The sequence below is a fragment of the Roseiconus nitratireducens genome, from assembly GCF_008629675.1.
Taxonomy (GTDB): domain Bacteria; phylum Planctomycetota; class Planctomycetia; order Pirellulales; family Pirellulaceae; genus Stieleria; species Stieleria nitratireducens.
Genome location: NZ_VWOX01000020.1, coordinates 1 through 109,605, shown reverse-complemented (window position 1 = coordinate 109,605; position 109,605 = coordinate 1). Strand labels below are relative to the sequence as shown.

At 61.3% G+C, this 109,605-nt stretch carries 78 protein-coding genes; 44 read left to right on the top strand and 34 right to left on the bottom strand.

Going from position 1 to position 109,605, the window contains the following annotated elements; translation table 11 throughout:
* Nucleotides 1–133 precede the first annotated feature (133 nt).
* A complete protein-coding gene (gene fusA, locus FYK55_RS24930) occupies nucleotides 134–2,215 on the bottom strand; it encodes an elongation factor G (protein ID WP_150079341.1) in 2,082 nt (693 codons plus the stop codon).
* Between the two features lie 685 nt (nucleotides 2,216–2,900).
* On the opposite strand from fusA, the gene rpsR reads away from it, so the two are divergent.
* From rpsR to FYK55_RS24905, 5 genes are all read left to right on the top strand, one after another.
* On the top strand, nucleotides 2,901–3,068 hold the full coding sequence (rpsR, locus tag FYK55_RS29840; RefSeq protein ID WP_235908959.1) for a 30S ribosomal protein S18: 168 nt from the start codon (nucleotides 2,901–2,903) through the stop codon (nucleotides 3,066–3,068).
* Nucleotides 3,069–3,209: 141 nt separating this feature from the next.
* Complete coding sequence (locus tag FYK55_RS24920) at nucleotides 3,210–3,671, top strand: acyl-CoA thioesterase (RefSeq protein WP_150079340.1); 462 nt, start codon at nucleotides 3,210–3,212, stop codon at nucleotides 3,669–3,671.
* A 290-nt stretch (nucleotides 3,672–3,961) separates the two neighbouring features.
* Nucleotides 3,962–5,740: an ABC transporter permease gene (locus tag FYK55_RS24915; protein WP_235908958.1), complete on the top strand. Its 1,779-nt coding sequence runs from the start codon at nucleotides 3,962–3,964 to the stop codon at nucleotides 5,738–5,740.
* 269 nt (nucleotides 5,741–6,009) lie between these two features.
* On the top strand, nucleotides 6,010–7,827 hold the full coding sequence (locus FYK55_RS24910; protein ID WP_150079339.1) for an ATP-binding cassette domain-containing protein: 1,818 nt from the start codon (nucleotides 6,010–6,012) through the stop codon (nucleotides 7,825–7,827).
* A gap of 2 nt (nucleotides 7,828–7,829) precedes the next feature.
* Nucleotides 7,830–8,135, top strand: a complete 306-nt coding sequence (locus FYK55_RS24905) for a DUF1294 domain-containing protein (protein ID WP_235908957.1) — start codon at nucleotides 7,830–7,832, stop codon at nucleotides 8,133–8,135.
* 131 nt (nucleotides 8,136–8,266) lie between these two features.
* Here FYK55_RS24905 and FYK55_RS24900 read toward each other — a convergent pair whose 3' ends face one another.
* On the bottom strand, nucleotides 8,267–9,661 hold the full coding sequence (locus tag FYK55_RS24900) for a hypothetical protein (RefSeq protein WP_150079337.1): 1,395 nt from the start codon (nucleotides 9,659–9,661) through the stop codon (nucleotides 8,267–8,269).
* A 491-nt stretch (nucleotides 9,662–10,152) separates the two neighbouring features.
* On the opposite strand from FYK55_RS24900, the gene FYK55_RS24895 reads away from it, so the two are divergent.
* Both FYK55_RS24895 and FYK55_RS24890 read left to right on the top strand, forming a co-directional pair.
* Nucleotides 10,153–10,803 (top strand): class I SAM-dependent methyltransferase, encoded by a 651-nt coding sequence (locus FYK55_RS24895; RefSeq protein ID WP_150079336.1) that lies wholly within the window; start codon nucleotides 10,153–10,155, stop codon nucleotides 10,801–10,803.
* A gap of 314 nt (nucleotides 10,804–11,117) precedes the next feature.
* The gene (locus tag FYK55_RS24890; RefSeq protein ID WP_235908961.1) at nucleotides 11,118–12,134 is read left to right on the top strand and encodes a lipid-binding SYLF domain-containing protein; all 1,017 of its coding nucleotides are present in this window, start codon (nucleotides 11,118–11,120) and stop codon (nucleotides 12,132–12,134) included.
* A 36-nt stretch (nucleotides 12,135–12,170) separates the two neighbouring features.
* Here the strand turns inward: FYK55_RS24890 and FYK55_RS24885 are convergent, their stop codons facing one another.
* Both FYK55_RS24885 and FYK55_RS24880 read right to left on the bottom strand, forming a co-directional pair.
* Nucleotides 12,171–12,815 carry an HdeD family acid-resistance protein gene (locus FYK55_RS24885; RefSeq protein ID WP_235908956.1) on the bottom strand — a complete coding sequence of 215 codons (645 nt, stop codon included), beginning with the start codon at nucleotides 12,813–12,815 and terminating at the stop codon, nucleotides 12,171–12,173.
* 32 nt (nucleotides 12,816–12,847) lie between these two features.
* Nucleotides 12,848–13,483 (bottom strand): DUF502 domain-containing protein, encoded by a 636-nt coding sequence (locus FYK55_RS24880; protein WP_150079334.1) that lies wholly within the window; start codon nucleotides 13,481–13,483, stop codon nucleotides 12,848–12,850.
* 159 nt (nucleotides 13,484–13,642) lie between these two features.
* On the opposite strand from FYK55_RS24880, the gene FYK55_RS24875 reads away from it, so the two are divergent.
* On the top strand, nucleotides 13,643–15,484 hold the full coding sequence (locus FYK55_RS24875; protein WP_150079333.1) for a glycerophosphodiester phosphodiesterase: 1,842 nt from the start codon (nucleotides 13,643–13,645) through the stop codon (nucleotides 15,482–15,484).
* A 13-nt stretch (nucleotides 15,485–15,497) separates the two neighbouring features.
* Here the strand turns inward: FYK55_RS24875 and FYK55_RS24870 are convergent, their stop codons facing one another.
* Complete coding sequence (locus FYK55_RS24870) at nucleotides 15,498–16,862, bottom strand: META domain-containing protein (protein WP_235908955.1); 1,365 nt, start codon at nucleotides 16,860–16,862, stop codon at nucleotides 15,498–15,500.
* 435 nt (nucleotides 16,863–17,297) lie between these two features.
* Here FYK55_RS24870 and FYK55_RS24865 point away from each other — a divergent pair, with 435 nt between their 5' ends.
* From FYK55_RS24865 to FYK55_RS24855, 3 genes are all read left to right on the top strand, one after another.
* Nucleotides 17,298–17,993: a methyltransferase domain-containing protein gene (locus FYK55_RS24865; RefSeq protein ID WP_150079332.1), complete on the top strand. Its 696-nt coding sequence runs from the start codon at nucleotides 17,298–17,300 to the stop codon at nucleotides 17,991–17,993.
* Nucleotides 17,990–19,108 (top strand): NAD(P)/FAD-dependent oxidoreductase, encoded by a 1,119-nt coding sequence (locus tag FYK55_RS24860; RefSeq protein ID WP_150079331.1) that lies wholly within the window; start codon nucleotides 17,990–17,992, stop codon nucleotides 19,106–19,108. The genes FYK55_RS24865 and FYK55_RS24860 overlap by 4 nt, the downstream gene beginning before the upstream one ends.
* 79 nt (nucleotides 19,109–19,187) lie before the next feature.
* Nucleotides 19,188–21,236, top strand: a complete 2,049-nt coding sequence (locus tag FYK55_RS24855) for a pyruvate kinase (protein WP_150079330.1) — start codon at nucleotides 19,188–19,190, stop codon at nucleotides 21,234–21,236.
* 115 nt (nucleotides 21,237–21,351) lie between these two features.
* Here FYK55_RS24855 and lepA read toward each other — a convergent pair whose 3' ends face one another.
* On the bottom strand, nucleotides 21,352–23,148 hold the full coding sequence (gene lepA / locus FYK55_RS24850; RefSeq protein ID WP_150079329.1) for a translation elongation factor 4: 1,797 nt from the start codon (nucleotides 23,146–23,148) through the stop codon (nucleotides 21,352–21,354).
* On the bottom strand, nucleotides 23,145–24,209 hold the full coding sequence (locus FYK55_RS24845) for an ROK family protein (protein WP_150079328.1): 1,065 nt from the start codon (nucleotides 24,207–24,209) through the stop codon (nucleotides 23,145–23,147). Before FYK55_RS24845 ends, lepA begins: the two co-directional genes overlap by 4 nt.
* Before the next feature lie 175 nt (nucleotides 24,210–24,384).
* On the opposite strand from FYK55_RS24845, the gene FYK55_RS24840 reads away from it, so the two are divergent.
* Nucleotides 24,385–25,671 (top strand): glycosyltransferase family 4 protein, encoded by a 1,287-nt coding sequence (locus FYK55_RS24840; RefSeq protein WP_150079327.1) that lies wholly within the window; start codon nucleotides 24,385–24,387, stop codon nucleotides 25,669–25,671.
* A 157-nt stretch (nucleotides 25,672–25,828) separates the two neighbouring features.
* On the opposite strand, the gene FYK55_RS24835 is transcribed toward FYK55_RS24840, so the two are convergent.
* Entirely contained in the window at nucleotides 25,829–29,155 is a 3,327-nt protein-coding gene (locus FYK55_RS24835; protein WP_150079326.1) for a serine/threonine protein kinase, read from the bottom strand.
* A gap of 340 nt (nucleotides 29,156–29,495) precedes the next feature.
* Between FYK55_RS24835 and glgA the strand changes: the two genes are divergently transcribed.
* The 3 genes from glgA (at nucleotide 29,496) to FYK55_RS24820 (ending at nucleotide 35,387) form a co-directional block, all read left to right on the top strand.
* Nucleotides 29,496–30,986: a glycogen synthase GlgA gene (gene glgA / locus FYK55_RS24830; protein ID WP_150079325.1), complete on the top strand. Its 1,491-nt coding sequence runs from the start codon at nucleotides 29,496–29,498 to the stop codon at nucleotides 30,984–30,986.
* Between the two features lie 219 nt (nucleotides 30,987–31,205).
* Nucleotides 31,206–32,606, top strand: a complete 1,401-nt coding sequence (locus tag FYK55_RS24825) for a galactose-1-phosphate uridylyltransferase (RefSeq protein ID WP_150079324.1) — start codon at nucleotides 31,206–31,208, stop codon at nucleotides 32,604–32,606.
* Between the two features lie 615 nt (nucleotides 32,607–33,221).
* Entirely contained in the window at nucleotides 33,222–35,387 is a 2,166-nt protein-coding gene (locus FYK55_RS24820) for an alpha-amylase/4-alpha-glucanotransferase domain-containing protein (protein WP_150079323.1), read from the top strand.
* A gap of 40 nt (nucleotides 35,388–35,427) precedes the next feature.
* Here the strand turns inward: FYK55_RS24820 and FYK55_RS24815 are convergent, their stop codons facing one another.
* Nucleotides 35,428–36,228 (bottom strand): MBL fold metallo-hydrolase, encoded by an 801-nt coding sequence (locus FYK55_RS24815; RefSeq protein ID WP_150079322.1) that lies wholly within the window; start codon nucleotides 36,226–36,228, stop codon nucleotides 35,428–35,430.
* Between the two features lie 35 nt (nucleotides 36,229–36,263).
* Complete coding sequence (locus tag FYK55_RS24810) at nucleotides 36,264–37,181, bottom strand: NAD-dependent epimerase/dehydratase family protein (RefSeq protein WP_150079321.1); 918 nt, start codon at nucleotides 37,179–37,181, stop codon at nucleotides 36,264–36,266.
* 97 nt (nucleotides 37,182–37,278) lie between these two features.
* Between FYK55_RS24810 and FYK55_RS24805 the strand changes: the two genes are divergently transcribed.
* The gene (locus FYK55_RS24805) at nucleotides 37,279–38,520 is read left to right on the top strand and encodes a S1C family serine protease (RefSeq protein ID WP_235908954.1); all 1,242 of its coding nucleotides are present in this window, start codon (nucleotides 37,279–37,281) and stop codon (nucleotides 38,518–38,520) included.
* A 79-nt stretch (nucleotides 38,521–38,599) separates the two neighbouring features.
* On the top strand, nucleotides 38,600–39,655 hold the full coding sequence (locus FYK55_RS24800) for a S1C family serine protease (protein WP_150079320.1): 1,056 nt from the start codon (nucleotides 38,600–38,602) through the stop codon (nucleotides 39,653–39,655).
* 15 nt (nucleotides 39,656–39,670) lie between these two features.
* On the opposite strand, the gene FYK55_RS24795 is transcribed toward FYK55_RS24800, so the two are convergent.
* Together FYK55_RS24795 and FYK55_RS24790 are read right to left on the bottom strand one after the other, a co-directional pair.
* The gene (locus FYK55_RS24795) at nucleotides 39,671–40,522 is read right to left on the bottom strand and encodes an anti-sigma factor (protein ID WP_150079319.1); all 852 of its coding nucleotides are present in this window, start codon (nucleotides 40,520–40,522) and stop codon (nucleotides 39,671–39,673) included.
* Entirely contained in the window at nucleotides 40,519–41,091 is a 573-nt protein-coding gene (locus tag FYK55_RS24790) for a sigma-70 family RNA polymerase sigma factor (protein ID WP_150079318.1), read from the bottom strand. The genes FYK55_RS24795 and FYK55_RS24790 overlap by 4 nt, the downstream gene beginning before the upstream one ends.
* Before the next feature lie 686 nt (nucleotides 41,092–41,777).
* Between FYK55_RS24790 and FYK55_RS24785 the strand changes: the two genes are divergently transcribed.
* From FYK55_RS24785 to FYK55_RS24770, 4 genes are all read left to right on the top strand, one after another.
* Complete coding sequence (locus tag FYK55_RS24785; protein WP_161604733.1) at nucleotides 41,778–42,665, top strand: DUF2092 domain-containing protein; 888 nt, start codon at nucleotides 41,778–41,780, stop codon at nucleotides 42,663–42,665.
* A gap of 132 nt (nucleotides 42,666–42,797) precedes the next feature.
* Nucleotides 42,798–44,117 carry a Trx7/PDZ domain-containing (seleno)protein gene (locus FYK55_RS24780; protein WP_150079316.1) on the top strand — a complete coding sequence of 440 codons (1,320 nt, stop codon included), beginning with the start codon at nucleotides 42,798–42,800 and terminating at the stop codon, nucleotides 44,115–44,117.
* Between the two features lie 42 nt (nucleotides 44,118–44,159).
* Nucleotides 44,160–45,188, top strand: coding sequence for a non-reducing end alpha-L-arabinofuranosidase family hydrolase (locus tag FYK55_RS24775; RefSeq protein WP_150079315.1), 1,029 nt, complete (start codon nucleotides 44,160–44,162; stop codon nucleotides 45,186–45,188).
* Nucleotides 45,189–45,285: 97 nt separating this feature from the next.
* The gene (locus tag FYK55_RS24770; RefSeq protein ID WP_150079314.1) at nucleotides 45,286–46,248 is read left to right on the top strand and encodes a threonine ammonia-lyase; all 963 of its coding nucleotides are present in this window, start codon (nucleotides 45,286–45,288) and stop codon (nucleotides 46,246–46,248) included.
* A gap of 72 nt (nucleotides 46,249–46,320) precedes the next feature.
* Here the strand turns inward: FYK55_RS24770 and FYK55_RS24765 are convergent, their stop codons facing one another.
* The 4 genes from FYK55_RS24765 to FYK55_RS24750 form a co-directional block, all read right to left on the bottom strand.
* The gene (locus FYK55_RS24765; protein ID WP_150079313.1) at nucleotides 46,321–47,310 is read right to left on the bottom strand and encodes a ThuA domain-containing protein; all 990 of its coding nucleotides are present in this window, start codon (nucleotides 47,308–47,310) and stop codon (nucleotides 46,321–46,323) included.
* A 195-nt stretch (nucleotides 47,311–47,505) separates the two neighbouring features.
* Entirely contained in the window at nucleotides 47,506–48,753 is a 1,248-nt protein-coding gene (locus FYK55_RS24760; RefSeq protein ID WP_150079312.1) for a DUF1559 domain-containing protein, read from the bottom strand.
* Nucleotides 48,754–49,120: 367 nt separating this feature from the next.
* A complete protein-coding gene (locus FYK55_RS24755; protein WP_150079311.1) occupies nucleotides 49,121–49,897 on the bottom strand; it encodes a metallophosphoesterase family protein in 777 nt (258 codons plus the stop codon).
* A gap of 119 nt (nucleotides 49,898–50,016) precedes the next feature.
* Nucleotides 50,017–50,787, bottom strand: a complete 771-nt coding sequence (locus tag FYK55_RS24750) for a metallophosphoesterase family protein (protein WP_150079310.1) — start codon at nucleotides 50,785–50,787, stop codon at nucleotides 50,017–50,019.
* 180 nt (nucleotides 50,788–50,967) lie between these two features.
* Between FYK55_RS24750 and tsaB the strand changes: the two genes are divergently transcribed.
* Nucleotides 50,968–51,846, top strand: a complete 879-nt coding sequence (tsaB, locus tag FYK55_RS24745) for a tRNA (adenosine(37)-N6)-threonylcarbamoyltransferase complex dimerization subunit type 1 TsaB (protein WP_150079309.1) — start codon at nucleotides 50,968–50,970, stop codon at nucleotides 51,844–51,846.
* 520 nt (nucleotides 51,847–52,366) lie between these two features.
* Here tsaB and FYK55_RS24735 read toward each other — a convergent pair.
* Entirely contained in the window at nucleotides 52,367–53,050 is a 684-nt protein-coding gene (locus FYK55_RS24735; RefSeq protein WP_235908953.1) for a hypothetical protein, read from the bottom strand.
* Nucleotides 53,050–54,180, bottom strand: coding sequence for a peptidylprolyl isomerase (locus tag FYK55_RS24730; protein ID WP_150079348.1), 1,131 nt, complete (start codon nucleotides 54,178–54,180; stop codon nucleotides 53,050–53,052). The genes FYK55_RS24735 and FYK55_RS24730 overlap by 1 nt, the downstream gene beginning before the upstream one ends.
* 984 nt (nucleotides 54,181–55,164) lie before the next feature.
* Here FYK55_RS24730 and FYK55_RS24725 point away from each other — a divergent pair.
* The 8 genes from FYK55_RS24725 (at nucleotide 55,165) to FYK55_RS24690 (ending at nucleotide 66,304) form a co-directional block, all read left to right on the top strand.
* On the top strand, nucleotides 55,165–55,938 hold the full coding sequence (locus tag FYK55_RS24725; protein WP_150079307.1) for a hypothetical protein: 774 nt from the start codon (nucleotides 55,165–55,167) through the stop codon (nucleotides 55,936–55,938).
* Entirely contained in the window at nucleotides 55,935–57,020 is a 1,086-nt protein-coding gene (locus FYK55_RS24720) for a M24 family metallopeptidase (protein ID WP_150079306.1), read from the top strand. The genes FYK55_RS24725 and FYK55_RS24720 overlap by 4 nt, the downstream gene beginning before the upstream one ends.
* 239 nt (nucleotides 57,021–57,259) lie before the next feature.
* A complete protein-coding gene (accB, locus tag FYK55_RS24715; protein ID WP_150079305.1) occupies nucleotides 57,260–57,751 on the top strand; it encodes an acetyl-CoA carboxylase biotin carboxyl carrier protein in 492 nt (163 codons plus the stop codon).
* Nucleotides 57,752–57,805: 54 nt separating this feature from the next.
* Nucleotides 57,806–59,152, top strand: coding sequence for an acetyl-CoA carboxylase biotin carboxylase subunit (gene accC / locus FYK55_RS24710; protein ID WP_150079304.1), 1,347 nt, complete (start codon nucleotides 57,806–57,808; stop codon nucleotides 59,150–59,152).
* Nucleotides 59,153–59,156: 4 nt separating this feature from the next.
* The gene (locus tag FYK55_RS24705; protein WP_390621777.1) at nucleotides 59,157–60,284 is read left to right on the top strand and encodes an MraY family glycosyltransferase; all 1,128 of its coding nucleotides are present in this window, start codon (nucleotides 59,157–59,159) and stop codon (nucleotides 60,282–60,284) included.
* Complete coding sequence (locus FYK55_RS24700) at nucleotides 60,260–62,725, top strand: O-antigen ligase family protein (RefSeq protein ID WP_150079303.1); 2,466 nt, start codon at nucleotides 60,260–60,262, stop codon at nucleotides 62,723–62,725. Before FYK55_RS24705 ends, FYK55_RS24700 begins: the two co-directional genes overlap by 25 nt.
* A gap of 69 nt (nucleotides 62,726–62,794) precedes the next feature.
* Nucleotides 62,795–64,099: a DUF1573 domain-containing protein gene (locus FYK55_RS24695; RefSeq protein WP_150079302.1), complete on the top strand. Its 1,305-nt coding sequence runs from the start codon at nucleotides 62,795–62,797 to the stop codon at nucleotides 64,097–64,099.
* Between the two features lie 135 nt (nucleotides 64,100–64,234).
* Entirely contained in the window at nucleotides 64,235–66,304 is a 2,070-nt protein-coding gene (locus tag FYK55_RS24690) for a multiheme c-type cytochrome (protein ID WP_150079301.1), read from the top strand.
* Between the two features lie 32 nt (nucleotides 66,305–66,336).
* On the opposite strand, the gene FYK55_RS24685 is transcribed toward FYK55_RS24690, so the two are convergent.
* From FYK55_RS24685 to FYK55_RS24665, 5 genes are all read right to left on the bottom strand, one after another.
* Nucleotides 66,337–68,865 carry a ligase-associated DNA damage response DEXH box helicase gene (locus tag FYK55_RS24685; protein ID WP_150079300.1) on the bottom strand — a complete coding sequence of 843 codons (2,529 nt, stop codon included), beginning with the start codon at nucleotides 68,863–68,865 and terminating at the stop codon, nucleotides 66,337–66,339.
* Between the two features lie 25 nt (nucleotides 68,866–68,890).
* Entirely contained in the window at nucleotides 68,891–70,543 is a 1,653-nt protein-coding gene (locus FYK55_RS24680; RefSeq protein ID WP_150079299.1) for an ATP-dependent DNA ligase, read from the bottom strand.
* A complete protein-coding gene (locus tag FYK55_RS24675) occupies nucleotides 70,540–71,607 on the bottom strand; it encodes a ligase-associated DNA damage response exonuclease (RefSeq protein ID WP_150079346.1) in 1,068 nt (355 codons plus the stop codon). Before FYK55_RS24675 ends, FYK55_RS24680 begins: the two co-directional genes overlap by 4 nt.
* Nucleotides 71,608–71,715: 108 nt before the next feature.
* Nucleotides 71,716–73,215 carry a protoporphyrinogen oxidase gene (gene hemG, locus FYK55_RS24670; protein ID WP_150079298.1) on the bottom strand — a complete coding sequence of 500 codons (1,500 nt, stop codon included), beginning with the start codon at nucleotides 73,213–73,215 and terminating at the stop codon, nucleotides 71,716–71,718.
* A 78-nt stretch (nucleotides 73,216–73,293) separates the two neighbouring features.
* On the bottom strand, nucleotides 73,294–74,628 hold the full coding sequence (locus FYK55_RS24665) for a hypothetical protein (RefSeq protein ID WP_150079297.1): 1,335 nt from the start codon (nucleotides 74,626–74,628) through the stop codon (nucleotides 73,294–73,296).
* Nucleotides 74,629–74,889: 261 nt separating this feature from the next.
* Here FYK55_RS24665 and FYK55_RS24660 point away from each other — a divergent pair, with 261 nt between their 5' ends.
* The 4 genes from FYK55_RS24660 (at nucleotide 74,890) to FYK55_RS24645 (ending at nucleotide 80,052) form a co-directional block, all read left to right on the top strand.
* Nucleotides 74,890–75,849, top strand: coding sequence for a ferredoxin--NADP reductase (locus tag FYK55_RS24660; protein WP_235908951.1), 960 nt, complete (start codon nucleotides 74,890–74,892; stop codon nucleotides 75,847–75,849).
* 247 nt (nucleotides 75,850–76,096) lie between these two features.
* The gene (locus FYK55_RS24655; RefSeq protein ID WP_150079345.1) at nucleotides 76,097–77,392 is read left to right on the top strand and encodes a glucose-1-phosphate adenylyltransferase; all 1,296 of its coding nucleotides are present in this window, start codon (nucleotides 76,097–76,099) and stop codon (nucleotides 77,390–77,392) included.
* Between the two features lie 153 nt (nucleotides 77,393–77,545).
* Nucleotides 77,546–77,878, top strand: coding sequence for a hypothetical protein (locus tag FYK55_RS24650; RefSeq protein ID WP_150079295.1), 333 nt, complete (start codon nucleotides 77,546–77,548; stop codon nucleotides 77,876–77,878).
* 236 nt (nucleotides 77,879–78,114) lie between these two features.
* Nucleotides 78,115–80,052 carry an ATP-dependent helicase gene (locus FYK55_RS24645; protein ID WP_150079294.1) on the top strand — a complete coding sequence of 646 codons (1,938 nt, stop codon included), beginning with the start codon at nucleotides 78,115–78,117 and terminating at the stop codon, nucleotides 80,050–80,052.
* A gap of 81 nt (nucleotides 80,053–80,133) precedes the next feature.
* On the opposite strand, the gene FYK55_RS24640 is transcribed toward FYK55_RS24645, so the two are convergent.
* Both FYK55_RS24640 and FYK55_RS29835 read right to left on the bottom strand, forming a co-directional pair.
* Nucleotides 80,134–81,453: a polysaccharide biosynthesis/export family protein gene (locus FYK55_RS24640; protein ID WP_235908949.1), complete on the bottom strand. Its 1,320-nt coding sequence runs from the start codon at nucleotides 81,451–81,453 to the stop codon at nucleotides 80,134–80,136.
* Between the two features lie 157 nt (nucleotides 81,454–81,610).
* The gene (locus tag FYK55_RS29835; protein ID WP_235908948.1) at nucleotides 81,611–82,462 is read right to left on the bottom strand and encodes a hypothetical protein; all 852 of its coding nucleotides are present in this window, start codon (nucleotides 82,460–82,462) and stop codon (nucleotides 81,611–81,613) included.
* 407 nt (nucleotides 82,463–82,869) lie between these two features.
* On the opposite strand from FYK55_RS29835, the gene wbaP reads away from it, so the two are divergent.
* The 8 genes from wbaP (at nucleotide 82,870) to FYK55_RS24595 (ending at nucleotide 92,822) form a co-directional block, all read left to right on the top strand.
* Nucleotides 82,870–84,474: an undecaprenyl-phosphate galactose phosphotransferase WbaP gene (gene wbaP, locus FYK55_RS24630; RefSeq protein ID WP_150079293.1), complete on the top strand. Its 1,605-nt coding sequence runs from the start codon at nucleotides 82,870–82,872 to the stop codon at nucleotides 84,472–84,474.
* A 375-nt stretch (nucleotides 84,475–84,849) separates the two neighbouring features.
* Nucleotides 84,850–85,917 (top strand): glycosyltransferase family 4 protein, encoded by a 1,068-nt coding sequence (locus tag FYK55_RS24625; protein WP_150079292.1) that lies wholly within the window; start codon nucleotides 84,850–84,852, stop codon nucleotides 85,915–85,917.
* 9 nt (nucleotides 85,918–85,926) lie between these two features.
* Complete coding sequence (locus tag FYK55_RS24620; protein ID WP_161604732.1) at nucleotides 85,927–86,865, top strand: sulfotransferase domain-containing protein; 939 nt, start codon at nucleotides 85,927–85,929, stop codon at nucleotides 86,863–86,865.
* Nucleotides 86,866–86,937: 72 nt separating this feature from the next.
* A complete protein-coding gene (locus tag FYK55_RS24615; protein ID WP_201743801.1) occupies nucleotides 86,938–87,540 on the top strand; it encodes an acyltransferase in 603 nt (200 codons plus the stop codon).
* Between the two features lie 12 nt (nucleotides 87,541–87,552).
* Nucleotides 87,553–88,914 (top strand): hypothetical protein, encoded by a 1,362-nt coding sequence (locus tag FYK55_RS24610; protein ID WP_150079290.1) that lies wholly within the window; start codon nucleotides 87,553–87,555, stop codon nucleotides 88,912–88,914.
* A complete protein-coding gene (locus tag FYK55_RS24605; protein ID WP_150079289.1) occupies nucleotides 88,911–90,293 on the top strand; it encodes a lipopolysaccharide biosynthesis protein in 1,383 nt (460 codons plus the stop codon). The genes FYK55_RS24610 and FYK55_RS24605 overlap by 4 nt, the downstream gene beginning before the upstream one ends.
* A 98-nt stretch (nucleotides 90,294–90,391) precedes the next feature.
* Nucleotides 90,392–91,780, top strand: coding sequence for an O-antigen ligase family protein (locus FYK55_RS24600; RefSeq protein WP_150079288.1), 1,389 nt, complete (start codon nucleotides 90,392–90,394; stop codon nucleotides 91,778–91,780).
* 172 nt (nucleotides 91,781–91,952) lie between these two features.
* The gene (locus FYK55_RS24595; RefSeq protein WP_235908947.1) at nucleotides 91,953–92,822 is read left to right on the top strand and encodes an endonuclease/exonuclease/phosphatase family protein; all 870 of its coding nucleotides are present in this window, start codon (nucleotides 91,953–91,955) and stop codon (nucleotides 92,820–92,822) included.
* A 123-nt stretch (nucleotides 92,823–92,945) separates the two neighbouring features.
* Here the strand turns inward: FYK55_RS24595 and metX are convergent, their stop codons facing one another.
* The 3 genes from metX to FYK55_RS24580 form a co-directional block, all read right to left on the bottom strand.
* Nucleotides 92,946–94,721 (bottom strand): homoserine O-acetyltransferase MetX, encoded by a 1,776-nt coding sequence (gene metX / locus FYK55_RS24590; protein ID WP_150079286.1) that lies wholly within the window; start codon nucleotides 94,719–94,721, stop codon nucleotides 92,946–92,948.
* Nucleotides 94,722–96,029, bottom strand: coding sequence for an O-acetylhomoserine aminocarboxypropyltransferase/cysteine synthase family protein (locus FYK55_RS24585; RefSeq protein WP_150079285.1), 1,308 nt, complete (start codon nucleotides 96,027–96,029; stop codon nucleotides 94,722–94,724).
* 189 nt (nucleotides 96,030–96,218) lie between these two features.
* Nucleotides 96,219–97,607: a Gfo/Idh/MocA family protein gene (locus FYK55_RS24580; RefSeq protein ID WP_150079284.1), complete on the bottom strand. Its 1,389-nt coding sequence runs from the start codon at nucleotides 97,605–97,607 to the stop codon at nucleotides 96,219–96,221.
* A gap of 592 nt (nucleotides 97,608–98,199) precedes the next feature.
* On the opposite strand from FYK55_RS24580, the gene FYK55_RS24575 reads away from it, so the two are divergent.
* Together FYK55_RS24575 and FYK55_RS24570 are read left to right on the top strand one after the other, a co-directional pair.
* On the top strand, nucleotides 98,200–99,048 hold the full coding sequence (locus FYK55_RS24575) for a TIGR00266 family protein (RefSeq protein ID WP_201743800.1): 849 nt from the start codon (nucleotides 98,200–98,202) through the stop codon (nucleotides 99,046–99,048).
* 249 nt (nucleotides 99,049–99,297) lie between these two features.
* Nucleotides 99,298–99,696, top strand: coding sequence for an SseB family protein (locus FYK55_RS24570; RefSeq protein ID WP_150079283.1), 399 nt, complete (start codon nucleotides 99,298–99,300; stop codon nucleotides 99,694–99,696).
* A 116-nt stretch (nucleotides 99,697–99,812) separates the two neighbouring features.
* Here the strand turns inward: FYK55_RS24570 and cmoB are convergent, their stop codons facing one another.
* From cmoB to purL, 6 genes are all read right to left on the bottom strand, one after another.
* Nucleotides 99,813–100,820, bottom strand: a complete 1,008-nt coding sequence (gene cmoB / locus FYK55_RS24565) for a tRNA 5-methoxyuridine(34)/uridine 5-oxyacetic acid(34) synthase CmoB (protein ID WP_150079282.1) — start codon at nucleotides 100,818–100,820, stop codon at nucleotides 99,813–99,815.
* Nucleotides 100,817–101,563: a carboxy-S-adenosyl-L-methionine synthase CmoA gene (cmoA, locus tag FYK55_RS24560; protein ID WP_150079281.1), complete on the bottom strand. Its 747-nt coding sequence runs from the start codon at nucleotides 101,561–101,563 to the stop codon at nucleotides 100,817–100,819. Before cmoA ends, cmoB begins: the two co-directional genes overlap by 4 nt.
* Nucleotides 101,563–102,513 carry a DNA integrity scanning protein DisA nucleotide-binding domain protein gene (locus FYK55_RS24555; RefSeq protein WP_150079280.1) on the bottom strand — a complete coding sequence of 317 codons (951 nt, stop codon included), beginning with the start codon at nucleotides 102,511–102,513 and terminating at the stop codon, nucleotides 101,563–101,565. The genes cmoA and FYK55_RS24555 overlap by 1 nt, the downstream gene beginning before the upstream one ends.
* Before the next feature lie 131 nt (nucleotides 102,514–102,644).
* The gene (locus FYK55_RS24550) at nucleotides 102,645–105,218 is read right to left on the bottom strand and encodes a hypothetical protein (RefSeq protein WP_150079279.1); all 2,574 of its coding nucleotides are present in this window, start codon (nucleotides 105,216–105,218) and stop codon (nucleotides 102,645–102,647) included.
* 328 nt (nucleotides 105,219–105,546) lie between these two features.
* Nucleotides 105,547–106,557, bottom strand: coding sequence for an ATP-binding protein (locus tag FYK55_RS24545; RefSeq protein ID WP_150079278.1), 1,011 nt, complete (start codon nucleotides 106,555–106,557; stop codon nucleotides 105,547–105,549).
* A gap of 4 nt (nucleotides 106,558–106,561) precedes the next feature.
* A complete protein-coding gene (purL, locus tag FYK55_RS24540) occupies nucleotides 106,562–109,522 on the bottom strand; it encodes a phosphoribosylformylglycinamidine synthase subunit PurL (RefSeq protein ID WP_150079277.1) in 2,961 nt (986 codons plus the stop codon).
* Between the last annotated feature and the right edge of the window lie 83 nt (nucleotides 109,523–109,605).

Sequence of the window (109,605 nt, the reverse complement as noted above, 5' to 3'; positions counted from 1 at the left end):
TCAGGCGAGCGTTGCTACGGACTTTCCACGCTACGGATTCTCCACGCTCTGGCGAGCGTGGATACGGCGAGCGTGGATACGGCCGATGCTCGTCGACGACCGTCGCTTGACGGTGGAGGCATCCGGGAGGCTCTTACTTGCCTTCCTTTTCCTTCCGCTTGGCCTCGATGATCTCTTCTTGGATGTTCGAGGGCGTTTCGCGGTAGGTCGCCAGTTCCATCGTGAACGTTCCCTGGCCTTGCGTCATGCTGCGCAGGTCGGTGGCATAACCGAACGTTTCGGACAACGGGATTTCAGCAATGATGATGCTGTTGCCGTCGACCACGTCGCTGCTGTTCATGATGCCTCGACGGCGAATGATGTCGCCGACGACGGTTCCCTGGAAGTCCTCGGGGCACTCGATTTCCATCTGCATGATGGGTTCGAGCAACTTCGGAGCGGCCTGTTTGAAGTACTCGCGGAAGCAGCCTTGGGCCGCGGTGTAGAACGCCTTTTCCGACGAGTCGACTTCGTGGAACGAGCCGTCGTTGAGATCGATTTTGGTTCCCACCACCGGGTATTCGGCCAACGGGCCTTTGTCCAGGATGTCTCGGAAGCCCTTCTCGATGGCCGGGATGTACTGCTTCGGAATCCGGCCGCCGACGATGTGCTCTTCGAATTCGAAGCTGCCTTCGCTGACCGACTCCAGCGGGCTAAGCGTGCCGACGATGTGAGCGAATTGCCCGGAACCACCGGTTTGCTTCTTGTGCTTGTAATTGAAGTCGACGGCGCGGGTCGGGCTTTCGCGGTAGCTGACCTTGGGTGCACCGACTTCGATCTCCACATCGTATTCGCGGCGGATACGTTCGATGTAGACTTCCAGGTGCAACTCACCCATGCCGCTGATCAGGATTTCGTTGGTTTCTTCATCGGTCATCACGCGGAAGGTGGGGTCTTCTTTGCGGAACCGTTGCAGGGCTTTGCCCATCTTGTCCCCGTCACCACGACTTTTGGGCGTCACGGCGATCTTGATCACCGGATCGGGAACGAACATGGATTCCAGCGTGCACTGGTCACGTTCGGCAGCGTAGGTGTCACCGCTGGCCGAATCGATGCCCATGACCGCGACGATGTCGCCGGCGCTGGCGGTATCGATCTCTTCGCGTTTGTCACTGTGCATGCGGACGATGCGGCTGAAGCGTTCCTTCTTGCTGGTCCGCTGGTTGAAGTAGCTGTCGCCCTTGGTGATGGTTCCCTGGTAGATCCGCATGAAGGTCAATTGGCCGAACGGATCGTCGACGATCTTGAATGCCATGCCGACAAACGGGGCTTCCGGATCGGGTTTCAGCAAGATGGCTTTCGATTCGTCCTGAGGATCGACACCTTTGATTTCCCGGTCCAAGGGGCTCGGCAGGTAGCGGTTGACCGCGTCCAGCAGCGGTTGGACGCCTTTGTTCTTGAACGCCGAACCCAGGTAGACCGGGGTGGCGCCGCCCAGGACGGCGTCGCGGGTGACCTTGTAGATCATTTCCAGCGGAACTTCTTCCTCGCTGAGCAGTAGTTCCATCATTTCGTCGCTGTACAACGACAGTTGCTCCAGCATGTGCGCGCGGGCCGCTTCGCACTTTTCCTTCAGGTTGTCGGGGACATCGCCGACATCGACGTTTTGTCCTTCGGTACCGGAGAAACGGTAGGACTTCATTTCGATCAGGTCGACGACGCCTTCGAAGTTATCTTCGGCCCCGATCGGGTACTGCATCAAGAACGCTTCGGCGCCCAGCTTTTCTCGCAGTTGGGTGACGACGCGGAACGGGTTGGCACCGGTGCGGTCCATCTTGTTGATGAACGCCAGGCGCGGCACCTGATAGCGTTTCATTTGGCGGTCGACCGTGATCGACTGGCTTTGCACGCCGCCGACGCTGCACAGCACCAGCACGGCGCCGTCCAGGACGCGCAACGAACGTTCCACCTCGACCGTGAAGTCGACGTGGCCGGGGGTATCGATCAGGTTGATCTTGTACCCCTTCCACTCCAGGCTGGTCGCGGCGCTGGTGATCGTGATCCCACGCTCTTTTTCCAGCTCCATGTGGTCCATGGTCGCCCCGTCGCCGCCGCCACGGACGTCTTCGATCTTGTGAATTCGACCGGCGTAAAACAGGATGCGTTCGCTGAGCGTGGTCTTGCCCGAGTCGATGTGGGCACTGATCCCGATGTTCCTAACTTTCTCCAATTTCATCTTCTTCACCTAGCTGTCGCAACCGACCGGAGATGTCTCGGGGACGCGGAACACAATTCGCGTCGACACGGATAGAAAGACCGAGAATGGTAGATCGGAGCAATTGATTTGGGGGGGCACCGGTCTTGCTCAGGGGCGCGGTCATCCGGCCGATCGAAGCAGACGCGTTACCAGGGGCAGGGGAGTCGGCCTCGCCGATTGGACGGAGCGGCCGGTGTTTCCCTGGGGAATTTTTGCGGAATATGGCAAAGGTTGGGCCAACCGAAAAGGGCAAATCAGTTGGGGGCGGGAAAGTGTTGGGGCAATTTCCCCCGGTTTTCACCGGCCCCATCGCTGATTCCCTCTTGCCCGCCGCCGCCGGCAACGGCATACTCCCACGCCCTGAAATTCTGGCGAGTCGATGAGCCGTTCCGGACGCGTGTTCCGTGAAAGCTCCTGTCTCACCGACCGTTGTGGCCGATTGCCGCAGCGGAGCTTCGCAGCGACCGAGTGAATGTCACCCGCCGCATCCGGGGTTCCGCCGGCGAGAATCGTCCGCCGCGTCCGTTCGCCCCCTTCTTGAGAGCCTAGCGTCATGCCTGCCCGTCCGATGAGCTCGCGTAGTCGAGCCCGAAAACGATCCCGCGTCCGGTCCCGTGCAAAGAAAAAGGACCCGATCTTCGTCGATGGCCATCGGCCGCGTCCGATGTACGTGGATTACAAGGACGTGGAACTGCTGAAAAAGATGATTAACCGCCAAGGCCGGATCGTCGGACGCCGCAAGAGTGGCTGCACCGCGGTCAGCCAGCACGCAGTGACCGCGGCGGTCAAACGGGCACGCTACATGGCCTTGCTGCCCTACGTTGGCGACTGATTCTGCGGCGACCGGCCGGCCCGCGCCGCCGGTCGGCTAGTCATCCAGCGTGGCCAGTCATCCAGCCTGGCCAGTCATCCAGCGTGGCCGATCAGGTCCAGTAGTGGCCGTTCAAGGGACCCGGAATCCGGCGGGGCAGTCATGAGTTTTCGCACCCGCCGCCGCGTCGAGTTTCGCGACACCGACGCCGCCGGAATCGTTCACTTCTCGGTGTTTTTTCCTTGGATGGAGTCCGCCGAGCACGAGATGCTCCGCTCGGTCGGGATCGATGTGCTGCCTCCGCACCCGGATCCGTCCGACCCGGCCGCCGCGCCGGATTATCAGCATCGTCCCATCACTTGGCCCCGCGTCCGCGCCGCGTGCGATTACACGGCGGCGGCCCGGTTTGAAGATTGGATCGAGGTCGACGCCCGGGTCCAACGTATCGGGCGTTCCAGTGTCGAGTACGCGTTCCGCTTCTCTCGCCAGCAGCGCGACGGGCAAGCCCAAGCCGTGGCCGAGGGATCGATTGTGACGGTTTGCTGCCGGTTGCATCCCGGCGGCGGGCTGGACAAGGTGGCGATCCCCCAGGACATCCGCGAAAAACTGGCCACGCTCCAGTGAGCTTGCTGGATTGCTGAGCTCGCTGGACGGCTTGCCCGAGCGGACCGCACGCGTGATCGAGCCGCCGGGACTTTCAGTCTGACTTCCCGGCCGGTTCCCTCGCAGCGGCGGACCGATTTGCGTCCCGGGGTCACCGCCAGAGTTCGCCCCGACGAGGACGGCTCGGCCGGAATCGAGAAAAATCCCTGGCGGCGGACAACCTTTTTGCCTCCGCTTGCGTAGCTGAAACGCGGCGGAGATGCTCTGCCCCATTTGTGCTTTTCCATTCATCAACGTTGCTGCTTCCGCCCATGGCTTCGTCAGTGCTCCCGGCTTTGGCCTCCCTACCCTCCACCCTGTCCCTGGATTTGCCGAGCCTGCCGCTGGGCCAGATCACCGAATGGCTTCCCGTTTGGGTGACGCCGATTTACGCCATCGCGGTGGGGTTGCTGCTGGGCGCCGCGGCGAGCGTCGTGGTGTATGGGGTTTTGGCCCTGCTTTCGTTTTTGCCGCCATTGGGCCGGATTGCCGATTCGCCGCGTCGCGGCAACATCCTGTCTCTGATTCTGGGCGCCGTGTTCGCCGCCGGGTTGTGTTACCTGTACGTTCCGCTGGCGGACACCTACAGCCAAACGTTGATCCTGCCTCTGGTCGCGATCGGGTTGGTGTTGGGATACGCGGTCATCTACGGCATGTGGCATCGCACCCGCAAGGAATGGGGCGAGATGCTGACCGAAGGGATCGTCCCCTACCTGTTGTCGATTGCCGGCATCTTCGTCCTGCTCGGATTGGCAGGGAGCTATTTTGTGGCCGAACCGATGACGTTTGTCCGTTCGGCCGCCCAGGTGAACCTGGTCGGCGATGGGACGCGTCGGTTGGAGCTGACGATCCCCGGGGCCGATCCGTCGGTCGGGCCTGACGAGGCGATCTTCCATCCGCAGCAGGTCGACTACGACCTGGCCAGTTTGTCCGAATTAACGATCGAAACCGACAAGACCGTCATGATCGCCGACGCGGCAGAGGTCCAGGACTTCAGTCGTGCGCCGACGCGGATCGATGCCGGTGAACGACTGACGTTCCGCTATGAAGACCGGGACGTGCCGCCCCTGCCCGGTGACCCGTCGCTGCTGCACATTCAAAACCGTGAACTCGACCCGGCGACCGTGGTGATCACGACGACGTCGGTGCCGAACATTCCCCAAATCTCTCAGGCGGTCGGCATCGGGATCTTCGTGTTTCTGTGCGTCAGCGGACTGGTCGCCTTCCGCCAGGCGGCTCCGCGCGTTTGGGCGCTGGCCCTTTCGACCGCGAAGAACGAAATGGCACAGACGCTGTACCTGATTTTGGTGGCGATGGGCGTGATCGGGGTGATCATCTTTTCCATCTATCCGTTCAACACGCTTGGTGACGACATCCGAATGTTCAAGGACAGCAGCGTCACCTTGATCATGGTGTTGGCGATGGTCCAGGCGGTGTGGAGTGCGGGCACGGCGGTCAGCGAAGAGATCGAGGGTCGGACCGCGTTGACGGTGCTTAGCAAGCCGGTTTCGCGGCGGTCATTCCTGCTGGGCAAGTACGCCGGAATCGTCATGACGGTGGCCGTGATGTTCGTGATCATCGGTGCTTTCCTGTTGGTCCTGATGGCCTACAAGCCGTTGTATGACGCTCGGGAAACGTCGCAAGCGGCTCCGGTCTGGCAGGTCGGGTTCGAGGAAATCATGTCGACCGTGCCGGTGCTGGGACTGTACTTCATGCAAACCATGATCATCGCCGCGATCGCTGTCGCGCTGGCCACCCGGTTGCCGTTGCTGGCCAACCTGATTCTGTGCTTTGTGATCTACGTGATCGGCAACCTGACGTCGCCCCTGGTTGCATCGGCCGAGGGAAATAATGAACTGGTCGCCTTCTTCGGCAACTTGATCGCCGTGGTCGTTCCCAACTTGAACGTGTTCAATGTGCAAAGTGCGCTCGACAGCGGAAACCAGGTGCCCTGGATCTACTTGGCCGGCGCTTTCAATTATCTTGTATGCTTCGCGGTCGCGATTTGGATGCTGGCCATGATCCTGTTTGAGGACCGCGATTTGGCATAACGAACGTTCACGGTTGGCCGGTCGACGCGTGTACATCGCCCGATCGGCCGGCGGTTTGGCGTGCGGGAATTCATCCGTCCCCGCGACCGTGAACGCGAAGAGCGTGTTTGACTATGCTGGTGCTGCTGTGGCGAGACCGCTTCAAGTCTCCGCGGCAGCAGGACTCCTTCGGTTTCCCGGCCGGTCCCGGTTCGGGGTGGGGCGAAGGCATCGGCATCAAGAACACGTTCTCATTGACGACATGAGGACACATCCGGGGAGCGGTTGCATTGAATCGACTACGCACTTTAGCGGCCGCACGACACGAACCTCAGGCGAGTCAGGGTTGGTTGCCATCCCTGTTCTGGGCCGCCCTGGCGGGCATCCTGGTGCCGATGTTGGTTTTGCTGGTGGGGTTGATTTCCAAGCTGATGGAAACGGGCCGGCTGGATGATTCGACGGTGCAGTTGGGCGTCAACTTATTCGTTTGGCTGCCGGAATCGTTCGTGCAGCAGCCTCCGCTGGGGCAATTGTCGCGGCTGGTCGCCCTGGGCTTTCTGATCACGTTGGTGTTCTGTTTTGCGGTGTGGCGTCATCGACGTTTGGCCGACCGCCGCGCAGCGGCAATCGTCAAAGGTTTGCACGAGAAAGTCTTGCGCCAGAGCGTGCGCCGAGCGGAGTTGGAAGGTGCAGCGGCGCAAAGCGTCAACGCCCAAAAGCTGATCGGGCGGCAATTGCCGTTGGTGCAAAACGGTTTGTCGCTGTGGTACCGAAGCATCCCGCGGAGCGTGATTCTGTTGGTCGGATGTGTGGCGGTGGCGCTGCTGGTTCACGTCTGGCTGGCCGTCATGGCGGTGTTGAGCGGGGCCGTGGTCTGGCGGCTGTACAACCAGGTTTACGAAACCGATTTGGATGAGAGTGGGAAGTGGGAGTTGCCGCAGTTGCGGGCCAAAATGGCGGCACTGGTCGGCAAGGCCCCGAAGATGGCCCGCTTGCAAACCGAGGGGCTCGCCGAGCAAACGTTCCGCACCGAACTGGATTTGCTGTACCAGCGATTGGCGGAAGAGGATGCGCGGCGAGGCCGGATTTGGCCGATCCTGTTTCTGGCCGTTTCGACCGCCACGGCGATCATGATTTTGGGGCTGGGGTTGAACCTGTTTGAAAGTGATTCGGGGCTCAGCCTGTCTTCGGCGGTTGTCCTGGCCCTGGCCCTCGTCGGTGCGATCTCGGCCGTGTGGCGTCTGTTGGGCATGGGCCAAATGATGCGGCACAGCGCCCCGGCCTGCGATGCCGTTTACGCGTACCTTCGACGCAGTGATGAGATCGCTCCGTCGGAGCAACGGATCGGATTTGCGGGGTTGCGTCAGGGCGTCGAATTTCGCGACGTGACGTTGTCCGATTCCCATGGCCAGCCGATCCTGAAGCATGTCACGACGGACTTTTCACCGCGTTCTCTGGTCGCCTTGTTGGGGACCGATTCGGTTTCGCCGCAGGCGATGGTGGAATTGCTGATGGGGTTCGGTCGGCCGTCGCAAGGTGAGGTCCGGATCGACGGGTTGCCGTTGTTGGATCTGCATCCGGCCTCGTTGGCCAAGAACGTGATGTGGATCGAACCCTCGGGGCCGCTGTGGGAGGGCACGATCGAGGAAAACCTGGCCGGCGGCGACAGCACCATCGGCAACGCGGACATCGTCGATGCGTTGAGAGAGGTGGACGCCTACGAGCAGGTCCAGCGGCTGGCCGATGGGCTGGGGACGTACGCCTCGGAGGGCGAGACATCGCTGTCGACCGAAGCGACGTATGCGATCGGAATCGCGCGGGCTCTGTTGCATCGGCCTCCGATTCTGTTGGTCGGTGAACCTCCCGCACCCAGCGCCCATTCCGGCGAAGATCCCTGCTTGAAAGCGATTTGCAAGCTACGCGATCAGGGTTCCCTGGTGGTTTTGTTGCCGCGGCGGCTGCAGTCCCTGCGGTCGGCCGATCGCGTGATCTTGCTCAACGGTGCCAGTCTGGCGGGCGAAGGCAAGCACGCCGAACTGCTTAATGACAGCGATCTCTATCGCCACCTGAACTACCTGCTGTTCAATCCCTACCGGCACGGCAGATGATCGTGTCGTCGATCGACGGCGCGATCGGTTGGCCGGTCGCCCTGTACGCGGTGACCATCACGATGCTCAGCGTCGCCTCGTTCACGCTTTACGGCATGGACAAGCGGCGCGCCCAGCTTGACGGGCCGCGGATCCCCGAGCGGACGCTGCACACCGTGGATCTGGTGGGCGGCTGGCCGGGAGGCTGGTTGGCCCGACGCGTCTTTCGTCACAAGACGCGAAAGCTTTCCTTCGTGGTGGCGTTCTGGTTGACCGTCGTGCTGCACTTGGGATGCGTCGGTGTCGCCGCGTACCTTTGGTTGGGATAAGAGAATCGTGGCGCACCGGCTTCCCCCTTGCCTTCGTCTCGCAGGGACGACAGCATCTTGGGGGCACCGGCGAAAAGCTCCAGGCCCTATCGGTCTCGGCGGCGTCACACTTCCCGATGTTCCGCTCCAGTTCAGAACTGGATCTGGTACTTGTCCGTCATGGCTCGACGCGTTTCGGCGGTCATCTTGTCGATCTGGTTGAGCGCGCCTTTGTAGTTCGCGTAGGCGTTGCCGCGAGCGTAGGCTTGCGTCACCTGTTGATAGTCGGTGGTCGAGTTGGCGTCGTAGTAACCGTTGCCGTAGTACCCGCTATTCAAGCTTTGGCTGGCGTTGATTTTTCCGGCCTGGATGTTGGTCTGTCGGACCGCCAAGGCGTTGCCGCGAAGCAGTTCGGCGACGTTGGTGCCGTATTGGACCATTTCCGGGTCGACGCCCAAGGTTCCCAACTCATCGATTTGGCGGGCCCGCTGGTCATTCCATTTCGCCAAGGCGCCGGTGGTTTGCGCACTGTGTTTGCGAGTCCGTTCGATGATTGCGTTGACCTCGTCAAAGTAATTCTTGGTCTGGTAGGCGACCTTCTGGCTTTCGCTGCCGGCGTCGTCGGACAATTTCCGGCCGACCTGGCGAGCCTGGCCTTGCAGGCTGAAGACGCCCATCAGGCCGCTGAGCGTGGCTTCGGTGATCGTCCCTTGAAGGGCCATCTGGTTGTCTTTGACCGAAACTTTCCAGCTGAGCACTTCGGGGGCAGCGGTCCCATTGCGGCTGAGGATCTCGCCCAGCAGGTCGGCCGCAATCGGCTTGAGACCGGCGGGCGACTTGCCGAAATCAACGGTCAGAATGCATTCATCCAAACTGCGTCGTCCGATGATGATGCGGGCCCCCTTGATCGACGCCAGAATTCCCGCGACCGTTTCCGGTTGCTGGGATTTGAGCGATTCAAAGCCTTCCAGTTTCTTTGCCATCGGCACCGGGGAAAATGCATCGGCGAGGTCAACGGCAAACATCATCGAGAGATAGTTTTCTGACTGTTTCGCCTGCGTCTCCAGATACTCCGAGTGACTGGAGTTCAGGGTCGGCGAGAGCCACCCGGATAGCAGTGACCGGTCCGCCGGACGCAGAATGCCCACGCGGTTTTCCTCCCCGGGCACCAGGTAGGACTGGTTGGGGGTCCAAACAACATCTTTGCCCTCGATCTGGTCCACGTAACCACCGACTTTGTCGGCGAGCATTTTGGCGTCGACCGCTCGTTGCAGCGTGGCGTAACCGGCTTCCCAGCGGGGCTTCAGCGACATCAGTTCCAGCTTGGAAATGAACCAGTATTCGTCCAACGAACCGGCAATTTCGCGAGAGAATCCCGCGTCGGACATCAACGAGTTCAGTGATTTCACGTTGACGTACCCGACCACGTTGGGCGGGGCCGGTGTGCGGTCCAGAAGCAATGCCAGCTTTTCATCTTCCGCGAACCCGCGGGTGGCGGGCAGGACGGCGGCGAGCACGGCCAGGCAACAAAGAAATCGATGAATCATGTTTCAGGTCTCAAGGAAATGATGGCTCGGAGAAGACGTCGCCGTGCATTTCGCCGTGCATTTCGCAGGGCAGCGTGATCGGGCCCACGCGAGTTTTCGGATAGGTCATGCCGGCGATCGTTGGCGCCCAGCGGTGCGGCGACCGTGCGGGGATCCGCCGACATTGTAATTCGATCTGTCGGGCGGGCAGAGACGACCGAAGACCGTTCGGCCGCGGTTTTTATGGATCACCGCGCGCCATTAGAGCGCAGCGGGTCCGGCCGATGTGCTTGCGCCGATTGCGGTCGGGGCGTCGGGCGCCCCACGCTGGGCGCCTCACGCCGAACGTCTCTCACCGGGCCGGAACCGGGCTCCTCGCCGGTCTGCAGGCCTGCACCTTTCGCCGACGAAGCACTCTTGACCCGGGGGGCGACCGCCTGCTAATCGAAAACCGACTTCTCCCGGGCGCCGCCCGAATGCCCGCATCCGCACAAAAAAAACATCGAAAGCTCATGTCCAGCAAGGTCGGTCGCCAACTGAAGAGTCGATTTGCCGTCCCCTACGCCTGCTACAAGCTGATTTCGACCCGGCGGTCGCTGATTCGGCAATCGGGTTGGATCCAGAGCATTCGCACCAGCACCCCGTGTAGCGAAAGCGGCGATCCCGTGCCGTGGATGAATTACTCGATGGTGGAATTGCTGGAAGAGCGGCTTCGCAAAACCCACGACGTGTTCGAATTTGGCAGCGGCTTTTCCACGTGCTTTTTCGGCCAACATTGCCGGCAGGTCGTGTCCGTCGAATACGACCGGAGCTGGTATGACCGCGTCCAGGAGCTGATTCCGGACAACGCCCGGGTGATCTTCCAGCCACGTGACACCGACGGAGACTACTGTCGGGCGATCGCGCAGTGCGAGCAATCCTTCCACGTGGTCGTGGTCGATGGCCAGGACCGCGTCAACTGCATCCGGCAAGCCTTGGGCCATCTGGAACCCGACGGGATCGTGCTGCTGGATGACTCCGATCGGGCCGACTACCAGCCCGGGTTTGCCGCGCTGGCCGACGCGGGATTCAAATCGCTGAGCATCGGTGGGTTGAAACCGGGAAGCCCTTGCCGCCATCAGACGACGATCTTTTACCGTCCGGACAACTGTTTCGGTCTGTAGCGCGACCCGTGACCCTGCCGGTCGAGTTGACACTTTCCTGGCCGGCGAGCGGGCTGGCAGGCGAGTTGGGCGAAATCGCTGTTCTTCTCGATATCTGAATTACCTACACTGCGTTTCCTACCACCGGCCAACGCGCCCTTGCCGGCGGTTGCCGCTCTGCCCCCGGGAAAGGAATCTCCGCCATGCGTGTTGCCTTGCACCGTCTCCGTTACCTTGCCGTCGCCGTCGCGCTGTCGCTGGGCAATACGGCCTGGGGACAATTGAATCCGGCGCCCCTGCAGCCGATCGGTCAGCCAGAGTCACCGCAGACCGCGATGCCTCAGACGGCGATGCCTCAGACCGCGATGCCTCAGACCATCGCTAATTCGGTCCAGGACCAGACCGTGTTGGCGGCAAGCACGGTGCTGAACGAGGCGATGTCGTCGCCCCTGAACCGGATCCCGGAATCCATGCTGGCCAATTGCCACGGGGTGGCGATCATTCCCAACGTGATCAAGGGCAGCTTCATCGTTGGCGCGCGGCACGGAAAAGGATTGCTGTTCGTTCGTGATCCCGAAGGCGTTTGGCATGCTCCGATGTTTGTGACGCTCACCGGCGGCAACGTCGGCTGGCAGATCGGAGTCCAATCGTCCGATATCGTGCTGGTGTTCAAGACCGCCCGCAGCATCCAGGGGATCCTGTCTGGCAAGTTGACGCTGGGAGCCGACGCGGCTGCGGCGGCCGGACCGGTGGGCCGCCAGACTGCCGTTGCCACCGACGGTCAACTGCAAGCCGAAATCTATTCCTACTCACGCAGCCGCGGTTTGTTTGCAGGCGTTTCGATCGACGGCTCGGTACTTCGGTTGGACCAGCTATCCACCGGTGCCTACTATCGCAGCCCGGGCCCGGGGCAGAGCGTGGTTGTACCGCCCCAGGCGGTGCAATTGACGCAACAGATCGCCGCCTACGCGGGAACGCCGATCTCCGGTGCCTCGCCTGAAGCGACCGGGGCTTTCGGCAATCCCGAGTTTCCTCAGCGCTACGCCGCCAGCGAACCGGATCTGTTGCGAGATCAAATGCTGCAATTGGCACCGGAGCTGTTCGAATTGTTGGATGCCAACTGGCAAGCCTACTTGGCGCTGCCGCTGATTCCTCAGGGACAGCAGCACGCCGATCCCGCAGCGGTTGCCGAAGCGTTGTCGCACTACGACGCGGTGGCCAATGATCCGCGGTTTGAACAACTGGCGTCGCGACCCGAGTTCCGTTCGGTGCATGGGTTGCTCAAGCATTACCAGCACGCGTTGGCACCGCAGCCCGGCAATCTGCAGTTGCCGCCGCCGCCGCAATCCTGAAACGTCCCTGCTCACGCGGCACGGTGAACGACGCCATCAAACGGTTGGTGACGCGTCCTCGCCGCCGCGCTGCTGCCGGATCTCGGCGACCTTCTCGGGAAGCTTCTTGATCCGAAAGGCGAACACGATCAGACCGATGCCGGCCAGGATCGCGAACACACCCAGGATTCGGATCATCGTCAGACCGAACAGCATCGGGGCCAGAACCAGGATGATTCCGAACAGCACCAGTAGCGCGCCTTCGGCAATCAACCACCCCTCGCCCTCCATTTCGGCACGATGCTGGATCGCCGCAACGATCTCGAACACGCCTGCGAGGATCGTCGTGAACGCAATCAAGTACACGATGGCAGTTGCGGTGATGCCCGCGACCAGCACGGGATTGGCAAACACAAAGATGCCGACCAGTCCGACCAGGATCCCGCGAACGATGCTCCATGTCCGTGTCGGTGTCTGACCGATGACCCCCGCGACGATCGACAGGACGCCGTCGAGCACCAAAAAGAACCCGATCACTTGGGCGAAAACCGCCAAAGTCATTCCGGGATTGATCAACGCGTACACACCCAGAAACAGCAACAGGATGCCGCGCAACAGTGGCAACCACCACAAGCTTGCGATCTGATCGGCCATCGGACGGGTGGAACCCGGTTGGGGCGGTGTCGAAAGGTTGTCGGACATCTTGGATCCCATTGCGAAAAAGGAATGAAAGTCTACGCCTGTTCCAGCGGCGGTTCGCCGATCGCTGCCTCCTGATAAATGACATTGTACGAATCTCGTCCCAGTCGTTCGAAGATGGCCAGGAATTGTCCGATTTCCACTTCCAGGGATTGAACCTGGTCTGCCGGAAGGAATCCGATGGTTCCACTCCAAGGATCCGGCGCGCCGGGAAAATAGATGGTGGTGGTGCCGTCGCCGGCACGTTCGATTTCCAACGCCGGACGCTTGACTCCGTTGACTTCGACCAGGATGGGTTTCATCCGGTCGCGTGCCAGGTCGCCACCGATGCCGCCGGCGACCTGATCTTTGTAAATGGAATACCGCGGGAAAATCATCGTCAGGTGGCGTTCGATCAGGCCACTGAGCTTCCGACCCAAGGTCATCCGGGCCACGACGCCGGCGGCAAAGCAGGCCAGCACGACCAGGGCGAGCGCCGCGGCGGTCACCATCGCGTAACCGTAGGCGGTGGTGATGTTCAGAGTCTGTTGCAGAAAAATGGCGACGACGTAAACGACGCTGGCCGCCTTGCCGACGAACCATCCCACCACGATCAACGGCAGCAGGAAGATGACGCCGCCGACCGCCATCGATCTCAAAAAACCAACCGGGCGTTCAATGTGTCGCCGCATCGATCTGTATTCCTTGCTGAGTCTTTTCGCATCGCCAGGCCGTCCGCATCTGCATTGCCACAGGTGGGCGTCGCGTCGATACTTGATTGGCGGCTACCTGGGGGACGAGCGCATTGACGGTGGCCACCGACGACCTGCAGTTTATGGATTCGGAGCAGCATGATGTTCAAGGCCGTGATGAAAAACCTGGCGTCCTGCTGGAGACAGCTGGTTGTTGTCGACCTGCTGTTTAAAACCGTGGCGGTGGTTGTGTTGACCCCGTTGGTCAGCCTGCTCTTTCGGTTGTTCCTGGCGTTATCCGGACGCACGGTTCTGGCCGACACCGACATCGCCCGTTTCTTGATTCATCCGATCGGATGGGGCGCGTTCTTGATTGTCGGTGGGGCCGTCGTGGGGGTGTTCGCGATCGAACTGGCCGTCCTGATGATGGTTTCCGTGGGATCCGCCGTCGGAAGGACGCCCCGGCCGCGGAGCGTGTTTCGGTACGTGGCATCGAAGTCGACGACGCTGCTGCGGCTGGCGGCCTGGGTGGTCGCGCGGATCGGCCTGAACGCACTTCCCTTTCTGGCCGTCGGTGGGGCAATCTTTTGGATGTTATTGACTGAGCACGATATCAATTTTTACTTGACGGAGCATCCGCCGGAATTCTGGGCGGCGGTGGTTGCCATCGGGTTCGTCCTGGTCTTGATGAGCGTCCTGCTGCTGTGGCGCGTGATCGGCTGGGTTGAGGCCACGCCGTTGGTGTTGTTCGAACGCGCCGGCGCGATCCGGGCGATTACCGAAAGTGAGCGTCGCGCCACCGGACGTCGGCGTCTGATTGCCGGCAGTTTGGTCGGCTGGTTCGCGACGACGACGTTGTTGCGGGTGGCGTTGTCGGCAACCGTCGTGTTTGCGGCGCAGCAGGTGGTGGACACCACCGGATCACGGCTGACATGGATGGTGCTCGCTCTGGGGTTGATGATCCTGCTGGTATGGCTAGGCAATCTGGTTTCCGGTGTCGTCGCGAACATCTCGCTGGGGGCGCTGCTTTCGATGCTGTACGTCGACGAACGCGGTTCGGCGGCGATCGAGATGCCGACCGTTTCGGAGGAGCCGGCAACCGCGATGCGCGTAAGGCTGACGACCGGGCGCGTCGTTTCGTCGGCCATCATCCTGCTGCTGGGAGCGGGATTACTCGGCGTGGGCCTGCTTGGCAGCATTGATTTCGAAGACCATGTCCAGATCACCGCGCATCGCGGCGGCGCGTTCTCGGCCCCCGAAAACACGTTGGCGTCGGTTCGTCGCGGGATCGAGGACGGTGCCGATTGGATCGAGATCGATGTGCAGGAATCCAGTGACGGCGAGATCATGGTGGTTCACGACAGCGATCTGAAGAAAGTCGCCGGTGATCCGGTCAAGATCTGGCAGGCTACCGCCGAGCAGCTACGCGCGATCGACATCGGCAGTTACTTCGGTCCCAGCTACCAGGACCAACGCGTGCCGACGCTGCGAGAGGTGTTGGAAGAGTGCCGCGGAAAAGCCGGCGTCAACATCGAGTTGAAATACTATGGCCACACGCAAGATTTGGAGCGGAAGGTTGTGGACTTGGTCGAGACAATGGAAATGTCGGACCAGGTCGTGGTGATGTCTCTGGAATTGGCGGGAGTCAGGAAGATTCAGCAACTGCGTCCCGACTGGACGGTGGGGCTGTTGACCGCCGTGGCCGCCGGCGACTTGACCCGCACCGATGTGGACTTTCTGGCCGTCAAAGACTCGCTGGCGACCAAGCCTTTCGTCGACGCGGCGCATCGGCGGGGAAAGACCGTCGCCGCTTGGACGTTGAACGATCCCTACACGATGTCATTGATGATCAGCCGGGGCGTGGACAACCTGATCACCGACCGTCCGGCGTTGGCCCGGCAGGTACTCGCCGACCGCGAAGCGATGAGCCCCGTCGAACGGTTGACGTTGGAAGTGGCCTACTACTTAGGGATTCGACCTGAAGTCAATTCGCAGCAGTGAGTTGCCGCCTGCCCTAACGGTCCAGCTGGGCGAGCTTGACCAGGACTTGGCCCTGTTCGTCAAGCAACAGCAGTTTTCGCTGGCCGTCGAAACGGTAACTTCGCACCGCCGACAACGCTTTCAAGAACCGGTTCTCCTGATCCATCAGCGCCGGCGGACCGGCCCGCCGCGTCGTTGCCAGTGGGCCCAGTTGCAGCGACCGGCCGTCGATCTTGGCGGGACCGCTAAAGCGGTTGACCGCGGTGTTGCCGGTGACGTGATTCGGTTGATCAAACGACAGGGTTGACTGTGCGATGTCGACAACGCCGCGGCCACCGATGTCTTCGGCGATCCAGTTCGTCGCGTCCAAAGACATGTCCCCATCGCTTGCCGCCGTCGTTTCAAACACCGTTTTCCAATCTCGCTTCATGTCGACCACCACCCAACCTTGTTGTTCGGATTGCTCCAATGCTGTGACAAGTTTTCCGCTGCTGGCAGGATCTCGGTCGTAGGCGTACTCCCGTTCCGGGTCGGTGTGGTGCACGATCAATCCGAAGGAGGGTGAACGCGTCATCGTGGTCCATTGCAGCATCGCCAAGTCGCCATCGGAGTTTCCGAAAGCTGCGACGGGGCGACGTCCGATGGAACGATGGATCGCAACGGGTTTGCCCTCTTTGTCATCGATGAAATCGATTCCTGCTTGACGCGCCAAGACGGGGACACCGTCACGAATCTCGAATTGCAGCGGCCCCATCGAACCGATCACCTGTTCCGGTGGGATCCCGTACGTGTCTTCGGCCCAAACTCGCATGAAGTCCTTGCCGCCACCGGAAACGATGTAGGTTCGGAATCCGTGTTCGCGCAGATACGCCAGCACCTCTTGCATCGGCAGATAGGTCAGGCCGTTGTACGGCCGGTCAAACCTGGGATGCCGGGCGGTGGACAGCCAGTCGCGGACACGTTGGTCAAACTCGTCGACGGTCGTACCGGCGTGCGTCTCCTTCAGTATTTCGCTTAAAGACTTCTTCAAATCTTTTTTCAAGACTGCGACGTCGCCATCGAGTGCCGCTTGAATCACCGGGTTCTGTTTCCACTGCGGATGGTCCGGCGCCAGGCGTCGCAGTTCGTCCAGGGCAAACATCAGCTGGAATGGCAACGGGTTCTCCGGCCATAGCGTGCCGTCATTGTCGAACACCGCGATGCGGTCTTGCGGTGCGAGGAAATCAGGAGAATCCTCCGTCGTGACCTTCGCGACGAAATCGACGATCGCCTGTTTGGCGGGGCCGTCGTTCCAGGACGGCAATGGCTGGGCGTCCGCCACCGCGGAGACAGCGAGCAAGCCGATGACCGCGGCCAGGCGGCGGACGGAGCCGATCATGGTCGAACAGATTCCAGTCATTTCAATCGTTCTCCTTGGAAGGGGTCGCCTGTTTTTGCCGGCCGGCGCCTGCCCAGCACCTGCCCGGCGCTTGCCCACGGGGCCCGCCATGTGCCGGGGGAAGTCGTCCCGGGTGAATGCGTCACCGCGTTGCCGATCGCAGCCTATCCTTCCGCCCGGCCCGTGGCAACCAATCCGCGTGATAGCCGGACCCGACTCGGAACACGCGTTCCGATGCCCGCTGCCTGCAAATTGCTGCAGGGCGCGCACCGGGGTGAATGGGGAGTCATTCCGATCGTCGACTTTGTATGATGGCCGTTTTAAGCTTGCGTGGTGGTTCGGACAAATCATCTCGCGAGGCAGGATTCCCGGCCGCAGCAGGATGTCTCCCTTTTGATCCGAGCCTTTCTCAATCCGAATCTGGTACATCCGCATCCGCGTCAACGGATCCCGGAAATGATGGACCAACCGGGGCTTCCCGAGGACGAGCATCGACTTGCTCTTGCCGGCTTGGCCCGTCTGAATCGTTTCACCGGCATCGCGTCGCAACTCTATCGTCACTTGCGCCGCGAAGCGTGTCGCAACCCCGGGCGAACCTTGCGGATTCTTGACGTCGCCAGTGGATCAGCGGACCTGCCGCTGGCCTGGGCCGTTCGCGCGAGACGTGACGGGTTGAAATTTGAAATCACGACGACCGACATCAGCGATTTCGCGATCGCAGAACAGCAGCGTTTGGCAAAACAATACGACGTGCAGATCAATTCGGTGCAAGCGGATTGTTTGAACGATCCGCTGCCCGGCGGTTTTGACGTGGTGACCAATTCGTTGTTCATGCATCACTTGGATGAGCACGATGTCGGGCGATTGACCGAACGGATGTTGGACATCAGTCGGGGGAAAGTGATGATCTGCGACCTGGAGCGTTCGCGATCGAATCTGGCTCTGGTCTCGGTCGGCGCCCATCTGCTCTCGCGGTCCGTGGTGGTGCACCATGACGCCCGCTGGAGCGTGCGCGGTGCTTTCACACGCGACGAGTTGAAGCATCTGGTGCGCGCGGCGTCCGGTCAAGATGCGGCTGTCCGTCGGGTTATTCCTTGTCGCATGTTTGTCATGCTGCGAGGCAGGTGCGCCGCGGTCAAGGAATCCCGATGAAGGCGTCATCGTCGCTGTCGGTACCGTCACCGCGTGTATTGGTGATCGGAGGGGGCGTGGCCGGGTCGGTCTGCGCGCTGGTGTTGGCGCGTCGAGGTGTGCCGGTCGACGTGGCTGAAAAGATGGCGTTCCCCCGTCCCAAGGTCTGCGGTTGCTGCATCGGCGGAGCAGGACTGGCGGCTTTGGAGTCCCTGTCTCTGCGTGAATCGGTGGAGCGGGTTGCCGCGACAACGCGGCGGTGGTCGGCCTCGTTCAGCGGTCGCAGAATCGATTTGCCGCTCGCCAACGGAATCGCCGTCAGCCGCCATGTGTTGGACCCGCTGCTGTTGCAGGTTGCGGCGGAGAGTGGCGCCCAAGTTTTGCAGCCGTGTGGGGCGTCGATCATCGATGCAGACCATCGCGGGGTTCGGGTCGCATTGCAGCAGGAAGCGGAAGCGATCCAGCGGGAGTACGACCTGGTGATTTGCGCGGCCGGATTGTCGATGGCGGGTTTGAATGAGTACTTGCCATGGACCGAAACGCCCAACGGACCTTTCGGCGTTTCGTGCCGATTGCAAACCGGCACGGCGGATCCCGGAACGATCTACATGGCGTGTGGCAGCGATGGGTACGTCGGCATGGTTCGGCTGGCCGATGGCAGCATCGACGTGGCCGCGGCGTTGCGGAGCGGATCGGAGTCGGCGAAGGCGGGAGTTCCGTTGGTGCGAATGCAGCGGCTGCTGGCCACCAGCGGTTTCGATCCCGGCCATTGGGACACGGCCGACGAACTTCGCACCACTCCACCCCTGCGTCGGTCCAGGCGGTTCGCCGAAGGGCGGTTGCTGGCGATCGGTGACACCGCCGGGTATGTGGAACCGTTCACCGGCGAAGGAATGACGTGGGCAATCCAGAGCGGAATCGCCGCGGCTGAATTGGTCAGTGACTGCCCCGATTGGGACACGCTGGCGGGTCAGTGGAGAACGCGATTGCGCGATTTGCTGCGCGGGAAGAAACGGATTTGCCGCATGGTGACCGATGCTTTGCACCACGATGGGTTGCGCGGCCCAGCCGCGGTCGCTTTGTCACGCGTCCCATGGTTGGCGTCACCGCTGCTGAAAGCCCTCGGGCAGCGGTAGCGGGGCCGATGACGGCGTTCCGCGGTCGAGATGTTTGAGTCGGGATCGCTGACAAATCCTGGTTGTCGGTCCTGGGGTGATGGTCAACAATCAGCTGGGTCGCCTGTTTCGGATCTCCAACTTTCCGACGCCGATGAATGCTTCGAATATCGACCCAGAGGAGGCATTGTTTGACGCCGGCGGTTCGCCGACGGATTTGTCATCGCAAGCGGAGTTGTCTTCATCGTTGGACGATGGGGACGAACTCGGGCAGCGATTGCAGGACATCCGGCGTGACATGGCCGCACTCCAAGCCAAGGCGGAACCGCTGTTGCGAAGCCTGCCGCCACGTCGGCGACTCAGCGGCGCCAACCTGCTTCACTACGTGGCGTTGCGTCGCCATGACATCCGCGATCTGCAAGAGCAATTGGTGGTCCGTGGCCTCTCGTCGCTGGGGCGTTGCGAACGGTCGGTGAAGGCGAATCTGGACGCGGTCCTCAGGATTTTGGGGCGGCCGCCCGCGGTGAACGCCACCGCCGACAAGGCCGAGGGCAAGGCAGTCGACAAGGCCGACGGTTCCGAGATGGGCGGAGGCATCAGTTTTAGCGCCGGACGCGAACTGTTGCGAGTCAACACGGAGCGATTGTTCGGCGGCAACGCCGATCGCGAGCCTGCGATCATGGTCACCATGCCGCCCGAGGCAGCGGTCGATCGCACCCTGGTCCGAGAGCTTTTGGAAGCGGGGATGACCGTGATGCGAATCAACTGCGCCCACGATGAGCCGTCGACCTGGTCGGCGATGATCGCCAATCTGAGATCGGCCGAAGCGTCCGTGGGACGGCGGTGCCGCGTCGCCATGGACTTGGGGGGGCCCAAGATTCGCACCGGTCCGATCGTGGAGGGCCCGCGCGTCTTGAAGTGGAAGCCACAGCGAAGCGACTTTGGCATCGTGGTCCAGCCGGCGCGTCTTTGGATGACGCCGAACGCGGCCGCTCAGCCGCAACCGGATTGCGATGTGGTCGTTCCGGTAACCGGCGAGTGGTGGAAAGCGGCGCAGCCGGGCGATCGCCTGCGGTTCACCGATGCGGCTGGCCGGAAAAGGACGTTGTCGGTGTTGCACGTGGATGAAAACGGGATGTTGGCAGAAGCCCGCAAAACGGCCTACGTAACAGATCAGACACGCGTGGAAATCCAATCCTCGGCCGTGGGTGATGATGGCACGGCAACGGTGGATGGGACTCTGGGACCGTTGCCCCCGCGATCGACCCGCTTGGTACTTCACGTCGATGACGTGCTGCTGATCACCGAACCCGCATTGGCCGGACGCCCGGCCAGTCGCGATCGCGACGGACGTCTGAGCGAACCGGCGACGATCGGATGCACGTTGCCGGAGGTGTTTGCCAGCGTCCGCGCCGGTCACCGCGTGCTGCTGGATGATGGCAAGATCGCCGGCGTGGTCGAACAGGCGAACGATCGCCAATTGCGAGTGAAGATCACTCGCGCCCGTGAGAAAGGTCAGCGATTGGGAGAAGACAAGGGGATCAACTTTCCCGACACCGACTTGCAGCTTCCGGCGCTGACCGAAACCGATCTGAACGATCTTTCGTTCATCGCCGAGCACGCCGATCTGGTCAACTTTTCTTTTGTTCGAGGTCCCGACGATGTCCGCCAGTTGCGGCGGCACCTGGAACGCTTGGGACGCATTGATCTGGGGATCATCCTGAAGATCGAAAATCGCCAAGCCTTTGAGACTCTGCCCCGCTTGCTGTTGGAGGTGATGCACAGCGATCAAGCGGGGGTGATGATTGCCCGGGGTGACCTGGCCGTCGAATGCGGCTGGGAACGTCTGGTCGAAGTCCAAGAAGAGATCTTGTGGATGTCGGAGGCGGCCCACCTGCCGGTGGTCTGGGCGACGCAGGTGTTGGAGGGTTCGGCGAAAGAAGGGTTGCCAAGCCGTGCGGAGCTAACCGATGCGGGGGTCGCGGCGCGGGCCGAGTGTGTGATGCTGAACAAAGGCCCGCACATCGTCGACACGGTGCGACGCCTGCACGACATCTTGGAGCGGATGCAACAGCACCAGGAGAAAAAGCGGCCGACGTTTCGCCGCCTGCACATCGCCGACCGATTGTTTGTCGAAGCGATGACGTAGTGGCCCGGCAAAACGGACGACCGCACAGGTCCATCCTCTCATTACCGCGCCAGGGAATTTGGAAGTTGCGAACGGGCGGCGGAATGAGCGTCGAGGAAAAGTCGAATCGCGCGCGTCAGCCTTCGGCTTCGCTGAGAACGGCCATGAAGGCCTTCTGGCTGATCTCAACATTGCCGACCGCTTTCATCCGCTTTTTGCCTTCCTTTTGCTTTTGCAGCAGTTTGCGTTTTCGCGTGATATCGCCGCCGTAGCATTTGGCGGTCACGTTCTTGCGCATCGCGGGAACGGTTTCGCGGGCGATGACGCGGCTGCCGATCGCCGCCTGGACGGCGACTTCAAACATGTGGCGGTCGATTTCGCTCTTCAGCTTTTTGGCGACCGCGCGTCCACGTCGGTCGGCGTCCGCCCGGTTGCAAACGATGCTCAGCGCATCGACGCGATTGCCGTTGACCAGGAAGTCCAAGCGGACCAGATCGGCCGGTTCGTAGCCGACCATTTCGTAATCCAGCGTGCCGTAGCCCCGCGTCGCGCTTTTGATTCGATCGTGCAAATCGTAAACGACTTCCGCCAGCGGAATGTCGTAAGTCAGCATGGCCCGCTGGGCGCCCAGGTACTCCTGTGTCTTTTGGATGCCGCGTCGTTCCTGACACAATTGGATCACCGGCCCGATGAACTCGCTGGGCACGATGATGTTGCAGCGGACGATCGGTTGCCGAAACTCCTCAATGTCACCTGGATCGGGAACGTCCTGCGGCTTGTGAATCTGGATGGTTTCGCCGCGCTTGTTGACCACCTCGTAGGTCACGTTCGGCGCGGTCTGGACCAGATCGATGTCCGATTCATTTTCCAGACGCTGCTGGATGATTTCCATGTGCAGCAACCCCAGGAATCCGCAGCGAAAACCGAACCCCAGGGCATCGCTGGTTTCCGGTTCGAATTCAAAGCTGGGATCGTTGATGGCCAGACGCTCCAAGGCGTCGCGGAGGTCACTGAAATCCTGGCCGTCGCTGGGGAACAAACCGCAGTACACCATCCGCTTGGGCCGAGAATAGCCGGGCAAGGCCGGCGCCGGGTGATCGCCGGCGACGCTGACCGTGTCGCCGATATGCACGTCTCCCAGGCTTTTGATGTTGCAGATCAGGTATCCGACCTGACCGGCAACCAGTTCATCGCGGGAGACACGTTGGGGGGCGAACTGTCCCAGTTCGACCACGTCGTGGGTGGTGCCGGCGCGCAGGAACTTGATTTTTTGTCCCTTCCGCACGGTGCCCTGCATGACGCGAACGTAGGTGATCGCGCCCCGGAAGTCGTCGTAATTGGAATCAAACACCATCGCCTGCAAAGTCGCGTTGGGGTCACCGGTCGGACCCGGGATGCGGTCGATGATGGCGTTGACCAAATCACCGACGCCCTGACCGGTTTTCGCACTGACGCGGACGCATTCGTCGGGGTCGGTGCCCAACGAGTTCATCATTTCTTCGGCCACTTCGTCGGGCCGGGCGTGGGTCAGGTCGATCTTGTTGATCACCGGGATGATGTGCAGGTCATGCTCCATGGCCGCGAACGCGTTGGCGACCGTTTGGGCTTCCACACCCTGGAAGGCGTCGACCAGCAGCAACGCGCCTTCGCAGCAGGCCAACGACCGGGAAACCTCGTACTGAAAGTCGACGTGCCCGGGGGTGTCGATCAGGTTCAGCTCGTATTCCTCTTTGCCGCGTTTGAACTTCATCGCCACCGCGCGGGCTTTGATCGTGATGCCTCGGCTGCGTTCCAATTCCAGATCGTCCAGCAGTTGGGCCTTCATTTCGCGGTTGCTGACCGTTCCGGTTTCCTCCAGCAATCGGTCCGCCAGGGTGCTCTTGCCGTGATCGATGTGGGCAATGATGCAGAAGTTGCGAATCTGTTTCGTCATAGTGTTTTAAGAGTTTGTTTTCGAGCGTATCCGGCAACGCCCAAGTATCCGGCGTCGGCACCCAGGGAAGCGAAGCCGATGCTGGTGCCCTCGTACACGTTCTCAAACGTGCGGTGTTTGAACTCGTTTTTGATCCCGTCAAGGAACCGTTGTCCGATGGGACATTCTGAGCCGCCAAAGTTCATGGCACCGCCGAGAGTCACGACGCCGGGATCCAGGGCGTGGACCAGGGTGGTGATGCCAATCCCGAGCCATCTTGCTGTTTCGTCAATGATCTCCAGTGCCAGCGCGTCGGAGTGCTCCTTCGCCGCCTCGTAGACTTTCAACGCCGTCAATTCCGAATTGCCGCCACCAAGTAAACCGCTGAGCGCGCTCTCGGCCCCGTCGGTCAGCCGTTGCAGCGTGCGTCCCACGACCGCGCTGGCGCTGGCGTAGGCCTCCAATTGTCCGCGACCGCCGCCCCAGATGCACAGCCGGGCGGTGGGAGACGGATCGACCAGGATGTGGCCGCACTCGCTGCCGAAACTGTTCACGCCGTTGACCAGTTCGCCTTCCACAATAATCCCACCGCCGACGCCCGTGCCCAGGGTCAGCAGGATCATCGAATTCGAATCACGCCCGCTGCCGAGCCAAAATTCGCCGAACGCGGCGGCGTTGGCGTCGTTCAAAAACGCAACCGGCCGTCCCAGCAGTTTCTCGGTCGCCGACACGATCGGGAAGTCCCACCAGGAGGGGAGTTGGGGTGGGGCCACCAGGGAGCCACCGGGAAGGTCCATCGGACCGGGCGCGCCGAGCCCGACACCCGGCACCTTGCCGGCCACTCCCAGCCGGTCCTCCACTTCGCCGACGATCGCAGCGATCCGCTGGACGGCCGACGTCGCCCCTTCCGATTCACGCGTGGCTATCTTCTCATAGGCCACTGTTTTACCGTTTTCGTCCACCAAGCCCAGTTTGATTCCGGTGCCTCCGATGTCGATTCCCCAATAAAACGGCGCCCGTGCAGATTCGATCGGTGCGAGGACCGGTCCATCGTTGACGGATGAATCGGGTTGCGAACTCATCGTGAAGACCAAGGCTGGAGAGAACTGTTCCGGTGACCATCCCCCGGAGGGCGGAGTATAGAAACGAGCCGCAGTCGTCACAACGAGCGTTTTCAGCGTGCCAAACTACCGGCAAGATTCGTCCCCGAATCCGCTCGGAAGCTTGCCGATCGCCCCGATTAAGGAGTCCTTTTCGATGAAAGTCGTGTATCTGACCGCCGGTGCCGCCGGCATGTTCTGCGGCAGCTGCATGCACGACAACGCGCTGGCCAAGGCGCTCCGGGGCTGCGGCATCGACTGCCTGTTGCAACCCGTTTACACCCCGATTCGGACCGACGAGGAAAGTGTCGCGACCCAGCAGGTGTTTCTGGGCGGGATCCAGGTCTATCTGCTGCAGCAGATGCCCTGGTTGCGTTATTTGCCGAAATCGCTCCGACACCTGGTGGATTTTCCCCCCCTGATCCGCTGGGCCACCCGCCGTGCCGGTGCCACCGATCCGGCCCTGTTGGGAAACCTGGCCGTGTCCATGTTGCGCGGTGAGCACGGCCATCAAGCCAAAGAATTTCAGCGGCTGGAGGACTGGATCGTTCGGGACGTGCGGCCGGACGTGGTCATCTTGACGAACCTGCTGATCGGCGGCGGCTTGTCCGGTCTTCGAAAGCATCTGCCCGGCGTGAAGATCGTCGTCATGCTGCAAGGCGACGACATCTTTTTGGACCACCTGCCAGAGGCTTCGCGAAGTGAAGCCATCCGGCTGTGCGCCGAATTGGTTCCGCACGTCGATCGGTTCTGCGTGCACAGCGATTTCTACGGCCAGAAGATGGGGGCGCTGCTGCAGATCCCCGCGGCCAAACTGGTCCGCACGCCCTTGTCGATCGATTTAGCACCGTTCAGCGATGCCGGCGAGCGGCGACCCGTTTCCGACGCCGACGTCCGCCTGGGCTACCTGGCCCGAATCGCGCCCGAAAAAGGTCTGCACCGATTGGTTGAAGCGTTCGAACGGATCGCGCCCGACCACCCGCAGTTGACCCTGCACGCGGCCGGTTGGTTGGGACCGGCCAACGAAGCCTACCTGGAATCCATTCACGAGCGGCTGCTCGAAGTCGGTTTGCAGGACCGGTTTGTCTATCACGGCAGCCCCGACCTGCAGGGCAAAATCCGGTTCCTTCGCGACGTCGATGTGCTCAGCGTGCCGACCGAGTACGAAGATCCCAAAGGGTTGTTCGTGTTGGAGGCGTTGGCGGCCGGGACGCCGGTCGTGATGCCCGACCACGGTGCCTTTGGCGAGTTGGTCCGCTCGACCGGCGGAGGCGTGCTGGTCCCGCCGGACAATCTGGACGCACTGTGTCGCGGGATCATTGACTTGGTGAACGATCCGCAACGTCGGCAGCGGCTTGCCGAGGAGGGAAGGGACGGTGTCCGGTCGCGGCATTCGATTCAGGCCTCGGCCGAAGAGTTGGCACGGCTGATCGGGCAGACGTGATCGCCGCAATGGCGGCGCTGTCCTGCTGGGCCCTGGCTGAAATTTTGCAGAACCCCTGCTGTCGCCAGAGAGCAGAAAGCCACGCTCTGGCGAGCGTGGCGACTCGTTTGTCGCCTTTCACTCCGTGAAGCTGCGTGCATGTCCGCCGCTGTTGTGGCTAGGGGCGGAACTCGGCCGGCAATTCGTATTGATTCGCTGCGGCGTCACGCGTCGTGATCAGGATTTCCGTGTCCTGGGGTTCTTTGCCCGACGGATGCACGACCCACACCAACGACTGTTTGGGATCCTTGGGGCCCGTCGCTGTCTTGTCGGGATTGGCACCCAAAACCAGATCGGTCAGGACGGTGCGCAGCGGGACCGCTTGTTTCTCAAACCCACGGATCTGCTGGTTCTGGGTGATGCCGTTCTTTTCCAAGTCGCTCCCGATGATGCGTACTTCGGGCATCGTGGAATTGTTCGGAAGTGATTGGGTGAATTCATCGACGACCGCAGCCACCGCGAACTGCAACGACTCCTGGGTGAAAGAAATCGACATCGGCCGATCGAGCATCTGCTGGACCGTCAGCGGCTCGGTGGACTTTGGTTTGGACGCGACGACCGGACCGCCGGGCGGCGTGTTCATGGCCAACATCGATGCCAGCATGACTTGCGCCGCCGCGTCCGGCGGCAGGTACAGCGACGCGACAACGGTTTCCCCTTCGATCGTGCTGCGCGTCTGTTGGCCGACGAAACGCAACATCAGCGGCAAGCGACTCGCCAGCAGCCGCCAGGAAGGATCGGGTACCGATTGCAAAATAAAATCATCTGCCCACTGCGGCCAGGACGCGACTTCATCACGGAAAGACTTCAGCAGTGCCGGTGAGGTCGCACCGCCGCTGGGGACTTCCCGCAGTTCCACGTACAGGGTCTGGTCGGCGGCGGTCACCGTGATCGACGCGGCGGCCACGTCGGGGATCAGCCACCGTTTGAGCGGATCTTGGAACTCCGGGACCGTCGACGCGATCAGTTCTCGCCCGTCGGCGAACAAGAAGTTCGGTGTGATCACGGCAACCAAATCACTTTCCCGGCTGGTCCGGTCCCACAGGGTTTGCAAGCTGCGGACCAGCGGAATCGGACCCCCGTCCAACTCGGCGACTTCACGGATGCGGTCCAGCGAGGCCACCGCGAAACGTTCCACGTCCGCCCCCGGGGCCAGCTTGCCTCGTTCGCCGCCGGCGACGAAGTACGCGTCGCCGTCCAGGTCTTCGCCGGCATACAGGGTGACCCCGTCGGGAGTTTGTGATTTCAATGCGCCCCAACGCTGGGTCAACGAGTCGATGCTGGTCGGCGTTTCCAGTTCGACCGCCAATGCGACCTCCGGCCATCCGCCGCGGCCAGGATACAGCCCGATCGTGCAGCGTTTGATCTGGTCGCGTGCGACGCCGGCGCGGCTGACGGCCGCATCGATCAACGGATCCAATTCCGGTTGCAGTGTCGTGAGCATCGGTTGCGCAGCCGCTTTGTCCGTCATCGCTGCCAGCCGAACGGAAATCAACGCCGCCGGTCCCGGCGGCAGCAGTTCCAACGACGGCGGTTGTGTGTCCGCCGGGTAGGGCGGCACCCACAACAGTCGGTCGCTGTCGACGATCTCATAGCCGTTTTGCGTTGCGGGACCGCCCGCGGGCGCGGTCGGGTTGGTTTGGTTGGGATCGGATTGGCTGTCCCGGCGAGCCTGTCCGACGCGTGGGACCGCGCCGGTCAGACGCGGAGGAGGACGTCGCGGCGCGTTCGTCTCTTCATCACCGCTGCCACTGAGCGCGATGGCCAGGCCCAGCATCAGTAGCGGCAGGATCATCATCCCGGCCAGAATGGGCAGCCGATTCTTCTTCCGACGTCGTCGACGACGACGCGTCGGCGCCGTCTCGGCAGCGGAAGACAATTCAGCCGACGACAACTCGGCTTCCGCGGTCGCCGCGACTTGTTCGGGATTCGTTTCCGGGGCCGAGGTTTCGGGGGCCGAGGTATCGATCGCGATCGATCCTTGCTCGGTCAGCTGAGGAGGCTCGCGGTCCGGCGCGGTGGCTGCCCGATCGACGGCGGCCACGTCATCGACGGGCCGTGTGTCCGACCCGGTCTGCGCGGGCGGTGTGCGGTCAACCGGCGGAGGCGTCGACGTTGCCGGCCGGGTCGCGGCCGCGGCGGATTCGACCGCGGGTGAACTGTCGTTAGCGGTTGCCGGCGGCGCTGGCCGGGCAGCCGTGTTGGTGTGGTACGTCGCCGCCGATTCCCTCGCGACGGTCGGTTGGGTTGCCTTGGCAATCTGCTCCCCCGCAGGTGCTTCCGCGGCGGAGAGCTTTGCGGCGGGGACGGCTTCCCTCTTGGGGGCGTTGGTTGCCGAAGCCGCTTTCGGCGGGGGCTGTTTCGATGCGGACTGTTTGTGTTCCTGAATGACTTCGCCCACCCGTTGCAGCGCGTCGGCGAAGGCGGCGACGGAGTCGAATCGGGCCGCGGGATCTTTCGCCATCGCGTAGGCGACCACACGCAGGATCGGGTCTCCCTCGGCGCCCCGAGTGGCAGCGTCCTGCAATTCATCGGGGATGTGATCCTGGTGGGCGGCGAACAACGCCGACGTGTCCGTGCCCTCAAACGGAGGCCGACCGACTCGCAGAGAAAACAGCAAGCAGCCCAGCGCGTACAGATCGGAACGTGGCGTCGCCACGGCGGTGGGATCGGCAAGCTCCGGCGCGGCATAGCGCGCGGCCGGCTCGATGCAATCGATCCAACTGGAGGCCACATCGGAGTGCGGTGACCAGGACGTGATGGACGGATCACGCAGCAGGACGGCGTTGCCTTTGGGGGTCACCCAAACGTGGTCGGCGGCGACCGCACCGTGGACCAACGTCGTGGAAGCATCCTGATGCATCGCCGCCAGAGCGCGCGCCACATCCACGCCGATTCGAATGGTCTTGCGCGCGCTCAGCCGGGGTTTCTTTTGCAGCACCTGCCACAGCGATCCACCCTCCGGAATCGGGCTGAACAAATCCACGGTGCGATTGGCGTCGGACGATTGCGCTCCACCGGACAATTCGATTGTCTGCAGCGTGGGGCAGCTGACTTTGGCGTGAGCCGCCAACGCCGCGCGGCGGGTGTCGTCGAGCGAACCGAGTGGGATTCTGAGCAGGAATCCGTTGCGAACCGGATCAGCCGAATTCTCACAGACCGTTCGCACCGGCAGCCAGTGTCGAAACGGAACCGGCGGCTGGTCCCCCGTGATCACGAACGCGCCGGCCCGCAACGAGGGTTCGGGTTCGCAAACGAGCGCCTTTGCCTGGAACGATGTCAGCTGACCGGTTCGCACCAGAAACTTGGCCAGCGAGGCGGCGTTGGCTGGCGGATCACCCTGGTGGGCCGCTGCGAAAGCGGCGGCCATCTGCTTGCAACCCGGCGCATCGGTGATGCCGGCACTGACGAGACGAGACCAGAATTCGCTGAGTGCGATCGACATTCAACGCGGGACAAGCAGGGGGAATAGAAATCGGGCGGGCAGCGCGAAAACGCACCGTCTCAGTTTAGCCAATCGACTTCTGGTCGGAGACCGGTGTGGGTTCGTCCGACGCGCGAAAAGCGATCAATAATCGATAGCGTGACAATCCTCAGCGGTGCAATCGCCACGCACGATGTTTACACTCTGAACCGAATGCCGCGCGTGCCGTCGATTCCCGACCACCGTGAGACGCTGCCCCAATCGTTCGCCGCGCGGTGTTGCCAGGATTGCTCGGCTGGGCAGGATTTGGCGGCCGGCAATCAAATCATCAATGGATCCCGCTTCGACAGAGCCTTCACCTTTGAATATTGCTTATTTGACAACTGAGGCGGTGCCATTTGCTAAGACGGGCGGTTTGGCGGATGTTTGCGGGACGCTTCCCCGCGAAGTTGCCGCGTTGGGAAACCGCTGCGCGGTCGTGATGCCGGCGTTCCGACAGATCCACCGGGCCGGCATCAAGATCGAAACGACCGACATCAGCTTTGCGATCCCGATGTCGGGTGGGAAATTGGTCGGCGGCCGATTGTTGAAGGCCCAGCTGCCGCTGAGCCAGGTACCGGTGTGGTTCATCGACCAGCCGCAGTACTTTGACCGAGAGTCGCTGTACGGAGATGCTTCCGGCGACTATCCCGATAATGCCGAACGGTTCGCATTTTTTTGTCGGGCGGCGCTGGCGGCGCTTCCGCGGATCGGGATGGATGTCGATGTGCTGCACTGCAACGATTGGCAGACCGGATTGGTCCCAGGGCTGTTGCGGGCGACGCCCGAGTTCTACCCGGCGGTGTGCGACGCTCCGGTGGTGATGACCATCCACAACATGGCCTACCAGGGGCAATTCCCCGCTGAGGCATTCAGTTGGACCGGATTGGGGTGGGCCTACTTCAATCACCGGTCGTTCGAATTCTACGGGCACCTGAATTTCCTCAAGGCCGGCATTGCGGCGTCGGACTTTGTGACCACCGTCAGTCCCCGCTACGCGATGGAGATTTGCACGCCGCACCGGGGTTGCGGATTGGACGGCGTGTTGGCGGCCAAGGGCGGCGACGGAAATCGGGTGACCGGAATCACCAACGGCATCGACGTGACCGTGTGGGATCCGGTCAACGATCCCAACCTGCCGGCGCGATTCGATGTCAATTCATGGCAACAGGGCAAGACGGCCAACAAGCTGGCGTTGCAGGAAGCGTTTTCCTTGGAGCGTTCGGCGGAGGTGCCGATGCTGGGGCTGGTCGGGCGGTTGGCCGAGCAGAAAGGGTGGGATTTGATCCTGCCGGTGCTGGAGCGTCACGTGCGGGAGCAGCGGCCGACCCAATGGATGATTCTGGGAAGTGGCGACCCGGGGATCGAGGCGGACTTGGTGCGGTTGGCCGAACAGGCGCCCGACCAAGTTGCCGTGCGGATCGGTTTTGACGACGCGTTGGCCCACCAGATCGAAGCGGCCTCGGATCTGTTCTTGATGCCCAGCCACTACGAACCGTGTGGGTTGAACCAGCTTTACAGCCTCCGCTACGGAACGGTGCCGATCGTTACGGCTACCGGCGGTCTGGCGGACACCGTGGTCAATTGCACGCCGGAGACGTTGGCCGACGGCACGGCGACCGGGTTCCACCTGAGCGAGTTCTCGCCGGACGGATTGGATGAAGCGATCGGACGGGCCCTGCAGATGCGCTATCACGAGAAAAAAAATTGGGACGATCTGGTCGCCCGCGCGATGTCGATGGATTGGTCTTGGAGGAAGAGTGCGATCCAGTATGTGGAGCTTTACGAAAACGCAATTTCCCTTAGTCGGTGAGGCCCCGCGGGGCGGTGTTTTGTGGCCACCGGCGAATCGGAGATTCTTGGCAAGAAAGGCTGGAAATCGGTGAGAAATCGCTAAAGTTGGGGTCCCGGTCCCCCGCGTACAGCAATGGAGTCATCGCGGTCGACAAGTGAACGATGAGCGAGAGTTGAAGGTGGTCTCCGCGCCCAAGTTCCTGATGTCCACAGCCCCGTCAAGTCGTAACTGTCATCGATGTCGTCCAACGCCGATCGCGTCTCGCCTGAGACCCCATCTTCATCGAAAAACGCCGCCAACGAACTGTTGATCGAATCTCGTGGTCGATACGTCTTGGCCGGAAAAACCGTGTCCGCCAAGCAGCTCAGCGACCAAGACACGCATCTGGCTTCGGCCTGCGAAACCAAGCTGATCTGGCAAGGTCGGTCCGGACAACCGTCGATCGAGCGGATGCCGGATCGACGCATCCAGGCTCGGATCAATCAATGGGAACGTGATCGTGTCACCGCGTCACACTCTCGGCGAGATTTGTTGACCGGTGACTGGACGATCTTCGCTCCCGAGCGTGATCAGCGTCCCAACGACTATGCGATCTTGGAAGCTCGGTGTGCGGAATCGGAGCATCGAACGGTTCATGGCGTTGATCCAGATTGTCCGTTTTGCCGCGGCGCCGAATCGGAAACGCCCAAAGCGGTTTGGTCAGCGAAGCGGTCGGACGAATTGACCTGCCGCGCCGATGACGATCGGACCCGGTTGGCGCGGCCGGCCGTGGAAGTCCGTCCGTCGGACCAGCCGGATTGGGACATTCGCGTGGTGCCGAACAAGTTTCCCGCGGTCAGTCCCTTTGACACCGCCGGTGCGATCCCGCAGCAGCAAAGCAGTTTCTTTCCGGTCACCGACACCGTCGGCGGCCATGAGGTGATGATCGAGTCGTCCGAACACGCCGAGTTGATCACGCAGTTGGATGCCTCGTTCTTGTACATGACGCTGCTGGCCTATCGCGATCGCATCCGCCACTGGCGGCAGGTGCCGGGGATCGAATACATCAGCGTGTTCAAGAATTGCGGCCCCGATGCGGGGGCGTCGCTGCGGCACAGCCACAGCCAACTGATTGCCACCAGTCTGATGCCGCAGCGGGTCCGCACGGTGACGGAACGTTGCCAGAACTATCGTGCCCGGACCGGATGCGCTCTCGGCTGCGACCTGCTGCGGGCGGAGCTCAACGAGCGGACGCGGGTGATTGATCACGCCGACTCCTTCGTCGCATTTTGCCCCTTCGCCAGCCGTTTTCCGGGTCTGGTGCGAGTCACGTCGACGATGCATCAGCCGCACTTCGATGATTTTTCGGACAACGCGTTGGACAATCTGGCCAGTTTCCTGTGGCGGGTGCTCGGCTGGGTCGACACGGCATTCCCCGGCAAGGCGTACAACTACCTGTTGCACACCTGTCCGCCCGGGATCAAGCAACCCGACGCGTTTCACTGGTCGCTGGACGTGTTTCCCCGGCTCTCCAAGACCGCGGGATTCGAGTGGAGCAGCGATTGCATGATCAATTCCATGCTGCCTGAGGACGCGACCGACCGCTATCGCGAGGCCGCATTCGCCAATGATCCCAGGCACGTGCTGGCGATCCACTAGCCGGGCATTCAGGTAGCCACGCTCGCCAGAGCGTGGAGAATTGGCTCACGTAGCCACGCTCGCCAGAGCGTGGGATTGGCTCGGTAGCTACGCTCGCCAGAGCGTGGAACGTGCTGCATTGCCACCGCTTGGTGACGGTCGCGACGTCGGATCGTGCCACCTTTCGTGAGCCGCGTGGCGCCAGCCGCGGGTGGACTCGTATCGACCGGCGGCTACCGCCTTGCCGCTCACGGTAGTGCAAATCACGTTATTTTTGATCAGGCGTGACGGTATCCAGACAGGCCCTGTCCGAACATTGTCGCTTCCGGGCTGTCGCCAGGTGCTCCGCCCGGCAAAAACGACGATGCATTTCTGAACGAATTTCTAAACACTGGGTTGTGGAGCCCTCCCCCCAAGGATGCCGATAGTCAGTCAGGGGCGTCGGTGCCGATTGCGGGGGTGATTCCGAACGCGGAAACCTTGTGCGGTCGACATCGGGGAATTTCGGTTCCTGGGCGATTCGTTGCCAATTAGGCCATGCGGAAAATCCGCTTCGGTCCGTACAATCGGTCGCGTCGGTTTGGCCGTCGTCAACTTGCCTTTTGCCATCATTCCACGTTTGCGTTTGCACTGAACATGACTGCCCACGTTCATCTTTGTTTGGCTCTGCACAATCACCAACCGATCGGAAATTTCGACGGCGTCTTCGAGCAGGCCTACCAGGACAGTTATCTGCCATTCATGGAGGTCTTCGAGCCTTACGAGCAGCTGCAGATCTCTTTGCACACGTCCGGTCCTTTGATGCTGTGGATGTCGGAACGGCATCCCGAGTACCTGGACCGGCTGCGTCTGCTGGTCGAAGCCGGCCGCGTGGAAATCATCGGCGGCCCGCAGTATGAGCCGATTTTGACGATGCTTTCGTCGCGGGATCGGATCGGACAGATCCAGGCGTACGCGCACTGGCTGGAACGCAATCTGGGCGTGACCCCGCGCGGCATGTGGACCCCGGAACGCGTTTGGGAATCTTCACTGACGCGCGACGTTGCCGACGCTGGGATCCGCTACACGGTTCTGGATGACTACCATTTCCGAGCCGCCGGTGTGCAAGAAGAGCGGTTGACCGGCTACTTCATCACCGAGGACGACGGCCGTGTCCTGCGAGTTTTCCCGGGATCCGAGCATCTCCGCTACACGATTCCCTTCCAGCCGGTTCAAGCGACCATCGATCATTGTCGGCAGGTTGCCGAACGCACGCCCGGGGCGGTTTTGACCTTCGGCGACGACGGAGAGAAATTCGGCACGTGGCCCGATACCAAGCAGCACGTTTACGAAAAGGGTTGGTTGCGGGGCTTGTTCGATGCGTTGACGGAGAACGCGTCCTGGCTGCACACCGTCACGTTGGGCGAAGCCGTCAATCGCACGGCGCCGGCCGGCAAGATCTACCTGCCCGATTGCAGCTATCGCGAAATGACGGAATGGTCGTTGCCGACCGACGCACAGCAACGCTTGGACGAGCTGACCCATGCCATGGAAAAGCACCAGCATTGGAAGGATCTGCGTTCGTTCGTCCGGGGCGGGTACTGGCGCAATTTCAAAACGAAGTACGACGAAACCAACGAGATGTACGCCCGGATGATGCACGTCAGTCGTCGACTGGCCGATGCCGAGGCGGCCGGTGTCGATGCCGGACAGTTGTCGGTCATCCGGGACCACCTGTACCGCGGTCAATGCAATTGCCCGTACTGGCACGGGGCGTTCGGCGGGATCTATTTGCCGCACCTGCGAAACGCCATCTACCAGCACCTGATCACGGCGGACAACCTGCTGCAGAAAGTGACCGGTGACGCAGTCGATTCCGTGCAAGCGACGGCCGACGATTATGACTTTGACGGCATGCAGGAAGTTCGGCTGAGCAACGACAAGCTTTGCGTGTGGGTGGCTCCGGGACGCGGCGGACGTTTGTACGAATTTGACGTCCGTGACATCAGCCACAATCTGCTGGCGACCTTGAAACGCCGCCCCGAAAGCTATCACCGCAAAGTGTTGGCCGGCCCCAGCAGTGGCGACGAAGAGGTCGCGAGCATTCACGACCGCGTGGTCTTCAAGCAGGCCGACCTGGACAAGCGGTTGCAGTACGACCGGTATGCCCGAAAGAGCTTGATGGATCACTTCTATGACAGCGATGCGACACTGGAATCGGTGTGGCGCGGTGACGCCGACGAGCGAGGCGATTTCGTCGATCTGCCGTTTGAAGCCAAGCTGCGGCGCGGCGAGGATCGTGTCCAGATTCAGATGCGGCGGGACGGAAACGCCTGGGGAGTTCCGATCACGTTGACCAAGGCCATCACCATGGTTGCCGGTTCGGACACGCTGGAGATCACCTACCTGTTGGAGAACCTGCCGCAGGATCAATCGTTCCACTTCGGAATCGAATTCAACTTTGCCGGCTTGCCCTCCGGCGCCGACGATCGCTACTTCTCCGACCAGTCCGGAAACCGGCTGGGCCAGTTGGGCCAGCCGTTGGATTTGACCGAGGCAACCGCGTTGTCGCTATCGGATCGCTGGTTGGGCATCGACGTCCAATTGAATCTGGATCGCCCCAGCGGCATTTGGGCTTTCCCGATCGAGACGGTCAGTCAGAGCGAAGGTGGATTCGAACTGGTGCACCAGAGCGTTTGTGTGCAACCGCACTGGCACGTTCGCGCCGACCACGAGGGACGTTGGCACGCCAAGATCGAACTGGCTGCCAACTGCGAGCAGCACGCCGAAACGGTCAGCGACCAGCAGGTGATTCACCTGTAAGGGATCGACGCCGGTTCCCCTGTCATCGATTTCCCAGTCATCAGCTTGGCGTGGACAGTCCCTCGGGCAGGATTCCCGCGGCAACTTCGTCTTCCCACTGGTCCATCAGCGGCCACGACTCGGCCAACGTGCCGAAGTCGGCCATCTTCAGGTAACCGCGAACGCGGTCGATGGTGCGATTCATGAAGTCGGCATCGTTGGGGAAGATGGGGCCGTGGCTGGGCGCCAACCATTTCACATCGCTGTCCCGGATTCGCTCGAGCGACTTGACGAAGGCTTTGATGTCGCTGCCGTGGTGAGCATCGATGGCGCCGATGCAGCCGTCGCGGTAGATGTTGTCACCGCTGAGCAACACGTCGCCGATTCGGAAGGCCAGTTGGCTGTTGGTGTGGCCGGGGGTATGCCAGACCTCGATGTCGATGCCGCCGACGCGGATCACGTCGCCGTCGCCGACTTCGTTTTCGACGTCGACTTTGGGCATGTCCATCTTCAAATTCTGCGCCTCGATCTCCGCCAGGGTCCACAACGTGTCGCCTTCCCGCAGCGGTTTGACGGCTTTGGGATGCGCCGTGACGGTGGTTTTCAGAATCGACTTCAGCTTGGCCAAACCCTGGATGTGGTCCACGTCGGCGTGCGTGGCGATCAAGGTTTTGCATTGCGAAAGCGGGAAATCCAAGTTGCGAATGATCTCCACGAAGTCGTCAACCGTTTCCTCATAGCCGATGTCAACGAGCGCCCATTCATCCTCGTCGTAAATCAGGTAGACGTTGCATCCGAGCACCTCGCGGGCCTGAAAATTCAGTTCCAAGATGCCGGGAAAGATTGGATTGCGTTGGATCATGCGTGCTGGTTTGTTGGTTGAAGATCGGCTCGTTGTCATTCTAGGGTGCGTTGCAAGACGTCTGCCAGCCCGCAGCGATAGTCGGGAAAGGTCAGGGTGTCCAGCAAATCCCGGCGCATCTTTCGATTCCAAATGCGTTTGTTGCTCTCGCTTCGCATCCGGGCGGAGGCATCCGCCGCCGGTGCCGCGAAGCGGGGCGGTGCCACACCGCATCGTCGCGCGATCTCACGATAAAAATCGCCCCGCACGACGGGATGATCGTCGGCCACCAGATACAGACGTGACTGGATGCCGGGACCGGCGGGCGCGACGTTTCCAAGTCGCTGCCAAGAGGCCAGCACGGCGCGGGCGGCGTCGGTCACATGGATCAAATTCAAGAAACCCGTTTCGGTACAGGCGATGGGGCGGCCGGCAAGCACGTCGGACACGCGGGGCACACGGCCCGGACCGTAAATGCCCGCCAGACGCAGGATGTGGTGCCGTCCGGTGGGCCGCATCGCATGCAGCAGCTGCTCGGCTTGCAGATGCACGCGTCCGCCCAGCCGATCCGGGTGGGTGGGGGCGGTTTCGTCGACCCAACGTCCATCTTGCTGATGGTAGACGCCGGTGGTGCTGATGTAGCAAATCCGGGTATCGGGCGGCAGCACCGCCAGCAGCCTCCGCAGTCCTCCGACTTGCGAGGTGTAGCGGTCGTGGCGACTGGTGCGGTCGTAGCTGACCGCGACCAGCACGCGTCCGCCGCCACGAAGGTTTTCCGTGGGCAGTTGGCCGCGAACGATGGGGCGGGTCCAGTCGTAGAGAACTGGTCGCAGACCGGCCCGGCTGAGCGCGTCAAACCGTCGCGGACTGCGCGTCGTGGCATGGACAGTTGCGCCGCCAGCGGCCGCCATTTCGGCGACTTTTTGGCCTAGGTATCCCGATCCGACCACTAGAATGTCCGTATCGTCGTTCATTGCGGCTTTTCGCGTCACTTTTTTCAATGGGGCGGGTTGTGGCTACAATAGGGAGCCGTCAGTTGCTTGTCACGAGATTGCGTCCACGGAGTCCGTTTTGAATCGAACCCAGCCCCAAAGCATCCCTGCCGATGCCCCTCCGCGGCGTCTGGCCCCGGAGTCGCTGGGCCTGCGGTGGCTGGGCCTGCGGCGGTTCGCGTTCGCGCTGGTGCTGGTCGCAGCGGGGATGGCCGGCGGGCAGGAACCGCGAGAAAACCAGTTTCTGCAGGATCGCGGGCCGTTCAGTTCCCAGGCCGGAGCGGACGTCGGCGATGCCTTTGAAATCATCGAAACGGCGGAAGAGTCGCGGATTGAAGGTCTGAGCGAAGCGGACCGGGGTCGAGGTCGGAAATCGGCCTCGGGGACCCGTGTGGCCGTGCCCGAGTCGCTCCAACGGTTGCTCAAGCGTGGGGGCGTGCCCACGTCGTTGCAGCAACTGCAGGAGTTGGAGCAGCAGCAGCAGCGGGTCGCGCGAATCGCGTCGGCCTGCACCGTCAGCGTCCGGATCGGTCCGGCCCAAGGCTGCGGCGTGATCATCACCGATACCGGTTTTATTGTCACGGCGGCCCATGTGGCGATGCGACCGGGAAAGACCGCATTTGTAACTTTGTCCAACGGTCGTCAGGTCACCGCCACGACGTTGGGGATGAATCGCCGTGTGGACGCGGGGCTGATTCGGATCAATCCCGGCCAGAACGCCGGCGAGCCTTGGCCGCACGCCAGTCTGGGAAGCAGCGAAGATCTGGTTCCGGGAATGTGGTGCATTGCGCTCGGGCATCCCGGCGGCTACGACTCCCGTCGCGGTTCGGTCATCCGAGTCGGGCGTCTGCTGGAAGTGCGACCGGATGTGATCAAGACCGATTGCGCGCTGATCGGTGGCGACAGCGGCGGGCCGTTGTTCAATATCGCCGGTGAATTGATCGCAGTGCACAGCCGGATCGGCAACGACGTTGCCGACAATCTGCACGTTCCGATCGATCACTACGATTACGCTTGGGACCGCATGGCCGCGGGCAAATCCTGGGGATTCCTTCCAAACTTCAAGCCGACCCTGGGGGTGACGGGAAACCAGTCCGACGAGGTGGCCCGAATCATTGACGTCAAGGAAGGTTCACCCGCCGAGCAAGGGGGGCTGCTTCCGGAGGATGTGGTCGAACAGTTTGGCGAGAAAATGATTTCTGATTTCAATGCCCTCAAGGATGCCGTGGCCGACACGATGCCCGGCGAGCGGGTGCCAATTTGGGTGAAACGTGGCGCCACGCGGGTTCGCGTGATCGTCGAAATCGGCCGTGACGGGTAGCGTCCTGTCCGTCGGTCACCGCATGGCCGACGATTCAACTTCGGGTTTGCATGTTTTTCTTCTTCTTTCGACCAAAGCCATGATCGTTCGTAGCGGAAATCGTACTGAGGCACGGGCCGCCAGTTTGGTGGCACTTTGTTTGGTGGGCGCGTGGGCGATTCCGCGTCCCGCTGCCGCCCAGTCCACGTCGGACTGGCTGCATCACGCGGCGCGTCAGACGTCAATCGCCGCGCGCGACAGCGGGGCGATGATGCGATTGGTGCGGCCGCTTTCCGAATCGGTTCAGCGTTCGGTCGTTCAGGTGTTTTGCGGTGGGCGAATCGCGTCGTTGGGAACCGTTGTTGCGGCCGACGGATACGTGATCACGAAACGCAGCGAATTGAGCAGTGACCCAATCACCGTTCGATTGCCGAATGGCGAGAAAGTTGCGGCGCGGATTGGCGCCGTCCGTCGATCCAACGACCTTGCTTTGCTAAAGATCGAGGGCGACGCTTCGAAATGGGGAATCGAGCCGGTGAACTTGAACGGAACGGATGCCGCAACGGGCGGCTTTCTGGTTTCTCCGGGACGCAACGGGTACACCGTCGGATTCGGCGTTGTGGGAGCCGCGGCGCGGAGGGTCGATCATGACGGGCGACTGGGGGTCCGCTTCTACGACACGCCAACGGGTCCGGCAATGGTTCGTGGCGTCTTCCCGCAAAGCGGCGCTTTCGACGCCGGGCTTCAGGAACGCGATCAGATTCTGAAGATCAACGGCAACAAGATGCTCGGTTCGCATGCGGCGATCATGACGCTTCGCGAGTTGTATCCCGGTGAAGTCGTTCGCCTGACCATCATGCGTGGCGAAGACATGTTGGAGCTCGATGCGATGATGAGTGACGAGCGGCTGTTGCAGGAAACCAAGAACGATGCCAAGGTGAACGGGCCTCGAAACGTGCGGCTGAGCGGTTTTGACAGCGTCATTCAGCATGACACCGTGCTTTCGCCCAACCAGTGCGGTGGTCCCGTGTTGGATTCTTCAGGCAATCTGGTCGGAATCAATATCGCGCGGGCCGGTCGCGTCGTTTCTTATGCCCTGCCCGTGTCACTGGTCGCGGCGGAAGTCGTCAGCATGCTGGACGAATCACGCCAGTAGCGTTCCGCCGACCCGTCATTTGCTTTTCTTCGAAGCGACCGGCGCCAGCAGTGGCAAGCGTTCTTGCGTGCTGACGACGACGCCTCCGGGCTTTTCGATGGTGACGGCGAAGGCAGCCGGATCAATCACATCAAGTTTGGCGTCGATCGGAACGACAGTGTCGCCGGCTTCGGAGATGTCAAACACCCCGCCATCGATCGGTTCGTCGTCACGTTTGGGATCGATGATCCAAAGTTGGTACTGCTGCTCGCTCGGGTCGTTGACCGGCATGCCTTGGAAGTGCATGAATCCGGTTTGGGTGGTTGGATCCCAAACCACGTCGCCCTGAACAGGCGAATCAAAGGGGGTGGGGCCGGCGGTCCAGTCCGCGCGAATCAAGGAAGTTTCGCCGGCTAGCATTTCCGCCCGCAGTTGTCTGGCCGTGGGTGCGACCGGCTCGGAGTTGGCGGCCCACAATCCGATGGCCAGAAGGAGAGCTGCAGCGGCGCAGAACCACGCGGTGATTTCACGCAAAGAAACGCCGCCGGGTGCCGGGCGTGCTTTGGCACTTTCTGGCAAGCCGTCGGTCTTGGCAGTGGATGCGGCGGATAGCGCGTCCGGCCTGGACGCTCCGGCGGCGATGACCATGCGTCGGCCCTCGCCGCGCAGTCTCTCGACCAATTCCGGCGGCATCTCCAGCGGGTCAAGATGATGCAGCGTTAGTTGAAGCGAAGCGGCGGTGCGTTGAAGGTGCTGCAACAATTCGGCGCCGCGGTCGTCACGGAGCAGTTCGTCGACCAACCGCGACTCTTCTTCGGTCAGGTCTCCGAGTACTTGGCCGGCGATCAATTCGGAACGTTGCGGTTCGTCGATGTCTGTCCAGCTCATCTCGCGGCCTCCGTTGAAAGCGGGCGCTTCATGCACTCTCTCAATTGAAGCAGTCCCCGGCGGGCACAGGACTTGACCGTACCGAGTGGCATTTCCAGGAAGCTGGCGATGGATGAATGGGGGGTGCCCTGGTAGATCGACAGTGCAAGAATCCGACGCTCTTTGTCGGAAAGCTTTTTCATGCAGCGGGCGGCTTTCGCAGCCTCTTCGGAAAGTTCCAGCCGATCCAATTCGCCCGCGTCAGGCAAGTCGACAACCGCTTCGTTGATGCTGACGACGTCCGGAGCGGTCTGCCCACGGCGGTGACGATCGATCAGTCGCCGCCGCGCGATCAAGGCGACGAAGGTTGCCTCGCCCCCCGAATCGGGATCGAAGCGATCGGCCTTTCGCCACAGTTCGACAAAGATCTCCTGGGAGGCATCTTCGGCGTCGTCCGCCGTTGAGCAATGCCGGCTCGCAAGCGTCCACACCAGACCGCCGTACTGTTTCAGGCAGTCGTCGACCGCGGAGACATCGCCCCGGGCAATCCGCTGAAGGATGGTGTTGTCGCGGCTGTCGGTAGCTTCCATCGGGGTGGATCGGATCGGTGCAGGTGGCGAAGATTCCAGCCGCGGGTTGTGACCGCGCCGCGCGGCAGGATCTGGCGTCATTAAGCTTGTTGCGATGACCATTATAGGGTGAAGTGCGCTCCGTGGGTGGGGCCTGTACCGGGTGGGGCCTGTACTTTGGGGCGACCGACGGCCGCCGTCGGACCAAGTGTCGCGGTCGGGCCAGGTGTCGCGTCTGGCGCGGCCCTCCCCGTAGCCATGACGCGGCGTTTCCATCGCCCGGGTGCGTTTCCTGACGGATGCGAATTCTCGCTGGAGCAATCCACTGGTTTGGTAGACCAAGTGTGGCATCGGTTGTGATGCGGTGTATTATTCCTGGGGCGTCAATCGGGAGGACGCGTTCGTCGGCCAACGCGTCAATCGCACCCTGCATGGTCGACCGCGTCTCTGAGATCGGTTCACGTGAAGGCGGTTCTCCGGTCGGGGCCGTATTGACCCCAGAGAAGCCAACCGGAAGCTCGTGATGTGAGAGCCTTCAGCGCGGCCCAGGTCTTCGCGCAGTGCCCGTCGGACCGATTTTCGCCCACCCCGATTTTCATCCGACCCGTTTTCGCCCGACCCGTTTTCGCTCGACCAAGCCAGGCAAACGCACCATGTTTCACCGCCGATCGCCTGTTGGACGAAGGACTCCATGCGTCGAGATCGTCTTGGCACTGATCCTGCCGTTGGTTGCCGTCGGGCATGCAGGTCCGTTGCTTGCTCAAGACACCGAAGCAACGGCAGAAGGGACGGGAACGCCACCGGCTGAGTCGTCGCAAACGGATGAAGAGGCTGCGGATCGCGTGCCGGAATCGGTCGTTGCGCTCCAGCCGCTATTCCAACGGATTCAAGAAGCGGACTCGATCCGCGCTTCGGTGGAGCTTTCCGCCGACACCGTTGTCGACGGGGCCGTGATCAGTCAGGAGACTTCGGTTTACCAGATTGCGTCGACCGCACCGGACCAATTCACGGCGTATCTGAAGGGCGAAAAGATTCAGACGCGGGTTTACAGCGACGGCGAAACGGCTGTCGTGGCTTTGTCGCCGACCGCGTTTTGCGTGCTGGAAAAACCGATCGCGATGCAGAACGCCGTCTTTCAATTGCCGGTGCCGTTGGGCCCCTATCCCGAAGCGGTGCTGGCGTTGACGCTTGCAGGCGTCGATCCCTCGTTGACATTGACGACCGGGATGAAGTCCGTGGTGCAGGTGGGGCGGGAAAACTTCCGCGGCCGGACTCCCTCGGTCCACTTCACCGGGTTGCAAGATGACGACGTCCGTTGGGATTTGTGGATCACCGAGGGGGACCAGCCGGTCCCGTTGCGGCTTCGCATTGACCTGTCGGACATGTTGCGTGCCAACGGGGCTTTGGACATGCCGCCCGGATATCGCTTCACCCTGCGGTTGGACTTCAAGGTCTGGCGGTTGAATCATCCGAACGATCCTTCGCTGTACCGATACACCAAGGTGGAAGGGGCCCAGGAGTTCGAGTCGGTGCAGGCGTACTATCGATCCCTTGCTGGAGAACAGCCGTCACCGCCGCCGTCGGCGGAGGAGTAGCTGCAAGACGGCCGCCACGTTCGCCGGAGCGTGCGCAGGGTTGTTACACTGCGCCCAAATTACCCTGCGCTCCAGTTACACTGCGCTCACGTCGTGTCCTGTCTTCCCCTCCCGTCCCTGTCAGGTGATCCCGTGCGAAGTTTGATCGGATTGTGCATTGTGTTCTGGGCCGCGTCGTTGTCCGTCGCTCAAACGCGCGAAGAGATTGTGCGCAGTGACAAAGCGAAAGTGGAGGCGGACGGATTCTGGCGCTACAACGATATCCCGGGCGCCTTTGAAGAAGCGAGGCGCACCGGCAAGCCGATCGTCGTTGTCTTGCGTTGCCTGCCCTGCCACGAATGTGTCAAGTTGGATGACGAGTTGGTGGACACCGATCCGGTCATTCGGCCGCTGTTGGAACAGTTCGTTTGCGTGCGGCAGGTCGCGACCAACGGATTGGATTTGAACCTGTTTCAATATGACACCGACCAATCCTTTGCCGTGTTCTTTCTGAACGCCGACAAGACCATCTATGGGCGTTTCGGGACGCGATCGCATCGCACCGAATGGATGGGCGATGTCTCGTTAAAAGGATTGGCCAAGGCCCTTCAGGGAGCTCTGGATCTGCACGCCGACTATCAAGACGTCAAGGATTCGCTGGCGGGTAAGCGGGGTGAACCGATGGAGGTGGCTTCGCCCGAATTGTATCCGACGCTGAAAGACCGCTTCACGGATCAGTTGAACTATGAAGGCGATGTGGTCAAGAGCTGCATCCACTGCCACCAGATCGGAGACGCGCAGCGATCGTACTATTGGGATTCGAACCGTCCCATTCCGGACAAGGTGCTTTGGCCCTACCCGCACCCCAAGCTGATCGGATTGATCATGGACCCGAATGACAAGGCAACGGTCAAGCAGGTCACATCCGATTCAGTCGCCGATCAAGCGGGGGTCCGGCCCGGAGATCAGATTGCACGCATGGACGGCCAGCCGTTGTTGTCGATCGCGGACATCCAGTGGGTGTTGCACAACGTCGATCCCCAAGGCGGTGAAATTCCTCTGCAGGTCCAACGGGGTGACCAGACCTTGTCGTTGACGCTCTCGTTTCCGGCCGATTGGCGTCAAGCCGGGGATCTGTCCTGGCGGGTGACGACCTGGGGGCTTCGGCGGATGGCCGCGGGCGGTTTGGTGCTGGAATCAGTTGAAGCGGATTCCGGGGATCAAGCTTCCGCCTCGGACGAGATGCGGCTGCTGGTCAAACGGGTGGGCAAGTATGGACCGCACGGGGCGGCCGGCCGGGCCGGATTCAAGGAGGGGGACGTGATCATTGAGTTTGATGGGCGGAGCGATTTTGACAGCGAACAGGATCTGTTGACCTATGTGGTGCAAAACCGGCAGCCGGGCGATACCGTGGACGCCAAGGTCCGTCGGGGCGACAACGTGCTGACGTTGCAAATGCCGATCCAACAATAACGAGTCCCAATTGCTCAGTAATCTTCAGTGCTCAGAAATCAAATGAACCGACACGGTCTGGAAGTGGGTGTGGCGCTGTTGCTCTTGGTGGCGATTCCGTGGGCAGTTCCATGCCTGGCGGAGGACCCGGTCTCGATACCAAGCGGTTGGCAGTATTCTGCACCGCTGATCTCGCCCGAGGATCGAAACGAACAGCCAAGTCACGCCCAAAAAGATCCCACGGTGGTGTTCTTCGAAGGCAAATGGCATGTGTTCATGACCGTCAAATTGCCGAACCGATCCGCGATCGAGTATTGCGCATTCGAGTCATGGGACAAGGCCGATCAGGCCGAACGGTTCTTGTTGCCCATCAGCGATAGCGATTACTTCTGCGCCCCGCAGATATTCTTTTTTGCGCCACACGACTGCTGGTACCTGGTCTACCAAATGGGCGTGCCGGGTGCGAACAAGATGTGGGTCGCATACTCAACCACACGTGACATTGCGGATCCGGAATCCTGGACCCAAGCCCGACCAATGCTTGATGGTGGGCCGGACGATCCACGGACCGTCGGAGAACTCGATTACTGGATCATTTGCGATCAGGACCGGGCCTATCTGTTTTTCACCAGTTTGAACGGAAAAATGTGGCGGATGTGGACTGCAATGGATCAGTTCCCCGCAGGCTTTCACGATTGCCAGGTCGCTTTGGAAGCCGAGATCTTTGAGGCCAGTCACACGTACAAGATAAAAGGTGTTGAACGCTATTTGACCGTCGTCGAACAGGACGGTCGTCGATACTTCAAGGCGTTCGTGGCCGATGCGTTGGACGGCGAGTGGAAGCCGCTGGCGGTGACCGAGCAACGGCCTTTCGCCGGCAGTAAAAACATCCGTCCTGCACCCGGTGTGCAGCCCTGGACAGACAATGTCAGCCACGGCGAGTTGGTCCGCGACGGCGTGGACCAGCGGCTGGTTGTTGATCTTTCGCAACCTCGGTTCGTCTTCCAAGGGATGTGGGACAATGACAAACGCCAGAAGTCGTACGGACGATTCGATTGGCGGATTGGCTTACTGACTCCGGTGTCGCCGTGATCGTCCATGCCGAGCGAATTGTGCACGCCGGAGCATTCTTTACGGCGGTTGCCACGGCCCCTGGCTGTTTGGCGCCGCCAACGCGTCAGGTTTTCCGATGAACGTTTCGTTTGCGATCGATTCCGATGACGTCCATCGTGCAGCCGAGCGGATTCGCGGTCACGTGTTGCGGACGCCCTGCATCGGCAGTGAATCGCTTTCCCAGTTGTTTGGGTGCGACGTCAGTTTCAAGGCGGAAAATCTGCAGCACGTCGGTGCGTTCAAGGCTCGGGGGGCGGTCAATGCGGTGCGGTCACTCAGTGACGACCAGGCGGCTTGCGGCGTGGTGACCCATTCCTCGGGCAATCACGCCGCGGCGCTGGCCCGCGCGGCTCAGCAGCGTGGCATCAAGGCCTTCGTGGTCATGCCCCGAGACTCGTCACCCAACAAACTCGATGCGGTGCGAGGTTACGGAGTCGAGCCGATTCTCTGCGAGCCGACGACCGAAAGTCGCCATCAGACCGCGGAGCGGGTGCGGCAGGAGACTGGAGCGACGCTGGTGCATCCTTACGATGATCCGCAGGTGATCGCCGGTCAGGGGACCGTGGGGCTGGAAATCTTGGAACAGGTTCACTGGCCCGATGTCATCCTGGTGCCGGTCGGAGGCGGCGGTCTGCTCGCCGGCATCCTGTCGATCGCGAAAGCGACTCGGCCTGACGTTCGGGTCATCGCGGTCGAGCCGGCTTGGGCCGACGATACCGCCCGCAGCTTGCAAGCCGGATCGCCTCAACCCGTCCACCGCTATGACACGGTTGCCGACGGATTGCGGACATCTGTCGGAACGCTGACGTTTCCAATCATCCAGCAGTACGTTGACGATTTGCTGCTGGTTTCCGAGCAAGCCATCCTGTCCGCGACGCGGATGTTGGCCGAACGGGTGCGGCTGGTGGCTGAACCATCCGGCGCGGTCACGCTGGCCGGGCTGGTGGAAAACGCTGATCGCTTTGCCGGGCAACGCGTCGTCGCCGTCGTCAGCGGCGGCAACCTTTCGTTCGGCCATTGCACACTGGGACAGGTCTGACGAATCAAACGGAAGCCGCGGGGAGCGACACCAAGGCTGTCTCCGACAGAAATTTCAAGCGGTGCGGCGTCCTCACCTGACTTCCGGAACGGAGAATTCACGGGCACTGCTTTGCGTCGGCGTGGGAAAGTCTTGCGGGACTTGCGTCAGTGTGACTTCGCCGGTGGCCGCCCATTCGGTGCCGCGAACCAGTGTCGTGATAAAGCCCACACCGCTAAACGACACAGCGTCGTGGCCCATGGTGGTGTGAAAGATTCGTCCCTGGCCGTAGTCGATCGTCATCAGCATCGGTTCGTGCCGATCACTGCCGCGGTATTTTGGGTCGGCGTAGGCCGTTGCCAAGATCGTCATGTTCTCCGCGGGGCCGCGCAACTGTTGGTACAACTCATCCTTGGTGTGCATCCAGGCGCTGGGCAGACCGCGGACGATCGGATGATCCGGCGTTCGCACCACCAAACGGTATTCGTGGGCCGGTCCGTGGGCGCCGCCCTTGCCGGTTGATTTGTCGCGAACAACCTTGCCAGATTCATCCAGGTACACGTAAGGTCCAGAACTCTCGTCGCGTCCGTCCCAGCCTCCCAGACCGATCATGCGGTTGAATGCGTCCCACGAACCGAAGGAATTGTTCGCGGCGTGGATGACGACCAATCCGCCCCCGCCGCGCACGTATCGCTCCAATGCCTGCTGGGTCGATTCCGGCCAGGGTGCCGCTTTCCATCCAAAATTGCTGATGACAACGTCGTAGTCGGCGAAATTGGGTTTGAAGTCCGGGTCCGGCTTTGGTTGCTCCAAGTCTTGATACGTCTTGCCGTCTTCAAGCGGAAACTGTTGCAACAATTGGCCGCCCTTCCACGTGTACTGTGTCCGTTGGATGTCGACGGTGAATCGTCCCGATTGCTCCAAGTAGGAGCGGGTCATCATCGTCGTCTGGGGCCACGCCGAGTGGTTGTTCTGGCCGTCAATGATCAGGGCCCGCAGTTTGTCTTTCTCGGCGGTTTCCTGGCCCCAGACCGAGGTGGAAACAGTGGACAGGACCAACAAGACCGGCAGGAACGCTTTCATGGGGGACCAACGGGAGAGAGTCGAAGGTAAAACGCCTGGAGGCTGGCGTCGAGGATCGGATGAGACATCGCCGATTGTACACGGCACGCTTGTCAGACGCCGTGGTGACGGAAAAGGATCCGTCCGGCCGAATCAAAAAAGCCTCCGGATGCAGGACGCACCCGGAGGCAGTGTAACTGGCAGGAAGCCGTTCAATTACTGGTTCAATTGCTCCTCAATCGTTTCGTTGTTGGCGCGTGTTCCCAGCGCACCCCACAATCCATAGGGTGACATGCTGCCGGGAGCTTGGGGTCCGGTCCCGTTACGCCAGACCATGCCGGCATGATTGTTACCGGCTTCCACCGAATCGGTCATGAAGACAACCGCACCGTCGCCCATCAGGAGGTGAGCACCTCCCTGGTGTCGACTGGATGGTGGCGCGACGACCGTCCCGCCCGGGTTGCGCTGCGCACACATTTCACTATTGGGTGGCAGAATGGTGTGAATGCCGGTCATCTCCACGCGGTGATCCGCCCAGCGAAAACCACGACCGTTGACCGCCGACCAGGTGGCCAAACCGGGCATCCAGAACCGCGGTCGTGCCGGATCAATGTAGCCCTGGTCTTCGCACCATTTCGGATTGTCCCGGATCTGTGCCCAGGCTTGTGTCGGCTCATGGTCGGCGATCGTTCGGATGTCACGGTCGCCCAAGTCGGTGGCGATCTCCGCCATCGCGATCGTATTGGACAGGCCGTCCAACACGTCTCGGAATTTGGCTCGCTTGTGTTGCACAAACATGCCACGGTCTGCCGCATTGGAATGGATCGACCAGCCCTGGTCTTTTTCCAACGCGCCGGTCGTGCTGTTGTAACGTCGACCGCCACGAATCGAGAAGTAATAGGAGTCGCCCAGGTTGACGGCATAGTTGGTCCGGCCAAGTGAAGGCAATCCGACGCCCGGATCGCTGGGGCACCGCAGCGTCGGGATTTCCGTTGACCAGGGGATGTAGCGGGCTTGCGTGGGCACCGGGCCCATTGGCGGCCAGGGCGGATCGAGGATGACCGACGGATCGGTTGCGTCGCGGGTGTTGGGATTGGAGATGTTTTCCCAAATCCCCTGTTGCTCCATGAAGGGCGTCAGCCCGACCAGGGCGCTCAGCCGCCAGGCGTTGGAATGCGAGTGTGTGGTCCACCAATTGGTGGTTGGGCCGGCGTTGCCAAAGGGCGGTGCGGATCCGCCGGGACTGTCGGTCCCGGCGCCGTGCATGGGCAACTGCTTGTAGGCACTGTGGTAATTGTGGACCGCCAATCCGATTTGGCGAAAATTGTTGCTGCAGCTCATCCGCCGTGCCGCTTCGCGGGCGGCCTGGACGGCGGGCAGCAGCAATCCCACCAGGATTCCGATGATGGCGATCACGACCAGCAGTTCCACCAATGTGAAACCCTGTCGACGAGAACTGGACATTGTCTTGCTCCAGGGAAAAAAACGACGAACGAAGAGGACCGAGGGATCCCAGCGTACCCGTAATGGAGCTATAGGGTCCAGAAAAATTACACAAGGGCGGTTTAGTGGTTGCCGGTTGGCCCTTCGGGGCCTGGATGGACGTTCACAGGCGGATTGCCGTCAGGGTGGTCCCCGGTCTGCGGCCGGATCGGCAAACTCAGAGAGCCGAAGCCAGCGCCCAGGTAGCTAGCGTCGCCAGGCGGTGGCAATCCTGTGAGTCACGGCGCCCAGGTAGCTACCGTCGCCAGACGGTGGCAATCCGGCAAAAATCACGCTCTGGCGAGCATGGCTACTTGGAGGTGACGGGGCGAGCGGCGGGTTCAGTCGGTTAGCGGCCGTCGCGAAGCCGGTAGCCCAGAAAGTTGTCCAGTTCCGATTCCGCCTCGATTTGAGAGACGGTTTGTTCGACGTCGTATTCGACGCGATGAAACTCCAGATGCTGGCCGTCGAAGGTCACGTAGCAGCTGCGTGGGTCGCCATCGCGCGGTTGTCCGACACTGCCGACGTTGATCATCAACTGGATATCGGGATCGGTGACATCGAATCCGTCGGGAAGGTCATCCGGGCGGAGGAAGGTTGAATCGGTCGTAAAAATTCCCGGGACGTGGGTGTGGCCTTGGAAGCACAGATGGGGAACCAGCGAGAACAGTTTTTCCATCTTCTTGGTGTTCTGGATGTCCTCCGGCATCACGTATTCATTGGTGGGGCCCCGTGGCGATCCGTGAACGAACAGCACATTGTCTTCGCGGACGGTGCGCGGCAGCCCGCACAAAAAATCCATCCGGCGACGCGAAACGCAAGGCCCTTCATCGGACGCTTGACGGTCATCGCGTTTTTCCAGTTGGCTGCGAGTCCAAAAGATGGCTTGTTCGGCCGCCGCGTTGAAGCCTTCGGGATCGAACAGGGCGCTGCTGTCATGGTTGCCCAGGACGCAGAACGAGAAATCCATCACGATGTCCAAACAATCGCAGGGCTTCGGGCCGTAGCCGACGACGTCCCCCAGGCAGACCAGTCGGTCCACTTTCTGGGTTTCGATGTGGGCCATCACGGCCTGCAGTGCCGCCAGGTTGCCGTGGATGTCGCTGAGGATTGCGGTGCGGTTCACAGACGCAAGCAGGTTGTTGGAGAGACCATGAGTGAAGGAGATCGAGCCGTCGACGTGGGACCCGAAGTTCGACCACGCGGCAGGGCAAAGGCATTCCGGTGGCGAGCCGGCCGGCTGCCTTAGCGGCCGTGCTTGATCCGGTCGCCGAGCGCGTCGGACAGATCCGGTTGGGCGTAGATTTTGTTCGCCGTCGCTTCGATGTCGTATTCGACACGACGGTAGGTCACCTTGGGACCGTGTGGGGCGTCCTTGTCCAAAATCACGTAACAGGCCCGATTGTCTTCGTCGCGGGGTTGGCCGACGCTGCCCACGTTGATCATCGCTTTATCGCCGGTCAACTGGTATTCGTAGTCGCATTCATCGGGCTGGATGAACTCGCAGTCGGTGGTGAACACACCCGGCAAGTGGGTGTGCCCCATGAAGCAGTACTTCTTGATCTTGCCGAACAGGATCTCCATTTTCCGTTGGTCGAAGACGTATTCGGGAAACACGTATTCGTTGGTGGGGTCGCGGGGAGAGCCGTGCACGAATTTGTACGTTTCGTCGTCGTCGTGGGATCGGGGCAGTTCACCCAGAAAGTCCCAGCGGCCGTTGACTTGCGCGCTTGACCCCGGACCATTGTCCAACTGGTCTCGGGTCCAATAGATTGCCTGCAGGGCCATCGGGTTGAAGCCGTCGGGATCGAACAGAGCTGCCTGGTCGTGGTTGCCGAGGATCGTGACTTTGGCGTGCCGCATGACCTGGTCCAGACATTCGCAGGGATTGGGCCCATAGCCGATGATGTCCCCCAGGCAGTAGATTTCGTCGACTGAGTGTTCGCGAGCGTCAGCCAGAACCGCGAGCAGGGCTTCAAGGTTGCCGTGAATGTCGCTGATCAGGGCTCGCTTCACTGTGAAATGTCCTGGAGGATTGCTCGGGAGACGCCGACGCGGCCGATGCGTTTTCGGTTTGTCGGAGTGGGAAACGCTCAAGGTAATCAAATTTCCACAGCAATCCTACGGCAGGGATTGACCGTCCCGTTCGTTCTGGGCTGAAAAGACCTGCCGCCGTGCCACCGTGGAACACCATCGATGATTCAAATCGCCCTCGAAACGACCGGGAAATCAGGTTCGCTGGCGGTCCTGCGCGGCGAGGAAGTGTGTTGGGTGCGAGCGTTGTCCACCGGGCAGCGGACCGCCGCCACGCTGTCGGTCCAACTGAAAGCGGCATTGGGGTTCTGTGACCAGCTTGGCCAGCGCCCGGACTGGGTGTCCGTGGCCGACGGTCCTGGATCGTTCACCGGATTGCGGATCGCCGTCACGACGGCCAAGACGCTGGGGTATGCGCTGGGTGTGCCGGTGGTCCCGGTCGGATCGCTGTGCAGCATTGCGGCTGCCCAGTGCTTCGATCCTGACGCGGCGGATCAGCCGTCGCGGGTGTTGGTCGGCTTGAACGCTTACCGCGGCCAAGTGTACGCCGCGGCATTCGATGTCCAGGAACTGTTCCAGGATCCGCTACCGATCGACGTGGCCCGACGGGCTGAAGTGGTCGACCATGATCGCTGGGACCAGTGGGTGGCGTGCGACTTTGACACGGCGGACGGGGGCTTGCTGGGTGACCGCCAGATCGTGCCCCCGCAGTGGGAGCAGCGGTACCGCGAGTCCGTGCAGCCGGCCGCGGTGGGTGTCGGTCAGATCGCGTCCCGGTTGGTCCGCGCCGCCGAGGCCAGCAACACCGGTGAGGCTAGCGACCCCGCCGAGGCGAAAAGCACCGCCGACGCTGGAAACGCCGCCGAGGTTAGAAACGCCGCCGAGGCTGGAAACACTGAGCAGCAACGGGCTGCGGATCCCCGCATCGATCCGTTTGACTTGGTGGTGCGGTACCTCAAGTCGAGTGCTGCAGAGGAGAAGGCAGCGCGACGCCGATCGATTCCTGGCGCCGACGCCCCCCATCGGTCCCGTAGTAAATAGCGGTCTTTTTGCGGTGGTCGTAAACGGCGGTCAGCTTGACGCTGCGGGGACCGTGGATGCAGAAATAAAAGCCGCAGGATTCACCGCTGCGAAGCAGTTGACGCCGCGTCATTGGAAACTGGCCTGGCTCCAATTGGCCGATGCGACAGAGCTGTGTTTCGACGTGTTGGCAAAACGTATCGAATGCGATGGTTTGGGGAGAAAACCCGATCATGCAGTCAAATCAAATCAGGGAGGAAGAAACTTGGTGACGCACAGGCCCCGCCGCGATCCGCTTGGAAGGCGGTTCGGATCGGGGGCAGCGTTGGTATCGGCGCGGGGCGTCGCGAAAATTAGTTTCCGAGAAAAGCTGAAGAGGGTTGCCGGGGCGATCGCGGGTGACCCATGCGGGGTGCGTCGATCGGGGCCGTCGCGGAGAAAAATAGTGAAGCCGTCAAAGCGCTTCGCTGCGCCGCGCGACGGGCGCAATCAGGGGAGGCCACGCATCTTGCGCGATCCGGTGGCACAGCGCCCAAACCGCCTAGTGATGATGACGAAACAATCCGCGGCGATCGTCTTGTTTGGTCACCCGCTGGAAAATGTCGCGCAAAATCCGCTGTTCCAGTGAAGTGTCGCGGCCCAGGGAGATCCAGCCCAACGTTTGCGGGGTGTCCGGGTCACGCACGTCTTCTCGGACGATGGTGCCGTCGTGTCGCCGCGTCGCCGTTGTCTCGGTGGCGTACTGCGTTCGGTCGGTGTCTTCCAGATCTTTCTGGACGATCACTTCGACGCTGTAGCCGGCGCCGCGCGGCCGGACGTCGATGATCGCCTTGCGGCGAATCGATTGCAGCGAACTCTGGATCGCTTCGAATCCGGCGGTGCTGTCTTTCCGCCACGGTTCCAGCACCGAGGCGCCGATGCGGTAGGACGTTTCCAGGTGGCCATCCAACAGCAGGCTGTTGGAGTTTTGCACAGGCTGTTCGCGAGCGATGCGAAAGTAGTCGTCGACGGTGTCGACCACCTGCATCCACACGTAGCGATCGTCGGCCGGCGGCAGTTCCAACGGATTGGGAACAAACTGCTCCGGTGCCTGGCGATCCAACCGATAGGCCAGCTGGCTGCATCCGGCCAGCAGCAGTGTGGCCGCGATCAGCCACATGCGGCGCATCGCCGACCGCCCGTCCGCGGCGTTGGAACCTGACTGGATGCGGACCGGCCGAGTCATCAGTAGCGTTGCCCCGACGAAGGCGAGTTGTCCGACTGCGATCCACGGGCGGCGTTGGCGATTCGAAGCGGTTTGGACCCGGGGACGTCGTCGGGGTAGATGGACCAGACGGGGACGCGTTTGCGCATTTGCACCAGCATGGCTTCCTGCGCCTTGGCGATTTTTTCCTTCTTGATCTGCGCCCGGATCTCTTCCTGCAATTCCGCCAACGGTTGCACACCCGCCGGTTTTCTCTCCAGCACGCGGACGATGTGAAAGCCCCATTGGTCCTCGATGATCTCGCTCATCTTGTTCAGCGGGATGGAGAAGATCTGCGTGTCCAGCGGTTCGGAAGCCAGGGCGCCCTTGGTGGTCCAGTCGTGCAAACCGCCGTCGACGGCAAAGGGTTCTTCGCTCTTGGCCTTGGCGACCGCCTGCAGGTTGCCGCCAAAGTAGGCCTCCCGTCCCAGCGCGACGATCGACTCTTTGGCCTCCATGCGGTCGGGGTGATTCTCGAAAAGGATCGAGAGTTGTTCCCAGCGGGCTTTGGCGCCGTGGCGATAAGCATCGACGTCCTTGTGGTAGCGCGCATTGATTTCCGCGATCGTGACTTTAGGATCTTGATCGACCATGCTGCGCATGTACATGTGGCCCAGCATCATGTCGATGAAGTCCCGCTGTCGGGCCCGCAGCGACGATCCGGTCTCGCGCATTTTTTGATCGAGTTCGGCCAGGTCCGTGGTTTCGTATTTCTTCTGAAGCTCTTTGAGCTCATTGTCAAAGAACATCTGGCGGGCGCGGCTGAGCATCATGTCACCCATTTCCTTGCGTTTGTCGGCGGCCTCGGTGCCGACCTGCTCGATCAGAAAGGATTCCTTCATCATCTTGGTCTGGATCGCCTGGATCATCGCGCTGCGGGCAAGCTGCAAGCGGGCTTTCGCCAATTCGCTCTTGGGGAACTCGCGCCCCATGCTGGCCAACACTTCATTGATGCGGCCATCGACCTTCGGTTGGACGTCTCCCCACAGGATCGGCGACTGGCCAACCACCGCGATGACCGTTGCCGGGTCTTCGGGCAGGGGCGGAGCCTGATCGGGGAGCTCGGGAAGCGGTTGAGCGTTTGCCGGGCTAGTCCCGGCCGGAATGAGCATGCCGACCGCAAGGAATGCCAAAGCGATCGCGGTTGACCGAGTCTTCCAACGGGTTGCCGCACAATCGTCCGCAGCCTCAGGCCCGCGGGCATGCGGACGGCGTGTTCGAATCCAGGTGGGGCGTGTCGATGGCATTATCCACCCGCGGGTGAAATGGTAGGTCGGTCAATGGGTAGGCGTTGGCTTGTAGCCCGCCCGGCGGACACGACACAAGAGCGATCCGCACAACGCCGCGCCCGTGCGCCCGTGGCCAAGCATACGCGTGGCCAAGCATACGCGGGGCAAAGCAGGCGCGGGGCCAAGCAGGCGGGAGACCAAGCGTGTAAGAGGACTGTGTAAGAGGACCGTGTGCGGAAGGATTTGACGAAGTTCCACGGTGGCGGGCAGTCGATCGGGAGTCCGGGTGAAGGCGGCGACGGGCGCTTGGCTGATGCAACCCGACGGCTCTCTGGCTCGAACGGCATCCAGGCGATGTGGTCCGAATCGGCAATCGCCATTGACAGGCTGTGGCGAGGAAGGTTATTTCCCCACGCAAGGTCGCCGTCGGCCGGCAACATGCCAAGGCGTTGAGCAGGTTTGGGCTGAGCAGGTTTGGGCGGCGCAAAAAAGAAACATTGAGCGGATTTTCGCGCGTAGGCAAACGCTTTGCGGGAATCGTTTCCTGGCCTTCACGGGTCGGAGCGACGATGCGGCTGACGACGGTTTCTGGGTCAACCGTCTTGAGACGCAGCTCCACGCCGGAATTCCGCTTGCATCGGGACGCTGCTCGGCAGCGTCCCGATGCTCGATTCATTGGTGGCCCACTCGTGCATGGCCCCGCGTTCCGCTCGGGGCGGCCCGGGGACCCAAGGCCTCTGCCCGCATCCTGCTCGCCGCGACTTCCTTGCCGGGTTCTTTTGGCTGGGGCGTCCCCCGGCGGCCTCTGTCGGTTACAACATCTGCCTCCGCGCCGTTTTGTGCCCGTGATGTCTGAGAGGTCTTCCGTTGAATTTGAAGTTGGCAGCCACGCGGCCGTGGTTCGTCTTCCTGGCCGCGCTGTTGTTGGCCACGGGGCTGGTTTGCGGCTGTGATCGCCCGGAACCCGCGTCCCCGCCCGTCCCGCCGCCGGAACCCGACCTGGCCCAGCAACTGGCACTCGGCCGGTCGTTGCAATCCTCCGGGGACGCCGCGTCGGGAAAGGCCGGCTCGGGAAAGGTAGGCATCGTGGAGCTGCGGGAAACGGCGGTCGACGATGCGATGCTGCAGCAATTTCGCGAAGACGACGACTGGGTGAAGACGTTGATTCTGGATGCCGGACAGGTCCACGACGAGGGGGCGGCCGCGATCGCGCGTCTGCCCAATCTTCGCCATCTGCGGCTCCGCCATTCGCCGCTAACCGACCAGGCTCTGCAGGAGTTGGCAGGACAATCCACGCTGCAGATTTTGAATTTGCCCCAGTCGGATGCAACCGCGGCGGGCGTGGGGGCCTTGGCACGTTTGCCGGCTTTGCGTTCTCTGCGGCTGGGTGGGGAGCGGTTGGGGCCGGAAACCGCCGAGGCGGTGGCGTCGATCGCCACGCTGCGAAGCGTGCACCTGATCGGGGTTCCCATCAACGATGCAGGACTGAAAAAAATTGCAGCCCTGCCGAAATTGCGTTCGCTGTATGTCGACGACAGTCGTGTCACCAGCGACGGCTGGGATTGGTTCTTTGAACACCATCGGCAAGTGCACGTGCACGTCAACCAAAAACACCTTGATCGAGACCAGGAACATCCATGACGCCACGAATTGAACGACTTGCCGACCAGCTTGGGGCGCTGGAGATGGACGCCCTGCTGGTCACCGACGAGATCAACGTGCGATACCTGACCGGTTTCACCGGCGACAGTTCGGCGCTATTGGTGGAGCCCGGTAAAGCCTTGTTGATCAGCGATGGGCGGTACAAGAAGCAATTGGACGAGGAGTGTCCGGGAGTGCTGGCGGCGATCCGTTCGCCGAGTGAAAAGCCGCTGGACTTCCTCGCCGAGATCATCAAAGAAAGCGGCGCCGGCCGTGTCGGCATCGAAGCAGATCAGATGACGGTGACGACGTTCAGCGGACTGCGGGCCAGGCTGCCACAGCAGCAGTGGTGCGAATCGTCCGGGGTGATCCTGAAGCAGCGGATGATCAAAGATCCGCAGGAGATACGGACGCTGCGGCAGGCGGTGCGGATCAACGAGCGGGCATTGCAATCGGTGCTCGCAAAACTGGGCCCGGACTGGACCGAGCAGGAGATCGCGTACGACCTGGAGGCAACGATTCGTCGCTTGGGGGGGGAAGGGTTCAGTTTCGAGCCGATCATCGGTGCCGGTCCCGGTGGTGCCAAGCCCCACTACCACAGTCGCCCGGTCGTGATCGGGAACCATTCGACCCTGCTGATTGACTGGGGAACCCTGCTGGGGGGGTATGCCAGCGATTTGACGCGAACCTTCCATTTCGGTTCCCCGCCGGCGAATTTCGAACGGGCCTACCAGGCGGTTCTGGACTCACAGCTGGCCGCGATCGAGCGGATCGCCCCGGGGGTCGCCACGTCGGAAATCGATGCGGCCGCGCGCGACGTGTTGGACCGGGCGGGTTTGGGAGATCGTTTCGTCCACGGATTGGGACACGGCGTGGGGCTGCAGATTCACGAATCCCCGCGGCTTTCGGCGACCAGCGACGAGACATTGGCGCCCGGGATGGTGATCACGGTGGAGCCGGGCGTTTACTTCGAAGGCGAATTCGGCATTCGGATCGAGGACGACGTGTTGGTCACCGAGAACGGCCACGAGGTATTGAGCGGATTCCCAAAGGGTCTCGATGATTGTCGATTGATCCTGTAAAACCTCGCTCGATCGACGGCGGGGGACTGGGAAAGACGGTGCGGAACTGGACGCGTCAGGTCCGGCGATGCATCCTGAACGGGTCGGCGAGAAGCCGTCCCAGCGCCCCGGCGGTTCGATCCGAGCCGATGGCGGCCCTGAGAGCCGCACCACAGCACCCCACGAGTTTTCGAACTTCGCCGACGGTGAAGTCCCCGTCACGCGGAAACGCGTTCGGACCTACTCCCGATGAGACAGGCATGACAAAAGGCAAACAACCGGGCGAAAGCGTGTTCGACATCGAACGCATTCGCGCCATCGTCGAATTGATGGAACAACACGAACTGACGGAGGTGGATCTGCAGCAGGGCGATGACCGCATCAAGCTGGGACGCGGCAGCGAACCGGTTTATCTGTCACCTCCTGCAGCAGCTGCTGCGGCGCCCCCGGCGGCAGCTCCCGCTCCGGCCCCCGGTTCGGCCGCACCGGCGTCGTCGGCCAATGAGGGAACGATCACCATTGATGCCCCGATGGTCGGCACGTTTTACTCGCGCCCGAACCCGGAGTCGGAATCGTTCGTGCAGGTCGGGCAAATGGTCAGCCCCGACACGATTGTGTGCATCGTCGAAGCCATGAAGGTGTTCAACGAGATTCCCGCCGAGTGCAGTGGAAAGGTCGTTGAGGTGTTGGTGGCCGATCAACAAGCGGTTGACTTCGGCAAACCGATGTTTCGCATTCAACCCAATCCCTAGTCCGTCCGCCTCGGGACCCGTCCGTCCATCACCAGCGCTGCGCCAGAGAAAGTTGTGTTTCAAAAAGTACTGATCGCCAACCGTGGCGAAATTGCGCTTCGAATCATTCGCGCCTGTCGCGAGATGGGGATCTTGTCGGTGGCGGTCTACAGCACTGCCGATGCGGAGTCGATGCACGTCAAACTGGCCGACGAAGCCTATTGCGTCGGAGGACCCAAAAGCGCCGACAGCTATTTGAAGATCGACCAGATCATCGCGGCGGCGGAGGTGGGCAACGTGGACGCCATCCATCCCGGCTATGGGTTTCTGGCGGAGAACGCGCACTTCAACGAGGTCTGTCGCGAAAGCGGATTTGAGTTCATCGGACCCAGCCCGCAAGCGATGGAGAAGTTGGGCGACAAGAACACCGCGCGTTCGATGGCCATCGCCAACAAGGTTCCCGTCGTGCCCGGCAGCGACGGGCTGATCACCGACGACAAGGATGCGATCAAGATCGCTGAGGAAATCGGCTTTCCGGTTCTGATCAAAGCCACCGCCGGTGGCGGCGGCAAGGGAATGCGGGTGGCCGAAGATCCCGCCTCGCTGACCAGTTCCCTGCAGCAGGCTCGCAACGAAGCGCAGGCCGCGTTCGGCAACGGGGGCGTCTATTTAGAACGCTACATCGGTTCGCCGCGTCACGTCGAGGTTCAGGTGATCGCCGACACCCACGGCAACGTGTGTCACCTGTTCGAACGTGATTGCAGTGTCCAGCGTCGCCACCAAAAACTGATCGAAGAGGCCCCCAGCCCGAATCTGCCCGACAGCAAACGCGAGGCGATTTGTGAAGCCGCAGTGCGGATGATCCGCGGGGCCCAGTACAGCAACGCCGGAACGGTCGAATTCATTGTCGACCAGAACGACGACTTCTATTTCATCGAAGTCAACGCCCGGATTCAGGTGGAGCACCCGGTGACCGAGATGATCACCGGCGTCGACCTGATCAAGGAACAGATTCGCGTGGCGGCCGGCAAGGAGCTATCGTTCAGCCAGGACGATTTGTCCGTCAGCGGCCACGCGATCGAGTGTCGCATCAACGCGGAGAATCCGAACAAGAATTTTATGCCCAGCCCGGGTAAAATTGGTTTGTTCTTCGCGCCCGGCGGACTGGGCGTGCGGTTCGACTCCCACGTTTACGGCGGCTACACCGTTCCGCCGCATTACGATTCGATGATCGGGAAGTTGATCGTGCATCGTCCGACCCGGGACGAGGCGATCGAAACCATGCGTCGTGCGTTGGCAGAGATCCAGGCCGAAGGCATTGCGACCACGGCGTTGTTCCACGACGCGGTTCTGCAGCATCCGGAATTCGTCTCCGGAAAGCACGACACGAAGTTTGTCGAACGCGAATTCACAGGCAATTGATCTCTTGGACAGCAAGCTCGTCGGCTGGTTGATCGTTGCGGCGGTGCTCCCGCCCCTGGTGGTCAGTCTGGCAAGCTTGTACCCGGTCCGACGCTATGCGGTCCGTTGGGGCTTGCTGGCCAATCCCGGTGGGCACAGCACGCACGCCCGCGCGACCCCGTTGGGCGGCGGCATCGGGATCTGGCTTGGCATCGTCGTGCCGATGCTGCTTGGAACGCTGTGGGTGATGGGGCTTCAACGCGGGCTCCTACCCGAGGTGTTGCCGTCTTGGATCCGCCCCCATGTCGAAGGTGTCGCTTCCCGGCTGGGGCAGTTGTGGGGGCTGTTGGCTGCGGCCACCGTGTTGTTCGCTTTGGGGCTGTGGGACGATCGCCGAGGCGCCCCGGTCGGCGTTCGCTTGGCCGTCGAGTTTGCGGTGGCGGCCTTTGTGGTTTACGGACTGGGATTCGGTCTGACCGCGTTCATCGGCCAGACTTGGTTGACCAACCTGTTGTCGGTCGTCTGGATCGTGGCGGTGATCAACGCCTTCAATATGCTTGACAACATGGACGGGCTGAGCGGCGGAGTCGCGGTGATCATCGCCGCCTCGATGGCCGCGGTGATGTTGACGACGTCCAGCCCTTCCTCAGGCCAACCGCAACTGTTCGTCTCCGGTTTGTTGTTGGTCGTTTGCGGGTCGGTGCTGGGGTTCTTGTGGCACAACCGACCGCCGGCCCGGATCTTCATGGGAGACGGGGGAAGCTACCTGGTGGGATTCCTGATCGCCGTGTCGATGTTGATGGCAACCTTTGCCAGCCAGCCCCGACCGCACGCCGTGTTGGCGCCCCTGTGTGCCATGGCGATCCCGATGTACGACATGGCCACGGTGCTGTGGATCCGTCTGCGGGAAGGACGCAGCCTGTTTTCCGGTGACCGAAGTCATTTTTCACACCGTCTGGTCGAATTGGGGCTTTCGCGGCCGCAAGCGGTGTTGACCATTTACTTGGTCACCGGAACCTGCGGTTTGGCGGCACTGTTGTTGGTACACGTTTCCGTGTTGCAAGCCACCGCCGTGCTGGGCATCGTCGCATGCATGTTGTTGTTGGTCGTGATTTTGGAATCGACCGGATGGCAAAAGCAAGATCTCGATTGACGGCCGAACGGGACCGCCCGGGCGAAACGTCGCCGGCGGCGGATGCCCTGCCCCGGTGGGTCGTGCCGTGTCGGCGGGTCGCCCTGGCCGTGCTGGGCGGTCTGGTGGTGTACGTCGCGTACTATCCCAGTGACAGCGTGCAGGTCGAAAACGGTGACGCCCTGTGGTTTGTCGCCCTGGCGGTGTGCCTGGCGACCCTGACCGTGGTCACCGAGCCGTGGATGCGGTTCGCCGGCGTCCAAGCGAACGGCACTCGCCAGGGGACGCTGCCAAGCGACCGTTGCAATGCCTCCGTTTCCGGTTTGCTGGGGTCGGGCCTGGTGATCGATGTGCTGGCGTGGAATCTCGCCGCTTGGATGATGTTTGCCGCCCTGGCAACGTGCCCGCCGGGGAACCTCCGCGAAGCAACTAACGAAGCCTGGTTCTGGGTCGCCGGAGCGGGGGTGTTGACGTCGGCGCGACGTTTGTTGACCGACCGGCCGTCCCAGATGGTGATGGTGTCGTTGTTGTTTGCCGTGGCCGCGGGGATGGCGGTTCACGCCTTGCACCAGCAATGGATCAGTCTGCCGGCAACGCGTGCCGCCTACCTGGCGGACCCGGATGCCGTGCTACGTTCCGCAGGAATTGACGCCCCGCCCGGGACGGCGCGGCGTATGGTGTTTGCCAATCGCTTGCTGGACGGCGGTCCGACGGGGACCTTCGCCTTGGCAAATTCATTGGCCGCCATCCTGCTGGTCGCCGTGCTGGTGCCGGCTGGTGTGCTCTGGCGGTGGCGTCACCGTCATCGGCATCCGGCCGTGACGATCGGTTTTGGGGCGCTGTTGCTGTTGGCCGTCGCGGCGCTGATTGCTACTCGCAGTCGCAGCGCAATTCTGGCATCGCTGATCGCCTTGGCGTGGTTGTGGATGCCGAGCGGGGTGTCCGGCCAAGGGGCGGACCGGCGTCGCAAAGCCGGGCTGGTCAAGCTGTCGTTGGGCGTCGTCGGTATCGCGGCCGCGTTCGTCGTCGGCGTGCTGCTGTTTGGCGACGAAGAGTGGATGTCTGCGGCACCGGCCTCCCTGGAGTTCCGTCTGAGGTATTGGAAGTCGACGTTGGCTCTGCTGGCAGAGCATCCCTGGCTCGGTGCCGGACCGGGCGGATTCCAGTCGATGTACCTGCGGTATCGTTTGCCGATCGCCAGTGAAACCATTGCGGACCCACATAACTTTGTGTTCGAAACCTTGGCATCGGGAGGCTGGATTGCCGGCGTGTTGCTTGCCGCGTTGGTGTGGGCGATCGTCCGCGCGGCGCGCCATGAGGCAACCTCTCCGCAACCGGCAACCGAAGTCGATTTGGCTGCGGTTGATTCCGCCGCCGCGTCCTCCGTTACCCAGGTCAAGGACGGATCACGGTGGATGGCTTCTGGTGCCGGTGTCGCACTGTTGCTGGTTTGGCTATTGGTGGCAGCGTCGGGACAGCTCCAGGATTTTCAGGCGGCGGTGTTTGGTATTCCCGTCGCCATCGCGGCCGGGTACCTGCTTCACCATGAATCCCAGCGGATGAATCAATCGCAGTGGAGCGACACGCAAGCCAAACTTGAAATCAGGAAACTGGTGTCAGCCATTTTGTTGGCGATCATGATCCACCTGACCGTCTCCGGCGGCTGGACGGTACCCGGGGTCGCCCTGGCGGTGTGGATCAGCGCGTCGATGCTTTGCCACGTCGATGGGGTCACCGGACGTCCTGGTGTCGCGTCGCAGGCGTTGGGACGGCGGCAAGCGTCGCGTCTGGCGTTGGGCGGGTTGGTCGTCGGCGGCGCCTTGCTGCTGACCTTGCGGTTGGTGTCGATTGGTCCGGCGCAGTCGTCATCGTTGGCCCAGCAGCATGCCGAAGACGCGGTGCGCCGGGGGCTGGGCCTGCGTGCCGAGCGGGAGAGCGAACGGGCAGTACAGGCGGATCCGTGGGGAGTCGCGTCGCCTTTGTGGCGGTCGGAGCTGTTCCGCAGTCGCCTGGTCGGACAGGGGGATCGTCCCGCCGATCGAAGGGAGTGGCTGGAGGCGATGGAGACGGCCGTGCGTCGAGCCGGGGACAATCCGTTGATCGAGAGGGCGGCTGGCGAGCAAAGCTTGCATCTCTACCAACGATACGGCCGTGAGGAGGATCTGGCGCGAGCCGAAGATTTGATTTTTCGGGCCCTCGCAGGGAATCCGACCGATGTTTCGCTGGTGGCCCAAGCGGCCGCCATCTCGCGAGCCCGGGCGAAGACGGCCGAATCCATGGAACTGCTGGCCCGGGCCCGGGAACTTTCGCTGCTGGGTGGGAATCTGGTCCGCGATTTGGGGCTCCAGCACATTTTCGTGGTCAAGCCCCGGGGGGCCAGCGTCCGGACGGCACCGGACCGGCGACCGGTCAAAGAGGTGTTTCGGGCGGAGTTGTCGCGGATCGACGAACCGCTTGAATAAACGCCGCGTAGCACCCAAGCTAGAAACTTTGTCTTCTTCAAGAGTGGTCCTTTCGGACAGGTTTTGGTCGTGAAAAAATTCTGGTTGCTGATTCCTCTGGCGGTCGTCTTGGGAACGTCCTTCGCCTGGGCGATGAACTACGTCCAATACGGTCACCGCAAAGCCTACTTGGGCGAAATCACCATGGACGGGACCGTTCACGCCGGGAACGTGATGGAAAAGCTGGCCGAGTATCAGACGGACGCCAACGCCGTTGCCGAACTGCTGACGGAAAAAACGTACGACTTTGGGGCGTTGGAGCCGGGGGCAAAAGGCAAGCACGAGTTCATCATCAAGAACTCCGGCAAGGAGCCCTTGCGACTGGAAGTCGGAGCGTCGACCTGCAAATGCACGCTGGGATCACTGAACAAAAACGTTCTGGCCCCCGGCGAATCGACGCCGATCACGCTGGAATGGACCGTCGGCAACGACGTCAAGATTTTCGAACAGTCGGCGGAGATCCGAACCAACGACCCGATCCGTCCGGCGATCCGGCTGACGGTCAACGGATTGGTGATCAGTGACATCGAGTTCCAGCCGAAGAAGGTGACCTTCGGGGAAGTCCTGTCGGGGGAATCGTTCGAGTTCTCAACGAAGATGTACAGCTATTTCGACGATCCGATCGAGCTGGTCGATGCCGTGTTTGGCAGCGAAGAGATGACCGAGCTGGCCGAGTTCGAATTTGAACCCTTTGATCCGTCGGCAGATGACGACGTGTATCAGCATGCCAAACAGGGCTTTCGGATCACCGCCAAGGTCAAACCAGGGGTGCGTCAGGGGCCGATCGTGACGCCCATGCAGGTGCGTTTCAAGAAAACCGGCGAATCCGATGCCACCAACACGCCGGATCCCAAGGACTCGACCGATGCAACATCGGAGTCCACTGCCGAGATCGTGCTCGCTGACGGCGAGACCTACGTGGCGTCAGCCGAGTGCGCCGGTCGGATCATCGGTTCACTGAGCATGATCGAGTCGTCCAAGCTGAAAACGACCTCCGGCGGCAGCTACGTCTGGACCCTGGGGCGTTTGGACGAAGACGATCCGCTGGAGTACAAGGCTTTCGTGGTTTTGAAGGGTAGCCAACAAGACGAGGTAAACCTTACGATTGGGGAGGTCTACCCGGATGACGTGATCCAGGCAAGTATCGGGAAGTCTGTCGGTCGGGGGAACATGAAGTTGTTTCCGATTCAGCTGAAGCTTCAGGCCGGCCAGGAACTCGTCGACTTGCTGGGGAAGAGTAAAGACGACTTTGGAATCCTTTGGGTGGAGTCCGATAATCCCAAAGTCGGCCGCATGAAAGTTGCTGTTAAAGTCGCCCTTGAGCCGAGACCATAGCTCCCACCGTGATCGGGTTTCGGTGCCACTACGGATCATGATGTGAAACCGAACGCTAGGAATTTGACCGGATCGCGGCATTGCTGCTCGTTTTGCAATCCCGTTGCGCGGCAGGTCGCTTGGGGCCTCGTTTTGATGTCAATGCTGGCACTGGGATGTGGCGTTGCGACCGAGACGGCGCAGACTGAGACGGGCCGGACCGACATAGGCCGGGTCGAGACCGACCCCAGCCAGGGCCCGTTGGCGAAGGGGCGTCCCAGTCTCGACCGTCACGTTGCGGACGCAGATGATTCGTTCAACGACGTCTCGGGTTTGGCGGCATCCAGCCCGCTGGCAGCGGCCGGTTCGGACCCGACCTCGCTGGTCCCCCCGGCGCTCAGCGAGCTGCCACCGGTTCCTCGCCACTGGGACGAGACTCCGGACAGCACCCGTCGCGTGACCAGCTTCACGTCGTCGGGCGATGAACTCCGTTTGTCTTTCGGCGGATTTCAGCATGAATCCGACCGGGATCTCCAGTCCCAGGCGACACGGCTGGTCGCCACGCCTCAGCAAACCGGTCCCACTTCCGACGGCGGTCCCGATGGCGATTCGGTGGAAGTCATCCAAACACCTCGTGCCCAACTGGAGGCACGCGGCGAGCTGGTTCCGACCCCGGAGGGCACGCCCGAGCGAGATGCCACGATGGTCGCACCAACGGTTCCGATGGCTCGAGTGGCGCGGGATGCCGACCCGGGCAAATCGAACAGTCCTTCGACCGTTGCCAAGCGGACGCTGATCGACCCGTCGACCGATCCAGGATTGGTGGGCGGCCAGGCCGGTCCGGAAGACTACCAGCAGTGGCCCCAGCCGGATGTGGTCTTGTTCGTCACGGGGGATCAACACGGTTACATCGAACCATGCGGTTGCACCGGCTTGGAAAATCAGAAAGGCGGTGTCGCGCGGCGGTTCACCTTCATGGATCAGCTACGAAGCAAGGGCTGGGACTTGGTCCCGATCGACGGCGGGAACCAGATCCGACGCATCGGTCCGCAGGCGGCGATCAAGTTTGAAAAGTCCTCCCAAGCCTTGAAGCAAATGAAGTACAAGGCGGTCGGTTTCGGGCCGGCCGACATGCGATTGAGTGCGACCGATTTGATTTCCGTTGCCTACGCCGAGACGCCGGAGGACGGGATGTTTGTTTCCGGCAACGTCGTCTTGATTGATCCGTCGTTCGTTCCCAGTCACAAGCTGATTCGAAAAGGCGATTGGGCGGTCGGAGTCACGTCGATCTTGGATCCCGATGCGCTTGAAGCGCGGGTGGAGGAAGAAGTGGTGGTGGGTCCGATCAAGGAATCGGCAGCCAAGGTCCTGAAGGAAATGAACGCCGCCGGAGCCACCTACCGCGTGTTGACGTTTTTCGGATCCGAGGACACCGCCAAACAGTTGATGGTGGACGTGCCCGGGTACGACCTGATCGTCGTTTCCAGTGGTTACGGTGAACCGACCTATCGTCCCCAGTCGATCGAAGGCAGCGACACCAAACTGATCGTCACCGGCCACAAGGGAATGTTTGCCGGCCTGGTCGGGCTGTACGATGATCGGCCCTTGCGGTACGCCCGTGTGCCCCTGACTCACGAGTTCAAGGATGCCCCGGAGATGCGGCGGTTGATGGCGGAGTACCAGCAGCAGCTTGAACAATTGGGCCTGTCCGGGCTGGGCATCTCGCCGATCCCGCATCCGTCGGGAGAAAAGTTCGTCGGCACCAAGACGTGCGGCAAGTGCCACACCACCGCGATGGACGTTTGGGAAGGATCGCAACACGCGTTGGCCACCGAACACATCGTCAAGCCGCCCAAAGAACGCGGCGACATCGCCCGGCACTTCGATCCGGAGTGCTTGAGTTGTCACGTGACCGGATGGAATCCGCAACACTACCAGCCGTACGAAACCGGATACCTGAGTTTGGAGAAATCCCCGCATCTGTTGGGTAACGGATGCGAGAATTGTCATGGGCCCGGTGCCAGTCACGCGGCGGCGGAAGAAGAGAATTCCGGCGTCTCGGAAGAACGCAAGAAGAGCTTGCGATTGGCCATGCAGTTGCCGCTGGACCGAGCCAAGGAGCACTGCATGAAATGTCATGACTTGGACAACAGTCCGGACTTTCATGACGAAGACGCTTTCGAGGACGTCTACTGGCCGGAGATCGAGCATTACGGGACGGACTGACCGTGTCAGCGTTTCCCGGGCTCCGAACGCATTCAGGCGTCGGCTGCTTTTTCCAGGCTGGCCTGCATCCGTGCGATCCGATCGGCCAGCGTCTCGCTGCTGAGTCGCTCGCGTAGCTTGTCGACCAGCAAAGGAAAGGCCAGTGGCGTCACTTTGGGCGGGTCGGTGATCACGATCCGGCACTCGGCAAGTCGTCGCAGTGCGGCCTTCATTCGGGAGGTTTCCAGTTGCCGTTCCAGCACTTCACGCCGGCTTTGGTGCAGCAGCAAGTTTTCGGGGTCGTACTCGCGGAAAACATCAAAGAACAGATTGCTGCTCGCCTGCAGGTTACGAGCGGACTTCTGTTGTCCGGTATAACCGGCGTGGACCAAGCCGGCGATCCGTGCGATCTCGCGAAATTGACGCTTCGCCATTTCCGTGGAGTTCATGCTGGACTCGATGTCAGTTCCCAGATTGTGCGGCGACAGCAGACCCGCGGCCAAAGAGGATTCGATCGGCAGCGGGCTGGGGGACTGCAGTACCAGGCCGTAGTCATTGCAAGCCATTGACAGCGTGATCGGCTGATGGCGGCTGAGACGATAGGCAAGCAAGGCTGCCAGGCCTTCGTGGACCAGTCGGCCTTCGAAGGGAAACAGAAACGCCTGGAAACCGCCACGCGTTTTGACGCGTTCGATCAACAGTTCGTCCCGCGCCGGAAGAACACTCCAACGCTTTTGAATCTCAAACAAGCCGGCCAGGGCTTTCATTTCCGGCCCGACCAGTCGACCCTCCGCGGCTTCTTCCAATTTTCGACGCAGCGCATCGCTCAGCTCGCTCGACAGCGGCATCCGGCCTCCGTACCAACGTGGCACGCTGTCCGGTGCCCCCGTGGCGCGTTTGACATAGGCGACGTTGTCGCGGATCCGGACCAGTCGGACCAGCCGACCGGCGAACAGGAATCGGTCGCCGGGATTCAGCTTTGACAAGAAGTGTTCTTCGGCGGTTCCCAACGTCCCGCCCTTCAAATACTGGATCTTCATCGCGGCATCGCTCACGATCGTTCCGATGCTCATGCGATGCATTCGGATCGTGCGCTGGTCCGCGACGACATAGCGACCCTGTTGGATTTCAACGCGTTTGAATTCCGGATACGCGTCCAATGACTGGCCTCCGCGAACGACAAAATCCAACACCCACTGCCATTCCAGATCCGACAGGTTGCGGTAGGCATGACTCTGACGGACCTCCCGAAGCATGGCCCGGGGTTCAAAACCTCCGCCGATGCCCACGCTGACCAGGTGTTGGGCAAGCACGTCCAGCGGTTTCTCCAGCGCGGGCTTGGACTCCAAGTCGCCGCGTGCAATCGCGTCTTTCGCCGCTGCCAATTCGATCAGTTCAATCGCGTTGGTGGGAACGAATGACAAGCGACTGGTCGCTTGCGGTTGGTGGCCGCTTCGGCCGGCGCGTTGCAGCAGCCGCGCGGCGCCTTTCGGGCTGCCGATCTGGATCACCAGATCGACGGCCGTGAAGTCGACTCCCAGGTCCAGGCTGCTGGTGCAGACGACGGCCTTCAGCCGGCCGTCCTTCAGACCCGATTCGACCCACTGTCGGACCTTGGCGTCCAGCGAGCCATGGTGCAAAGCGATCCGGCCGGCCCACTGCGGCCGGTCCGCAAGCAGACGTTGATACCAAATCTCGGTTTGCGATCGCGTGTTGGCAAACACCAAGGCGGAGTCGGCGGTTTCCAGAGCTTGGGCAACTTGTGGCACCATCTTGGTGCCGATGTGTCCGGACCAGGGGAAGCGTTCGATGCGTTCGGGAATGATTGAACGCAATTGGACTTTCTTTTTCCGATAGCCTTGGATGATCCGAATCTGGTCCGATGGTTTTGGCCCGATCAGGCTGTTGGCTGCTTCCTCCAAGTTCCCAAGCGTCGCGGAGACTCCCCACGTTTGCAATTTCGGGTTCAGCCCCCGCAGTCGCGCCAGCGCCAACTCCGTTTGGATCCCGCGTTTGGTTCCCAGCAGTTCGTGCCACTCATCGACGATGATCGACTCCGCGGACGCAAGTTGCGGCAGCAATCGCTGGTGGGTCAGCATCAAAGACAAACTCTCCGGCGTGGTGATCAGGGCCGTGGGCAGTTTCTTCAACAGCCGAGCCTTCACGCTGGACTTGCTGTCGCCGGTTCGTCGGTCCAGCTGCCAGGGCAAGTCCAATGCCTGTAGCGGGGCACGCAGGGCGGCTTCGGTGTCGCCGGCCAGGGCGCGCAACGGCGTGATCCAGATCACCGTTAGCGGCGGCGGCTTTCTTGCGTCCCACACTGACGCGTCGCGATTGGCGTCCAGCCAACGCAGGATCGGTCCCAACCAAACCGCCAGCGTTTTCCCGGTTCCGGTCGCGGAGTGGACCAGTCCGCTGGCGCCAGATTGGTATGCCTTCCACGCGCTGCGCTGAAACCGAAACGGCTTCCAGCCGATCGAATCAAAGTAAGCATCGACGCGTTGTCGGCCGGTCGGCCGTTGCCCGCGGTGCGTTGGCCGCTGCCCGCGGTCGGGGACACTTGAACTGGTCGGGGAGGTCACGGGGACAAAACCTGTCGGGCTGGATTCATGATTCCGGCAGCAAAGCCTTCAGGTCATTTAGCTGATTCGCGTCGCCAGGTTTTTTGTCATGTCGCCAGCGAAGGATGCGTGGAAACCGCGTCGCCACGCCACTTTTATGACGCGTGCTCCGGCTGAGCCCCTCGAAAGCGATTTCGAACACCAGCTCCGGGGTCACGCTGCGGACGGGGCCGAACGATTCCCGCGTGTGTTGCCGGACGAACCGATCGACTTGGCGGATCTCGGCATCGTCCAATCCGCTGTACGCCTTGGCGATCGGCACCAGTTCATCGCCTTCCCAGAGTGCAAAGGTGTAGTCGGTGTACAGGCTGGCTCGTTTGCCATGCCCCCGCTGCGCGTAGATCAGGACCGCGTCGATGGTGTAGGGCTGGATCTTCCATTTCCACCACGTCCCGCGCACTCGGCCGACCTGATAGGTCGAATCCCATCGTTTAAGCATCAGTCCTTCGCTGTGATGCTGCCGGCTGGTTTCGCGTTTTTCGGCCAGCGTCAACCAGTCCTGCTGGGCAAACAGTTGTGTCGCACACAGATGGGGATGGGGAAATCGGTCCAGCAGTTCGGTCAGTTGAAGGCGGCGCTCGCGAAAAGGAAGTGGCCGCAGATCTCGGCCCTCACGTTCCAGCAAATCGAATGCGTGGAAGACGACGGGGACTTCCGACAGGAGCTTCTTGCCGACACGCTTGCGTCCGATGCGTCTTTGCAACTGCGAGAACGGCAGTACCGCTTGGACACCTCCTTGCGGGTCAAGTTCGGACGCCAGGATTTCGCCGTCAAGCACGCTTCCATCGGGCAAGGATTCGGCGGCGGCTTCGATCTCCGGCCAACGGTTTTCCATCAGTTCCTCGCCACGTGACCACAAGAAGGTTTCGCCGGCGCGGCGGATCAGTTGCCCGCGAATGCCGTCCCATTTCCATTCCGCTGCGAACTCCGACGCCTCGCCCAACTGCGCAGCGATGACGGCCGCCTGGGGGGCACCGCCATCGCGGTCCGGTTCAGTCGCCTGTTCGATCGGATGCGCCAGGCAGAACGGGTAAGGCCGGCTGATCTTGGTGTCGTCCGTATCGGGGTCGACGACGCCGGAGAAGAACGCGGCCGTCGGTTCCCAGTCCCCCATCAGCCGGTGTGCGATGGTTTCCGAATCGATCCCCGCGTGCTGCGCGATTGCTCGGGTGATCAGACGTTTGCTGACACCCACGCGGAACGCGCCGGTGATCAGTTTCATGGCGACAAATCTTGTTTCGGTATCGGTCTGTTGCCATAGCGAGAGCATCGCCGCGTGCTGCTGGTCGGGCGTCATCGTACGCAGCGGCAACAGGCGTTTGTTGACCCAAACCGAAAGAGACTCGTCGTCGGCCGGACTGCCGGGTGGGACAATCAATGACAGCGTTTCCGCCAAGTCCCCCACCGCCGAATAGGATTCTTCGAACAGCCATTCGGGGACAGCTGCCCGCTCGGCCGCCCACTGGCGGAGCAATTTCGTTGGCACCAGCCGGCGAAGCTTTCGGCCCGATAAAAAGTAAGTCGCCCAGGCCGCATCACCCCGATCGGCGAGATCAAAATACTCGACCAGCGCCTTGATTTTTTCATTCGTCTTGGTCGTCGAATCCAGGCGGGTAAACAGTCTTGCAAATCGCCTCATGGCGTGGCGTCTCCGCGGTCGGGAGGCGACGCGGGAGCCGTGTCGATTTCCGAACCGTCCTCTTCCTCCTCGCCGCGGCGTCCGGATCGATCGATCGAAACCGCATCGCGACCGAGTTCGCACAGGTAACGCGCCGCGACCGCGGTGTAGCCGTGTTGGACCCATACCTTGTCGGGATCACAAAGTGCAACGGCCTCCAGCAAACCCGGCCAATCAATGTGATCGCTGAGCACGAATCCGCGGTCGGTGGCCCGCCGTCGACGGGGCCCGCGGATCATCATCCAACCGCTGGCCATTGCCGTGCTGACCGCGCCGAAGCGGCGTGTCCACGGGGTTCCGTGGGCACTGGGAACCGCCAGCACCAGGCTTCCGGACCAGTCGTGTTTGCCGTCAATCGAACCGACATAGCGGGTCTCCGGAAGCTTAACGCCGGAGTCTCGGTAGGCCTGGACCCCTTTCTCGACGGCCCCGTGGGTGTAGATCGGGCCGATCGAAGTGTCCAGCCCGGCCAGCAACCGTTGACTCTTTCCGACCGCGTAGCCGTAAAGCAAACAGCATTTCCCCGCCGCGGCGCTATCACGCCACCAGCGGTTGATTGATTCAAAGACCTGGTCAGCATCCGGCCAGCGATAGACCGGCAACGCGAACGTGGATTCGGTCACAAACAGATGGCAACGGATCGGCTGCCAGCTTGCGCACGTCGCATCGGGGCCAAGTTTGTAGTCGCCGGCGACGACGGCGACTTGGCCTCGATGCTCCAACCTGATTTGCGCCGAACCCAACATGTGCCCGGCCGGATGGAAACTGATCTGCACGCCGTGATGATGGACGGTCTGGCCGTAGGGAGCGAATTGAAAATCTGCATCGTTGCTCAACCGCATTCGCAGCAGGTGTTCGCTGGACGTGGTTGCCAGGTAGTGATCACATCCCCAGCGGGCGTGGTCGCTGTGGGCGTGCGTGATCACCGCGCGACGCACCGGTCGCTGCGGGTCGATGTAAAAATCTCCGGCGGCGCAATAGGTGCCTAGCGGCGTCTGTCGGATCAACGGTTCTGGCAAGGCGATGGCGTGGGGCGCGGAAATGGATTGCGGACTGCCAGACGGCGTTGTCCCGTAGATCACCATAGGGCGGCGACCAGCCAGGATGCGGCGTGATGGTCGGAGTCGCGAACCTCAGGGGATCGCCGCCGCCGTGATTCTGCGGGCGACCCGTTTGGCGTTCGCGATCACGGGCGAAATGCCGACACCGCGCAGGGCGTTGGTCGCCAACGACAAGGCCGGAATGGCGTCGACGGCGGATTCGACGCGACTGGCCAATTCCTGGTGTCCCACGTGATACTGCGGCATCGCATTGTTCCACCGCACCACGCGAGCGATCGACTCGGATCCTTGCAGACCAATCAGGTCGGCCAGTTCGCGACGTACCAGTTCGATCAGCTGCTGATCGCTCTGTCGGAGCAGTTCCGACTGGGTCGCACCGCCGATGAAGACTCGGATCAACGTGTGGTCCGCTGGGCAGCGGTTCGCGTACTTGTGGCTGGCGAAGCTGATCGCCAGGATGCTGCGGTGTTCACAGGCAGGAACCACAATTCCGAATTTATCCGGCAGCCGGCGAATCACCTTTTTGGGAACGCCCAGGACCACGATTGCGGTCGAGGCCGATTCGATTGACGCCAAACCATCGGCGGCGGATCGGCAATGGGAATGGATTTCCGCGAGTGCGTCGCCGTCTCGCTCCGCGACCGAATGAAGCAATCGTGCGGAGACCGCCGCCGGCGTGGCCAGCACGACCTCGTCAAACGTTTCGGTTTGCTGGTCCCATTGAAGTTGCCATGCCGGTCGATCGCCGGGCGCGTAGCGGAGTGATTGAACCCGCGCATTGAGGTGGATCGATTCCTCGCCGATTGCAGCGGCCAGGGCATCGATCAGTTCAGCCATGCCTTCGGGGAATCCACGAAATTTTTCATAACGCGCTCCCGCACTTTGGCGTTCGGTTGCGTCTTGTTGTGCGCGGCGACGGGCCAGTGTGGCTTTTGCCAACGAACCATGCTCTCGGACCATGGCGACCATCGGAGCCATCGTCGCATTCATGCTCAGTTTTTCGATGTCCGCCGTGTAGATCCCAGCGATCAAGGGACCGACCAGTCGGTCCAAGACTTCCTGCCCCATCCGCTGGCGGACGAAGTCGGCAACGCTTTGGTCGTCCGAAGCCGCGCCTTGCGATTGGGAGTTGCCTGGCGGGTTCGGCTTGACCCACCGTTCCGCCAGGAACCGTAGTTTTCCGCGGATGGACAAGATGGGCGTGGTGATCATCTGCCACAGCTTGGTCGCCCTCATCAGCACGAAACCGTCGGGGATGGGGATAAGTTTTCCCCGGCAGACAATCATCACCCCGGCGCGATCGGTTTGCGGGATCAGCAGTTTCTGTTCCACGCCGAGATCGCGGCACAGTTCCATGGCCGCGGGAGGATCCGTGGCGAACATGTCGGCGCCGCGGTCGATGAGAAAGCTTCCGATGCGATCGATTTCGACCCGTTCGGTTCCGATGACTCCGCCCAGGTGCGAGGAGGACTCCAGGACGGTGACCTCCGAATCGGGTGCGTAGCGTTTTGCGTAGAAAGCGGTGGTCAGGCCAGAGAGACCGCCGCCAATGACAGCGATGCGTTTAACCAAGGCGAAGCGTTTCCAGGATGGAATGAGCGATCGAGGAGAGAGTCAACGACGAAGCGAAAGCAGTGGTCGTCCGGGTGATCACTGTGGCCGTGTCGGCCGTCGCATCCCACTGTCGTAATCTTCCATTCCCTCCTGCATGTCCATCTCCATCTCCATCATCTCCTGTTCATAGGAATCCATTCCGTCCATGCCATAGGGATTGTTACGTCCACGTCCGAATCCCAGGTTCATCATGCCGGAGGCCAGCTCAACGGCGAGTTGGGCGGGTTGGAACCAGCCGTCCATTGCCGCGTGAAAGTCACGCGCCGTTTCCGCTTGCATCGCGGGCTGGACCAACGGGTCGACGGTTTGGGCCACACCGGCGAACTGCGTTCCGGACATCAGAGATTGGTCAGGCATCGACTCCAGCGTCTCGTTCCAACCTTTCACGGTCTCGGTCCAAACTTCGGGTGCCAGCAAATCGGCGGGCACCCATGCTCCATCGACCGTGACGAAATTAAGGAGTTGTTGCTGTTCGCCGATGGTGAACTGCACACTGGCTTCGCCATCTTTTTCTTCCATCACTTCATAGGAGATTTCCGGTGCCCCGGCGTCCCGTGTCAGCTCCGACAAGGCCACCAGATGCGGAGCCAAACGCGCGTCCAAATCCGCAAGCCAGGGACGCAGCGGTTTCGACTGCAGGTCGGTCAGCTTCATTGAATCGGGATCCAACCCCTCGCGAAGCAACCAACCGACGGCCAGCAGCAATTGGCGGAACTTGTCGGCCGAGTCCGGTTGCATCGCTTCGAAGCGGGGATGCGAAAACAGCCAGCGTTGTCGCGTGACGATCATTTCGCCGACCGAGTGAAGTGCGTTCAGGAAGGAGCTTGCCGTTGCCCTGTCTAGTTTGCCGACACTTTTTTGAACCACCTGTTCCAAATCGCTCTGCTGGCTTGCCGGCATGGCGTCGTAGCAAGCGAGCAGAAAGTGTCCGCCCGCGCATTGCCGGTCAAACCATTCCAGGCGGGACAGCAATGCGTCATTCCCGGAAGGTTGCTGATAGGCCGGCGCGTCGGCCGGACGTGGCAGGGACGCGGGGGCGGGGGCCGCCGCTTCGGTGGCGTCCATCTGGATCTGCTCGATGGTCTCCGATCGCTGCTGTTGCTGTTGTTCTCCCATCCGCCGAGCCTGGATCCGACTCTCGGCGATCAGGTCATCCAGATCGACTGAAACGCGTCGCTGGCCGGGCAGTTCCAGGACCACGGTGTTGCCCCACAGTCCGATGAAGTCCGCTTCGACCGTGCGGGAGCCGTCCAAACTGGTCCAGCGTTCGGCCGCCAAGCCATGTGCCGGCCAGGTGAACAGTCCACCGGCAAGCGTTGTCAGGAAGATCGATGCGATCGCAATGCTTCGAAAAACTTTTCCAGATGCCATTTCAATTTCGTGTCTCTCGATGCCGGAAGCGTCGAAAAGGGAACAGGATCGGTGCGGTGGGCGTGTGCGGCGGCCCGGGATGGGGATGAGACCCGGGACGAGCGCCGTACCGGTGGGTCACGCCGTGCCGGTGGTCCACGGGAGCACGCGCGGCCTGCGCGGTCGCGGAAACTCCAGTATATTGCCAACGCGGTCGACGCACTGCGGCAATTTTACTCGGATCGAGGATTTACGGTTTCGCAATCGCCTCCGGAGAACCAAGTGCCTGTTTCGCAACAAGATTCCTCACCCGATCAGACCGAGCTGCGGGAACGCCACTACAACGCCACGGTGATCGAGCGAATCGATTGTCACGAAAATCTGGCGCGGTTCCGAATCCGTCCCGATGCCGGCGTCCCGGTGTTCAAAGCCGGCCAGTATGTCACGCTGGGTTTGGGTTACTGGGAGCCACGCCTGGAAGGGACCCAGGAGGAACAGGTTCCCGAAAAGAAGCTTCAGCGGGTGGCCAAACGGGCCTATTCCATCTCTTGCCCGCTCTTGAACGAGCACGGGAAATTGGCGCCGGTCGATTCGCTCGATTACTTGGAATTCTACATCACCTTGGTTCGCGCTGCCGAGGGTCCCGGGAAAGCCGCTCCGGCGTTGACCCCGCGACTGTTCTGTCTGGGAAAAGGAGACCGGTTGGCGATCGGCAAGAAAGTCGTCGGGGCGTACACGTTGGGTGAGATCGATCCCCAGGCGACCGTCCTGATGCTGGGGACCGGCACCGGGGAAGCGCCGCACAACGCCATGACCGCGACCTTGTTGTCACGTGGCCATCGCGGCCGCATCGTCAACGCCTGCTGCGTCAGGTATCTGGGCGACCTGGCGTATTATCCGCGTCACCTGTCGCTGATGGACCAATACGAGAATTATCGCTACCTGCCGTGCACGACGCGGGAACGCATCAACACCGATCCGTCGATGCCCGGTTATGTCGGCAAGCAATACCTGCAGGACCTGTTCACCAGCGGCAAGCTGGCGCAGGCGGCCCAAGATCCGCTGGCGCCTGGCAACACGCACGTCTTTCTGTGTGGCAATCCGGCGATGATCGGCTACGTGCCGCCGGGCGGCCAACCACCTTCGACGCCCGGAATGCTGCCGCTGTTGGAAGCCGAGGGCTTTCGCCAGGATCATGAAGGCGGCGGTCCCGGAACGGTCCTGTTTGAAAAATATTGGTAACGCGTGCCCACTTGGCGATTGATTCAACGGGGCGCCGAATCGGCCGCGTCATCCGAACCGGCATTCGAAAACCATGCGCCCCCGGCGGCCCGCGGTTTGGGGCGAAAGCGTTTCCGAATCAGTGAGCAAACCTTTTCGGACGTCCCCGCGTCCGTTAGAACGATGGGTCTGGAAGACAACACGAGTTGCAACCGAAACCGCGCCGTTTTCTTGTCTGACGTTCTCGCCACCTATTCCCTCAGTTTGCATCATGATGGATCTCTCAAAAAACACGATCGCCCTGATTCTCGGCGGCGGACGAGGAACCCGACTTTTCCCCCTGACCAAGATTCGTGCCAAACCTGCGGTGCCTTTGGCCGGTAAGTACCGGTTGATCGACATTCCGATTTCCAACTGCATCAACAGCGGGCTCCGAAGGATCTTCGTGCTGACGCAGTTTCTGTCGGTCAGTTTGCACCGTCACTTGCGGCAGACCTACCGCTTCGATCATTTCACCGGCGGTTTCGTGGAATTGTTGGCGGCTCAGCAAACGATCGAGTCGGGCACCGATTGGTACCAGGGAACGGCCGATGCGGTTCGCAAAAACCTTCGTTACATGGATCAGCCCGGCATCGAGCACGTGCTGATCCTCTCTGGCGACCAACTGTACCGGATGGATTTTCGCGACATGATGCAGTCGCATATCGATTCGGGTGCCGACGCAACGATTGCGGGCATTCCGGTTGATCGCAAGGACGCCAGCGCGTTGGGCATCATGCAGCTGGATGACAGCGGGCGAGTCACCGGATTTGTGGAGAAGCCGCAAACCGATGAGGAGATCGCGGCGGTTCGCATGGACCCGGCTTGGATCGATGCTCGCGGGATTCCCAGCAAAGGCCGCGACTGTTTGGCCAGCATGGGGCTGTACATCTTCAAGAAAGAAGTGATGGTCGAATTGCTGCAAAACAGCGAACACCAGGACTTCGGAAAGGAGGTGTTTCCGGGCGCAATCGATTCGCGCAAAGTCCAGGTGCACCTGTTCGACGGTTACTGGGAAGACATCGGAACCATTCGCTCCTTCTACGAAGCCAATCTCAGTCTGGCGGGCAAAGCGCCGCCCTTTGAACTCGGCAGCGTCGTTGCGCCGCTGTACAGCCGACCCCGGTTCTTGCCGCCGACCGTCGTCGGGGATGATGTCAGCATCCGGGGCAGCTTGATCGCCGACGGTTGCCGCATCGGCGACAACGTCACCATCGAAAACAGCGTGATCGGTTTGCGCACCGTGATCGGAGACAACGTGTCAATCAAGGACAGCGTCGTGATGGGAGCCGATTACACCGAAGACGCAGCCGACGTGTCGGCTGGGCAGATTCCGGTCGGCATCGGGAGCAATTCGGTGATCAGTGGTGCCATCCTGGACAAGAACTCCCGCATCGGAACAAACGTTTCGATCACCAACTCCGGGAACGTCGACACCCTCGGTGAAGAGGAATCGTTGCAGGTCCGCGAAGGGATTTCGATCGTGATTAAAAACGGCGTGATCGAGAACGGCTTCCGATTCTGATGGGCCGGCGGAGCGGGCCTCAAGACGATCTGGACGCGGGAAAAACGTCGGCCGCAGCGGCCCGGACCAGACGTGTCACGTCAGACGCGATGAAATGATTGCCGGCGAGGGTCCGGCAAATTCCTTTCACCTCGTTTGTCGGAGATGACGTCGATGGCCAAGTACTATGTTCAGTCCGGGACGCTGCGCACCGTGGTCGATGCCAGTTCGCAGCGTGATGCGGCGTTGTGGGCCGTTCACCAGGCAATGCAGCAGGTGCTGCCGCTCGAGCCGTCCGACCGCTGCGGCGCGACCGACACGGTGTCCGGAGAGAGGCCGCCCCGGCTTCGCGTGCTGGACAAAACGGTTCGCGTCGGCGAACGCGGGTTCGATGCTTCCGATATGCGTTCGCTGCCGACGATGGACGTCGTCGGCCAGTGGAACGACATGGTCGCCGCTCTGAACCGGCTGGAGTCGTTGCTTCATTGCAGCGGGACAGCGGCCTGAACGGGGCAGCGGCCTGAACGGGACGGCGGTCTGAACGAGAAAGCGGCCTGAAGTGGGGCCAGCGAACCGTTCTCGGTCAATCGGTTGCCGGCATCGGCTGGGGACGTTGATGTAGACCGTTCAGGGGTCCGCTCGCTGTCCTCACGAAAGACATGCGTTAAACTGCAATCGGTCCCGCGCACGGCCCGGAATTGTGCGTTCGCCCACAACGCCTGCCACCGTAGCCCGTGGACTTCATGGAACTGAACCCCCAGCAGCGTCGCGCTGCCGAATTTGACGATGCAGACGTGCTGGTCCTGGCGGGCGCCGGCACGGGGAAGACCAGCACGATCGTGGCCCGCGTGGCCCATCTGGTCCGTCGCGACGTGGATCCCCGGCGGATCCTTTTGCTGACGTTCACCCGTCGGGCGGCGCGAGAAATGCGACACCGGTTGGGCCGTCAGATCGGTGCCGACGTGGCAAAGCGCGTCCCCACCGGGACCTTTCACCATTTCTGTTTGCAATCGTTGCGGCGCTGGCCCGAATGGTTCCATTGTGCATCATTGACGATCATCGACCGTGATGACCAGTTGCAACTGATGAAGCTGGCGCGCGCCGCCGTCATCGGCAAGGATCCGACGTTCCCGAAGTCGGGTGAGTTGGCCAACTACTATTCCTTTGCCCGCAATACCAACCGGCCCCTCAAGGAGTACCTGGACGAGTTCACTTCGCACGAACCTGACTGCGTGGCTCGAATCGAAGCGGTGTTGAAGGACTACGGCGCTCGTAAACAGCAGTGCAAGTACTTCGACTACGACGACATCCTGCATCTTTTTGCCCGTCAACTTCACCGCGATCCGGTCGTTCGCCAGAAGTTGCAGCGCCGGTACGACCACCTACTCGTCGACGAGATGCAGGACACCAATCCCCTGCAGTGGTTGATTCTGGACGGGTTGCGGGAACCGGCAAAGCTGTTCTGCGTGGGCGACGACGCGCAAAGTATCTACGCGTTCCGCGGTGCGGATTTTCAAAACGTGCATGCCTTCACCGAACGCGTTCCCGGTGCCTCGGTGTTGAAGTTGGAACACAATTACCGGAGCACCCAGGAAATCCTGGACTTGTCCAATTGGTTACTGGAGCAGTCACCGCTGAAGTACGACAAGCGTTTAACGGCCACACGGGGCAGCGGCAGTAAACCGGTGCGAGTCGAAGTGGACGACGACTTCGAAGAGGCCGATTGGATCACTCGAGATTTGATGCAGCGTCATGAAGGGGACGACCCCTGGCGGGATCACATGATCTTGACCCGCAGTGCGTGGGCGGCGCGAGGTGTTGAAGCCTCGCTGATTGAACACGAGATTCCTTATCGATTCATCGGCGGGACTCAATTGCTGCAATCGGCTCACGTCAAAGATCTGCTCAGCTTGTTGCGGGTCATCCACAACCCGTCCGACCAGTTGGCCTGGATGCGCTACCTGACGCAATGGCCGCGGATCGGCGAAAAGACGGCGGCGACGACCATCAATCAACTGCTGACGTTGACCGAACCGGCGCAACGCGAGGACTTGTTGTCGAAACGTTTTTCCAACCAGCCCCGGCTTGCCGAATCCATCACCGAGTGCGTGGCGGTATGGGCAAGCGTGCCCGATGTGATTGCCACCGCCGCCGACAAACTGACACCACTGTTGGAACGCAAATACGACGATTGGGACCGTCGGCAAAAGGATTTCAAACTGCTCAAGCGGCTGGCGAAAAAGCACGCCACGGTCGCCGACTTTTTGGAAACCTACACGCTGGACCCGATTTCGGAGTCGGAAGCGTCAAACGACGACCAGGACGACGCGGTGACGTTGATCACCGTTCACAGTGCCAAGGGGACCGAGGCGCCGGTGTGTTACCTGATCGGTGTCCAGCCGGGGAACTATCCACACGTTCGCAGCATCGGCGACGAACAAAAAGAGGAAGAAGAACGACGGGTGTTGTACGTCGCCATGACGCGGGCGAAGAATGAGTTGATTTTGACCGGGACGGTTCGCTCACGCGGCGCGTTCGTGCCCCACCACAACCGATCCTTTCAAGGCGGAAGCGGACAGCCATTCTTTCTAAGCAGCATGCCGGATAATCTGTGCGCGACGGATCTGGATTTCGAAACCGATTTCTCTGACGGTCCGATCTTGTCGTTTCGCCGCCCTTGACGCTGCGTTTCCTGACGGACAAATGACGAACCCGCCGACCGCACAAAGGCGGCCGACGGGTCGGATGAAGCGAAACTCAGATCAGTCGTCGTTGCCGTTCAAGATGAAGGCGTTCGGAATCCATTGGCCTCCCAGCCAGTTCATCGTCGTGTTGACGAACGATTGGGCCGGCTTTTGGTGGACCAGGACCACATCGTCGGGCAGGATCCGAATCCGCTCTTTGGGATCCGTCATGGCACGGTCCAGGTCAACGCGGATGGCAAGCTGTCGCCCGTCGGGCAGCTTTCGCAGGATCTTGACGCGGGTCGCTTCGCAGATGTAACCCGGGTTGCCCGAGGCCAACACGGCGCCAGACAGTCCCAGCGGGCCGCCCGCCGATCCGGTAGCCATCGCGATGGCTTCGATCACATCAATGTCTTCGTCTCGCGGCAGGGCGATCCGGGATCCGGGCAACAGTCCTCCGGTCACAAAGTACTCGTGACGTTGGGGGACAAACACCACGTCGCCGTCGTGCAGGATGGTGCTCGCGGGCGGAATCGTCACGGTTTCGCAGGGCGTGACGGCCAGCGGGATCCGGATGATGTTGGGGTTCGAACCGCTCGTTGCCAGTGTCTGCAACATTTCGGCATTCATGAATGCGGTGTTCTCCGCGGCCTCACGACGGATCACGTACAGTTCGCGGGCGGCGTCGGTTCCCGGCAGGCCACCGGTCGCGGCCAGTGCGTGCAGCACGTCGTTTTCGTAGATCGGCAAGTCGATCACCTCACCACTCCCGCGGTGAATTTCGGCGTTGGCTTGCGGCGGCACCAGCGCGACTCGCGGGTCGGGTGTGTCCTGACGCAGGACGACCACGCGTCGGACGCGGGGAACGATCAGATCGACGCTGATGCGTTCGCTACCCGCTTTCAAGACCTGCTTTTCGCCGTAGGCCTTGCGGATCACATCGACCGCTTCCGGGATGGTTTTGCCGGCGACCGACAAAGCGCCCACCAACGGCAATTCCAGCATGCCCCGCTCATCGACGCGGATCGGCAAACCGGTGGTCGGTCCGACGACCGTGCCACGCGGCGGGTAGTAGCGTTGGTTGATCGCCTGGCTCCGCTGTTGGACCGGCGTTTCCTCTTCGTTGGCAGGAAACACGCCGAACACGAAGACCGATAGGGTATCGCCGGCGCCGATCAGGTGTTGGGGCGGACGCTCCTGGCCGAGTGCGGCGTAGGAGATCGGCACCATCGATTCCCGAGGGCAATCGAACAGGCTGGGATCCAGGCGGTGGGCCGGGATCGCATCCTTGGCGCTGGAGACAAGATGACAACCGGTCCCCGCGCCAAGCAAGGCCGCTGTCATCGTGACGGCCAAGGTGACGTTCGCCATGCGGCGCGATGCGTTGGTTCGAATCATCGCTGAATCCTTTCGCAGATGAGATCGGTTGATTTGATGGTAAATGCTGGAATGTCGTTGGCCCCTTGGCATCCGTTGCCTGTGCGGGGCGGGGTGGCTTCGTCGGCGGGTCGCTGCGGTTGCTTGAACCGCGCCGAGCGGGAAACCAGGAGATCGACTACTCGATCAGGCCGACATCATCCATTTGGACGTCGAAGTCACTCAGGACGGTGGTGGTATCGGTGCCCAGCGGTGCCGCAGCATCCGACGGACTGAATTCGATCGTGACGCTGTTGTCGGGGGCGTAGCGATACCGCATCGCGGTCGTGGCTTCCGCCGCCACAGCGGCCTTCGGGTTCTGGGTTTGAGCCGGTTTGCGGTTCGACTTGGCCGCGGCAGATTGGTCCGCCTTGGACGACGGTGTCGTCGCCGGCTTCTGGCTGGGACGGCCGGGGGTGGTCGCCGCTGCCGGAGCTTTCATCTCCGCGGCTTCCTCTGGCGTCGGGATCGGCATCATCATGATTTCCTGATCCGTCTCGATGGCCCCGCTGTCAAACGCCATCCCGTTGTGCACGACCGGCACGCCGCATCCCCCGCTCAGGCAGCCGCAAGAGCCAACCGCCGCGCCACACTGGGCACACAGGCAGCGTGGAAACGGGCATTCGCAAGTTTCAAAGATCCGCAGGTAGTGCGTATCAGGAAACTGGGATGCACGTGCAGCGCCGTCCTGCCAGCCGCTGTAGTAGGCATGTCGCCGGTTGTCACAGTCCTTCAGGATCTGGCCCGGTTTCCAGTAGCACTCCGGAGCCACCGCTGGCGGGCAGCAAGGGCCTCCGGTGGCGACTTCGTAGAAGCCATCCAGCCAGCCTTTCTTGTAGTCATGCGGATAGGACGAACACTCGGGACGCCCGCATTCGTGGTACTGCAGGCGGGCTCGGAGGTGCTGTGTGTGCTCGTAGTGGTAGTCGCTAAGCGATGCACATCCGGACATCAGCAGCAATCCGCCGAGGATGACGGGTAACGTTTTCATGGGTCTCTTTCGCACGCCTGCGCTCCATCGCTTGGGTGTTTGAGTCATGGGGCTGATTCGGAATTTCCCGAATGCCTTGCCGACACTTCTGGGGCGAAACGGAGCAGATCCACCAAACGGCAGGGGTAAATCTCGTACCGCCGGCGCAATCAGCACAGCCGGACGGGGTTGCCGTTTGGGCAAGACCCCACCAAAGCGTCCAGTTGGCGGCTAGTTGCCAGCTGATGGCCCCAAATTTCTGGCAAAGGAGGCCAACTTGCCACTGTCGTTAATTTTTGTCCAGTCTTCCTAGTCCATCGCCAGGGGGTGATTACCATAAGTTCACCACCCGCGTGGCGAGGGTCATTTTGTCCAGGTGAAGGCCCCCGATCGCACCATCCGCATTGAACTCCGCAGCAAGAAGATTTATGTCCAGCGATCTCCAGACGCGGCCTTTGCCGGTCGGCGTCGTGTCCGCCGACGCGATCGAGCAACTTGACCCCTTCGTGCCGGCGGGCCCGCCCATCGGCGTGGCCTTGGAGGCGTTGGAATCTCCCTCGGTTCCGCATCGGATCCGCGAAGAAGCCGACGGTCCGGTTACCCGGGCGGTCCCCGGTAGCAATCATTTTCAGTTGTTTTTGACCAGCATGCCGTTGGTGTTGGCCGACGTCGCCATGCTGCTCGGCTCGCTGCTAGTCGCCGCGAGCGTGACATCACTAAGTCTGGGAACGATTCTGGCCCCGACGTTGGATAACCAGATGGTGGCGATCGTCGCCGGCTATCTGCTGTTCGGCGTGTTGCACGGATTGTTCCCCGGGACCGGAACCAGTCCCGTGGTCGAACTTCGCCAATGCGTTTTGGCGGTTTGGGCATCCTTCTGTCTGATGATTGCATTGAACCTGGCGCTGGGCGTTCTGTCGGCAGGTGAGTGTTCGATCGGTGTGATCGGCGTGATGTTGTCGACGTTCACCGTACCGCTGTTCCGAATGGTTCTGCGAAAGTCGCTTGCGAAGACGTCCTGGTGGGGCGAGCGGGCACTGATCATTGGGGCCGGACCTCAGGGGCGGGCCCTGTTTCGTTTTTATGATCGAGCCAAAGAGCGTGGTTTGCGTCCGATCGGACTGGTCGACTCGGATACATCCGCCGAACATTCCGAGCATCTGGATACCGGTGGGCTGCCGTACTTGGGATCGATCAACGAATTGGATCGCCTCAATCGCCGCTATCGAATTCGTTGGGCGATTGTCGCTCCCGGAGGTTGCCGCAAGCTGGACATGGGCCAAGTCATGGCCAACGCGTCGAAGATTCCGAATTTGCTGATTCTGCCGTCGCAGTACTTGTTGCCCAGCCTGTGGGCAACGACGCGCGAGTGTGCCGGCGTGATGGGAGTCCACCTCCGCGACCACCTTCAGAATCCGATCGCGCTGGCGTCCAAACGGCTGATCGACATCGTCTTGTCACTGACCGCGTTGATTTGTCTTTCGCCGGTGTTGCTGCTGATCATCGCCTGGGTCAAATGGAAATCCCCGGGTCCCGCCTTTTACGGACATACCCGGATCGGACGTGGCGGCAAAATGTTCAAGGCCTGGAAGTTCCGGTCGATGGTCGCCGATGCGGACCGCGTGCTGGAAGAGTACCTGGAACAAGACGTCGAAATGCGTCGCCAGTGGATCGAGGACCAGAAACTGAAGAACGATCCGCGGATCATTCCCGGAGTCGGTCACATCCTGCGGAAGTCAAGTTTGGACGAATTGCCCCAGCTGTGGAACGTGCTGTGCGGCGACATGAGCTTGGTTGGCCCGCGTCCGATCGTGAATTCCGAGATCGAACGCTACCGCGAAATGTATCCGTTGTACTTGCGAGTGCGTCCGGGAATCACGGGACTGTGGCAGGTCAGCGGCCGCAACGACACCAGCTATGAGCAACGGGTCCGTTTGGATAGCTACTACGTTTGCAACTGGTCCGTGTGGCTGGACGCCTACCTGGTTCTTCGCACGGTCCGCACGATCTTGATGCGTGAGGGCGCCTACTGACGGCTGCAGCAGCGTGATCGCCCCTGGGTTCCGACTTGGAAAGAGCGAAGGATCTCTGGACGCCCAGCCTGTCGCAGGCTGCCGACGGACGATCGCAAGGATCGGTCCGCCTGTATCGTCGCTTAAGGTCTGGGAATCCACTCTAAGGATTTCCGTTGGCGAACAAGGCGGGGCTTCGAACTAGACTGCATCGTCGGCCAGGCAAGTCGCGTTCGACCTCGGGGCCGTCAAGTGACGGTTGGAGGATCCACGTCGATTTGGACGGCTGGAGAGAATCCGCCGGATTGAAGGGACCGGTGGCACGAGGATTGCCTTGTGCTTCGCGGCTTCGCCGCGTCGTTTCCATCCCCACAATTCATCCACGTTGTCGTTCCGATGGCCGCCATCGCGCAGATAGTCGAATCGTTCGCCTACGGCACCGCAAAGTCGGTGCTGCAGCTGTGTCGATTCATCGGGCCGGAGCACCGGATCACGATTTTCTACGGTGTGCGTCCCGGGACCGACTTGGAATTGCCGGAAGTGGACCCCCGGGTCACATTGACTCCGCTTCCGGGCAGCGGGCCGGCCAAGCACGCCAGCAACGTTCGGTTTCTCGCACGGTCGTTGCAACGCGGATTCGACGTCGTCCATGGTCACAGTTCCTACGGCGGGCTGTACGCCAAGCTGACCGGACCGAAGCTGGGCTTGCGGACGCTTTACTCGCCACGTGGCTACTCGTTCTTGCGGCAGGATTTCCCGGCGGTCAGCCGCTGGGCATTTCGCACCGTGGAATCGCTGACGGCCAAGCGTTGCACGACCATCAGCTGTGGCCCCTACGAACATCGGCTCAGTCAGGAGTTGGGCGGAGAATCCATCTGTATCAACAACGGTTTTGACATCCGTCGTCCGCTGGCGGTCGACCAACTGCGGCCGGTGGTTTTGGGCGTGGGGCGAATCTGCCCGCAGAAGGGATTCGATCGGTTCTTGGACATCGCCAAGCGTTGTCCGGAGCACGAATTCCTGTGGGTTGGTGAATCCGCGCCGGGCTGTGAGCCTGATCCGGCAAGTGTCCCCGCGAACCTGCGGTTGCTTCCTTACCTTCCGCATGAACAGTTGTTGGACCAGATCACGCATTCGCGGGTCATCATGTTGCCGTCTCGGTGGGAAGGGTTGTCGCGTTTCCTGATCGAGAGTGTGTGCATGGGGAAAGCGATCATCACCTCTCGCTTCCCCGCAAATCTGGACTGTTTGGATGGTGATCCGAAGGGTCAGCAATTTGCAAACGGGTTTGCCTGCGAAGAAATCGAAGACTACGTGGGTGCGATCGGTCATTTGATGGCCGACGACGGGATGCTCCAACGCATGCAACAGGCAAGCCACCGATTTGCGAAGCAGAATTTTGATATCGACATCATCGCGCAGCGGTGGCGTGAGCTCTATGACTCCACAAAACAGACTGTTTGAATGATCTCCATGCCTGGGACAGCCGCTCAGACCATCGCTACGCGAGCGAGCTTGGATTCCATCGGGATCAATCTGATTCTCGGCGGGTTTCCCAAGTGTGCGACGACTTCGTTGGCCAGTTGGATCAACGACAGTTCTCACGTGACGGTCAGCAATCCCAAGGAAACGTATTGCCTTTGTCCCGAGATTCAGCCGGAGCGGGACGGTTCGCCATGGTCGTTACGGGAATGTTTTCCGCTGCACCGTTCCAAGTGGATGGTTGAGGCGTCGACATTGAACGTTTACTCCCGATCCTTGCGGGATGCGGTTGCTGCCGATGACGAGACGAAAGTCATCCTGTCGGTGCGAGATCCTGCGGAGGCGGTGATCTCGTGGCACAATCAAATGATCCAGGCGGGGATTGCCACGTCGATCGATTTCGAGACGTGTTGGGAAGAATCGCTGCGATTGGATCAGCGTTGGGATTCGCGGGCGGATGACCCGATCACCTTCCGCAGGAATTACCTGCGGATGTTCTCCTTTGGATACTGGGTTCAGCATTGGATCGACGCCATCGGACACCAGCGTGTCCTGATTCTCCGCACGGAGCAGATGCGGTCAGATCCGTCCGGCGTTCGCGCGCAATTAGATCGATTCCTCGGCCCGCTGGCGTTGTCGGAACTTCCGCCCCGGCTGAATCAATTCGCATCAATTCGCTGCGAATCGTTTTATAAGCAATTGCGTGAATCTCGCTTGAACTTGGCGTTCAGGCAGTTTGAAATGCGTTTTCCGGCGATGGGAACGATTCGTAGGGCGGTCAAGGAGCAAGTGTTTCGAAAGCCGCAAAAGAAAACGATCTCCTCTGAGACCGGGATCCAGCTGGGGACACACTTTGTAAAAGATCAGGTCTTGATGGACTCTTTGTGGGCGGAGAACCAGAGACACTGGAGCTCGGTCGTTGCCGATTAAGACGTCGTTGCCGATTAAGAATCTGGCAAAGCCGGGCGATATTTACCTTCTCACCCTTCAATAGATTCCGACATGCGTGGCAGATCCGCATTCGCAATGGCCAAGCCGATCATCGCCGCCGCTGCGGCTGTGTGTTCGGTGGTGCCCAAGCCGCTGTTTCGTGGCACGTGGTGGCTGGTGCAGGGGCTGCCGGGAATGCTGGGCGCGGGAATCCGATACTTGTATCTCAAACGCCTCGCTAGGCATGTCGGCGACAACGTGATGTTGAACACCGGCGTGCACGTCAAACATTGGGAAGGATTGGAGCTCGGCAGCAACATCACGGTTCAACAGAATTGCTATTTGGATGCCGAGGGCGGCATCACGATCGGTGATGAGGTGTCGATCGCGCACCAAAGTTCGATCTTGAGTTTCGAGCACACGTGGGACGATCCCGAGCTGCCGATCAAATCGAATCCTCGCCGCACGGCTCCCGTTGTCATCGGCGATGACGTTTGGATCGGATGCGGGGTGCGAATTCTCAGCGGGGCCGTGATCGGTCGCCGGACCGTGGTTGCTGCCGGTGCCGTGGTTCGGCGCGGTGAGATCGGTGGGGCGATCTACGGTGGCGTGCCAGCCAAACGTCTGGCGGATTTTAAACAAGCTGAGTCGCCCAAGCCCCTGATCGCTTCTTGAGCGGAGGTTGCCTTGTTTTCACAACAACTCTTGCTGCTTGCCGTTCAGGTCCTGATTCTGGGATCGATCGTGGCTCTCGGCGCGCACGGCGCCAAGTCGGTTCTGGTTCGATTTTTCAATCCGGGCTGTTGGTTCGTCTTGTTCTATCTGTTGTGGTTTTTGCTGCCCCAGTGCGCTTCGATGGCTCACGGCAACGCGCTGGTTGAGTACATCGAGATATCGGATCAATCGTGGGTCCTGACGCAGCTCTACCTGGCCGGGTTCTGTCTGGCGATTTTTCTGGGCATGTTAGCGGTTCGCGTGTTGTTGCAGGTGTCCAACCGAAACACGAACGTGTTCCCGTTTCGTGAATCGCTGTCTCGATTCGAATATCAGATTCTGATCCTGTTCTATGTCGCCGGTGCGGCTGCGACGCTCTACCTGGGTCGCAAACTGATGCAATCGGATGGGTTCCGCAGCGAGTTGGTCAAAAGCACCTCGGGGCAATTGCTGACGATTCTGATGTACTATGGCACTTTCGCGATGGCGGTCCTGCTGGGGCGAGGATTGTTCGAACGCCGCATGCTGCAGGTGTTGCTTGCGGGAGGGATCTTGGGATCAGCGATTTTCTTCACCGGAGCGCGGGGACGCTTGCTTTGGCCGATTGCGATCGCGCTGGTCTACACTTTCTGTCGCAGTAACCGTGTCCGCTGGTTTCGGATCGCCACGTTTGCCGCGGTCGGATTATTCGCCCTGTTGGTGTTCGACCCGATCTTCATGAGTCTGCGAGAAGGGCTCCGTCATTGGAGTTGGGCGGCTGTCTGGGAGCGGGTCGACGTTGCAGACCTGTACATCGAAAAGCGTAATTTCGACGGCTTCTCAAACTTCGCCGTGATCTCCACCTACGACAGCATTGCCTACGAACCCAAGTTGTTGCTGACCGGTGCCCGGGACACCTTCATGCATCATTATTTTCCCGGAATCCTGGAGCGCGGCGTCGGGTTCGGAACCACCTTTCCCGGAATGTTTTGGCTCTCGGGCGGGCTCTACGGTTTGCTGCTGGGCGGTCTGGGTTACGGCGTGTTGCTGGGACTGCTGGACTTCGGATTGCGGCGGATTCGTCGCGAGCCGCTGTTCTGGTCCTACTGTTTCGCGATGACCTGGCTGTGTGCCGTCGGCGGAAATTTTCAGGAGTCGTTGGACAAGATGATTGCGGTCGCCAGTCCGGGCTTTGTTTGGCTGGTTCTGGCGCCCCGAGAAACATTGAGCGGGGAGGATGCCTGGGAAGAAGAGGAGTGGGAAGAAGACGATTGGGACCAAGACGGATACGCCCCCGAGGGTGTGTCGGACAATCCAGATGAAGTTGCCGAATTATCCGGGGGAGGCCCCGGGTGAATCGCCGATCTTCGATCCTTCCGCTGATGGTCAGCGTCGTGTCACGCGGGTTCGCTGCCGTTTCGCAGCTGGTGCTTTTCTGGTGCTTGTTTCGACAGCTATCCAAGCACGACGCCGGATACTTCTCGGTTTTCTATAACTCGTTTGTCATTCTGGCTCCGCTGATGTTGCTGGGGACCCACCAGTTCGGCATGCGAACGCTGAGCGAATTCGATGGTCGCGGAACGGAGACCTCGCAGGCGGCGAGAGGTCTGCTTTCGATGAGCCTGCGAACGGTGATCTGTTTCGTCGGTCTGCTCGTGCCATTGGCGTACCTGGGGCAGTTGATGATTCCCCAATTCGTTGCAGGATTCTCCGAGCAGGCCGGCGAGAGCGGGACCGTGATGGCAAATCAATTGCCTTGGTTGGTCGGCGCGTCTGCGTTCGGGGCCATCTCGTTGGCCGTCGCTTCTCATTTGCACGGTCTGCGTCAGCTGGCCAGGTCGATCTTCTTTTCGCACATCGCGGTTCCCTTTGCGACGATCGTGTTGCTCTGGTATTTCGGCGGCGACAGTACGCACGATGCGGTGAGATGCTTTTTTGCCGCGACCGTGATTTCGGCGACCGCCGCCGTCGTGACTTGGCTGGTCACCTTTCGCCAAGTGGGACATTCCGCCGAAGTGTCCGCCCAGTCGGCCGGGCAGGTGGCTGGGGGCAATTCGCGGTGGCGGAGTTCACTGGATTTTGCCGCCATGAACCTTTGCATGCTGTTGATGAATTGGGCGCCCGTCATCATCGCCGGCTTCCTGCTGCTGCCGGACCGAGTGGCGGAATTGCACATCGCCCAACGCAGCGCGAACGTGACGAATTTCTTGTTGATTGTGGTTGGTTTTACCTTTGCACCTCAGTTCCGCAACGCTTGGGCGAAGGATGATGTCGCACGTTTTCGTAACCTGGTCACGCAGTGTTCGCGGTTGTTGATCGGTGTGGGAACCCCGATCGGCATTGCCGTTGTGTTGCTGTCACCGAACATCATGGGGCTGTTCGGCGAAGACTATCGGTCCGCCTGGTTGCTGTTGGTGATTCTGGGGATTGGGCAATACCTGAACCTTGTTACCGGGACCGTCAATCAGATCTTGGTGATGTGCGGCCTGGAGAAGACGCTGCGAAATATCACGTTTTACGCGTGTCTTTTCGCGATCGTGGCGACAATCGTTCTGTCACTGTGGTTCGGCGTCGTGGGCGCCGCCGTTGCAATTGCAATGGCTGTGGCGTTACAAAACGTTGTGGCGGTATTAGCGGTCCATCGAAAACTTGGCTTCTGGGTGTTTTCCGTTTTCCCGATTGCCGAAGCCGAACCTCAGGGCCAGGTTGATACGGCGGAGCAAAGTCTGGCCTGATTGGCCGGCCCGGACTGTTTGGCCTGCTCGCCGCTGCGCACCGATTCACCGGTCGCGGGTGCCAGCGACCCTGATCCTTCCGTCTTTTCGATTGAGCCATGCTGCCAGCGGAATTCAGCCTGGTGATCTTTTCGTTGCTGATTCTGGTAGCGACCGTTTGGTTCTGTCGCAACCAAAAACAGGACTGGCTCGGCGTGGGCCTCGCCCTGTCGCTGCTCGCGCCGACGTGGTGTGTGTGGACCTTCGAGGGCACGCGGATCGATACGACGGCGGTGATTGCCGTGGTCTTGTTGATTCTGTACTGCTTCCACTCCGGAGCCAACATCTTCAGCGGTCTGGGACTTTGCGACGTCGCGATGGTCGCCCTGGTGGTTTGGCAATGTGTCGTCGATTTCCGCTACGAAGGTGTTTCGTGGTGGGTCCCGGCGAGGGCCTATGGAGAATGGGGCGTGCCGTACTTCGCCGGACGCCTGGCGATGATCCGTCGCGGGGCTGTCCCAAGTCTGGCACCCTGGTTCGTGGGGGTGACGATCACGATCACGGTTTTGGCGGTGGTTGAATCGATCACCGGATGCAATGTCTGGGATACGGTGATCACCCCGATTGACGATTCGGTCACCCGACCGCTTGGACGCCGTTATGATCTGCTGTACCGAGCCACCGGTCCGGTTCGCCATCCCATTTTCTTGGGCATTGTGTTCGGCCTGCTTTCGCCCTGGGCGGTCAGTTTGTGCGGGCGATCTTCCGGTTCTTGGCGGCGCTGGGGATGGGTCGGATTCGCGGCGGTCGTCATCGGTGTTCTGTCCACGGTCTCGCGCGGTCCGATCCTGGGGCTGCTGATCGGTTCGCTGGCGTGGATGTCCGTCAGCAGTCGCAAGGCTTGCTACGCGATTGCGGTGTTGTGCATTCTGGTCGGGGCGGTCGTCTACGCCCGTTGGGATTCGGTTATGCAGACCATCGACTATGGAATCGAATCCAGTCAGCGGGGCAAAATTGTCACGGTGGACGGTCAGGCCGAAGTCTTCACGGGCACGAACAATCGGTTGTTTGTGTGGCGTGTTTACGGACCTCTGGTTCTCCAGGGAGGCGCGTTCGGTTACGGCAGTGAAGCCACTTCGACATTCCCTCCCGAGATCCCGGGGCTCCCGTCGGACGAAAAGTCCCGTCAACGGCTGGGGATCGTGGACAATTCGTTTGTCCTGATCGGACTGCGCTTGGGGCTGGTCGGTTTGGCAATCTTCATCGTGCTGATCCTGCTGGCGTTATGGGAATCGGTTCGCTGGATGGAGACGGCCGATACGTTGCTTGCCGAAGGAGCGTCGCTGTACTTCAAAACCGCATTCTGTTCGATCCTGTCGGTTTCCCTGGTGTTGGTCACGGTTTACTTCGAATGGGATTTTTCATTCTGGTTCCTGTTTCACTTGGGGACGGTCGGCGGCCTTGTTTCCGCGCGCAAATTGTCGTTGCGTGGCCGGCTGACGGAGTGATGGGCTTGGGGCTGCCCGCGGAGGTGTTCCCTTTTTTGGCGACTCCTGAGCGACGCAACAGCTGCGCAGATACAATTCGGTTCCCCGTTTGGCCGCACGACGGGGTCGAGCCATCGCTTCGGCCCTCGTTTCCAGTCAGCCTTTCCCGACTCCCCCGCCGATCTAATCGACCATGCCGATATTCTCATTTCGCCTGCTGGCCTGTACTGCAATTCTCCTGTCCCTCACGGTGTACGGTCATGCGGATGAACGTGACGAGGCCTCCATGCGCGTGTTGACCTACAACATTCGCTACGCGAATCCGGGCGATGGTGACGACATCTGGGACAACCGCCGCGACCGCGTGATTGAGGTCATCAGGCAGGCCGATCTGGTGGGACTGCAGGAGGTCACGCCCGAACAGTTTCAGGACGTCCGCGCCGGAACGCCTGGAATGACCTGGTACGGAGTGGGACGCGATGACGGACAGGAGGCCGGCGAGCACGCACCGGTCGGTTTCCGCACCGACCGCTTCGAATTGTTGGACAAAGGTTCGTTCTGGTTGTCACCCACGCCCGAGAAAGCGGGTTCGATGGGATGGGACGCGGCGTTGCCTCGTTTGGCCAGCTGGGTGAAGCTTACCGATCGCCAGTCCGGTCAACCGTTGCTGGTGGTGTCAACTCACTTCGATCACAGGGGTGCCGAGGCGCGGCGAGAATCCGCGGCACTGATTCGCGAGCAGTTGAAGAAATTGGCCGGCGACACACAGCGGGTGATCTTGGTCGGCGACTTGAACGCCCGTCCCGACAGTCCACCGCTGAACACTTTGTTGGGGTCTGGAGCCGGCCTGGAATTGACGGATAGCCGGACGGTTTCTCAAACGCCGCCCACCGGTCCCAGCGGGACCTTCAACGGATTTCGTGAGATTCGTCCCGAGATGCAAATCGACTATGTCACGTTCGCCGGTCCTTTGCAGGTGCTCTCGCACCAAACGCTCGACCCGAAGACCTCTGCCGGGCGTTTCGCGAGCGACCACCTGCCGATCCTGGTCAGATTGCAATAGCGAAGGCTGGACGGGTTGGTCGTGGCCACGCTCGCCAGAGCGTGGAAGTTGTGTCATTGCCACCGTCGGGCGACGGTGGCTACATCGACTTCGTGATTGCGAGCGTTCCGCCAAGGCTGCCGTTCAGGTATGGGAGATCACCAGGATCGCGGTGTCGGCATTGAGGTTGGGATCTTCATCCGGGGCGATGCGTCGGTTGTGAGTCGCGTCGAAGTAGATTTCCTTCCGCAGCCGGAGTGACTTTTCGCGACAGAGATCGTGCACATCGGCGATGCTGGGAAAGCGGCGATTGGGCGTGTTGTACCACTCGTAGCCGAACTCGCCCGGGGCCTTCGGGGATCGTCCCCCGGTGACGAACGCGTCGCGGAGGGCGCGATAGGCGAAATTCGGAAAGCTGACGATGACACGTCGGCCAACGCGAACCATCTCATCAAACAACATCTCGATGTTCGCCACCGCCTGCAGCGTGGCGCTCAGCACGACCACGTCGAATTGCTGGTCGATAAACGCGGGAAGGCCTTCATTCAAGTCGTAGTCGATGATGTGCAGGCCGCGCCGGCCGGCCTGCAGAAGATTGTTCTGGTCGACTTCCACGCCGACCAGTTTGGCATGCCCGCGGCGTTTGAGTGCCGAGAGCAGATGGCCGTCGCCGCAACCCAGGTCCAAGACCGACGCACCGGGCGGGATCTCTTGCAGAATGATCTGTTCGACTTCCGAGATCTGTTCAGCGATCGTATCGATGGCTCCCAAGCGAGCCTGAATCAGGGGGGCGTAATGTTGGATGTCCTCCGGAATCAGAAACGAATCGTGACCACGCGGTGAAGTGATCTCGGCATACGTGACCGGTTTGTCCAGGGCGACGAGCGCGTTGACGATGTCACGGGATTGTGACGAGGGGAACAGCCAATCGCTGCTGAAACTGACCAACAGGAATTCACACTCGGCGTCGTTGAACGTTTCCATCAGCTGCAAGCGGTCGGCGCCCAAGTCGTACAGGTCCATCGCCATCGTCAACGCGATGTAGCTGTTGGCATCGAAACGCGTGGTGAATTTCTGGCCCTGGTGCGCCAAGTACGATCCGATGCTGAAGCGTTGTTCAAAGATCGTCGCAACCTTGCGGGGGTCGTGACGATCCGGGTCGAATTTCTCTTCCATCACCTCGCTGGACAGGTAGGTGATGTGACCGAGCATGCGAGCGATGGCCAATCCCGTGTCGGGACGCTGCGGTTGGTCGTAGTACTGGCCGCCGTTGAAATGGGGATCCGTTTGGATCGCATTGCGGCCGATGATGTCAAATCCCAGGGCCTGGCTGGTCAATCGCGCGCTGGACGCGATCACCACGCAAAGATCGGCGGCATCGGGATAACGCGCGATCCAGTTCATCGCCTGGTGTCCACCCAACGAACCGCCAACGATTGCCCGCCAGCGGCGAATCCCCAGATGCTCGGCCAACATCCGCTGGACGTTGACCATGTCGCCGACGGTGATTCGTGGGAACCCGGCTCCGAACGGTCGACCGGTGTTGGGATCCAGATCGCTGGGGCCGGTGGATCCTCGGCATCCGCCCAGCACGTTGGGACAGACCACGAAGAACCGGTCGGTGTCGATTGCCTTGCCGGGGCCGATCAGATCATCCCACCAACCCAGATCGTCGTCGGGATGATGCCGCGCCGCGTGGGAATCGCCCGAGATCGCATGACACACCAACACGGCGTTGGTGGCGTCGTCGTTCAACCGTCCCCAGGTTTCGAAGGCACAAGTGACCTCCGACAGGTGCCCGCCGGATTCCAAGGGGATGTCGCGGGCGAAGGTGATCGATTGAACATGTTGCAGGGGACCGACAACGCGCGCGTCATCGGTGCTGGCGAATGATTCCGGCGGTGGCTCCTGCGCGCCCACTTAGCCGACCGCGACGGCGAGGGCTTGACGCAAGTCGTCGATGATGTCGTCGACGTCCTCGATCCCCACCGAAACGCGAATGTATTCCGGGACGACACCGGCTTTCTGTTGCTCCTCGGGAGTCAGTTGTTGGTGCGTGGTGCTGGCCGGATGGATGACCAGCGTTTTCGCGTCACCAATGTTGGCCAGGTGGGAGCACAGTTTGCAGGAATTGATGAATTTCTTCCCAGCTTCCATGCCGCCTTTGATACCGAAGCCCAGGATCGCGCCCTGTCCATCGGGAAGGTACTTTTGGGCCCGCGCGTAATCCTTGTGTGATTTCAGTCCGGGATAGTTCACCCACTCGACCGCGTCGTGCGACTCCAGGAATTGCGCGACCTTCAAGGCATTCTCGCAATGCCGCGGCATCCGCAGGTGCAGCGTTTCCAAGCCCTGCAAGAACAGGAACGCTGCGAAGGGGCTCATCGCCGCTCCGGTGTCACGCAGCCAATGTGTGCGGATGTAGACGTTGTACGCAATGTTCCCCATGGGACGCAGGTGTTCTTCAAAGACGGCGCCGTGATACGACGGCGAAGGTCCGCAGAATTCCGGCCACTTCTCCGGTTGGTCGGCCCACTTGAAGTTACCGCTGTCGACGATGGCACCGCCGATGTGGGTTCCATGCCCGCCGATGAACTTGGTCGTGCTGTAGATCACGATGTCGATCCCGTGTTCGATCGGTCGCAGCAGCATCGGCGTCATCACGGTGTTGTCGCACAGCACCGGAATCGGGCCTTGGGGGGCCGTGTGGGCCGCCTCGGCGATGGCGCGAAAGTCCGGAACGTCGTTCTTGGGATTGCCAATCGATTCCATGTACACCAGGCGGGTGTTTTCGTCGATCAACTCGTGGATCTGTTCGGGATGGTCGGGATCAAAGAAGCGGACTTCGATGCCCAGGTTCTTGAGCGTTTGCGTGAACAGCGTCCAGGTGCCCCCATACAGCGACGTGCTGCTGACGATGTTTTGGCCGCTGTGGGTGATCGTCAGGATGGCCGCGGTGATTGCGGCCTGGCCGGAAGCGAAGCACAGCCCGGTCACGCCGCCGTCGAGTGCCGCCAGGCGTTTTTCTAGCACGTCGACCGTCGGGTTCATCAGACGGCTGTAAATGTTGCCGAATTCTGCCAAGCCGAACAACGCGGCGGCATGATCGGTGTCGTTGAACGTGTAGCTGGTCGTCGCGTAAATCGGAACCGCACGGGCGTTGGTTGTCGGGTCGGGTTCCTGGCCGGCGTGCAGCGCAAGGGTGCCGGGACGGTAGTGCTCGCTCATCGATAGATTTCCTGGAGACGGTCAGTGTGGGGAAGGTCAATGATCGGGAAGGTCAATGATCGGGGGGGGCGGAGCGGTGAGTTTAGGTCACCACTTCGGGATTGACCACGGTGCGAACGCGAACCGGGCCGCCTTCGGCAGGAAGGCGGCCCGGCGGAAAAGGCAATGCATTTCGGCGAACAGGTCGTGTCAGCCCATCTCAATTTCGTAGCCGCTGCGGTAAGGTCGAACCAGCATTCGGTTGGCCTGGTCGTCGCCAACGATTTGCTCACTGGCATTGTCCCAATTCAAGTCACGTCCCAGCCGGGCGCTAATGCCGGCCAAATGGCAAACGTTCAACATCTGCATGTGTGAATGAACGTCGCTGATCGGTTCTTTGCGTTCGCGGGCGCAGTACAGGAAGTTCGCCCAGTGGGCCGACCGGCCGTTGCCTTCCATCGGCAAGTTCTTGTACGCCTTGGCGATCGCGCCTTCGGGAAGCGGATTGTCGGCAAGGTCTTCGACCGGTTTGCCGACCAGCTTGCCGCGATTGACAAAGATCTTTCCCTTGTCGCCCGTGATCAAGACGCCGTTGTCGGTGTCGTTGCGGATGATCATTTCGGTGTCGCCCGGATAGGCCACCGTGAACTTGAAACGGGTCGCCGTGTTGTATCGGTCCTGCTGCACCGGATCACCGTCCTTGAATTCCACAGGATGTTCGGCGTTGCCGGTGATCGAAAGCGGACCCTCAGTTTGACCGTTCAGCTTCAACGCCCAATTGCAGATGTCGACGTGGTGCGCCCCCCAATCGGTCAGCTTTCCACCGCTGTACTGGTACCACCAGCGAAATTCGTAATGCCCATTTGTGTTCGGGCGGCCCGTTCCGTCGGCCGGTTCCAGGTAGCGGTAATCCGTCAGTGGAGCCGGACCCAACCAGCGTTCCCAGTCAAATTCTTTACCGGGATCGGCCACGGGAATGCTCGGGCTGGTCGGAGCGCCGCCGATCGCCGCTTGCACCTGCCGGATTCGTCCCAATCGGCCTTCTGCGACGATTGCCATCGCCTTGACGAACAGATTGAACGTGCTGCGCTGTTGGGTGCCGACCTGCACGATGCGGCCGGTTTCTTTCTGAACCTTCCGAATCAATTTGCCTTCGTCGATGGTCAGCGTCAGCGGCTTTTCGCAGTACACGTCCTTGCCCGCCAGCATCGCTTCGATCAGGGGCTTGGTGTGCCAGTGATCGGGCGTGGCGATGTGAATCGCGTCGATGTCCTTGCGTTCGAGCAACCCGCGGTAGTCGGCATACTCCTGCGCCTTGCCGCCGCTCATCTGCTGGTTCGCGCTGGCCACGCGACTGGCATCCACGTCGCAAACCGCCACCACATCCAACCACTGTTTGGCCGCGTTGATGTTGCCACGGGCCATGCCGCCGCAGCCGATCACGCCGATCGCGACACGATCATTCTTGCTGGTGGTTTCGTCGGCTAGCGTTTTCGCCGAGGAGAAAAAGTAAGGTGCCGTGAGGGCCGCCGAAGCGGCGGCTGACGTCTTCAGAAACTGGCGTCGCTGCTGAACAGAGTTTTGGGTTGGCTTGGTCATCAGGGACCCTTGGGGAGGGGGGCGAGGGGAGGGCTGAGTTGATTGCCGGGCGGCGCCGACGCCACCGGGTGAGGGTCACGGTCATGCAACCCGTTTTCGAACCGCACCGCGTCACGAGGGACGGCTGGTCGCCCCAAGTTTACTCGATCCGAACCGGCGCGTTTTTACCCCACCGTGATGATCGCTTCCCCCAAATCGACGGCGCGCCCCCGCGGGTCGGTTTCTTGGCCCGGGAAAACAGCGAACCCCAAATGTTCCGCGTCCGTTGGCCCGGCGGGGATGGCTACCGTCCCTCACGCGGACGGGGACAGTAGCTCGGTGGACCGTCCGTTGAGAGTTTTGAAACCCGCCGTGGAGGCGATTTGCTGTGGAATTCATTTGTCCGTCCTGTGGAACGCGCTCTCGATCGGAGCCCGCGAGAGTCGGCACACGATACCGGTGTCCCCGCTGCGGGGAGACTTTTTCCCCGCCCGCTCCGTCACCCCAGCCCCGGCCTGACGAAGACTCCCGATCGGTCTCCAGCGCTTCACCCTTTCGCGGGCAAAACTCGACCTTGGATGGCGACGACCGGTTTGCTGCCGGGGAGATCAAGATGAGTACCGCACCGGTAACGATGCGGGGTGGGCAGTCCGAAGACGGGGTGCCGCGAACCAGCGACGAGATCGACTACGAGATCTTCGGGCACGAAACCCAGTACGTTGAAATCACGCTGGATCCCGGTGAGCAAACCATCGCGGAAGCCGGGGCGCTGATGTACATGACCGAAGGCATCGAAATGGCGACCGTCTTCGGTGACCCCTCCCGTCAAGACAGCAGCTTGTTTGGAAAGGTATTGTCGGCTGGGAAGCGTGCCCTGACCGGCGAATCGCTGTTCATGACCACTTTCACGAATCAGGGTTCGGGCCAGGCGTGTGTCGCATTCGGTGCGCCGCACCCGGGCCGGATGGTTCCGCTGCACCTGGATCAGTTGGGGGGCGAAATCATTTGTCAAAAGGACGCGTTTCTTTGCGGGGCGCGGGGGATCACCGTCGACATCGCGTTTCAAAAGCGGATCGGAGCCGGCTTGTTTGGCGGCGAGGGATTCATCATGCAGCGGTTGCGAGGGGACGGAATCGTGATCGTTCACGCCGGCGGCACCATGATGTACCGGGAACTTTCCGAGGGCGAAACGCTGCGGCTGGACACCGGGTGCTTGATGGCCATGGGGCCGACGGTGCACTACGACATCCAGTTCGTCGGCGGTTTAAAGAATGCCTTCTTCGGCGGCGAAGGACTCTTTTTAGCCACAATTCGGGGGCCCGGGCCCGTGTGGCTGCAATCCCTGCCGTTCTCAAGGTTTGCCGGTCGGCTGGCCAGCGCAATCCCATCGGCCACCGGCGGCAGCAGCAAGGGCGAGGGGTCCGTGCTGGGTGGACTCGGAGAGATGTTCATGGGAGACTGAGACCCGCAGGACCCGGTCAGATGGACCGGCGTGCCAAGGCCGAACCGTGGGTTGCCCTCGGGCCGGTGAATGAAGCCTGTTTGTCACAGCGAACGCCGCACGCGCCGACGCATCGGAACGACGTGCGATTTGTTCGTCCGGTTTTGGGTCAGGGCGGCGGAGCGGCCATGCCTGCCGAGCCTGTCCTGTTGTGGCCGATTGGATGGCCGACTGCTTGACGCAATTCTCTCTCTACGGACGATTCCGCTGATGTCCCAACCGCAATCCACGCTCGAATCCAAACTGGCCGATGCGCTCGAACAACGCGATGCCGTGCTGGTCCGCCAGCTGATGGCGGAAGCCGAGTTTGTGTTGTTGAGTCTGCCCGACGAAGACGACGATGAAGACGCCGCCAATGTGCTGAGCGCCGACATTGACGACATGGAAGTCCTGGTCGCCTTCACCAATGAGAAGGCGGCGGAAGCCTTCGTGCAATCGATGGATGAGATGTACGATGAGGACGATGAGATCGAAGGCTATGTGTTGCAGGGTGATGCCTTGCTCGACTACATGCCGCCCGACCATGGCTTGTTGCTGAATCCGGAATCCGACGATGCGCTGATCATCGACTTGGACCTGATCACGCTGGTGCAGAAGGCCGAAGCCTGAGGCCAAAATCACTGGGCTTCGGATCAAATCGGGCTTCGGATGAAACCGGGCTCCGACGGTCATTGCCGACCGAGCGTCGCGCCGGCCAGCATCTGGCAGCGGTCGCGACGTTGCGGTTACGCCGAACGACGCGGCCGCGATCTCTTTGGCGCGCGTGCGGTCACGACCGCACGACGCGGACCCGGATACCCCTCGACGGTGCGTCCGGGATTTTGCGGATCCAAAAAGTCCGGCAAGGACTGGAAGGTCATCCAGGGCGTGGATCGTTGTTCGTCCTGGGTCGTCGTCGTCACATCGATTGGGGTGATGTCGTCGAAGCCGGTCCGTCGCAACCAACGCTGCAGCATCGGCAGCGAAGGCAAAAACCAAACGTTTCTCATTTGGGCGTATCGGTCTTCCGGGACGAGCACCGACGGCTGGTCGTCGTCGATGATCAGCGTTTCCAGGATCAGGTTGCCACCCGGTTTCAGGGCGCCGGCCAAACTTCGCAAGTGATCGATGGGGCTGGTCCGGTGATACAGCACGCCCATTGAAAAGACGACGTCAAATCCGTGCAGCTTCGGCGGCAGGTCCGTATCAAGCAGCGGCAAGACGTCGTGACGGGGCTGGTCACCGGCGTAACGCCGAAACACTTCAAATTGCAGCACGTATCGCAGGATCGGATCCATCCCCAGCACCCAACTCGCTCCCGCGTCCAGCATCCGCCAGCCGAAGTAACCGTTACCGCAGCCGACGTCCAGAACCGATTTGTGATTCAGGTCGATCGAGCCGGCGATGCGATCCCATTTCGAATCCGATCGCCATTCGGTATCGATTTCGACTCCCAGAAAGTCGAACGGGCCTTTCCGCCAAGGATGAAACTTCATCAGCGTTTCCCGCAGCGCGGCCGGATCGTCCGCGGCGGCTCCGTCGACCCGAACGGCCGATCCGCTGGCATCCAACCATCGCTCGGAAGGTGCGGGCAGCTCCTCCAGTGCGGCAACCCAGCGTTTCAGATCGCCGTTGGTCGGCTGGTTCAGACGCTCCGCACACAGGGCCTGGATGTGATCGGCAAACTCTTCCATCCCGGCTTCGACCAGCCGCTGCCGCAACGGCTCGAACGCCAACCACGAAGGGAGCTTCATCGACCCTGGCCGCCCTTGATGGCCAAGATGGAAGCGAAGTTGAAGCACTGGAACCAGGGGGCCACCGTCGCGAATCCGGCGGCCTGTAGCCGCTCGGTGTGGGTGGCGAGTGACTCCGGAATCAGCGTTTTCTCCAGCGACGTCCGCTTTTGGGCGATCTCCAATTCGCTGTAGCCGCAGGCCCGTTTGAAATCCAAGTGCAGGTCCGACAGCAGTTGTTGTTGGTGGGGATCGTCAAAGCAAATCTTTTCACTTAGCAGCAGCGCACCACCCGGGATCAGTGCCTGGCAGATCCGATCCAGCAGTTCGCGACGGCGATCCGAAGCGATGAACTGCAGGGTGAAATTCAGCACCACCAATGAGGCGTGGTCCATCGGGAAGTCAACGACGTCGGCCAGATGCACTTGCACCTTTGCCAGCGTCGGACGCTGCCGGATCTGGTCGACCCGAGATCGCAGGCGATCGATCATTGCCGGGGCATTGTCGACCGCATGGATGGTCGCGTCGGGAGGGATCTGTGGCTGCATCAGCAGCGTTGCCGCGCCCAGGGAGCATCCCAGGTCGTAGACTTGCGTGCCCGGTTGGACAAACCGCGCCGAGAGTTGTTCGATGATCGACAGAATCGAACCGTACCCGGGAACCGAGCGGGCGATCATGTCGGGAAACACCCTGGCGACCTGTTCGTCAAACTGAAACTGGCCGACCTGATCTCGTGGCAGGGCGTAGATTTGATCGCGGGACATCAGTCTTCGCCGCCGCTGCTGGGCGGTTTGAAGGAGATTTCCTGCCACTTGATGCCCTTGTCCATCGGTTCGATCTGCATTTTCAGGAAGCCGTTCTGGTACAAGCGGACGGTCCCGGTCGACTGGCTGACGACGATTGCGATCGCTTTGGTGCGGCGGGTGATGGCGGCGGCGGCCCAGTGCCGCGATCCCAGCCCCTTGGACATGTTCAGGTCTTCGTGAAGGACCTCCAACATCTGGCGGCTGCGCTCGATCGTGCCGTCGGCGGTGATCAGAAAAGCCCCGTCAAGTTGCGAGATCTCCTTAGCGTCCTCCTGCACTTTCTTGTCCAGCAGGTTCCGCGACTTTTTGTTGTAACCGCGGAAGGGGTCGACCCCGCTGTCGCTTGCGTGCTTGAGCACGTTGCGGGTGTCGCCGACGACGAACAGAGCACCCACCGGTTTGCCTTCGCGACCTTCGACACCGATCTGGACCGCCAAGTCAACGACAACCTTCAGCGTTTTGAGCGGGACGCTGCTCTCAAGCGACTGCAAGTCACGGCTGCTCAGACGCCGCATCCGTTCGTCCAGCTTGAGGTGGCTGATCGAATCCAGCCTGCCCGCGGTGAACCCGCCATAGAGTGCCACCACTTCATCGTTGGGCTTGATCAGCTCATCCGCGGCCGCCTCCAGCAACGCGTGCTGCAACCGCTCCAACAGGGGCGCCTTGGCCTTGTTGAGCGCCAGCGGCTTCAGACCCGCCTCCGCGGCTCCGTCCAGATCTTCGACCGAATCGACGGCAACGATGAACGGCTTGTCAAACTCGTGTTCCTGGCCAATTTCGGCCATCCGTTGCCAGTCGCTGGCCCCTTCCAGCAGGATGATCAAGGCATCCGCGGAAATCTGATTGACCAACTTGAGCGCCGAAGCAAGCATCGCCCGGTTGTGTTTGGTCAATCGCTGAGTTGCCATCGGGTCGATCAGGCCTGGGCTGGTGGGGGCTGGAAAGTGTCCTCTCTAATCTAGCTCACCATTGATATTTCGCCCAGCCAGCCCGGTCGTTTTTACCCCCGCGACCGCACCTCAGATTCGATCTGAATCACCTAGCGGTGTTGTCCCGGCGATCTCCCGGCGGCAATCGCATCCGGTTCCCACGGCGATCCGGCGCGGTAAACCCGTTGGTGGTACATGGCCAATGTCCGCAACGCGTGCCCCTTGGGGCCAATGCTCCAGTCGTGCCGCAGATCAGATCCCATCGAACGCACCAGGAAGCTGACGGCCCGGACCAATCGGGGATCCTGCAGTTGCTCGTCCGGCGTCAGCGTCAACAGCCATTCGACGATGTGGCCGGTCGTCTGGATCTTCCGGTCGACGTCGCGATTGTCCGCCCGGCCTTCGAACCAGTCCGTGCTCATCGACCCGTCTCGGTTTTGCAACGAGTACGCATAGTCCACGAAATCGGCGGTGTAGGTCTCGGCGCGTTTCCACTGCCCGGTGATCGGCTTGCCTTCGGCCCGCCGCTTTCTCAGTGCGTGTGCGTAGCCCATCAACCGGTGGGTTCCGCCACAGGCGGCGCCCACAATCGGCTGTTTCAACTCCTCTTCCAGCAACCGTTCAAAATCCCAACGCGTGCCGTCGTCGGCCATCCAGCTGCTGTCGGTGTCCAGGTAGTGCGCCAGCCCGACCAGCGTGAAGGTCAGTTCTTCATCCACCACGCAGGCACGCTTCTCCGCTTCGATCAAGTCTTGGACCTGGTACTTCTGGTCGCCGGCGTGCAAAGGGTAGTCGGTAGGAACGCCGCACATTCCCAGCACCGCCAGAAACTGCCCCTGGTGCCCCTGCAGCCCGACACCACTCTTGGCCTGGATTCCGTCGGCGTCATGCGTCAGCAACCGCTGCCCCCGGCAATTGTTGTTTCCGGCGATCCAGGCGACGGCGCTGTACCGATTGGGGCCGACAATGATTTGCGTGTCGACGCCGTAGACCATCAAGGCGTGCATCATGCCCCAATTGCTGCGGCCCGTCGCGATTTCCGGACGCTGGTAAAAGTAGCCCAGCACACGTTCGATGGGGCGACGCAGACTGGCCACGCTCCGATTGGGCACCACGTCTACAGCGGGACGTCCTGTGTAGTCCAACGGCACGTCGCTCGGTGCGGAGTCCAAGTCTCCGACGCGTGTGGGCGTTGACGCCGATCGCGGCTTGGAACCAGTCGACGCGTCGCTCGCACGTTGCTCCGGATGCTCGGCGACCGCCGAAGTCTCGGGATCCGCACTGGCGCGGTCGCCACGCGTGCTGTTTTGCTCGGAAGATCGCTGCGTGGGCGAAGACGGTGTCGGTGAGGCCGTCGATTTCAGTTCCCGGTGCGGGACCTCGACCGAGCGTTCGGATACGCGCGCCGAGGGCTGAAGGTCACCCACCGATCCGGCGGCGCGCCGAGCGGGCGTTTCTGTTCGCCGAGCGCTCCCAGCGGCAGACGGCGCCTGCATCAAAGACTCAAGCATCTCGTCGGCCCAGTTGGATGCATCGTCCGTTGCCGATTCCGTCGCAGGCTCCGCCAACTTGGCGCGTTCCGCGGGAGCAGCGGTATCCAGCTGGTTCGCCGGCGGTGCGGATCGATCGGCCGAGTCCGCCTGGGGCCGCACCGATTGCAACGGCTCTGATTCTGCTTGGCGGTCTTCGTCTCGCAAATCTCGATCGGTGATCGGCCGAGCACTCCAGCCACCGTCGTCGCTGGTCGCCGGTGAAGGTTCCGGCTCAGCCGACGCCGTGGTTTCCGGCGGAGCCGCCTCCAGGGCCGATGACTCCGTTTGCGGCGGCACGGCCTGAGCCTGAGCGGCACGTGGTTGGGGATCCCGCAGCGGCGCGACACGATTGATCGCATCACGAGCGACCCAGTTGCCGGTTGAGATTCCGTCGGTCGACATCGTCGGGATGCCGGAGCCCGCCGGCATCGATGCGGCAGGGTGATTTGGCTGGGCCGGATTTGGCTGGGAGATTTGCTCCGAAACGGTACGGCCTTGCCAGGAGCCCGGCTGCGACACCGCTGGTTGTTGCAGCCGGCTCACGCCCTGTTGGCCGCGATCGGCTTGCGGCGAGATCGGAGCTTGCAATCCGTTCGATTCGGTGTCGCTTTGGGGGGCGTGTCCGCGGCGCCGCGGCGGTTGACGGAAGACGTCCAGCGGTCCGGATGCCGGAATGGCGCGAATGGACTTCGACCCGGGCTGGGGCGATTCGACGGGCGAAGGGGACGCGACGTCGGGGTCATGATCGGCGTCGTCCGCTGTTGCTTCGGTGTCGACCGCTTGCAACTCTGGCGTGCCGGTTGCGGCCGTTTTCGCAGCCTCGGCGGGTGTTGGCGCTGGGCCAGCCAAGGTGGGGCCAGCCAACGTGGGGACCGACGCCGTCGAAGCAGTTGGGGATGCTGACGTCGGTGGTGATAACGTCTCCGCTTCGGCCGACGAATCGACTCGGTCCGCATTCCCGGCGGAGTTGTCTGCATCCTGCTGAGCTGCATTGAGCGGAGCCTGCAATTGCAGATCACCGTCGGCAAAGGCTCTCGCGCCCATCCCGCTCACCACACCGACGGCCACGCCCGCCATCAGTGACTGTCGGAGCAGGGTTCGCAGGTGGGATCGGGAGGGCTTTGAATCGCGAAACGTTGGGCGGTTCAGCACGGAAGGGCTCCATCGGATGCAGAGGGTCAATCTCTGCTATCGGAAGCATTCCAGCGGAAGTTCAGCCAGAAAGTTCAGGCATTTTGCGACTGAAAAGCGCCGTGATGTAGGCAAAGTCTGTGGGCAGCGGTCGTGGGATTTCGCCGAAAATCAGCGAACGGGCTCAAGTGATTTTCCCCCCAGCCTCGGCATTGGCTGACCACGCTTTGCCTGAAAAGTCGGTTGAGCGACAAACGTTGTCACCGACGGGCGGTCCGAACAGTCGCACCCACGGAGGAACTTGATCGCGAGCGCTGCGGGGATACCGCGAGCGGATCGGGACGCCCGATCAGAGATCCAATTCGTCCAGCGAATCGATCAGCGCATCCAGGTCGTCCTTCGGCTGGGCATTCAGGTCCGACTGGCGACGTTGCAGTTGTTCGTCGATTCCGACCGCATCGCGTCCGGCCAGCAAGAGCTGCTCGTCGCGCTCTCGGGCCGCCGTCGCGATCGCATCGTCGCCGCCCTCGGGGGCTCCGAACAACTTCGATAGGTCGATTTTGAAACCTTCGCTTCCGCCGGTGTCCGAACCGGCGATCGCCGGCGCCTTGTGTTGCGGAAAGATGATGGCATTCTCGGGACAGACGCGACTGCAGGCCGGGCATCCCTTGCGGCAGTTGTCCGGCTGTTCGACCAGGATGGTTTCCGCCCCGTCGACGCCGTACACGCCGAACAGACAGAAATCGATGCACTCCATGCAGTTGGTGCATCGATTGAAATCGATGACGGGGTACCAGCGCCGCGACGTCGATTCTTCCACCTGAACGAGCTTGCCTCCGACGATCGGCAGTGAATCGGTGGGCGAAGATTCGGTGCCGGAACCCTCGACCAGTTCGCGGATCCGCTGGACGTAGGTGTCCACGCCGGCTTCATCGCGCAGGTTTCCGCAATGGATGTCGCGTTCGGGCCGTGGAAACATTTCCGAGACGCGTTGCACGTCGCGTTCGGCAGCGGGTTGCGGATCGGCGTCCTCCTCCTCTTCGTCGCCGGAATCCTCCTGCAGAGCCATGAACTGGCCGCGAATGCCATTTCGATCCAGCACCCAGTGGGCAGCGCGCGGAAAGATCCACGACAGGACGATCAGGTCCCCTTCCAGACCGGCAAGCGTCTGCAAGGATTCGCCGCCTTTGGGCAGGTCATACAGGTGCGGGACGATGACCACGTTGACGTGATCCAGTTCAGCCGCGGCATCGGCGATGGCTTGCTCCAGGGCGCGTTTGGCCGGGTTCCGAGATTGTCCGCGGGAAACCACCACGGTCCAGGTGGAGGTTGAGTGTTCACCTTGTGGAGGGGAGATCATCCGGTTACCAGTCGAGTGGTTTTTGCCAAGCTTGTCGGGCAGCTGCCACGGGCAAATCCAGCACCGTTTCGCCCGATCGGGTCGCTTTCAGTTCTTGTGTGTCCGTCATTGTACCCACGCGTGCAACCGGGACGCGAGCGTCGCGGAGTTGCTTTTCGAATGCGTCGGCATGTTCCGGCAAGACCTCGACCAAAAAACGGGTGTTGCTTTCACTGAACAGAAGTCCCGTGGTCGCAAGATTCTCGGTGGCGGATCCCGCCGCGGCGTCCAAATCCAACGTCATCCCCAACCGGCCGGCCATCGCCATTTCAGCCGCCGCGACCGCCAATCCACCTTCGCTGAGGTCGTGGCAAGATCGGACCAATCGGTCGCGGATGGTTTGATGCAGGGCGGCAAAGGTCGTTTTGGCTTGCGCGGCATCCACTTTGGGAACGTCGCCCCCGTGCAGACCGTGGTGAAGGCAGAAGTGCGATCCACCCAACTCGTCCTTGGTTTTCCCGACCAGGAACACCGCGTTTCCGGACTCTTTTGCGTCCATGGTGACGGCTAACGCGATGTCCTCGATCTGCCCCATGGCGCTGATCAACAAGCTGGGTGGGATCGAGATGGTCTGTTTGTCGCCATCGGCGTCCAGATAACTGAATTCGTTGTTCAGGCTGTCTTTGCCGCTGACAAAGGGCGTGCCCAATGCGATCGCCAAGTCCTGGCAAGCGATCGCGGCCCGGACCAGCGATCCAAGCGTCTCGGGTCGATCGGTGTAACCCCAGCAAAAGTTGTCCAGGATGGCGATCTTTTCCGGATCGGCTCCGACGGCGACGGCGTTTCGAAGTGCTTCGTCAATGGCCGATGCTGCCATGTGGTAGGTATCAAAGTCGCCGTAGTGCGGATTCATGCCGCAGGAAATCACCAGGCCACGGCGACTTTCCAACAGCGGACGCACGACGGCGGCGTCACCGGGCCCGTCGCACTGCGGGCCGACCAGGGGTTTGACCACGCTGCCCCCTTGGACCTCATGATCGTACTGGCGGATCACCCAGTGTTTGCTGGCCACGTTCAAGCTGGAAAGGATTCCCAGCAGCGTTTCGCGGTTCTCCTCAGCCGAGTTTCCTTCGGGCAACGTCAACGACGTGGTCTGCGGTGGCTGATAAATCGCTTCTCGTATCACCGGGGGGCGACCGTCATGCAGGAACCGCATGTCGATTTCGCCAACGGTCTCGCCGTGATATCGAAGGTGCAACGTTCCGGTGGGTCGGAATTCGCCCAGCACCGCCGCCTCGACGCCTTCGCTTTGGCACAGCTCGCGGAGTTCGTCCCATTTTTCGCGCGGCACCGCCAACACCATCCGTTCCTGCGCTTCGGAGATCCAGATTTCAGTGTACGACAACCCGTCGTACTTCAGCGGCGCCTTTTCCAGCCAGACCTCCGCGCCAACCTCCTCGCCCATCTCGCCGACGGCACTGGAAAATCCGCCGGCCCCACAGTCGGTCACGGCGTGGTACAAGCCGCGATCTCGGGCCTGCATCAAAACGTCCAACACCATCTTTTCGGTGATCGCGTTTCCGATTTGCACCGCCCCACCGGACAGCGATTCGGATTCGCTGGTCAATTCCGCGGAGCTGAACGTGGCGCCGTGGATTCCGTCGCGGCCGGTGCGGCCGCCGAGGGCGACGATCAGGTCGTTGGGGTGGACACGTTTTTCTTCCATGCCCACCGGGATCATGCCCACGTTGCCGGCGTACACCAGCGGATTACCCAGGTAGCGTTTGTCGAAGTACACGGCGCCGTTGACGGTGGGAATCCCCATCCGATTGCCGTAGTCGCGAACGCCGGCGACGACACCTTTCATGACCCGCCGCGGGTGCAGGACACCCGGCGGCAATTGGTCGGCCGGGGTGTCCGGCGGTGCGAAGCAAAACACGTCGGTGTTGCAAACCGGTTTGGCGCCCAGCCCGGTTCCCATCGGATCCCGAATCACACCTCCGATTCCCGTGTTCGCGCCCCCGTAGGGCTCCAGGGCCGACGGGTGGTTGTGCGTTTCAACCTTAAAGCACGCGTGGTAGTTCTCATCAAACGTGACGACCCCGGCGTTGTCCTTGAACACGCTGACGCACCAGTCTTCGTCGCCCAGACGCTTTCGGATGGCCTGCGTCGCCGCGAAGATCGTTTCCTTGAGCATGTTGTCGTACTGACGTTCGTCTCCACCCGGCGTGCCGTCGGCTCCGACACCCGAATAGTGAATCCGACCGGCCAGCGTTTTGTGGCTGCAGTGTTCCGACCAGGTCTGCGCGATCGATTCCAGTTCGATGTCGGTGGGGTCGCGGTCGAGCCCGACAAAGTGGTCGCGGATCGTCTGCATTTCGACCAGCGTCAGATACAACTGGCCTTCGCGCGAGAGCGTCTCTAACTCGGAGTCGGACAATTGTCGGATCGGCACGCGGACGAGCGAAAACTCATACGCCGTCCCCACGTTCAACTGCTCCAACTCCAACGGTCCGATCACGACCTGTTCGATGGAGTCGTTCGACAGGGCGCGGCGACAGATGTGTTGGAACGTCGGATCATCGACTCCGCTGATCCAGTACTTGCGGATGGTCCGCACGGATTCAACATCGAAACCGATGTCCCGCGCCGCCCCGATGGTGCTGGCAGCCACCGGATCCATCACGCCCGGCTTGGGCAGCACATTGACCAGTCGGACGTCGGGCGAATCGGTGGGCGGTTCGTTCAACGGGGGCTGGCCGGCAAGGGCCACCACCGTTCGCTCGGTCACCGCATCGCTCAACAGGGATTGCGCGACCCGCTGGGCCTGTTCGGCGTCCAACTCCCCTTGCACCAGGAATCCTCGCGCGAAAACGACCGACACCTGGTCGCCCAGGCCCAGCTCGTGAATCTCTTCGCTGGTCCGCAGGCCCTCGCGGTCCACTTCGTTTTCGGCCGGGTAGATGTCGATCTGCCACAAAGGCATGGGGGCATTCCTGGAACATTGAAAGGGGGCGGTCGCGTGTGGCCGAAGTCTACCCAATCACCGGCTCCCTGCCGAGAAGCGGA

Excerpts from the sequence above, each read along its gene's own strand:
- FYK55_RS24570 (WP_150079283.1), top strand. The coding sequence starts at position 99,298 with ATGTCCCAACCGCAATCCACGCTCGAATCCAAACTGGCCGATGCGCTC.
- FYK55_RS24595 (WP_235908947.1), top strand. The coding sequence starts at position 91,953 with ATGCCGATATTCTCATTTCGCCTGCTGGCCTGTACTGCAATTCTCCTG.
- FYK55_RS24820 (WP_150079323.1), top strand. The coding sequence starts at position 33,222 with ATGACTGCCCACGTTCATCTTTGTTTGGCTCTGCACAATCACCAACCG.
- FYK55_RS24625 (WP_150079292.1), top strand. The coding sequence starts at position 84,850 with ATGGCCGCCATCGCGCAGATAGTCGAATCGTTCGCCTACGGCACCGCA.
- FYK55_RS24875 (WP_150079333.1), top strand. The coding sequence starts at position 13,643 with ATGATGTTCAAGGCCGTGATGAAAAACCTGGCGTCCTGCTGGAGACAG.
- FYK55_RS24800 (WP_150079320.1), top strand. The coding sequence starts at position 38,600 with ATGATCGTTCGTAGCGGAAATCGTACTGAGGCACGGGCCGCCAGTTTG.
- FYK55_RS24795 (WP_150079319.1), bottom strand. The coding sequence starts at position 40,522 with ATGAGCTGGACAGACATCGACGAACCGCAACGTTCCGAATTGATCGCC.
- FYK55_RS24845 (WP_150079328.1), bottom strand. The coding sequence starts at position 24,209 with ATGAGTTCGCAACCCGATTCATCCGTCAACGATGGACCGGTCCTCGCA.
- FYK55_RS24555 (WP_150079280.1), bottom strand. The coding sequence starts at position 102,513 with ATGGCAACTCAGCGATTGACCAAACACAACCGGGCGATGCTTGCTTCG.
- FYK55_RS24700 (WP_150079303.1), top strand. The coding sequence starts at position 60,260 with ATGGCAAAAGCAAGATCTCGATTGACGGCCGAACGGGACCGCCCGGGC.
- FYK55_RS24645 (WP_150079294.1), top strand. The coding sequence starts at position 78,115 with ATGGAACTGAACCCCCAGCAGCGTCGCGCTGCCGAATTTGACGATGCA.
- tsaB (WP_150079309.1), top strand. The coding sequence starts at position 50,968 with ATGATTCAAATCGCCCTCGAAACGACCGGGAAATCAGGTTCGCTGGCG.
- FYK55_RS24895 (WP_150079336.1), top strand. The coding sequence starts at position 10,153 with ATGTCCAGCAAGGTCGGTCGCCAACTGAAGAGTCGATTTGCCGTCCCC.
- FYK55_RS24575 (WP_201743800.1), top strand. The coding sequence starts at position 98,200 with ATGAGTACCGCACCGGTAACGATGCGGGGTGGGCAGTCCGAAGACGGG.
- FYK55_RS24640 (WP_235908949.1), bottom strand. The coding sequence starts at position 81,453 with ATGATTCGAACCAACGCATCGCGCCGCATGGCGAACGTCACCTTGGCC.
- FYK55_RS24770 (WP_150079314.1), top strand. The coding sequence starts at position 45,286 with ATGAACGTTTCGTTTGCGATCGATTCCGATGACGTCCATCGTGCAGCC.
- FYK55_RS24720 (WP_150079306.1), top strand. The coding sequence starts at position 55,935 with ATGACGCCACGAATTGAACGACTTGCCGACCAGCTTGGGGCGCTGGAG.
- FYK55_RS24585 (WP_150079285.1), bottom strand. The coding sequence starts at position 96,029 with ATGAGCGAGCACTACCGTCCCGGCACCCTTGCGCTGCACGCCGGCCAG.
- FYK55_RS24810 (WP_150079321.1), bottom strand. The coding sequence starts at position 37,181 with ATGAACGACGATACGGACATTCTAGTGGTCGGATCGGGATACCTAGGC.
- FYK55_RS24855 (WP_150079330.1), top strand. The coding sequence starts at position 19,188 with ATGGTCAACAATCAGCTGGGTCGCCTGTTTCGGATCTCCAACTTTCCG.
- FYK55_RS24680 (WP_150079299.1), bottom strand. The coding sequence starts at position 70,543 with ATGAGGCGATTTGCAAGACTGTTTACCCGCCTGGATTCGACGACCAAG.
- FYK55_RS24815 (WP_150079322.1), bottom strand. The coding sequence starts at position 36,228 with ATGATCCAACGCAATCCAATCTTTCCCGGCATCTTGGAACTGAATTTT.
- FYK55_RS24730 (WP_150079348.1), bottom strand. The coding sequence starts at position 54,180 with ATGCTCATTCCGGCCGGGACTAGCCCGGCAAACGCTCAACCGCTTCCC.
- FYK55_RS24825 (WP_150079324.1), top strand. The coding sequence starts at position 31,206 with ATGTCGTCCAACGCCGATCGCGTCTCGCCTGAGACCCCATCTTCATCG.
- FYK55_RS24915 (WP_235908958.1), top strand. The coding sequence starts at position 3,962 with ATGGCTTCGTCAGTGCTCCCGGCTTTGGCCTCCCTACCCTCCACCCTG.
- FYK55_RS29835 (WP_235908948.1), bottom strand. The coding sequence starts at position 82,462 with ATGAAAACGTTACCCGTCATCCTCGGCGGATTGCTGCTGATGTCCGGA.
- FYK55_RS24620 (WP_161604732.1), top strand. The coding sequence starts at position 85,927 with ATGCCTGGGACAGCCGCTCAGACCATCGCTACGCGAGCGAGCTTGGAT.
- cmoB (WP_150079282.1), bottom strand. The coding sequence starts at position 100,820 with ATGAAGCTCCCTTCGTGGTTGGCGTTCGAGCCGTTGCGGCAGCGGCTG.
- FYK55_RS24860 (WP_150079331.1), top strand. The coding sequence starts at position 17,990 with ATGAAGGCGTCATCGTCGCTGTCGGTACCGTCACCGCGTGTATTGGTG.
- FYK55_RS24890 (WP_235908961.1), top strand. The coding sequence starts at position 11,118 with ATGCCTCAGACGGCGATGCCTCAGACCGCGATGCCTCAGACCATCGCT.
- FYK55_RS24775 (WP_150079315.1), top strand. The coding sequence starts at position 44,160 with ATGAACCGACACGGTCTGGAAGTGGGTGTGGCGCTGTTGCTCTTGGTG.
- FYK55_RS24920 (WP_150079340.1), top strand. The coding sequence starts at position 3,210 with ATGAGTTTTCGCACCCGCCGCCGCGTCGAGTTTCGCGACACCGACGCC.
- FYK55_RS24870 (WP_235908955.1), bottom strand. The coding sequence starts at position 16,862 with ATGACTGGAATCTGTTCGACCATGATCGGCTCCGTCCGCCGCCTGGCC.
- FYK55_RS24840 (WP_150079327.1), top strand. The coding sequence starts at position 24,385 with ATGAAAGTCGTGTATCTGACCGCCGGTGCCGCCGGCATGTTCTGCGGC.
- purL (WP_150079277.1), bottom strand. The coding sequence starts at position 109,522 with ATGCCTTTGTGGCAGATCGACATCTACCCGGCCGAAAACGAAGTGGAC.
- FYK55_RS24880 (WP_150079334.1), bottom strand. The coding sequence starts at position 13,483 with ATGCGGCGACACATTGAACGCCCGGTTGGTTTTTTGAGATCGATGGCG.
- wbaP (WP_150079293.1), top strand. The coding sequence starts at position 82,870 with ATGTCCAGCGATCTCCAGACGCGGCCTTTGCCGGTCGGCGTCGTGTCC.
- FYK55_RS24545 (WP_150079278.1), bottom strand. The coding sequence starts at position 106,557 with ATGATCTCCCCTCCACAAGGTGAACACTCAACCTCCACCTGGACCGTG.
- FYK55_RS24690 (WP_150079301.1), top strand. The coding sequence starts at position 64,235 with ATGTCAATGCTGGCACTGGGATGTGGCGTTGCGACCGAGACGGCGCAG.
- FYK55_RS24600 (WP_150079288.1), top strand. The coding sequence starts at position 90,392 with ATGCTGCCAGCGGAATTCAGCCTGGTGATCTTTTCGTTGCTGATTCTG.
- fusA (WP_150079341.1), bottom strand. The coding sequence starts at position 2,215 with ATGAAATTGGAGAAAGTTAGGAACATCGGGATCAGTGCCCACATCGAC.
- FYK55_RS24665 (WP_150079297.1), bottom strand. The coding sequence starts at position 74,628 with ATGGCATCTGGAAAAGTTTTTCGAAGCATTGCGATCGCATCGATCTTC.
- lepA (WP_150079329.1), bottom strand. The coding sequence starts at position 23,148 with ATGACGAAACAGATTCGCAACTTCTGCATCATTGCCCACATCGATCAC.
- FYK55_RS24650 (WP_150079295.1), top strand. The coding sequence starts at position 77,546 with ATGGCCAAGTACTATGTTCAGTCCGGGACGCTGCGCACCGTGGTCGAT.
- FYK55_RS24900 (WP_150079337.1), bottom strand. The coding sequence starts at position 9,661 with ATGATTCATCGATTTCTTTGTTGCCTGGCCGTGCTCGCCGCCGTCCTG.
- FYK55_RS24580 (WP_150079284.1), bottom strand. The coding sequence starts at position 97,607 with ATGACCAAGCCAACCCAAAACTCTGTTCAGCAGCGACGCCAGTTTCTG.
- FYK55_RS24735 (WP_235908953.1), bottom strand. The coding sequence starts at position 53,050 with ATGACTCGGCCGGTCCGCATCCAGTCAGGTTCCAACGCCGCGGACGGG.
- cmoA (WP_150079281.1), bottom strand. The coding sequence starts at position 101,563 with ATGTCCCGCGATCAAATCTACGCCCTGCCACGAGATCAGGTCGGCCAG.
- FYK55_RS24765 (WP_150079313.1), bottom strand. The coding sequence starts at position 47,310 with ATGAAAGCGTTCCTGCCGGTCTTGTTGGTCCTGTCCACTGTTTCCACC.
- FYK55_RS24790 (WP_150079318.1), bottom strand. The coding sequence starts at position 41,091 with ATGGAAGCTACCGACAGCCGCGACAACACCATCCTTCAGCGGATTGCC.
- FYK55_RS24835 (WP_150079326.1), bottom strand. The coding sequence starts at position 29,155 with ATGTCGATCGCACTCAGCGAATTCTGGTCTCGTCTCGTCAGTGCCGGC.
- accB (WP_150079305.1), top strand. The coding sequence starts at position 57,260 with ATGACAAAAGGCAAACAACCGGGCGAAAGCGTGTTCGACATCGAACGC.
- rpsR (WP_235908959.1), top strand. The coding sequence starts at position 2,901 with ATGTACGTGGATTACAAGGACGTGGAACTGCTGAAAAAGATGATTAAC.
- FYK55_RS24885 (WP_235908956.1), bottom strand. The coding sequence starts at position 12,815 with ATGTCCGACAACCTTTCGACACCGCCCCAACCGGGTTCCACCCGTCCG.
- FYK55_RS24760 (WP_150079312.1), bottom strand. The coding sequence starts at position 48,753 with ATGTCCAGTTCTCGTCGACAGGGTTTCACATTGGTGGAACTGCTGGTC.
- FYK55_RS24865 (WP_150079332.1), top strand. The coding sequence starts at position 17,298 with ATGATGGACCAACCGGGGCTTCCCGAGGACGAGCATCGACTTGCTCTT.
- FYK55_RS24615 (WP_201743801.1), top strand. The coding sequence starts at position 86,938 with ATGCGTGGCAGATCCGCATTCGCAATGGCCAAGCCGATCATCGCCGCC.